Origin of the sequence: Pandoraea iniqua (genome assembly GCF_902459685.1) — a bacterium.
Taxonomy (GTDB): Bacteria; Pseudomonadota; Gammaproteobacteria; order Burkholderiales; family Burkholderiaceae; genus Pandoraea; species Pandoraea iniqua.
In genome coordinates this window covers 1-108,060 of the sequence record NZ_CABPSF010000012.1, presented here as the reverse complement: position 1 = coordinate 108,060, position 108,060 = coordinate 1, and the positions used below count along the sequence as shown (strand labels likewise).

At 64.0% G+C, this 108,060-nt stretch carries 94 protein-coding genes and 3 tRNA genes; 40 read left to right on the top strand and 57 right to left on the bottom strand.

Annotated elements, in window-relative coordinates:
* Positions 1 to 2: 2 nt before the first annotated feature.
* Together PIN31009_RS27085 and pgsA are read right to left on the bottom strand one after the other, a co-directional pair.
* Positions 3 to 75: transfer RNA gene (locus PIN31009_RS27085), tRNA-Gly, on the bottom strand.
* A 175-nt stretch (positions 76 to 250) separates the two neighbouring features.
* Complete coding sequence (pgsA, locus tag PIN31009_RS27080) at positions 251 to 844, bottom strand: CDP-diacylglycerol--glycerol-3-phosphate 3-phosphatidyltransferase (protein WP_150686373.1); 594 nt, start codon at positions 842 to 844, stop codon at positions 251 to 253.
* A gap of 176 nt (positions 845 to 1,020) precedes the next feature.
* Between pgsA and kch the strand changes: the two genes are divergently transcribed.
* The gene (kch, locus tag PIN31009_RS27075; RefSeq protein WP_246185883.1) at positions 1,021 to 2,256 is read left to right on the top strand and encodes a voltage-gated potassium channel protein; all 1,236 of its coding nucleotides are present in this window, start codon (positions 1,021 to 1,023) and stop codon (positions 2,254 to 2,256) included.
* Positions 2,257 to 2,319: 63 nt separating this feature from the next.
* Here the strand turns inward: kch and uvrC are convergent, their stop codons facing one another.
* Positions 2,320 to 4,650: an excinuclease ABC subunit UvrC gene (gene uvrC, locus PIN31009_RS27070; RefSeq protein ID WP_150792103.1), complete on the bottom strand. Its 2,331-nt coding sequence runs from the start codon at positions 4,648 to 4,650 to the stop codon at positions 2,320 to 2,322.
* Positions 4,651 to 4,787: 137 nt separating this feature from the next.
* On the opposite strand from uvrC, the gene earP reads away from it, so the two are divergent.
* Entirely contained in the window at positions 4,788 to 6,032 is a 1,245-nt protein-coding gene (earP, locus tag PIN31009_RS27065) for an elongation factor P maturation arginine rhamnosyltransferase EarP (RefSeq protein WP_150686371.1), read from the top strand.
* Between the two features lie 138 nt (positions 6,033 to 6,170).
* Entirely contained in the window at positions 6,171 to 6,728 is a 558-nt protein-coding gene (efp, locus tag PIN31009_RS27060) for an elongation factor P (RefSeq protein ID WP_150686370.1), read from the top strand.
* A gap of 146 nt (positions 6,729 to 6,874) precedes the next feature.
* Here the strand turns inward: efp and nagZ are convergent, their stop codons facing one another.
* The 21 genes from nagZ to PIN31009_RS26955 all read right to left on the bottom strand — a co-directional run bounded on the left by nagZ (position 6,875) and on the right by PIN31009_RS26955 (position 26,763).
* Complete coding sequence (gene nagZ / locus PIN31009_RS27055) at positions 6,875 to 7,909, bottom strand: beta-N-acetylhexosaminidase (protein ID WP_150792102.1); 1,035 nt, start codon at positions 7,907 to 7,909, stop codon at positions 6,875 to 6,877.
* Entirely contained in the window at positions 7,906 to 8,436 is a 531-nt protein-coding gene (gene acpS, locus PIN31009_RS27050) for a holo-ACP synthase (protein ID WP_425495518.1), read from the bottom strand. Before acpS ends, nagZ begins: the two co-directional genes overlap by 4 nt.
* A 67-nt stretch (positions 8,437 to 8,503) precedes the next feature.
* On the bottom strand, positions 8,504 to 9,265 hold the full coding sequence (gene pdxJ / locus PIN31009_RS27045) for a pyridoxine 5'-phosphate synthase (protein ID WP_150792101.1): 762 nt from the start codon (positions 9,263 to 9,265) through the stop codon (positions 8,504 to 8,506).
* Positions 9,262 to 10,236, bottom strand: a complete 975-nt coding sequence (recO, locus tag PIN31009_RS27040; RefSeq protein WP_246185882.1) for a DNA repair protein RecO — start codon at positions 10,234 to 10,236, stop codon at positions 9,262 to 9,264. The genes pdxJ and recO overlap by 4 nt, the downstream gene beginning before the upstream one ends.
* Before the next feature lie 112 nt (positions 10,237 to 10,348).
* A complete protein-coding gene (gene era, locus PIN31009_RS27035; protein ID WP_058375940.1) occupies positions 10,349 to 11,242 on the bottom strand; it encodes a GTPase Era in 894 nt (297 codons plus the stop codon).
* Positions 11,243 to 11,298: 56 nt separating this feature from the next.
* Complete coding sequence (gene rnc / locus PIN31009_RS27030; RefSeq protein WP_150792100.1) at positions 11,299 to 12,330, bottom strand: ribonuclease III; 1,032 nt, start codon at positions 12,328 to 12,330, stop codon at positions 11,299 to 11,301.
* 284 nt (positions 12,331 to 12,614) lie between these two features.
* Entirely contained in the window at positions 12,615 to 13,529 is a 915-nt protein-coding gene (lepB, locus tag PIN31009_RS27025) for a signal peptidase I (protein ID WP_150792099.1), read from the bottom strand.
* Between the two features lie 18 nt (positions 13,530 to 13,547).
* Complete coding sequence (gene lepA, locus PIN31009_RS27020; protein ID WP_150792098.1) at positions 13,548 to 15,353, bottom strand: translation elongation factor 4; 1,806 nt, start codon at positions 15,351 to 15,353, stop codon at positions 13,548 to 13,550.
* A 194-nt stretch (positions 15,354 to 15,547) separates the two neighbouring features.
* Positions 15,548 to 15,793, bottom strand: coding sequence for a glutaredoxin family protein (locus PIN31009_RS27015; protein ID WP_150792097.1), 246 nt, complete (start codon positions 15,791 to 15,793; stop codon positions 15,548 to 15,550).
* A gap of 29 nt (positions 15,794 to 15,822) precedes the next feature.
* On the bottom strand, positions 15,823 to 17,295 hold the full coding sequence (locus PIN31009_RS27010; RefSeq protein ID WP_246185888.1) for a DegQ family serine endoprotease: 1,473 nt from the start codon (positions 17,293 to 17,295) through the stop codon (positions 15,823 to 15,825).
* Between the two features lie 172 nt (positions 17,296 to 17,467).
* Positions 17,468 to 18,526 carry a MucB/RseB C-terminal domain-containing protein gene (locus PIN31009_RS27005; protein WP_150686363.1) on the bottom strand — a complete coding sequence of 353 codons (1,059 nt, stop codon included), beginning with the start codon at positions 18,524 to 18,526 and terminating at the stop codon, positions 17,468 to 17,470.
* Positions 18,527 to 19,225: a sigma-E factor negative regulatory protein gene (locus tag PIN31009_RS27000; RefSeq protein ID WP_150792095.1), complete on the bottom strand. Its 699-nt coding sequence runs from the start codon at positions 19,223 to 19,225 to the stop codon at positions 18,527 to 18,529.
* 38 nt (positions 19,226 to 19,263) lie between these two features.
* Positions 19,264 to 19,863, bottom strand: coding sequence for an RNA polymerase sigma factor RpoE (rpoE, locus tag PIN31009_RS26995; protein ID WP_150686361.1), 600 nt, complete (start codon positions 19,861 to 19,863; stop codon positions 19,264 to 19,266).
* Between the two features lie 165 nt (positions 19,864 to 20,028).
* Complete coding sequence (fabF, locus tag PIN31009_RS26990; protein WP_150792094.1) at positions 20,029 to 21,267, bottom strand: beta-ketoacyl-ACP synthase II; 1,239 nt, start codon at positions 21,265 to 21,267, stop codon at positions 20,029 to 20,031.
* A gap of 146 nt (positions 21,268 to 21,413) precedes the next feature.
* Entirely contained in the window at positions 21,414 to 21,653 is a 240-nt protein-coding gene (gene acpP, locus PIN31009_RS26985; RefSeq protein WP_150686360.1) for an acyl carrier protein, read from the bottom strand.
* Between the two features lie 135 nt (positions 21,654 to 21,788).
* Positions 21,789 to 22,538 carry a 3-oxoacyl-ACP reductase FabG gene (gene fabG, locus PIN31009_RS26980; protein ID WP_150686359.1) on the bottom strand — a complete coding sequence of 250 codons (750 nt, stop codon included), beginning with the start codon at positions 22,536 to 22,538 and terminating at the stop codon, positions 21,789 to 21,791.
* A 35-nt stretch (positions 22,539 to 22,573) separates the two neighbouring features.
* Positions 22,574 to 23,503 (bottom strand): ACP S-malonyltransferase, encoded by a 930-nt coding sequence (gene fabD / locus PIN31009_RS26975; protein WP_150792093.1) that lies wholly within the window; start codon positions 23,501 to 23,503, stop codon positions 22,574 to 22,576.
* Positions 23,504 to 23,648: 145 nt separating this feature from the next.
* The gene (locus tag PIN31009_RS26970; protein ID WP_150792092.1) at positions 23,649 to 24,638 is read right to left on the bottom strand and encodes a beta-ketoacyl-ACP synthase III; all 990 of its coding nucleotides are present in this window, start codon (positions 24,636 to 24,638) and stop codon (positions 23,649 to 23,651) included.
* Positions 24,639 to 24,681: 43 nt separating this feature from the next.
* Complete coding sequence (gene plsX / locus PIN31009_RS26965) at positions 24,682 to 25,734, bottom strand: phosphate acyltransferase PlsX (protein ID WP_150686356.1); 1,053 nt, start codon at positions 25,732 to 25,734, stop codon at positions 24,682 to 24,684.
* 118 nt (positions 25,735 to 25,852) lie between these two features.
* Positions 25,853 to 26,032, bottom strand: coding sequence for a 50S ribosomal protein L32 (gene rpmF, locus PIN31009_RS26960; protein ID WP_023594409.1), 180 nt, complete (start codon positions 26,030 to 26,032; stop codon positions 25,853 to 25,855).
* A 128-nt stretch (positions 26,033 to 26,160) separates the two neighbouring features.
* A complete protein-coding gene (locus PIN31009_RS26955; protein WP_150686355.1) occupies positions 26,161 to 26,763 on the bottom strand; it encodes a YceD family protein in 603 nt (200 codons plus the stop codon).
* Positions 26,764 to 26,939: 176 nt separating this feature from the next.
* Here PIN31009_RS26955 and PIN31009_RS26950 point away from each other — a divergent pair, with 176 nt between their 5' ends.
* Complete coding sequence (locus PIN31009_RS26950; RefSeq protein WP_150792091.1) at positions 26,940 to 27,575, top strand: Maf family nucleotide pyrophosphatase; 636 nt, start codon at positions 26,940 to 26,942, stop codon at positions 27,573 to 27,575.
* Positions 27,572 to 28,288 carry an SAM-dependent methyltransferase gene (locus PIN31009_RS26945; RefSeq protein ID WP_150686353.1) on the top strand — a complete coding sequence of 239 codons (717 nt, stop codon included), beginning with the start codon at positions 27,572 to 27,574 and terminating at the stop codon, positions 28,286 to 28,288. Before PIN31009_RS26950 ends, PIN31009_RS26945 begins: the two co-directional genes overlap by 4 nt.
* A gap of 98 nt (positions 28,289 to 28,386) precedes the next feature.
* Here the strand turns inward: PIN31009_RS26945 and PIN31009_RS26940 are convergent, their stop codons facing one another.
* From PIN31009_RS26940 to PIN31009_RS26925, 4 genes are all read right to left on the bottom strand, one after another.
* Complete coding sequence (locus PIN31009_RS26940) at positions 28,387 to 29,442, bottom strand: S49 family peptidase (RefSeq protein ID WP_150792090.1); 1,056 nt, start codon at positions 29,440 to 29,442, stop codon at positions 28,387 to 28,389.
* Between the two features lie 76 nt (positions 29,443 to 29,518).
* Positions 29,519 to 29,953, bottom strand: coding sequence for a Rieske (2Fe-2S) protein (locus PIN31009_RS26935; RefSeq protein ID WP_150792113.1), 435 nt, complete (start codon positions 29,951 to 29,953; stop codon positions 29,519 to 29,521).
* 32 nt (positions 29,954 to 29,985) lie between these two features.
* Entirely contained in the window at positions 29,986 to 30,648 is a 663-nt protein-coding gene (locus PIN31009_RS26930; RefSeq protein ID WP_058375956.1) for an HAD-IA family hydrolase, read from the bottom strand.
* Entirely contained in the window at positions 30,635 to 31,639 is a 1,005-nt protein-coding gene (locus PIN31009_RS26925) for an RluA family pseudouridine synthase (RefSeq protein WP_150686351.1), read from the bottom strand. Before PIN31009_RS26925 ends, PIN31009_RS26930 begins: the two co-directional genes overlap by 14 nt.
* Positions 31,640 to 32,251: 612 nt before the next feature.
* Here PIN31009_RS26925 and PIN31009_RS26920 point away from each other — a divergent pair.
* From PIN31009_RS26920 to PIN31009_RS26890, 7 genes are all read left to right on the top strand, one after another.
* The gene (locus tag PIN31009_RS26920) at positions 32,252 to 35,665 is read left to right on the top strand and encodes an Rne/Rng family ribonuclease (RefSeq protein ID WP_150792089.1); all 3,414 of its coding nucleotides are present in this window, start codon (positions 32,252 to 32,254) and stop codon (positions 35,663 to 35,665) included.
* Positions 35,666 to 36,083: 418 nt separating this feature from the next.
* Positions 36,084 to 37,211: a GTP 3',8-cyclase MoaA gene (gene moaA / locus PIN31009_RS26915; RefSeq protein WP_150792088.1), complete on the top strand. Its 1,128-nt coding sequence runs from the start codon at positions 36,084 to 36,086 to the stop codon at positions 37,209 to 37,211.
* A 205-nt stretch (positions 37,212 to 37,416) separates the two neighbouring features.
* Positions 37,417 to 38,286: a hypothetical protein gene (locus tag PIN31009_RS26910; protein ID WP_150792087.1), complete on the top strand. Its 870-nt coding sequence runs from the start codon at positions 37,417 to 37,419 to the stop codon at positions 38,284 to 38,286.
* Positions 38,287 to 38,296: 10 nt separating this feature from the next.
* Complete coding sequence (gene mobA, locus PIN31009_RS26905; protein WP_150792086.1) at positions 38,297 to 38,935, top strand: molybdenum cofactor guanylyltransferase MobA; 639 nt, start codon at positions 38,297 to 38,299, stop codon at positions 38,933 to 38,935.
* A gap of 66 nt (positions 38,936 to 39,001) precedes the next feature.
* Positions 39,002 to 40,285, top strand: coding sequence for a molybdopterin molybdotransferase MoeA (gene moeA, locus PIN31009_RS26900; RefSeq protein WP_150792085.1), 1,284 nt, complete (start codon positions 39,002 to 39,004; stop codon positions 40,283 to 40,285).
* Between the two features lie 109 nt (positions 40,286 to 40,394).
* Complete coding sequence (locus PIN31009_RS26895) at positions 40,395 to 40,676, top strand: hypothetical protein (RefSeq protein ID WP_174996262.1); 282 nt, start codon at positions 40,395 to 40,397, stop codon at positions 40,674 to 40,676.
* Positions 40,677 to 40,723: 47 nt separating this feature from the next.
* Positions 40,724 to 41,209 carry a GNAT family N-acetyltransferase gene (locus PIN31009_RS26890; RefSeq protein WP_150792084.1) on the top strand — a complete coding sequence of 162 codons (486 nt, stop codon included), beginning with the start codon at positions 40,724 to 40,726 and terminating at the stop codon, positions 41,207 to 41,209.
* Between the two features lie 53 nt (positions 41,210 to 41,262).
* On the opposite strand, the gene PIN31009_RS26885 is transcribed toward PIN31009_RS26890, so the two are convergent.
* The 5 genes from PIN31009_RS26885 to pncB all read right to left on the bottom strand — a co-directional run bounded on the left by PIN31009_RS26885 (position 41,263) and on the right by pncB (position 47,557).
* On the bottom strand, positions 41,263 to 42,720 hold the full coding sequence (locus PIN31009_RS26885; protein ID WP_150792083.1) for a DNA recombination protein RmuC: 1,458 nt from the start codon (positions 42,718 to 42,720) through the stop codon (positions 41,263 to 41,265).
* Between the two features lie 10 nt (positions 42,721 to 42,730).
* The gene (locus PIN31009_RS26880) at positions 42,731 to 43,720 is read right to left on the bottom strand and encodes a 2-hydroxyacid dehydrogenase (protein ID WP_150686342.1); all 990 of its coding nucleotides are present in this window, start codon (positions 43,718 to 43,720) and stop codon (positions 42,731 to 42,733) included.
* An 88-nt stretch (positions 43,721 to 43,808) separates the two neighbouring features.
* Positions 43,809 to 45,233, bottom strand: coding sequence for a sodium:proton antiporter (locus PIN31009_RS26875; RefSeq protein ID WP_150686341.1), 1,425 nt, complete (start codon positions 45,231 to 45,233; stop codon positions 43,809 to 43,811).
* Positions 45,234 to 45,469: 236 nt separating this feature from the next.
* Positions 45,470 to 46,132 carry a LutC/YkgG family protein gene (locus tag PIN31009_RS26870; RefSeq protein ID WP_150686340.1) on the bottom strand — a complete coding sequence of 221 codons (663 nt, stop codon included), beginning with the start codon at positions 46,130 to 46,132 and terminating at the stop codon, positions 45,470 to 45,472.
* A gap of 228 nt (positions 46,133 to 46,360) precedes the next feature.
* Positions 46,361 to 47,557: a nicotinate phosphoribosyltransferase gene (gene pncB, locus PIN31009_RS26865; RefSeq protein ID WP_150792112.1), complete on the bottom strand. Its 1,197-nt coding sequence runs from the start codon at positions 47,555 to 47,557 to the stop codon at positions 46,361 to 46,363.
* 310 nt (positions 47,558 to 47,867) lie between these two features.
* Between pncB and fdxA the strand changes: the two genes are divergently transcribed.
* The 3 genes from fdxA to PIN31009_RS26850 all read left to right on the top strand — a co-directional run bounded on the left by fdxA (position 47,868) and on the right by PIN31009_RS26850 (position 48,523).
* Positions 47,868 to 48,191, top strand: coding sequence for a ferredoxin FdxA (gene fdxA, locus PIN31009_RS26860; RefSeq protein ID WP_058375967.1), 324 nt, complete (start codon positions 47,868 to 47,870; stop codon positions 48,189 to 48,191).
* A gap of 93 nt (positions 48,192 to 48,284) precedes the next feature.
* A tRNA-Asn gene (locus PIN31009_RS26855) sits at positions 48,285 to 48,360 on the top strand.
* An 87-nt stretch (positions 48,361 to 48,447) separates the two neighbouring features.
* Positions 48,448 to 48,523, top strand: a tRNA-Asn gene (locus PIN31009_RS26850).
* Between the two features lie 148 nt (positions 48,524 to 48,671).
* Here PIN31009_RS26850 and oxlT read toward each other — a convergent pair.
* Positions 48,672 to 49,991, bottom strand: coding sequence for an oxalate/formate MFS antiporter (gene oxlT / locus PIN31009_RS26845; protein WP_058375968.1), 1,320 nt, complete (start codon positions 49,989 to 49,991; stop codon positions 48,672 to 48,674).
* 1,097 nt (positions 49,992 to 51,088) lie between these two features.
* The gene (locus tag PIN31009_RS26840; protein ID WP_174997414.1) at positions 51,089 to 51,928 is read right to left on the bottom strand and encodes a FadR/GntR family transcriptional regulator; all 840 of its coding nucleotides are present in this window, start codon (positions 51,926 to 51,928) and stop codon (positions 51,089 to 51,091) included.
* A gap of 308 nt (positions 51,929 to 52,236) precedes the next feature.
* On the opposite strand from PIN31009_RS26840, the gene PIN31009_RS26835 reads away from it, so the two are divergent.
* The 8 genes from PIN31009_RS26835 (at position 52,237) to PIN31009_RS26800 (ending at position 61,749) form a co-directional block, all read left to right on the top strand.
* Positions 52,237 to 53,892, top strand: a complete 1,656-nt coding sequence (locus tag PIN31009_RS26835; protein WP_246185881.1) for an FAD-linked oxidase C-terminal domain-containing protein — start codon at positions 52,237 to 52,239, stop codon at positions 53,890 to 53,892.
* 83 nt (positions 53,893 to 53,975) lie between these two features.
* The gene (gene glcE / locus PIN31009_RS26830; protein ID WP_246185887.1) at positions 53,976 to 55,052 is read left to right on the top strand and encodes a glycolate oxidase subunit GlcE; all 1,077 of its coding nucleotides are present in this window, start codon (positions 53,976 to 53,978) and stop codon (positions 55,050 to 55,052) included.
* 6 nt (positions 55,053 to 55,058) lie between these two features.
* Positions 55,059 to 56,312 (top strand): glycolate oxidase subunit GlcF, encoded by a 1,254-nt coding sequence (gene glcF / locus PIN31009_RS26825; RefSeq protein WP_150686337.1) that lies wholly within the window; start codon positions 55,059 to 55,061, stop codon positions 56,310 to 56,312.
* 238 nt (positions 56,313 to 56,550) lie between these two features.
* Positions 56,551 to 56,964, top strand: coding sequence for a DoxX family protein (locus tag PIN31009_RS26820; protein ID WP_087722618.1), 414 nt, complete (start codon positions 56,551 to 56,553; stop codon positions 56,962 to 56,964).
* A 21-nt stretch (positions 56,965 to 56,985) separates the two neighbouring features.
* On the top strand, positions 56,986 to 57,813 hold the full coding sequence (locus PIN31009_RS26815) for a dioxygenase family protein (RefSeq protein ID WP_150792080.1): 828 nt from the start codon (positions 56,986 to 56,988) through the stop codon (positions 57,811 to 57,813).
* 62 nt (positions 57,814 to 57,875) lie between these two features.
* Complete coding sequence (locus PIN31009_RS26810) at positions 57,876 to 58,799, top strand: LysR family transcriptional regulator (RefSeq protein WP_150792079.1); 924 nt, start codon at positions 57,876 to 57,878, stop codon at positions 58,797 to 58,799.
* Between the two features lie 199 nt (positions 58,800 to 58,998).
* Complete coding sequence (locus PIN31009_RS26805) at positions 58,999 to 60,348, top strand: hemolysin family protein (protein ID WP_150792078.1); 1,350 nt, start codon at positions 58,999 to 59,001, stop codon at positions 60,346 to 60,348.
* A gap of 258 nt (positions 60,349 to 60,606) precedes the next feature.
* Positions 60,607 to 61,749 carry a hypothetical protein gene (locus PIN31009_RS26800; RefSeq protein ID WP_150792077.1) on the top strand — a complete coding sequence of 381 codons (1,143 nt, stop codon included), beginning with the start codon at positions 60,607 to 60,609 and terminating at the stop codon, positions 61,747 to 61,749.
* A 101-nt stretch (positions 61,750 to 61,850) separates the two neighbouring features.
* On the opposite strand, the gene PIN31009_RS26795 is transcribed toward PIN31009_RS26800, so the two are convergent.
* The 3 genes from PIN31009_RS26795 to PIN31009_RS26785 form a co-directional block, all read right to left on the bottom strand.
* A complete protein-coding gene (locus PIN31009_RS26795; protein ID WP_058375975.1) occupies positions 61,851 to 62,618 on the bottom strand; it encodes a flagellar brake protein in 768 nt (255 codons plus the stop codon).
* 274 nt (positions 62,619 to 62,892) lie between these two features.
* Positions 62,893 to 63,528 (bottom strand): LysE family translocator, encoded by a 636-nt coding sequence (locus PIN31009_RS26790; RefSeq protein ID WP_150792076.1) that lies wholly within the window; start codon positions 63,526 to 63,528, stop codon positions 62,893 to 62,895.
* 212 nt (positions 63,529 to 63,740) lie between these two features.
* Positions 63,741 to 63,944 carry a cold-shock protein gene (locus tag PIN31009_RS26785; RefSeq protein ID WP_150686330.1) on the bottom strand — a complete coding sequence of 68 codons (204 nt, stop codon included), beginning with the start codon at positions 63,942 to 63,944 and terminating at the stop codon, positions 63,741 to 63,743.
* 540 nt (positions 63,945 to 64,484) lie between these two features.
* On the opposite strand from PIN31009_RS26785, the gene PIN31009_RS26780 reads away from it, so the two are divergent.
* A complete protein-coding gene (locus PIN31009_RS26780; protein ID WP_246185880.1) occupies positions 64,485 to 65,246 on the top strand; it encodes a peptidoglycan DD-metalloendopeptidase family protein in 762 nt (253 codons plus the stop codon).
* 127 nt (positions 65,247 to 65,373) lie between these two features.
* Here the strand turns inward: PIN31009_RS26780 and mdoH are convergent, their stop codons facing one another.
* From mdoH to PIN31009_RS26765, 3 genes are all read right to left on the bottom strand, one after another.
* Positions 65,374 to 67,899 (bottom strand): glucans biosynthesis glucosyltransferase MdoH, encoded by a 2,526-nt coding sequence (mdoH, locus tag PIN31009_RS26775; RefSeq protein WP_150792110.1) that lies wholly within the window; start codon positions 67,897 to 67,899, stop codon positions 65,374 to 65,376.
* A gap of 176 nt (positions 67,900 to 68,075) precedes the next feature.
* On the bottom strand, positions 68,076 to 69,599 hold the full coding sequence (locus tag PIN31009_RS26770; RefSeq protein WP_150792074.1) for a glucan biosynthesis protein G: 1,524 nt from the start codon (positions 69,597 to 69,599) through the stop codon (positions 68,076 to 68,078).
* Between the two features lie 381 nt (positions 69,600 to 69,980).
* On the bottom strand, positions 69,981 to 70,649 hold the full coding sequence (locus PIN31009_RS26765; protein ID WP_150792073.1) for a LysE family translocator: 669 nt from the start codon (positions 70,647 to 70,649) through the stop codon (positions 69,981 to 69,983).
* Between the two features lie 137 nt (positions 70,650 to 70,786).
* Here PIN31009_RS26765 and PIN31009_RS26760 point away from each other — a divergent pair, with 137 nt between their 5' ends.
* On the top strand, positions 70,787 to 71,692 hold the full coding sequence (locus tag PIN31009_RS26760; RefSeq protein WP_150792072.1) for a LysR substrate-binding domain-containing protein: 906 nt from the start codon (positions 70,787 to 70,789) through the stop codon (positions 71,690 to 71,692).
* Between the two features lie 77 nt (positions 71,693 to 71,769).
* On the opposite strand, the gene PIN31009_RS26755 is transcribed toward PIN31009_RS26760, so the two are convergent.
* The 6 genes from PIN31009_RS26755 to PIN31009_RS26730 form a co-directional block, all read right to left on the bottom strand.
* Complete coding sequence (locus PIN31009_RS26755; RefSeq protein WP_150792071.1) at positions 71,770 to 73,287, bottom strand: MATE family efflux transporter; 1,518 nt, start codon at positions 73,285 to 73,287, stop codon at positions 71,770 to 71,772.
* Between the two features lie 7 nt (positions 73,288 to 73,294).
* Positions 73,295 to 74,320 carry an alpha/beta hydrolase family protein gene (locus PIN31009_RS26750; protein ID WP_150792070.1) on the bottom strand — a complete coding sequence of 342 codons (1,026 nt, stop codon included), beginning with the start codon at positions 74,318 to 74,320 and terminating at the stop codon, positions 73,295 to 73,297.
* Between the two features lie 242 nt (positions 74,321 to 74,562).
* On the bottom strand, positions 74,563 to 75,762 hold the full coding sequence (locus PIN31009_RS26745) for a cyanate transporter (RefSeq protein WP_150792069.1): 1,200 nt from the start codon (positions 75,760 to 75,762) through the stop codon (positions 74,563 to 74,565).
* A complete protein-coding gene (locus PIN31009_RS26740) occupies positions 75,759 to 76,979 on the bottom strand; it encodes an amidohydrolase family protein (RefSeq protein WP_246185886.1) in 1,221 nt (406 codons plus the stop codon). The genes PIN31009_RS26745 and PIN31009_RS26740 overlap by 4 nt, the downstream gene beginning before the upstream one ends.
* A gap of 12 nt (positions 76,980 to 76,991) precedes the next feature.
* Positions 76,992 to 78,467: a sodium:solute symporter family protein gene (locus tag PIN31009_RS26735; protein ID WP_150792067.1), complete on the bottom strand. Its 1,476-nt coding sequence runs from the start codon at positions 78,465 to 78,467 to the stop codon at positions 76,992 to 76,994.
* Positions 78,464 to 78,718: a DUF3311 domain-containing protein gene (locus PIN31009_RS26730; RefSeq protein ID WP_150792066.1), complete on the bottom strand. Its 255-nt coding sequence runs from the start codon at positions 78,716 to 78,718 to the stop codon at positions 78,464 to 78,466. The genes PIN31009_RS26735 and PIN31009_RS26730 overlap by 4 nt, the downstream gene beginning before the upstream one ends.
* 342 nt (positions 78,719 to 79,060) lie before the next feature.
* Here PIN31009_RS26730 and PIN31009_RS26725 point away from each other — a divergent pair, with 342 nt between their 5' ends.
* The 4 genes from PIN31009_RS26725 to PIN31009_RS26710 all read left to right on the top strand — a co-directional run bounded on the left by PIN31009_RS26725 (position 79,061) and on the right by PIN31009_RS26710 (position 85,408).
* A complete protein-coding gene (locus PIN31009_RS26725) occupies positions 79,061 to 79,816 on the top strand; it encodes a GntR family transcriptional regulator (protein ID WP_246185878.1) in 756 nt (251 codons plus the stop codon).
* A 252-nt stretch (positions 79,817 to 80,068) separates the two neighbouring features.
* Positions 80,069 to 81,370: a UDP-N-acetylglucosamine 1-carboxyvinyltransferase gene (locus tag PIN31009_RS26720; RefSeq protein WP_087691224.1), complete on the top strand. Its 1,302-nt coding sequence runs from the start codon at positions 80,069 to 80,071 to the stop codon at positions 81,368 to 81,370.
* A gap of 454 nt (positions 81,371 to 81,824) precedes the next feature.
* On the top strand, positions 81,825 to 82,685 hold the full coding sequence (locus PIN31009_RS26715) for a response regulator transcription factor (RefSeq protein ID WP_246185885.1): 861 nt from the start codon (positions 81,825 to 81,827) through the stop codon (positions 82,683 to 82,685).
* Entirely contained in the window at positions 82,682 to 85,408 is a 2,727-nt protein-coding gene (locus PIN31009_RS26710; protein WP_150792063.1) for an ATP-binding protein, read from the top strand. Before PIN31009_RS26715 ends, PIN31009_RS26710 begins: the two co-directional genes overlap by 4 nt.
* A gap of 120 nt (positions 85,409 to 85,528) precedes the next feature.
* Here the strand turns inward: PIN31009_RS26710 and PIN31009_RS26705 are convergent, their stop codons facing one another.
* From PIN31009_RS26705 to PIN31009_RS26695, 3 genes are all read right to left on the bottom strand, one after another.
* Positions 85,529 to 86,872, bottom strand: a complete 1,344-nt coding sequence (locus PIN31009_RS26705) for an MFS transporter (RefSeq protein ID WP_246185877.1) — start codon at positions 86,870 to 86,872, stop codon at positions 85,529 to 85,531.
* A 79-nt stretch (positions 86,873 to 86,951) separates the two neighbouring features.
* Positions 86,952 to 87,605, bottom strand: a complete 654-nt coding sequence (locus PIN31009_RS26700) for a DUF4286 family protein (RefSeq protein ID WP_087691221.1) — start codon at positions 87,603 to 87,605, stop codon at positions 86,952 to 86,954.
* Between the two features lie 228 nt (positions 87,606 to 87,833).
* Positions 87,834 to 88,787 carry a LysR family transcriptional regulator gene (locus PIN31009_RS26695; protein WP_150686317.1) on the bottom strand — a complete coding sequence of 318 codons (954 nt, stop codon included), beginning with the start codon at positions 88,785 to 88,787 and terminating at the stop codon, positions 87,834 to 87,836.
* Positions 88,788 to 89,160: 373 nt separating this feature from the next.
* Between PIN31009_RS26695 and PIN31009_RS26690 the strand changes: the two genes are divergently transcribed.
* From PIN31009_RS26690 to PIN31009_RS26675, 4 genes are all read left to right on the top strand, one after another.
* Positions 89,161 to 89,373: a hypothetical protein gene (locus tag PIN31009_RS26690; RefSeq protein ID WP_087691219.1), complete on the top strand. Its 213-nt coding sequence runs from the start codon at positions 89,161 to 89,163 to the stop codon at positions 89,371 to 89,373.
* Positions 89,374 to 89,486: 113 nt separating this feature from the next.
* Positions 89,487 to 89,846, top strand: coding sequence for a hypothetical protein (locus PIN31009_RS26685; RefSeq protein WP_150792062.1), 360 nt, complete (start codon positions 89,487 to 89,489; stop codon positions 89,844 to 89,846).
* Between the two features lie 133 nt (positions 89,847 to 89,979).
* Positions 89,980 to 91,281 (top strand): O-antigen ligase family protein, encoded by a 1,302-nt coding sequence (locus PIN31009_RS26680; RefSeq protein WP_150792061.1) that lies wholly within the window; start codon positions 89,980 to 89,982, stop codon positions 91,279 to 91,281.
* 20 nt (positions 91,282 to 91,301) lie between these two features.
* Positions 91,302 to 92,201 carry a glycosyltransferase family 2 protein gene (locus PIN31009_RS26675; RefSeq protein WP_150792060.1) on the top strand — a complete coding sequence of 300 codons (900 nt, stop codon included), beginning with the start codon at positions 91,302 to 91,304 and terminating at the stop codon, positions 92,199 to 92,201.
* A 159-nt stretch (positions 92,202 to 92,360) separates the two neighbouring features.
* On the opposite strand, the gene PIN31009_RS28045 is transcribed toward PIN31009_RS26675, so the two are convergent.
* Entirely contained in the window at positions 92,361 to 92,531 is a 171-nt protein-coding gene (locus tag PIN31009_RS28045; RefSeq protein WP_170936092.1) for a hypothetical protein, read from the bottom strand.
* A 134-nt stretch (positions 92,532 to 92,665) separates the two neighbouring features.
* Positions 92,666 to 93,718 carry a YeiH family protein gene (locus tag PIN31009_RS26670; RefSeq protein WP_217426852.1) on the bottom strand — a complete coding sequence of 351 codons (1,053 nt, stop codon included), beginning with the start codon at positions 93,716 to 93,718 and terminating at the stop codon, positions 92,666 to 92,668.
* Between the two features lie 251 nt (positions 93,719 to 93,969).
* Here PIN31009_RS26670 and PIN31009_RS26665 point away from each other — a divergent pair, with 251 nt between their 5' ends.
* Positions 93,970 to 94,662, top strand: a complete 693-nt coding sequence (locus PIN31009_RS26665) for a 2-hydroxychromene-2-carboxylate isomerase (RefSeq protein ID WP_150792059.1) — start codon at positions 93,970 to 93,972, stop codon at positions 94,660 to 94,662.
* 71 nt (positions 94,663 to 94,733) lie between these two features.
* Here the strand turns inward: PIN31009_RS26665 and PIN31009_RS26660 are convergent, their stop codons facing one another.
* The 4 genes from PIN31009_RS26660 to yfiR all read right to left on the bottom strand — a co-directional run bounded on the left by PIN31009_RS26660 (position 94,734) and on the right by yfiR (position 99,152).
* On the bottom strand, positions 94,734 to 96,008 hold the full coding sequence (locus PIN31009_RS26660) for an SGNH/GDSL hydrolase family protein (protein ID WP_150792108.1): 1,275 nt from the start codon (positions 96,006 to 96,008) through the stop codon (positions 94,734 to 94,736).
* Between the two features lie 373 nt (positions 96,009 to 96,381).
* Positions 96,382 to 96,990 (bottom strand): outer membrane lipoprotein YfiB, encoded by a 609-nt coding sequence (gene yfiB / locus PIN31009_RS26655; protein WP_343039049.1) that lies wholly within the window; start codon positions 96,988 to 96,990, stop codon positions 96,382 to 96,384.
* 150 nt (positions 96,991 to 97,140) lie between these two features.
* The gene (gene dgcN / locus PIN31009_RS26650; protein ID WP_246185876.1) at positions 97,141 to 98,523 is read right to left on the bottom strand and encodes a diguanylate cyclase DgcN/YfiN; all 1,383 of its coding nucleotides are present in this window, start codon (positions 98,521 to 98,523) and stop codon (positions 97,141 to 97,143) included.
* A gap of 53 nt (positions 98,524 to 98,576) precedes the next feature.
* The gene (yfiR, locus tag PIN31009_RS26645; RefSeq protein WP_150792058.1) at positions 98,577 to 99,152 is read right to left on the bottom strand and encodes a regulatory sequestration protein YfiR; all 576 of its coding nucleotides are present in this window, start codon (positions 99,150 to 99,152) and stop codon (positions 98,577 to 98,579) included.
* Positions 99,153 to 99,693: 541 nt separating this feature from the next.
* Here yfiR and PIN31009_RS26640 point away from each other — a divergent pair.
* Together PIN31009_RS26640 and PIN31009_RS26635 are read left to right on the top strand one after the other, a co-directional pair.
* Complete coding sequence (locus PIN31009_RS26640) at positions 99,694 to 101,415, top strand: putative bifunctional diguanylate cyclase/phosphodiesterase (RefSeq protein ID WP_150792057.1); 1,722 nt, start codon at positions 99,694 to 99,696, stop codon at positions 101,413 to 101,415.
* A gap of 107 nt (positions 101,416 to 101,522) precedes the next feature.
* Positions 101,523 to 102,170 carry a cupin domain-containing protein gene (locus tag PIN31009_RS26635; RefSeq protein ID WP_246185875.1) on the top strand — a complete coding sequence of 216 codons (648 nt, stop codon included), beginning with the start codon at positions 101,523 to 101,525 and terminating at the stop codon, positions 102,168 to 102,170.
* Positions 102,171 to 102,183: 13 nt separating this feature from the next.
* On the opposite strand, the gene PIN31009_RS26630 is transcribed toward PIN31009_RS26635, so the two are convergent.
* Positions 102,184 to 103,344, bottom strand: coding sequence for a multidrug effflux MFS transporter (locus PIN31009_RS26630; RefSeq protein WP_174997411.1), 1,161 nt, complete (start codon positions 103,342 to 103,344; stop codon positions 102,184 to 102,186).
* A gap of 112 nt (positions 103,345 to 103,456) precedes the next feature.
* Here PIN31009_RS26630 and PIN31009_RS26625 point away from each other — a divergent pair, with 112 nt between their 5' ends.
* The 4 genes from PIN31009_RS26625 to PIN31009_RS26610 all read left to right on the top strand — a co-directional run.
* Positions 103,457 to 104,254, top strand: coding sequence for an AraC family transcriptional regulator (locus PIN31009_RS26625; RefSeq protein ID WP_150792056.1), 798 nt, complete (start codon positions 103,457 to 103,459; stop codon positions 104,252 to 104,254).
* A gap of 162 nt (positions 104,255 to 104,416) precedes the next feature.
* On the top strand, positions 104,417 to 105,523 hold the full coding sequence (locus PIN31009_RS26620) for an S-(hydroxymethyl)glutathione dehydrogenase/class III alcohol dehydrogenase (protein ID WP_058375998.1): 1,107 nt from the start codon (positions 104,417 to 104,419) through the stop codon (positions 105,521 to 105,523).
* A gap of 40 nt (positions 105,524 to 105,563) precedes the next feature.
* Entirely contained in the window at positions 105,564 to 107,279 is a 1,716-nt protein-coding gene (locus tag PIN31009_RS26615) for an inorganic phosphate transporter (protein WP_425495517.1), read from the top strand.
* Between the two features lie 220 nt (positions 107,280 to 107,499).
* On the top strand, positions 107,500 to 108,060 hold a 561-nt coding region (locus PIN31009_RS26610; RefSeq protein WP_150792055.1), incomplete at its 3' end, for an SH3 domain-containing protein.

Here is a 108,060-nt window from a genome sequence, read left to right as displayed (position 1 = left end):
GGAGCGGGAGACGAGTCTCGAACTCGCGACCTCAACCTTGGCAAGGTTGCGCTCTACCAACTGAGCTACTCCCGCATTTTCATGCGTACTACCAATCCACACTACTCAAAATTTCGCTGCCGGGCTAACGCCGTAGCAGCGAGAAGGAGATTATGTCCAAACGTCGATTCAGTGTCAAGCACCTGCACTGAAAATTTGTGAAGAATTTTCTCCCCCACCGCGCAAATCCCGCACTTTCAGCGACTTACGCTCACATATCACCCCCGCCACGCTCCCGGATCTGCGGCCACGCGCGGCGCAAGTAATACAGCATCGACCACAACGTCAGCACCGCCGCCACGTAAATCAGCCACGTGCCCCAGAACCGCGAGTCGAAACGCAACCCGTTCCACACCACCGTCCCGTTAAACAGCAACAACGGAATCGCCACCATCTGCGCCGCCGTCTTGATCTTGCCCAACTGATGCACCGCCACGCTGCGCGACGCGCCAATCTGCGCCATCCACTCGCGCAACGCCGAAATCGTGATCTCGCGGCCAATGATGATCAATGCCACCAACGCATTGATCCGCCCCATCTGCAACAACATCAACAGGGCCGCCGCCACCATCAGCTTGTCAGCCACCGGGTCCAGAAACGCCCCGAAGGCCGACGTCTGGTTCCAGCGGCGCGCCAGAAACCCGTCAAACCAGTCGGTCAGCGCCGCCAGCACAAAGATCGCGCACGCCACCCAATTCATTTGGACCGGCGTCAGACAAGTGGTCGGCAAGTAGTAAACGCCAACCACAAGCGGGATCAGCACGATCCGAAGCCAGGTCAGGAATATGGGGACATTAAAAGGCATGGCAGCATGAGTTCGGCAAACGGCAGTCGACACACGGCGCACTCGGCAGCCGTACCAGACCCGCATTGTGCCGTGTATGCCCCGCAGCGACAAGGCCGAGGCACCGCTGCCCGGTTGACATATGCGTGACTGTGCCCCTATCTTGCTCGCAACCACCCGCCATTAGCTCCGATCTCGTGAAACTGCTCTGGTCGTCTCTGCCCGCCCTGCGGCGCCGCTTGCTGCCGCCGCACGTGATCGTCAGCCTGCTGGTCGGCCTCAACGGGCTGCTGCTCGTCGCCTCCGTCCTGCTGCGCGTGCCCGGCAGCTTACTCGTCGACCTCTTCGTGCGCGGCGACCTCTCGGCGCTGGAGCGCATCGAAGCCCGTCATCTGCCCCGCCTGCTCTTCGGCCTGAACGCCATCGAGCGCATCGACTTTTCTCACCTGCCCCGTGCGCTTGTCGGCCTCTCGCTCGTCGCCCTCGCCTGTGGGCTGGTCATCCGCGCGCGCACCGCGTGGGCATTTTCGCTCGTGATGCTCACCCTCGCAGCGATCATCAACGTTCATCTCAATATCCGCTTCGACCTGACCTTCGCCCTGTCGATCGTCTGTGTGCTGTTGCTGCTCTGGTACTGGCGCGAATTCGATCGCGCAAGTTTCGCCGCCGCCACGCTCTACACGCTCGTCGCCGTGTTCGCGCTGATCGTCTACGCCACGTTCGGCACGATGTATCTCGGCAGCGAATTCGCCCCGCACGTCACCGATCTGGCGACCGCTTTCTACTTCGCCATCGTCACGATGACGACCGTCGGCTACGGCGACATCGTGCCGCACTCGACAGACGCCCGGCTCTTCACGGCGTCCGTCATCATCTTTGGGATCAGCGTGTTCGCGACGTCGCTCACGGTGGTCATCGGTCCGCTCGTCGGCGGCAATCTCAAGAAAATTCTCGCGGGGAGATTTACTCACGTGATCCGCAAACAACACTTCATCGTGGCCGGTGCGTCGCCGCTCGCCATCAACGTACACCACGAACTCACCAAACGCGGCTGGCCCGTCACGGTCATCATCGCGAGCGGTGTGGATAATCCGTATCCGGAAGACGCCGACGTGATGCACGGCGACGCCAGCGACAACGCCGTGCTCACGCACGCCGGCATCGAACACGCGAAAGCCGTGCTCGCCCTGCGTGCCGACGATTCGGAGAACGCGTTCATCGTGCTTGCCGCCAAGGAAATCGCGCCCACGGTGCGGACCATCGCGTCGGTCAACGACAGCAAGCACCTGAGCAAGCTCAAGCGCGTGCAGCCCGACATGATCTTCGCGCCCCCCGTCGTCGGCGGCGAGTTACTCGCGCGCACGCTCTCCGGCGAGACGGTCGATAACGATACGGTGATGCGCCTGCTGTTTCATGGCGACACCGATAAGTGAGGGGTGGCGATTGATACCGCGTCGGCGGCGATGGTTAGCCGCCGCCCGTGGACGCCACCCGTCTCAGTGCAGTTGACGGAAGATCTGCTCGGCCAACGTCGTGGAAATGCCTTCCACGCTGGCGAGTTCGTCAACGCTTGCCGAGGCCACGCCTTGCAGGCCGCCAAAACGCATCAGCAGGCGCTGACGGCGTTTCGCGCCTATCCCTTCGATCTCTTCAAGCCGTGACGTCTGACGTGCCTTTGCTCGCTTGGCACGCATCCCCGTGATGGCGAAGCGGTGCGCCTCGTCGCGAATCTGTGCAATCAGCATCAGCACCGCACTCTCGCGCCCAAGCTCCAGCGGCGCACGGCCATCGGCGAAGACCAAGGTCTCGAGCCCGACTTTGCGGCCTTCGCCCTTGGCAACACCGACCAGCCGGCCAATGTCGATACCCAACTCGACGAACACCTGACGCGCCACTTCCACCTGCCCCTTGCCACCGTCGATCAATACCAGTTGCGGCAGATTGGCTTCAACATCGGATACGTCCGAAGGTGCTGCCGCGTCTTTCACAAGGGTGTCTGCCGTTGCGCCGGTGTCGTGCGAGTCCTGCGAATCCCCCCCTGACGAGGTGTCGGGCATGACCGCCGTCTCGGCTTCGGCACGCGCCACGTCAGCCGCAACGGACGACGGGTCTGCCGCATCGCTCACCTTCTCGGCTGCCGCCTCCATCAGACGGCCATAGCGCCGCGTGAGCACCTGACGCATCGCCGCGTAATCGTCACCGGGCGTGATCCCCGTGATGTTGTAGCGACGGTATTCGCTGGTTTGCATCTTGTGATGGTGGAACACCACGCACGACGCCTGCGTCGCCTCACCCTGCGTATGGCTGATGTCGAAGCACTCCACGCGCAGCAATGCTGCGTCGTCGATGTCGAGCCCGATCGTCTGCACCAGCTCACGCGTGCGCGCCTGCTGACTGCCCTGCTCGGTCAGCAAGCGTGTGAGCGCCAGTTGTGCGCCTTGCTCCGCCATGTCGAGCCATGCGCGGCGTTGGCCCTGCGGTTGACGCACCATGACGATACGACGCCCGGCCTGCTCGGAAAGCACCGTCAGCAATTCGTCGCTGGGCAGCGCGTGACTCATCACCAGCACCGGCGGCACCGATTGGCCCAGATAGTGCTGCGCCACAAAGGCTTCCAGCAGACGCGATTCGAGCGACGCCGCCGGCGTATCGGACGGCATATCCGACGCGATCTCGGGGGCGAGGGTCGATTCTGCGTCGATGGCGGTGTCGGTGATGTCGGTGGCGGCGGTGGAGTCGGTGTTGTCAGTGTTGTCGGCCGCATCAACGGGTTGCGTCACCGCTGCCGGTACGACTTCGTCTTCGTCGAATTCGTCGGCGATGCCGCCCTCGACGCCACGCTCCACGTGCGCAGGGAAATACGCCTTGTCACCCAAATGACGGCCGCCGCGCACCATCGCGAGGTTCACGCAAGCGCGGCCACCGGCGTAGGCGACGGCAAGAATATCGGCATCGACATCGCCCGCCGTTTCCACCGACTGCTGTTGCAGCACGCCCGAGAGCGCCTGCATCTGATTGCGAACGACGGCCGCCTGCTCGAACTTGAGTGCCTCGGCGTAAGTCATCATCTTCGCTTCGAGAGCGCCGAGCACTTCCTTCTGACGGCCGGAGAGGAACGCCGCGGCGTTGTTCACATCGCGCGTGTAGTCCTCATCGTTGATCGCGCCAACGCACGGGGCGCTGCAACGCTCGATCTGATGCAACAGGCAGGGGCGCGTGCGATTGGTGAACACCGAGTCTTCGCACGTGCGCAGTTGAAACACCTTTTGCAGAATCTGGATGCTCTCGCGCACCGCCCACGCACTCGGGAATGGACCGAAGTATTGCCCCCGGCGATCGACCGAACCGCGGTAGTACGCCATGCGCGGATACTTATGCTGCGTGAGCTTGAGGAACGGATACGACTTGTCGTCGCGGAACAGGATGTTGTAACGCGGGTGCAGCGCCTTGATCAGGTTGTTTTCAAGCAGCAGTGCTTCGGTCTCGGAGCGAGTGACCGTCGTTTCAAGCTTCGCAATGCGCGCCACCATCAACGCAATACGCGGCGAAAGCTGCGTCTTGTTGAAGTAGCTCGACACCCGCTTCTTCAGATTGCGTGCTTTGCCAACGTAGAGAACGTTGCCTGCCGCGTCGTAGTAACGATAAACGCCCGGCAAGTTTGGCAACTGGGCGAGCACCTTGCGCGCGTCGAAAGCGGGGGCGTCATCGGCTTTAGCCTTCGTGACATCTTGCTCGGGCGCGGGCGCCTGCGCAGCCTTCGCCTCGGGGGCGGCTTGCGCTTTACGAGACTTGCGGGGTGGCGTGACGTCGTTGGCGTCTTCGGTCATGAACTCTGGAAATCTGGAGCGTCCTGCAAGCGAGTCAAGCCGCGTTCGATTCGCCGTTGGCGTGGGCGCTGCGGCGTCGTCACGCGTCACAAGGACTAGAATCGCAAGTTTAGACCAATCCGCGTCACCGCCTCGTAATGTCCCTGCCCACGCCTCACCTCGATTCGCCGCCCGCCGCTTTGCCCCTCGTGCCGCGCTGCGATCTCTTCTGTACTGTCGTCGACAATTTCGGCGACATCGGCGTGTGCTGGCGACTCGCCCGGCAACTGGTGCGCGAGCACGGCTGGTCGGTGCGGCTGTGGGTCGACGACCTGACGAGCTTCCGCTATCTGCGCCCCGACATCGATCCGACTTTGGCGCAGCAACGCTGTGACGGCGTCGACGTGCGGCATTGGCCCGCGGACTTCGGCACCATCACCGAAAATAACGCCCCGGGCGATATCGTCATCGAAGCGTTCGCGTGCAATGTGCCCGACAGCTACGTTCGGGCCATGCACGCGCGCAAACAAGCCGGACGCGCGCCCGTGTGGATCAATCTGGAATACCTGAGCGCCGAGGATTGGGTGGAAGACTGTCACTTGCAGCGCTCGATCCACCCGCAACTCGGCTTGATCAAGACGTTTTTCTTCCCCGGCTTCACGAAGCGCACCGGCGGGCTGGCGCGTGAGCGTGAGTTGTTCTCCCGGCGCGACGCTTTTTACGCGTCCCCCGAATTGCGCGACGGCTGGTGGCAACGCACGCTGGGATTGAACGCCGCGCCGAAGGAAGCCCTCGTCGTATCGCTGTTTGCGTATGAGAATGCGCAGCTTCCGGACTTGTTGGCGCAATGGGCCGACAGCGCTACCCCGGTGGTGTGTCTGGTGCCGCAAGGACGCGTTGCCCCTGCCGTCGGTGCTTGGTTCGGGCGCGATGCGCTGGGCGCGCGCGAGTCGGCTACCCGGGGTTCGCTGACGGTGTACGGCTTGCCGTTCGTCCCTCAGGCCGATTTCGACGCGCTGCTGTGGGCATGCGATCTGAATTTCGTGCGGGGCGAAGATTCGTTCGTCCGGGCGCAATGGGCGGCGAAGCCGTTCGTCTGGCACATCTACCCGCAAGACGACAACGTTCACCACACGAAGCTCGATGCGTTTCTTGGCCGATATCTGGCGGAGAACGCCGATCCAGCCACGGCCGACATTGCCCTGACGCAGACCTCGCGCGAAGCCCTGCGGACTTTCGTGCATCTCTGGAACGGCTATGCCCAGACGCCGCCCGACTGGCCTGCACTGGCCGCCGCCCTGCCAGCGCTCACCGGCCATGCACGTGGCTGGGCGAGCCGGCAGGCGGCCCTGCCCGACCTTGCGCGACAGTTGGCAAGCTTCGTGGAAAATCAGGTAAAATAGCTGGTTTTTCAACGCTTTGCTGCTGAACCTGCTGCCCCGGACCATTCCGGGCGGGCGCGGGAATCAAGCGGCGAATGAGCGTATGGAAGCGCTCAACAAGCGGCAAATCGCTTATTTCGTCACAGGATCTCGTTTTTTATGAAAACCGCTCAAGAACTCCGCGTCGGCAACGTCGTCATGATCGACGGTCAGCCGAACGTCGTGCTGAAGACCGAATACGTCAAGTCGGGCCGGAACTCCAGCGTCGTGAAGTTGAAGTACAAGAAGCTGCTGGCCGAAGGCCGTGGCGAACTCTCGTACAAGGCTGACGACAAGTTCGACGTCGTCATGCTCGACAAGAAGGAAGTCACCTACTCGTACTTCGCCGACCCGATGTACGTGTTCATGGACGCCGACTACAACCAGTACGAAGTCGAAGCCGAAAACATGGGCGACGCCATCAAGTATCTGGAAGACGGTCTGGCTTGCGAAATCGTGCTGTACGACGAAAAGGCCATCTCGGTTGAACTCCCGACCACGCTCGTGCGCAAGGTTGAGTACACCGAACCGGCCGTCAAGGGCGACACCTCCTCGGGCCGCGTGCTGAAGACCGCCAAGATCAACGATCTGCTCGAAATTCAAGTGCCGCTGTTCGTCAACACGGACGATCTGATCGAGATCGACACCCGTACCGACGAATACAAGAGCCGCGCTTAAACGTTTGCCACGCGCCCGTGCCGTCCCCGGATGGCACAGCGCGAGGTGCAACGCGGTAGCCACAAAAAAGCGCTCGCCCCTTTGGGGTCGAGCGCTTTTTGTTTGGGTGCGAACGCCGGCACGAATACCGGCGTGTGCGGCGGAAATTACCCGCCGAACGTCTCGGCGATCAGTCGCTTCGCCGCCTGATACTCCGGCTGCGCGAGCATCTTCTCCCAGCCATGCACCTTGCCGCGGCCCTTGAGATGCTTGATACGGCGCTGTGACACCGTGTCGATATCCGTCTTCATTTCACGCAGCAGACGGTCAGCCTTCTCCGGGCTGTTGCAGATAAGCACCATGTCGCAGCCAGCGTCCAGCGCGGCGTGCGCGGCGGTGACTACGTCGCCTGCGGCGCTCGCGCCTTGCATCGACAAGTCGTCGCTGAAGATCACGCCGTCGAAAGCGTACTTGCCACGCAGAATCTCCTTGAGCCACTTGGCGGAGAAGCCCGCCGGGTTCGGATCGACCTGCGGGTAGATCACGTGCGCGGGCATGACGGCGGCGAGCGACATGCCGAGCCAGTCGTACGGCTGCGCATCGACCGAGAGGATTTCGTCGAGCGAGCGTTCGTCGACCGGAATCTCGTGATGCGAGTCGGCCGCCACAAAACCATGCCCCGGGAAATGCTTGCCGCAATTCGCCATACCGGCGAGCAGCAGGCCGTGATTCAGACTCTTGGCGAGCATCGCCACAACGCGCGGATCGCTGTCGAAAGCGCGGTCGCCGATCACCTGCGACGTGCCGTAGTCGAGATCGAGCACCGGCGTGAAGCTCATATCGATATCGCACGCACGCAGCTCAGCGGCGAGCACATACCCGACCGCCGTCGTGACGCGCGTCGCCTTGAAGACGTCGTCGTGCCACAGCTTGCCAAGCTTGCCCATCGCGGGCAGATGCGTGAAGCCGTCAGTGCGAAAGCGCTGCACGCGCCCGCCTTCGTGATCGACCGCAATCAGGATGTCGTCGCGCACTTCACGAATCTGTTTCGTGAGCGAGCACAGTTGCGCGCGGTCGTCGAAATTGCGCGCGAACAGGATGACACCCCCGGTCAACGGATGGTCGATGCGGCGAATGTCGTCTTCGCTAAGGGTCAATCCGACGACATCCAGCATCACCGGACCCGGCCTGCGCTTCGTCATTGCGTATTCTCCGATGCAATCTTGCGTGAAGCGATCGCGAACGCGACCGCATATTCTTTTTCATCCGTGATCGAAATCTCGATCGACAGTTGCCGTGCGGCCAGCCATTCGGCCAACTCGCCCGATGCCACCACCACGGGCTTGCCCGACGGCGCGTTGAGCGTTTGCACAGCGCGCCACGTCATCGGCCAGCGCATGCCGAGGCCAATGGCCTTCGACACAGCCTCTTTCGCAGCGAAGCGCGTGCACAAGTACGCGAGGCCACGAACGGCAGAGCGGTTCTGACGCGCGTGATAAACCTTGAGTTCCTCCGGCCCCAGCACCCGCTCGGCAAAGCGCCCGCCGGTACGCTCCATCACACCCACCACGCGGCTGATCTGAAGGATGTCGGTACCCACGCCGTAGAGGGTGGTCGGCTCGGCCGGCGCAATCGATGGCGCCGGCGTAGCGCCTTGGCTAGCGCCGGGCGCATCGGGGGCATCGGAGGCAGCGGGCCTGTCGGGCGGGGGCGTGTCCTGAATACTCATGGGAACGGGTTAGGGTTCGCGTTTGCGTGAGTGCAGTAACTGCCTGCGAGCGCAGCCGTCAGGCCGCTCAGCCGCGAGCCGCAATGCGGCTGGCAACCATGATCGCTTTCATCTCGCGCACGGCATTTTCCCAGCCGGCGAAGATCGCGTGCGCCACGATGGCATGCCCGATGTTCAACTCACTGATGCCTTCGATGGCAGCGATGGGCTGCACATTTTCGTAGTGCAGGCCGTGGCCGGCATTCACTCGAAGACCCAGCGACACACCGAGCGCGACCGCACGTTCGATGCGGGTGAACTCGGCTTCCCGGTCGGCTTCGTCGTGCGCTTCGGCGTAACGCCCAGTGTGCAATTCGACCACCGGTGCGCCCATGCGAGCCGCCGCACGAATCGGTGCCTCTTCCGGATCGATGAACAACGACACGCGGCTGCCCGCCTCGCTGAGTCGCTGCGTGGCTGCGGTCACCTGATCGTAGAGCCCCACGACATCCAGCCCGCCTTCGGTGGTGAGCTCCTGACGGCTTTCCGGCACGAGACACACGTCGTGTGCCTTCACCTTGCACGCGATGGCGAGCATCTCTTCCGTCACCGCGCATTCGAGGTTCATGCGCGTCTTGAGCAGACCGCGCAAATTCGTCACATCGTCATCGCGAATATGGCGGCGGTCTTCACGCAGGTGCAACGTGATGACGTCCGCGCCCGCCTCTTCGGCCAGCAACGCCGCCTTGATCGGGTCGGGATATGTCGTGCCACGCGCGTTACGCACCGTGGCGACGTGATCGATGTTCACCCCAAGGTCGATGGGGTTGCCGTGAAAGAAGAGGCTCATAGTTTTTGCAGGTCGAGCAGGATCTGCCGGGTATTGAGCGGCACGCCGCCCAAGTGATGGTTGAGAAGAAAGCGCATGAGCAGCTTGCTTTGCTGCACGGTCTGCGCGCGCGTGTAGTCGTCTTGTTCCATGTCGAGCAACGTCTGGCCACTCACCACCGGCCAGTCGGACAACTCGTCGCCACGCGCCGGCCGCACCCCCCAATCGGGGTGAAACACGTACTGACGCTCGGGCACCACTTTGCCGCGCGTCTGCGTGCACCGGTCGAACGCCACGGCGTAACCGGTCTCGCGCAGCAACACGCGCTCGAAGGCGCGCAGGATGATGCCGGCCGGCTCGCCATGGGCGAGGTGGTGCAACGTCGTCAGGTAATGCTGGAAGAGCTTGTCGTGCGGATCGTCGCGCGCGCAAAACTTCACCAGAAGTTCGTTCAGGTAGAAACCTGAGAGCAGCGCGTCGCCTTCGAGCGGGCGCAGGCCACCCACCCATTCGGCCTTGGTCAGCGTGCGCAGTTCGCCCTTGCCGAGCCATGCCAGCGAGAGCGGCTGAAACGTTTGCAGCGCGCCGCGCAGCGCCGAATGCGGACGCTTGGCCCCTTTCGCGACCAATGCGATACGGCCGTGATCACGCGTGAGCACGTCGATGATCAGGCTGGTTTCGCGGTACGGATAGCTATGGAGCACGAAGCCCGGCTGCTCGGACACGCGACTTTGCTCGCGCTCCGCAGCCCGCGCCGGTGAAGGTGCACGGCGCACGCGTTTAGTGGTCTTGGTGGCCTTGGTGGCCTTGGCCGTCTCGTCAGCGTTGGCAGGCGGCTCGGTATCACGCCTGCCGTGGCCCTTGCCCGCAATCTCGGCCTCGCGAAAGGCTTCCGACGCTTCGTCGTCGACCACCCGCGTCGCAGCGCTGGACGCGCGCGAGGGGCGAGTGGGACGTGACGGGCGGGCCGGTTGAGATGATGTCTGAGACATCGGAGACGTCGGAGACATCTGAGATGGGGATGCGGTCCGGGCAGCCGACGCGTTGCCGCCCGTCGGCGTCAGGTCGGCCGACGTGGCAATCTCGTCACGAGTCGTGTCGAGTTCACTCGTAGCCATACGCCCGCAGGCCGGCCTCATTGTCGGCCCAACCGCCCTTGACCTTGATCCAGACTTCCAGATACACGCGGCCGTCGAAGAGCTTCTCCATATCGATGCGCGCGTCGGTGGAAATCTGCTTGAGCTTCGCACCCTTGTTCCCGATGATCATCGCCTTGTGGTTGTCGCGGTCGACCAGAATCGTCGCGAAAACGCGGCGCAGATTGCCTTCCGTTTCAAACTTGTCGATGATCACCGTGCTCGTGTACGGCAGTTCGTCGCCGGTCCAGCGGAAAACTTTTTCGCGCAGGATTTCGGCCGCCATGAAGCGCTCGCTGCGATCGGTCAGATCGTCTTCGCCGTAAATCGGCTCGCCTTCGAGCAGGTACGGACGCAGTACGCCAAGCAGACGCTTGATGTCGTCGGCACGCTTCGCCGAGAGCGGAATGATTTCACGGAAATCGCGCACGGCACCCACTTTTTGCAGGAACGGCAGCATCTCGGCGCGATCAGTAATACGGTCGAGCTTGTTGATGATCAACAGCACCGGCACGTTATCGGGCAGGAGCTTCATCACCTTCTCGTCGTCCGGACCGAAATTGCCCGCTTCAATGACGAACAGCACGATGTCCACGCTCGACAGCGTCGACGTGACCGCGCGGTTGAGCGAGCGGTTCAGCGCCGTGGCGTGACGTGTCTGGAAACCCGGGGTATCGACGAAGATGTACTGGGCGTCGTCCGTGGTGCAGATGCCGGTGATGCGGTGGCGCGTGGTCTGCGCCTTGCGTGAGGTAATGCTGATCTTTTGACCGACGAGGGCGTTGAGCAGCGTCGATTTGCCGACGTTCGGACGCCCGACGATCGCCACGGTCCCGCAGCGAAAATCCGTCTTATCGTTCATGTTTGGAAACTCTCGTGATAGGGGCCGGCGTCATGCACCGTCCCCTTGAATGGTACTCAGGCGGCTGCCGGTGGTTGCTTTGCAGCTTCGACCTTGTCTGCCGCTTTGTCTGCCGACTTGTCTGTCGCCTTTTCAGTCGCTTTGTCGGCTACCTTGTCGGCTACCTTATCCGCGGCCGGCATCGCGACACGCGCTGTGCCATGACCATGCGCGGCGGTCATCGCCGGCACCGGAATGCTGGCTTTGGTATCCCTGGCGTCCTTGGCATCCTTCGACGCGTCCTTCGCCTGCGACTCCGGCGACGGTGCACCCGCGGCCTGATCGGCCTTCTTCGCCTCCGACGCCGCAGCCTTCGCTGCCCGCTTCTTGGCGGCCTTCGCGCTCTTCTCGGCCTTGGGCTTCGCGAGCGCCGGCATCTTCTGCACTTCTTCAAGCGCCTTCTTGGCCGCCGCTTGTTCGGCCGCCCGGCGGCTTGCGCCTGCGCCGCCCACCTTGATGTCGAGCTTCGGCACCGCACACTCGACTTCGAATTGCTGGTTGTGCGCCGCGCCGTGCGTGGCCGTCACCGTGTATTGAGGCAGCGCGATCTTGTGACCTTGCAGATACTCCTGCAACAGCGTCTTTGCGTCCTTGCCGAGCGTTCTCGGATCGACGTGTTCGAGCACCGGCGTGTACAGACGCTCGATCACGGCGTACGCCGCTTCGAATCCGCCATCGAGGTACATCGCACCAAACAGGGCTTCGAGCGTGTCGGCCAGAATGGACGGACGGCGGAAACCGCCGCTCTTCAGTTCACCCTCACCGAGTCGCAGAAACTCGGAGACGCCCAACACCTGCGCAATTTCGTACAGCGACTGCTGCTTGACGAGATTGGCCCGCACACGCGACAGATCGCCTTCGTCGAGCTTGGGATAACGACGGAACAGAATGGCCGCAACGGAACAATTCAGAATGGAATCGCCGAGAAACTCCAGCCGCTCATTATTGGCGGCACTGTGGCTACGATGCGTCAGTGCTTGGCAAAGCAATTCCGCATCGTGGAAGCGATACTGGAGGCGTTCTTCCAGTTGATTCAGTGATTGAGGCATGGCGCAAGTATAGCGCGACGCTCCCGCCCCGGCGCGCGTCGTCGCCAAGAAACGACGGGCGAAACCGCCGTCCGACGGGCTTTTCAGACTCGCGTGAGGACGGTGGCTCAGACAACGCCGGAGGGATAACGGAGAGATCCCCCCAACCGGCCAAGCCAGCCGCATGATTGAATACAAAATTAGAAACAATAATGCGGAAATCAGCGATTTATCGCCAATCTCCGCATTAATAACTCACCGCTTCCGGATTGCCCACGTCAGTGGGCGTCCTTGGCACCTTCCAATTATCGGAAGCCGCCCAGACGCTTGAGGTTCGAGAAATTCATCCAGATGAAGAATGCCCGGCCCACGATATTCTGCTCGGGCACAAAGCCCCAGTAGCGGCTGTCCGCGCTGTTGTCGCGGTTATCGCCCATCATGAAGTAGTTGCCCGGCGGCACCTTGCAGATCACGCCCTGACTGTTGTACTGGCAGTTCTGCTTGTTCGGGAAATCGTCGGCACCCATGATGTACGGCGGCACGTTCGGATCGTTCAGGATGCGATGCTTCACGCCGCCCACTGTCTCTTCGAACTGCTTGTAGTAAGCGATGTGCTCGTCGTCGAAGAAGTCCGGCAGCGCCGTCTCCGGCACCGGCACGCCATTGACCGTGAGCTTCTTATTCTCGTAGGCCACCACGTCGCCCGGCACACCGATCACGCGCTTGATGTAGTCCATGGACTCATCTTTCGGGTAGCGGAACACGACCACGTCGCCGCGCTTCGGCTCGCCCAGATCAATGACCTTCTTATTGATCACCGGCAGGCGAATGCCGTAGTCGAACTTGTTCACGAGGATGAAGTCGCCCACCAGCAGCGTCGGAATCATCGAGCCCGACGGAATCTTGAACGGCTCGACCACGAACGAGCGCAGCACGAACACCGCAAGAATCACCGGGAAGAAGCTCGCCGAGTATTCAAGCCACCACGGCTGACGCAGCTTCTCGTCACGCACCTTGGCGCGCGCACTCGCGAGTGCACCGCTCTCCTGCACGCCCGAGCCCTGAATGCCGGACCCCTGCAATACAAGCTGCTGCTGATCGAATTGCGTCACCGCCTGCTGTGCTGCCCGGCGGCGCGCCGGTTGAAACACCAACTTGTCGGCCACCCAGGCCACCCCGGTAACCAGCACCAGGATCAAAAGAATCAGGGCGAAATTCATGCGGGACCTGTCGCTACGTTATTTGTCTTCGACTTGCAAAATGGCGAGGAACGCTTCCTGCGGAATTTCCACATTCCCCACCTGCTTCATACGCTTCTTACCAGCCTTCTGTTTCTCCAGCAGCTTCTTCTTACGCGAGATGTCGCCGCCATAACACTTGGCAAGCACGTTCTTGCGCAACGCCTTGATGTTCTCACGCGCGATGATGTTCGCGCCAATCGCAGCCTGAATTGCCACATCGTACATCTGACGCGGGATGATTTCGCGCATCTTCGCCGCGACCTGATTGCCACGGCGACGGCTTTCCGAACGGTGAACGATGATCGATAGTGCGTCGACCTTATCGCCGTTGATCAGCATGTCGACTTTGACCACGTCCGACGAACGATATTCCTTGAATTCGTAATCCATCGACGCATAACCGCGCGACACCGACTTCAGACGATCGAAGAAGTCGAGCACGATTTCCGCCATCGGGATTTCGTAGATCAGTTTGACCTGACGGCCGTGATATTGCATGTCGAGCTGCAAACCGCGTTTTTGCTGGCACAACGTGACCACGGAGCCCACGTACTCTTGCGGCATGTACAGGTTGACCGTGACGATCGGCTCGAGAATCTCTTCGATACGGCCCGGGTCCGGCATCTTCGACGGGTTCTCGACGGTGATCGTCGTGCCGTCACGCTGCACGACCTCATAAATCACGGTCGGCGCCGTGGTGATGAGGTCCATGTCGAATTCGCGCTCCAGACGCTCCTGCACGATTTCCATGTGCAGCAAGCCCAGAAAGCCGCAACGGAAGCCGAAGCCCAGCGCCTGCGACACTTCCGGCTCGTATTGCAGCGACGCGTCGTTGAGCTTGAGCTTCTCGAGCGATTCGCGCAGTGCGTCGTACTGGTTGGCTTCGACCGGATACAGGCCCGCGAACACCTGCGGCTTCACTTCCTTGAAGCCCGGCAGCGGTTCGGCGGCCGGCTTGGTCGTGGTGGTCACAGCGTGCGTGACGGTGTCACCGACCTTGGCAGCGTCCAGTTCCTTGATGCCCGAGACGATGAAGCCCACCTGACCGGCCGACAGCGACTCGCGCTGTTGCGAACGCGGCGTGAACACACCGACCTGCTCGACCGGATAGGTCGCGCCAGTGGCCATCAGTTGAATCTTTTCCTTCGGCTTGAGCGTGCCGTTGACCACGCGCACCAGCATCACGACGCCCACGTAGTTGTCGAACCACGAGTCGATGATCAGTGCTTGCAGCGCGGCCGTGGCGTCGCCCTTGGGCGGCGGCACCTTGGCGATGAGGGCTTCGAGCACCTCTTCCACGCCCAAACCCGTCTTGGCCGAGCAACGCACCGCGTCGGTCGCTTCGATGCCGATGACGTCTTCGATTTCCTGAATCGCGTTCTCGGGTTCGGCCGACGGCAAATCGATCTTGTTGAGCACCGGCACCACTTCCACGCCCAGTTCAATGGCGGTGTAGCAGTTGGCAACCGTTTGCGCTTCCACCCCCTGCGAGGCGTCGACCACGAGCAGCGCGCCTTCGCAGGCGGACAGCGAACGGCTCACTTCGTACGAAAAGTCGACGTGTCCCGGCGTGTCGATCAGGTTCAGGTTGTAGATCTTGCCGTCGCGTGCCTTGTATTGCAGCGCTGCGGTCTGTGCCTTGATGGTGATGCCACGCTCGCGCTCAAGGTCCATCGAGTCGAGAACTCGGGATTCCATTTCACGATCGGACAAACCGCCGCTCAGCTGGATGATGCGATCGGCCAGGGTCGATTTCCCATGGTCGATGTGGGCGATGATCGAAAAATTGCGGATATGGTCCATGAGGCGGGGCTAGAGAAAAGTCGGTGCCATGAAGATTCGGCTCGGCAGCGGCTTTCGAGAGAATCGGCTAACACGACATTTTAGCCGAAAGCGCGGTCATTCCGGCCGAAATCGCGTGCATCGCGGCGTTTCATCGGTGGGATTGGGGGAGCCGCCCCCGGGTACCGTCGGGGATGGCTCGGCAGATAGTTGACCTACGGCGCGCGCAATGCCGCTTGCACGGCGGCGGCGTCAAAACGATAGCGGCACAATTCGCGCTCGCCCAGTGCCAGGACCGGCACGATTTCGTCATATATCGCTTCGAGTACCGGATCGCTGTCGACGTCTACGACCGTTACTGAGAAGTCCCACGCCGGGCGCATGGCCTCCAGCGCCGCGAGCATGTCATCGCACAGATGACACCACTTGCGGCCATAGAGGGTCAGCGCCGGCGCGGTCATCGCTGTCAGATCCGTCAACCGCGACCGACTTACTTGCCGGCGGCCGGTGCGCGCGGACGCAACGGCACGAACTGCGTAGCATCGCCACGGCGCACGAGAATCGGCACCAGACGCTTCGGATCGAGCGCCTTGACCACTTCTTCAAACTGCTTCGCGCTCGTGATATCGGTATCGCCCACCCGCAGGATGATGTCACCCTGCTGCAGACCGGCGCGGCCGGCCGGGCCTTCCGACAACTCAACCTGCACGCCGCCGCGCAACTTCAAGTCCTTCTTCTGCGCATCACTCAGATCGGATACCACCAGACCCAATGCATTCGGGTGCGGGGTATCGGCGCTGCCGCTTTGCGCTTTCGACGCCTTCGGTGTGTCGACATCGGCCTCGGCAATCGTAATGCGCAGATCCTGATTCTTGCCCTTGCGCAGCACTTGCAACGTCGCACTCGCGCCCGGCTTGGTGTCGCCCACCATCCGCGGCAGGTCCGTCGCGTGATCGACGGGGCGGCCGTCGAACTTCATGATGATGTCGCCCGGCTGCACGCCCGCCTTTTCGGCCGGGCTGCCCGGCTCGATGCTGCGCACCAGCGCACCCTGCGCACGCGGCAGACCCAGCGAATCGGCCACGTCCTTGCTGACCTCGCTGATCGCCACGCCGATACGGCCGCGCACGACCTTACCTGTCTTCTTGAGCTGGTCGGCCACGCGCATCACTTCGTCGATCGGAATCGCGAACGAAATGCCCATGAAGCCGCCCGTCTGGCTGTAGATCATCGAATTGATACCGACGACCTCACCGCGCATGTTGATCAGCGGACCACCCGAGTTGCCCGGGTTCACCGCCACATCGGTCTGGATGAACGGCAGGTAATCGCCGGTGTCGCGGCCCTTGGCCGACACGATCCCAGCGGTCACGGTGTTTTCCAGCCCGAACGGCGAACCGATCGCAACGACCCATTCGCCGACCCGCAACTTGTTCGAATCGCCGATCGGCACCATCGGCAGATCCTTCGCTTCGACCTTGACCACCGCGACGTCGGTGCGCTTGTCGGCGCCGACCAGCTTGGCCTTGAATTCGCGCTTGTCGGTCAGCGTGACGTAGATGCTGTCGGCGCCATCGACCACGTGCGCGTTGGTCATGATGTAGCCGTCGGCGGACACGATAAAGCCCGAACCCACGCCGCTGTTCTGCTCTTCGTCCGGCTGCGGCTGACCACGCTTGGGCGCACCGCCCTTCGGGCCCGGCTGCGGCATCGGCACACCGAAGAAGCGACGGAACAACTCGGCCATATCGTCGTCCATGCCGGGTGGCATACCGCGCTGGCTGCGACTGACGCGCTCAGTCGTACGAATGTTCACGACGGCAGGACCGACGCGATCGACGAGCTGAGTGAAATCGGGGAGGTTGGCCAGCGGCGCGAGGGCTGCCGGGGCAGCCGATCCAATGGCTGGCGCCGAGGCCGGTGCGGCGAAGGCGGCGGGCGCTCCCGCCAAGGAGGCGGTCATAACGCCGCCGAGCATGACACGAAGCAGGAGAGTCTTCTTCATTGGAAGATCGTAGTGCGCGATAGTCTGGGAATCCCTGAGGGCAACGTTGTCACGCACACGGCTATCGCTGCCATGTGCACCTCGCTGCCCGGGCCGCTCCGTCGCCGGCGGCGGCCCGCCCGGCAGCCGATTACTTCGCCGGCTGCTTGAATTCGATACTTGCAGCGAACTGTTGCAGGGTGGCCTGCGGCACTTCGCCGAGCAAGGTCAGCCAATAGTCGCCGTGGCGCTTGATGAGGATGTTGGTCGCCCCAGCGCTGCCGTGGCCTTCCTTGCGGTCACGCGTGGCCGGCTCGATAAACACCGAAAGTCCTGCCATGCCGTCGGAATATACCACCTGCTGCACATCCAGCGGTTTGCCATCGGCCGTCGAGCGCATCGTGCGGCGCACTTCGCGCACGGCCTTGAAGCCCGGCACCTTCTTATCGACATCGATGCTCCAGCCCGCATCGGACAGATGCGTCGGTGCGATCTGCGGCTTGATGACATGCCAGCCGTGCGTTGCCTGAATGGCATGCACGATGCGCGCCTTCTCGCTCGGCACGCCAATCGAGATCTGCGAGAACGCCGCCTGCTCGAGCATGTGGCCGTCGGCGTCGATGGTCTGCGCACGCAGCAGCAGGCCAGTGTTGCGATCTGCCCACAGTCGGTAGCCGAAACGGTACTCGTCCTTCGGCGTCAGCTCGATCACCACGCAATCGAACCCGGCCATGCGCTCGTTCGGCAGCGCCTTCGGCGTGTAGAAATCGAGAACGTCGCGAGTGGGCGTTGCGAGCAATGCCGGGAACGAATCCTTGCTCTCGCGCTTTTCCTGGAAGACGGTCTTCTGTTCAGGAATCAGCGTGTAGACATCTTCGTTCTGCCGGAGAATGCGGCGCTGGCGACCATCGAGGGTTTCGAGTTCTTCATACTCGTTACCCTTGTCGGCAAAGTGACTGATCTTCGACGAACGCATGGTCGAGCCACGCTGATAGACGAAGGTGCCGACGTAATTCTGGGTCTGCGCGGCGCGATGGATCTTGTTGAGCCACGCGCTGACTTCGCGCCGCTCGACCAACGGGTCGGCCGACGGCGCCGAAGCCTGTGCCCACGCCTGCGATTGCAGCGTGGAGACCAGCAGGAAGGCAAACAGGAAGAAAGTGCGCCCCAAGGGCGCACGCGGCAAGGATTCGATACTCAGGCGCTGCATTTATTCATCCGCTTGCGCCGAGGCTCGCATATAAGGAGACACGCTCTGGCCGATCGGCGCCGGAGCGTATTGCTGATGCGCGGCCAGGTACTGGTCCAGGCGCGCATCGCGCAGCACGATCAGATCGTTCGGACCCGCACCGTTGGCGGCCGCGGCCACAGCCGCTTGCGGCTGCTGCGTGAGCGTCACACGGGTCAGGTTCGCACCACCGGTGGCAGCCGACGGCGCCGCCGTCTGTGCCAGCACCTGCGGTTGTGCACCGCCGGCCGGGTGATCCTGTAAGCGCGGCACTACGACCCACGACAGCGCAGCGACCGCCGCAGCGGCAGCGGCCGTCGGCAGAACGCGACGCACACGCAGGAACGGATTGATACGGGTAATGCGCGAGCCGGCATTGCGTGCCGCTTGCGCGGTGCTCGCCTGAACATCGGCCAGTGCGGCCGGTGCGAGCAGATGCGGCTCGGCTTCGAGGCGTGCGGCGAACGAGGCCATGAAGGCCGATTCCGAACGCGGTAGTGCCAATTCATCGGAACGCAGTGCGTCCCCGATCAGGTGGTAGTCGTCCCACAGAGGCCGGCCCGAAGTGTCAGCCTCATCCAGCAGGGCTGCCAACTCGTCCGCATCGAATTCCCCGTCAACCAACGCGGAAATCCGCTCGGCTTGCAGCCCCCGCTGCGTTTGCACCGTCGCTGATCCCATGATATCCCCCAACGAAAATAACTTCCCCGGCGGCGCGCTCACCAGCGCTTACCGTCAGGCGTGTCCAGCAGCGGCCTGAGCCGGCTGGCAATCGCTTCACGCGCCCGGAAAATTCGCGAACGGACCGTTCCGATCGGGCACCCCATGGCTTCGGCGATCTCTTCGTAGCTCAAACCCTCGATTTCTCGCAGGGTAATTGCCGTTCGAAGTTCATCGGGCAAAGCCTCCATCGCCGTGTTGACCGTTTGAGCAATCTGCTTGCTCATCAGCATCGACTCAGGCGTGTTGATATCCCTTAGTTGATCGGCCTCGGCAAAAGTTTCCGCTTCTTCAGCGTTTGCTTCAGTCGAAGTCGGTGCACGGCGCCCCTGCGTGGCCAGGTGGTTCTTCGCCGTGTTGACAGCAATACGATACAGCCAGGTATAGAACGCCGACTCGCCACGAAACTGCGGCAAGGCACGGTAGGCCTTGATAAAGGCCTCCTGCGTCACATCCTCGACTTCGGCGTGATCGCGCACGAGCCGCGATACGAGGCGGATGATCTTGCGGTGATATTTCGCGACCAGCAGCTCGAAGGCGGCTTTGTCGCCTTTTTGCACGCGCTCGACAAGCGCCTGGTCGATTTCTCGTTCACTCACCTGATATGGATCCGTTTTTTCTCTGGCTGCCAGATCCGGTCGGATCTGATTGCACCATGGCGGCACCTGCCGCCACAGCTGGATATGTCTTGTACGCCGCACGCCCGGGCACACTCACCGGCGCGTGGGTAGCGGAACGGGACGCCTGCGCGGCGTCCCGCGAACTTAGACTCGCTGGAAGACCAGCGTGCCGTTAGTCCCGCCAAAACCGAAAGAGTTCTTCAATGCGACATCAATTTTCATGTCTCGGGCCACGTTTGCGCAGTAATCCAGATCGCAAGCGGGGTCCTGATTGAAGATATTGATCGTCGGCGGCGACTTTTGATGATGCACAGCCAACACGGTAAACACCGACTCCAGACCACCGGCGCCACCCAAAAGGTGACCGGTCATCGATTTGGTCGAATTCACCACGACTTGCTTGGCGGCATCGCCCATCAGGCGCTTCACAGCGACCGTTTCGGCGATATCGCCCAGCGGCGTCGACGTGCCGTGTGCGTTGACGTAGTTCACCGCGTCGGCGTTGATACCGGCGTCGCGCAACGCATTCTTCATCGAACGCAGGGCGCCGTCGCCGTCTTCGCACGGTGCGGTCATGTGGTACGCGTCGGCGCTCATGCCGAAGCCAGTCAGCTCGGCGTAGATCTTCGCGCCGCGCGCCTTGGCGTGCTCGTACTCTTCGACCATCATCACGCCGGCGCCTTCACCCAGCACGAAGCCGTCGCGATCGCGATCCCACGGACGGCTCGCCGTCGCCGGATCATCGTTGCGCTCCGACAGGGCCTTCATGGCGGCAAAGCCACCGATGCCCAACGGCGAAACGGTCGACTCGGCACCCCCGGCGAGCACGGCGTCTGCATCGCCGTACTGGATCATGCGCGCGGCTTGACCAATACAGTGAAGACCCGTCGTGCAGGCCGTGACGATGGCAAGGTTCGGGCCCTTCAGGCCGAACTTGATCGACAGGTGACCCGAGATCATGTTGATGATCGAGCCCGGCACGAAGAACGGGGAGATCTTGCGCGGACCGCCCTCGATAAGCGACTTATCGGTGTCCTCGATCATCGGCAGACCGCCGATGCCCGAACCGACCAGCACACCAATACGCTCGGCATTGGCTTCGGTCACTGCGAGGCCGCTGTCTTCGAACGCTTGAATGCCGGCAGCAAGCCCGTAATGGATAAACGTATCCATACGGCGGGCTTCCTTCGCGGAAATGTACTTCTCGGTCTCGAAGTTCTTGACTTCGCCCGCGAAGTGCACCCGATGGTTGGTCGAATCGAACTTCGTGATGTTGGCGATGCCCGAGCGGCCGGCGACCAGATTATCCCAACCTTCGGCAACAGTATTGCCGACCGGCGAGATCAGGCCCAGACCAGTAATGACGACGCGACGACGACTCACGATACTCCCCTTCTTCTGCTGGGTCATACAAAACAAAAGCCACAGAGGCGACAGGGTCCGACCCCGTGCTCCCTGCGGCTGACAGGCATCCCTGGCGCCGGGAACCGGTCGGCGCTCCGGCCGGCCAGGCGATCCGTAGGCCCCGTTTAGGCCTTGACGTGCGCGCTCGCGTAATCGATCGCTTGCTGCACGGTGGTGATCTTTTCAGCTTCTTCGTCCGGGATTTCCATGCCGAACTCTTCTTCCAGGGCCATCACCAGCTCAACCGTATCGAGCGAGTCGGCACCCAGGTCATTCACAAAGCTCGATTCGTTCTTGATGTCTGCTTCGGCAACGCCAAGTTGTTCCGCGACGATCTTCTTGACGCGTTGTTCAATGTTTTCCATGCAACCCTCCGGGGTAGTTAGTTCAGACAAGTGCGCGCATTTTAACAGGTTTGCCAAGCAAAGTTAGCACGCGCCAAATAATGTTCAATGTCGCGCAAAATCACGTAATTCCACCGTTATTTACGCGACCTGTCGTTAATTCATAAACATGCCGCCGTTCACGTGCAGCGTGGTGCCGGTGATGTAACCGGCCTGCGGCGACGCGAGGAACGCTACGGCATTCGCGATATCTTCCGGCGCGCCCAGACGGCCCAACGGAATTCGCGCCTTCAGCGCTTCGTGCTGGGCTTCGCCCAACGCCTTGGTCATGTCGGTATCGATGAAACCCGGTGCCACACAATTGACCGTGATGTTTCGGCTGCCGATCTCGGCGGCCAACGAACGGGACATCCCTGCCACACCCGCCTTGGCGGCCGCGTAGTTGGCCTGCCCCGGGTTGCCGGCCGAGCCGACCACCGAGGTCACGTTGATGATGCGGCCGTTGCGGGCCTTCATCATCGGCTTGATCACGGCACGCGACAGACGGAAGATCGCCTTCAGGTTCGTGTCGATGACGTCGTCCCACTCGTCGTCCTTCATGCGCATCGCGAGGTTATCGCGCGTGATGCCGGCATTGTTGACGAGGATGTCGAGCTTTCCGTATTGCTTGAGAATGCCGTCGAGCGCTGCGGCCACGCCTTCAGCGTCGGTTACGTTCAGAACGATGCCTTTTCCCGAAATACCGGCTTCGGCGAAATATGCGTCAATGCCCTTCGCGCCCGCTTCGCTCGTGGCGGTGCCGACGACGGTGGCGCCCTGACGGGCCAGTTCGAGTGCGATGGCACGGCCGATGCCGCGCGAGGCACCCGTCACCAGCGCCACATGATTGTCGAGTTGCTTGCTCATGAGAGGAATACCTTTGCCTGTTCTTTGCCGATTGCTTACGAGAGCTGGCCGCGCACGTCGGCGAGCGATGCCGGGTCGGTGATCGCCAGCCCCGTGAGGTTGCCGTCGATACGCTTGGTCAGACCGGTGAGCACCTTGCCCGGACCGCACTCGACCACTTGCGTCACGCCTTGGCCCGCGAGCCACTTGACCGACTCGACCCAGCGCACCGGGGCAGCGGCCTGACGGACCAGCGCGTCTTTGATACGGGCGACGTCGGTTTCGACCGCGACATCCACGTTATTGACGAGCGGGATTTGCGGTGCGTTGAACGTCACGCCCGCCAGATACTCGCGCAGGCGATCCGACGCCGGCTTGAGCAACGACGAGTGGAACGGCGCCGACACCGGCAGCACCAGCGCACGCTTGGCGCCCGCGGCTTTGGCCAGTTCGCACGCCTTTTCGACGCCCGCCTTGGCACCCGCGATCACCACTTGCGCCGGGGCGTTGAAATTGACCGCCTCGACCACGCCGGCCGCCGACGCTTCGGCGCAGACGTTGCGCACGGTGTCGTCGTCCAGACCGAGAATCGCGGCCATGCCGCCCTGACCGACCGGCACGGCTTCCTGCATGGCTTGCGCGCGGAAACGCACGAGCGGCACGGCATCCTTGAAGGCGATCACGCCGGCAGCCACCAAGGCGGTGTACTCGCCAAGGCTGTGACCAGCCACGAACGCCGGCACGGCGCCGCCCTCGGCCAGCCACGCGCGGTACATCGCGTAGGCGGCGGTGAGCATCACCGGCTGGGTATTGGTGGTGAGGTTCAGATCTTCGGCGGGGCCAGCGGCAATCAGCTTGGCCATATCCTGCCCGAGGGCATCCGAAGCTTCGGCGAGCGTCTCGCGCACGACGGTGTTGTCACCGAAGGCGTCCAGCATGCCCACCGATTGGGATCCTTGTCCCGGGAAAACGAAAGCGAATGTCATAGCGCTTGGGTTTGCAGTCAGATTCAGGAAACGACGCGGCGCATTGTCGCGCGTCGTCGTGACGCGCGAGGCGGCATCGGTGCATGGCCGGCACTCCTCTGCGGAATGCCCGACACGCGCACGACACCGCTGCGCCGGAGGGCTTTTACATGCGGAACAGCACCGCGCCCCAGGTAAAGCCGCCGCCAACGCCTTCGATCATGACGTTCTGGCCGGGCTTGATGCGGCCGTCGCGAACCGCCACGTCAAGCGCGAGCGGAATCGAGGCAGCCGAGGTATTGCCATGCTGGTCGACGGTGACGACCATTTTGTCTTCGGGCAGACCCAGCTTGCGGGCCGTGCTCGTCATGATGCGCAGGTTGGCCTGATGCGGAATCAGCCAGTCGATCGCCGACTGCTCCAGTCCGGCCTTCTCCAGGGCCTCGTGGGCCACTTTCTCCAGCACCTTGACGGCCAGCTTGAACACCGCCTGGCCATCCATATAGAGGAACGCCTCACCCTGCACCGCGCCGGCATTCACATTGCCCGGCACGCACAGAATGTTCGAGTGGCTGCCGTCGGCGTGCAGTGCGCTCGACAGAATGCCCGGCTCGTCGGAGGCTTGCAGCACAACCGCGCCGGCACCGTCGCCGAACAGCACGCAGGTGGTGCGATCGTTGAAATCGAGAATCCGCGAGAACGTCTCGGCACCGATCACCAGCACATTGCGGTGGGCGCCGGCGCGGATGAAGTTATGCGCCGTGGCCATCGCGTAAGCGAAACCCGAGCACACAGCCTGCACGTCGAACGCCGCACACCCGTTGGTGATGCCGAGTTTGTTCTGCACGAGGCAGGCCGTGCTCGGGAACACGAAGTCGGGCGTGGAGGTGGCAACGATGATCAGGTCGAGCTGGTTGGCGTCGAGTCCGGCCATCTCGAGCGCACGCTTCGCGGCCTCGGTGGCCATGTCGCTGCTGCTCTGATCAGGCGCCGCGAAATGCCGGGCCTTGATACCGGTGCGCGCGACGATCCACTCGTCGCTCGTCTCGATGCCGCGCGTGGCAAGCTCGTCAGCCAACTGCTGGTTGGTCACGCGTCGTGCCGGCAGGTAGCTGCCGGTACCGATGACACGGGAATGAATCGCGGACTGGGTCATCTTGAGATCGGTTGATCGGTTGGAGCGCCAGGGCGGGCCGGCATCAAAGCGCCGGAATGGCGCTCGCCGGCTTGTTGTCCTGGAGCTTGGATTGATTCTCCTGCATGGCGTGCGACAAGCGGTCGAGCACACCATTGCGAACTGCATCATAGCCGCGTTTGATAGCCCATTCAAACGAGTAGGCGTCGGCCGAGCCGTGGCTCTTGATGACAAGTGCACGCAACCCGAGCAACGCCGCACCGTTATAACGACGGTGATCGACGCGGTTCTTGAAGCGGGTGAGAATCGGCAGCGCGACGACAGCGATCACTTTGGCCCACCACGTACGGGTGAATTCCTCTCTGATCATGTCGCCGAGCATTTGCGCCAGGCCTTCGGAGGTCTTGAGCGCGACGTTACCGACGAAACCGTCGCAGACCACGATGTCGGTGGTGCCGCGATAGATGTCGTTGCCTTCCACGTTGCCGTAGAAGTTCAGCGTGGAGGCGCGCAACAGCTCGCCTGCCTGCTTGATGACGTCGTTGCCCTTGATAACTTCTTCGCCGATGTTGAGCAGACCAATCGACGGATGGTCCTTGCCATCGACCGCCGCGACGAGCGCGTGGCCCATTTCGGCGAATTGCAGCAGGTGGGTCGGCTCGCAGTCCACGTTGGCGCCCAAATCGAGCATCGTGGTGTAGCCGCCCTTCTGATTGGGCAGCACCGTGGCAATGGCGGGACGCTCGATACCCGGCAACGTCTTGAGCACGTAGCGCGAAACGGCCATCAGCGCACCGGTATTCCCGGCGGACACGCAAGCCTGCGCGCGCGCTTCCTTGACCAGATTCAACGCCACGCGCATCGAAGAGTCTTTCTTCTTGCGAAGCGCGGTCTCGACCGAGTCGTCCATAGCGACGACTTCGGTCGCATTGACGACGGACAGGCGCGGGTGATCCGTCACGCGCAACTTTGCGAGCTGCGCGTTGATGGCGTCCTGCTGCCCGACCAGCACGAGCTCGACATCGTCGGTGGATTGTACGAAGTGAACCGCGGCCGGCACCGTCACCGATGGGCCATGGTCACCGCCCATACAATCGATCGTCAGGGTGACTGTCATGTCGACGTGATTGGCTTGCGGTACAGGTAACAAAAAAAGCGGCAGGATAAGTGCCGCTTTTGCCACATCGGACGATCAAACAGCGCCATGATGGGCGCGTGTCGTCTGTCGGGCCGAATTAGTCGTTCTTGGTCTTGATGACCTTACGACCACGGTAGAAACCGTTCGGCGAAATGTGGTGACGCAGGTGCGTCTCACCCGACGTCGGTTCGACGGCGGTCGACGGTGCGGTCAGGAAATCGTGCGAACGGTGCATGCCGCGCTTCGACGGCGACTTCTTGTTCTGTTGAACGGCCATGATAACTCCTCAAAATATCGCGAAATTTTAACACAGTTCGAGCGCCGCCCTACGGTGTCGGCCTGTCGGCCCGACCTGTGCGACTAACGCAAACTTGTACTTTGGTGAGCCGGAAACCCGGCCGCACTTTACTTTCCGTCCTTGTCCGGCGAGCGCTTGAGCGCTGCCAGCGCCGCGAACGGAGACGGCTTATCCTCTTCTTCGGGCTCGGGTTCCGGTTCGGCTAACCCGTCGCTGCCCGTGGCCAGCGCGTCGTGCACACTCGGACAAACCTCGTGTTTGGGCACAATCGGCAAAGCCAACAACAATTCTTCCTCGACCAGCTCGCGCAGATCGAAATGCTTCGAGCCAACCAGCGCCTCGAGTTCGTCTTCATCGAGCGGACGGGCTTCGGCAGCCGCATCGTCGCGCACGATTTCGAACGTCGTCTCCGAGTCCAGCGGCTCCTGATACGGCGTCAGGCAGCGTTGGCACTCCAGCCACATCGGGCCTTCGACCGACAGCGTCAGAAACTGCGCAACAGTGGGCTTACCATCCGCACGCAACACCTGTTTTTCGCTGCCTTCGGCGCGCCAGTGGAACACGCCTTTCGCACGGGCGGCCTCCGAGACTTCAGGAGGCACTTCGGTTACCATGCGCGGCAATGCCGCAAGTTGCACGTCACCTTCCGCCACCCGGCCGGTACGCGCGAATTCGAACAGATCGACGATATATTCGTTCATCACGCTCATCCTTGCCTTGGCGCATCTGACTGCTTTTCAACGTCCCTTGCCCTCGCAGCGCCTTGATCCGACGCCGTTTTCCGGCGTTCGAACCCTGATCGCGCAGACTGGCGGGACCGAGCGCCAGATTGCAAAAGCCGTGAATTCTAAATAGTTTTTCGTTTCTCGTCAAACACTTAAACCCGATGACCGCACAGCCCCTGCCACCGCTGATCCTGGCCTCCGGATCGCGCTATCGCCGTGAACTGCTTGAGCGCCTGCGCCTGCCGTTCACGGTCGTCGTTCCGAACATCGACGAAACCCCGGCATCCGGCGAAACCCCGCACGACACCTCGCTGCGCCTGTCGCGCGAGAAAGCCCAAGCTGTCGCCGCCCTGCACCCGGACGCCCTCATCATCGGCTCCGATCAGGTGGCCACGTTCGAAGGCCGCCAGATCGGCAAGCCCGGTAACTTCGAGAACGCCATGGCGCAATTGCGCGACATGCGCGGCAAGGTGGTGGAATTTCACTCCGCGCTCTGCCTGCACGATGCCCGCAACGACAGCAGCCAAGCCACAGACGTGGTAACGCGGGTGAAGTTCCGCGACTTGCCCGACGACGTGCTCGCCGCCTATCTCCACGCCGAGACCCCTTATGACTGCGCGGGAAGCGCCAAGTCCGAGGGGCTGGGCATCATGCTGCTCGAAACCATCGAGAACGACGACCCGACCGCCCTCATCGGCCTGCCGATGATCGCGCTCACGACCATGCTGATGCAGGCGGGGGTGTCCATCGTCCCGCAGAGCGCACCGCAGCAAGGCGGCTCGGGAGCCACGGCATGAGCGGCACGCTGTATCTGATTCCGAACACGCTCGGCACCGCGACACGCGGCGGCTTGCCCGCCGTATTGCCTGAAGAGGTCCGCACGGTGACGGCCGGCCTGACGTACTTCGTGGGCGAACAGGCCAAGAGCACGCGCGCCTTCCTAAAACTGGTCGGCGTGAATACGCCGATTCAGGACATCGAGATCCGCGAGTTGAACGTCAACACGCCGGCAGCCGCCATTGACGCCCTGCTGGCGCCGATTCTGGCGGGTGCCGACGGTGGCCTCGTATCGGAAGCGGGCTGCCCGGCGGTGGCCGATCCGGGCGCGCTGCTGGTACGACGCGCCCACGAGAAAGGCGTACGGGTGGTGCCCTTCGTTGGCCCAAGCTCGATTCTGCTGGCCCTGATGGCCAGCGGCCTGAACGGCCAGAGTTTCGCGTTTCACGGCTACCTGCCGACCGATGCGGGCGAGCGCGCCAAGCGGCTGCGCGAGCTCGAACAGCGCTCGCGCAAGGAAAAGCAGACGCAGATTTTTATCGAGACGCCCTACCGCAATAAGGCCATGCTCGATGCGCTGCTGCAAAACTGCGACGCGTCGACGCTGCTGTGCGTGGCCGTCGACGTGACGCAGGACGCCGAGCAGATCGTCGCCCATCGCGTGAAAGGCTGGCCGCAGAACACCGTGGAGCTACACAAGCGCCCGGCGATTTTCCTGTTCCTCGCGCAGTAAAAACAAAAACCCCACGAAAACTTCCGTTCCCGTGGGGTTTTTCTTCGATTTTCACCGGAAACGCCGCCCGCGAGCGGGCCCCCGCCTCGAAAATCCGGTTACTTCAGCGACAGCGACGAACCCATCATCATCGTCTTCATTGCCGCCGTGCCGACCGCCGCACCGAACCGGCGCGCCATGCGCTCCGGCAGGTTTTCCTTGACGGTGTAGTCGACCAGATCGGGCGCTTTCAACACGTCGCGAGCGACCGAATCCACCGTGCCAGTGCCGTCGGCCAGCCCCAGTTCGATGGCGCGCTGGCCCGTCCAGAAGAGACCACTGAACAGGTCCGGATCGTCCTTCAGACGGTCACCACGTCCCTTCTTAACGGCCCCGATGAACTGCTGATGCACCTGCTCAAGCATGTCGAGCGCGTACGTCTTCTGTTGATCGGTCTGGGGCGAGAACGGGTCGAGGAAGCCCTTGTTGCGGCCGGCCGTCAACAAACGCCGCTCGACGCCGAGCTTGTCCATGAGCCCCGTGAAGCCGAAACCGTCCATCAACACGCCGATGGACCCGACGATGCTCGCCTTGTCGACATAGATCTTGTCGGCAGCGGCGGCCACGTAATAGCCGCCCGATGCACAAATTTCCTCGACGACGACGTACAGCGGCTTCTTCGGATATTTCGCACGCAGACGGGCGATATCGTCGTAGATCATGCCGGCCTGCACCGGGCTGCCGCCCGGGCTGTTGATACGCAGGATCACGCCGGCGGCCGAGGAATCGTCGAACGCCGACTCGAGTGCCGAGTTGATCTTTTCGGCACTGGCCTGACTATCCGGGGAAATTTCGCCGCTCAGTGTCACGAGCGCCGTGTGCTTGCCGGAACCGCCAGCGGACGATGTGCTGCTGCTCCCGTCGATATCGAAAATCGACCAGACGACGAGGGCAACGATCGCCAGCATCAGCAGGCGAAAGAAGATTTTCCAGCGACGGGCAGCCCGCTGCTCCTTGATGCCGGCCATCAGCACCTTTTCGAGCATCTCGCGCTCCCACGGCTTCACGTCGCGGGGGTCACGCGGGCTCCCACTGCCTCCCGAAGGGGGACGCCCACCGGGCGGCGGAAAACCGGGTTCGGTGCGGGGCGAGTCGGGCGGCAGGGAGTCGGCCATACGTTATCCAGAAAAGCTTGAGGGAAATGCGGTGGAAGTTCGGCAGTCGTCGAATTCAGGTCGAGTTCAGGTTGCTTCACGCGCTCGATGCAGGCGCATCGGGCACTTGTATATAGGCATCCGGCCACCAGACGACCGTCGTCCCGGCGAGGGCGGCATCCGGCGATACCCCGTCGGCTGCGGTCGGCCGTTCCTCGACCCGTACCGGCTGCAATGCCCCGCCACGGCACGGGCCACCGACACAATGCCCGGTATGGGGCTCGTACGTCGCGCCATGCGTAGCGCACATCAAGTATAAGCCGGACGTCTCGAAGAACTGCCCCTCCGACCAGTCCAGCTCCATGGGCACGTGGGCGCACTGATTGAGGTAGCCGTACACCTGCCCGTCGTAGCGAATCACGAAGGCTGGCGTGCGGTGGCCGCCGACCAGCACTTCGAAACGCACGCCGAGCCCGCCGTCTTCCAGCGCGCTACCGGCACAGATCGATTGGGGGGCGGCGGCTTCGCTCACGGGGTCGATCACGGGGTCGGTCACGGCTTCGCTCACACCCGTTCCAACAGCCACTCGCGCAGTTCCGCCACGCTGCCCGCGCAGAACGCCGGCGCGAGCGCCTCAAGCTGATCGCGCGGATGCGCGCCGCCATAAGCCACCGCCACGCTCGCCGCTCCGGCGCTATGCGCCATCTGCAAGTCGTGCGTGGTGTCGCCGATCATGACGGTGCGGCGCAAATCCTGCCCAAGCTCACGGGTCAGTTCCTGAAGCATGGCCGGATGCGGTTTCGAGAATGTCTCATCCGCGCAACGGGTCGCGTCGAACGTGCGCATCAGGCCTGCCGATTCCAGCGCGCGGTTCAGGCCAACGCGCGACTTACCGGTCGCCACGGCCAGAAATCGACCGCGCGAGCGCAGTTCTTCCAGCAATTCACGGACACCCGGGAACAGCACGGTGGCCTTGTCACCTATCAGATAGTGAAAGCGATAGCGCTCGGAAAGGCGCGGATAGTGTGCAGGATCGAGCGTTGGAACGGCCATTTGCAAGGCGTCACGCAGCCCCAGCCCGATGACATGGCTGGCCAGTTCGTCAGTCGGCACAGGCAACCCAAGGTCGCGGCAGGCCGCCTGAATACAGCGGGTAATGGTGGGCGTCGAATCCATCAACGTCCCGTCCCAGTCGAAAACGACCAGGTCGAACTCAGGGCTTGGCATCGGCGGGAGCGCCTCGAAGTTGATTCAGGAATTGCTCACATTCTGGCGGTAACGCAGCTTCCAGTGCAATCGGCGTATCGAGCACGGGATGCGTGAACTTCAGCCGCCAGGCGTGCAGGAACATGCGCTTGATACCGGGCTTGGCGCCGGGACGGGCGAGGTTTTTGTTCAGCGTGAAGTCGCCGTACTTGTCGTCGCCCACGATCGGGGTGCCGCAGTGTGCCAGATGAACGCGTATCTGATGGGTTCGTCCCGTTTTCAGTTCCGCTTCCAGCAAGGTATAAGGCGGAAACGACTCCATCATGCGAAATACGGTGTGCGATTGCTGGCCGTCTTCCTGCACCCTGACGCGGCGCTCCCCCTCGGACGTGACGTATTTATATAGCGGCGCTTTGACCGCCCGCAGCTTGTCGCGCCATTCGCCGGTGACACAAGCCAGATAACGCTTGTCCATCCGGTTGTGGCGAATCTGCTCGTGCATGCCGACCAGCGCGGCGCGCTTCTTGGCAAGCAGCAGAATGCCCGACGTATCGCGGTCGAGGCGGTGTACCAGTTCGAGAAACTTCAGTTGCGGCATGGCCCGGCGCAATTGCTCGATCACACCGAACGACACGCCGCTGCCACCGTGCACGGCCACGCCGGCCGGCTTATTGATGGCCAGCAGGTAATCGTCTTCGAACAATACGGGGAATGTGGCGGCGGGAACGTGAGTCTGGGGTTCGTTGGAACCGGCAGCCACGCGAACCGGGGGAATTCGGATGATATCGCCCAGGACAAGTCGATAGGCTGCGTCTACTCTCCCTTTGTTTACGCGGACTTCGCCGCTGCGAAGAATCCGATAAACGTGACTTTTCGGTACCCCTTTGCACTCACGCAGGAGGAAATTATCGATCCGCTGACCGGCCGAGCCGTCATCGACTTCGACCAACCGCACCTGTGGTGCGGGTGCCGGCGCAACCATTTTGTGCCGACTTTTGCCTAACTCATTCATTATGAATATAATTTGTCCGACAGAGGTGGCGGTAGCGGGAATCGTGCCAAATCCACACCTCTGCTGGTGCATACCCCAAAACGGTATTTTACTTGCACCCCGGGCAGGCTGCTCGTCCGGTGACCCTGGAGCAGCGAGCGCACGCACGTCACGCAGCGTCGGCAGGAAGTCTGGCCCATAGGCCGCTTCGGTCGCAGCGCGCATGACGCGGATAGAGTTGGTGGTTATAGAATTTTTTGGCGGTCAGACTGGAGTCCATTCTTTCAGGCTGATCGCTTTGTGAATATCGTTCGCGCAAAAGTCGAGATTGAGGCGCCGCCACAATAAGAATAAGTGTCGGCAGGCGCCCCGAGAAAATGCTGATGAAGTTTCTCGTGTTACGGACTGCAAACCCGAAGTAATCCGCGCTGTGCCGGCGTTATATGGCACTTCGGCGGTTCCGGGCGAGCGCGTTAGCGTATTCGCAGGCGCCTTTGCGTCCGTGGGCCTCATCGCCCGGACCTCCCCGGCAATTCTTCCACCTCCGGCTCGAACCTCGCGTGTTGGATAACTCGAGTGATACGTGCCCGACGCTCTGCGCATTCGCATTAGCGGCGGGTGGGAGTCGTTTTCATGAAACGCATGTTGTTCAACGCCACGCAGCAGGAAGAACTGCGCGTGGCCATTGTCGATGGGCAAAAACTCATCGACATCGATATCGAGACGGCCGGACGCGAACAGCGTAAAGGCAACATCTACAAGGGTGTCATCACCCGTATCGAACCCTCCCTCGAAGCCTGCTTCGTCAACTACGGCGAAGGCCGCCACGGCTTCCTGCCGTTCAAGGAAGTCGCCCGCGCGTACTTCCGCGACGGCGCCGATGTGCGCAATGCGCGCATTCAGGATGCCCTGTCCGAAGGTCAGGAACTCATCGTTCAGGTGGAAAAGGAAGAGCGCGGTAACAAGGGCGCAGCCCTGACCACGTTCATCTCGCTGGCCGGCCGTTACCTCGTGCTGATGCCGAACAACCCCCGTGGTGGTGGCGTGTCGCGCCGCATCGAGGGTGAAGATCGTCAGGAACTGCGCGAAACGATGGGGCAGCTCGAACTGCCCGAAGGCATGAGCATCATCGCCCGCACGGCCGGTATCGGCCGCTCGGCCGAAGAGCTCCAGTGGGACCTGAACTACCTGCTGCAACTGTGGCACGCCGTCGAAGGCGCCGCCAACAACATCGAACTGCCGCGCGACTCGGCGCTGATCTATCTCGAATCGAGCTTGGTCATCCGCGCCATCCGTGACTATTTCCAACCGGATATCGGTGAAATTCTCATCGATACGGAAGAAATTTCCGAACAGGCCCGCAACTTCATGCAGGTGGTCATGCCCGACCATCTCAATCGCGTGAAGCAGTACCGCGACGACGTGCCCCTGTTCTCGCGTTTCCAGATCGAACACCAGATCGAAACGGCTTACTCGCGTCAGGTGCCGCTGCCCTCGGGCGGCGCCATCGTGATCGACCACACCGAAGCACTGGTGTCGATCGACGTGAACTCGGCACGCGCCACCAAGGGTGCGGACATCGAAGAGACCGCCCTGCGCACCAATCTGGAAGCTGCCGACGAAGTCGCGCGCCAGTTGCGTCTGCGTGACCTCGGCGGCCTGATCGTGATCGACTTCATCGACATGGAGTCGGCCAAGAGCCAGCGTGAAGTCGAACAACGTGTGAAGGATGCGCTCAAGCACGACCGTGCGCGCGTCCAGATGGGCAAGATCTCGCGTTTCGGCCTGATGGAACTCTCGCGTCAGCGCCTGCGCCCGTCGCTCTCAGAAGGCACGCACGTGACCTGCCCGCGTTGCAATGGCACCGGCCACATCCGCGATGCCGAATCGTCGGCACTGCAAGTCCTGCGCATCATTCAGGAAGAAGCGATGAAGGAGCACACGGCAGCGATTCACTGCCAGGTGCCTGTCGAAGTCGCCGCTTTCCTGCTCAATGAAAAGCGTCAGGAAATCAACAAGATCGAAGCGCGCTTCAAGGTTGGCGTGCTGCTGATCCCGAACAAGCACCTCGAGACGCCGCATTACAAGCTGGAGCGCCTGCGCTTCGACGACCCGCGTCTGGACGCGCCCAAGGCCAGCTACGCGCTCGCCGAGGAAGCCGCCCGCGCATCGGAAGACGATCCGGCCGGTTACAGCAAGAAGAAGGAAGACGTGCGTCCGCGTCAGGAAGCCGCCGTCAAGGGCATCACGCCCGAGCAGCCGGCCCCGGCAGCGCAACCGCGTCCGGAACCGGTCGCCGCAGCCCCTGCCCCGGCAGCCCCGGTGCGTAGCGGTGGTTTCATCGGTTTCGTGAAGCGTCTGCTGGGCCTCGAGCCTGCCGCGCCGGCACCGGTCAAGGACGAAGCCCCGGCCAAGCCGGCAGCACGTCCGCCGCGCGAGCGTCATGATCGTCCGCATCAGCAAAACCGTAATCGCCGTGGCAACGCCCGCGACGAGAACAAGACGGGTAAGGACAACGCGGGCCAGCCGGCACGCGAAGGCCGCGCTGCGCGTCCGGAACGTGCCGAGCGCACGGATCGTAACGAGCAACGTGCCGATCGTAATGACCGTAACGAGCGCAATGATCGCAACGAACGCGGCGACCGTACGGAGCGCAATGAGCGCACCGAACGTAATGACCGCAATGAGCGTGGCGATCGTAACGAACGCACCGACCGTCAGGAAGGCCGCGACAAGCGCGAGCGCGACGACGCACAACGTCAACCGGCGCAGGAAGTGCGCGCCGAAGACGGTCGCGAACCGCGCGAAGGCCGCGAGCGTGGCAATCGCCGCGATCGCAACCGCCGTCAGACCGAAGGCGCCGAGGGTCAACAAGCTGCTGCTCCGCAACGCGCGGCGCAAGTGGCTGCCCCGTTGAGCGCTGGTGAAGACGCCGAGTACGATCAGCACGACCGTCTGGCCGCCCAAGGCGCGCAAGCCGAAGGCGCCCAAGGCGTGGCTGGTGACGAAAGTGAACAGGCGAACGAAGAGCGTCGCCGCAGCCGCCGTCGTGGCCGTCGTGGTGGCCGTCGCGAGCGCGAAGCCGGTGAGCAGCAACTGCATGCCGAAGGCGAGCAAGGCGAAGGCGTGGAAAGCACGGAAAGTGCAGCATCGGAATACGCTGCGGCACCGGCCGTGACGGAAGCGCGCGCTGAGCACGTAGCGCCGCAAGCTGTCGCACCGGCCGTCGTGGCCGCTGCTGCCACCGCGGCTACCGTTGCGACTGCTCAGGTTCACGCTGAACCTGCTCATGCAACGGCTCAAGCACCGACCCAAACGTTCCAACCGGTTGAAACCACGCCCGCCGTCGCAACGCCGACGCTGGAGCAGGTGCAAACCCAAGCGGCCCCGGTTGCAGCTCAAGTCGCTCCCGCAGCGCCGGCAGTTGCCGTCGCAACGGTGACTGAAGCCGCCCCGGTGGCAACGCCGGAAGTGCCGGTGCAGGTCGTCACGGAACCGGTCGCACCGGTGAACGTTGCGCCGCTGCCCGCCGTGGAAGTTGCCGCGCCGATCGTTCCGCCGGTGAGCACGCCGCTGCCGGCAGCAACGCCGGCCCCGGCACAGCCGACGGTACCGGCTGAAGCCCTGACCGAAATCGCCGCAACGGCTGCCAGCGCCAGCGCTCCGGTGGAACCGGCGCCGGTGCAAGCGGCACCGGTCGAAACCGCCAAGCCGGTGGAAGTCGCCACGCAAGCGCCTGCCTACGTGGCACCGGCCGTCCCGGCACAACCGGAAGCGGCCGCTGCGGTCACGGAAGTCGTGACGCAGAAGCCCGTGTCGGTCAGCGTGACGCCGGTCGTCGAGCAAGGCGCGTTGGAAAGCACGCTCCAGAGCGTGGGTCTGGTCTGGGTCCACACCGATGCCGACAAGCATCGCGCAGCCAAGGAAGCGGCAGCGCAAGCCGCTCCGGCACCGCGCGTGCAGCGTCAGCGCCGTGCACCTGCACCGGTCAACACCGGCCCGATGGAGCAAGTGGAAACGCAGACGTCATCGGATCACATTGCCTGAGAGGGCGACATGTTGCCCTGACAAAGTCGATGCAGCCTCAGGCAACTGAGGCAGCACCGGTCAACGTCAGGCAACTGCCGTGACGCCAAAAAGGGGGCTTCGGCCCCCTTTTTCATTGGATGCGCCCATAAGAGACGCACAAGCGTGCACACAAGCGCCCAAGAGCACCCAAGAGCGCCCACAAGCGCAAAGACATAACGTGGCAGCGACTCATGCGAATATCGGGACGCCCTCGTGTTGTCCCGACTTGTGCGTGCGACGCACTGCCCGTATCGTGATGCCTGACACTGGCTTGATGTCCCGCATCGAACTGGTTGCTGCCCGACTCCCGGCGCGACGGTAATTCCGTCCAAAAATCCCGGTTTCGGCGGCGAACATGCCAATTCGCTAGAATGGAGACGCAAGCCAAGGCCCCACCATGACCGAAACGATTATCCGACTCACCGATCTGCGCACCGACGCGCGATATGCGACGCATACGCCGCAGATCCCCGCGCAAGTGCGCGCAGCCACCGGCCATCTTCAGGATGCGCTGGCCAGGCCGCTGCACGATCTGCGGATTTCGGTGACCGATCGGTGCAACTTCCGCTGTGTGTATTGCATGCCGAAGGACGTGTTCGACAAGGACTACACCTTCCTGCCGCAATCCTCCCTGCTTTCCTTCGAAGAAATCGAGCGCGCTGCACGCCTGTTCGTCGAACATGGTGTCGAGAAGCTGCGCCTGACGGGCGGTGAGCCGCTGCTGCGCAAGCATCTGGAGCGTCTCATCGAGATGCTCGCCCGCCTGCGCACGCCCTCGGGCAAACCGCTCGACATCACGCTCACGACCAACGGCTCGTTGCTCAAGCGCCGGGCCCAGTCGCTCAAGGACGCTGGTCTCACGCGCGTGACGGTCAGTCTGGACAGTCTGGACGACACGATCTTCCGCCAGATGAACGACGTCGACTTCCCGGTCGCGAACGTGCTCGAAGGCATTGCCGAAGCCCAGCACGTCGGGTTGGGACCGGTGAAGGTCAACATGGTCGTCAAACGCGGCACCAACGACGGCGATATCGTCCCCATGGCGCGCCATTTCCACGGCAGCGGCGTCGTATTGCGCTTTATCGAATACATGGACGTGGGCACGTCGAACGGCTGGCGCATGGATGAAGTGCTGCCGTCGGCCGAGGTCATTGCCCGCCTGAACGACGCCTTACCGGTCGAACCCCTCGAAGCGAACTATCCCGGCGAAACGGCCCAACGTTGGCAATACCGCGACGGTGGCGGTGAAGTCGGCGTCATTTCGTCGGTCACGCGCGCGTTTTGCGGCACTTGTTCGCGTGCGCGGCTGTCTACGGAAGGCAAGTTGTACCTGTGCCTGTTCGCAAGTTCGGGTTACGACCTGCGCACGCTGTTGCGCAACGGCGCGAGCGACGCGCAGATTTCGACCGCTATCGGCGATATCTGGCACGGTCGCACCGACCGCTACTCGGCCTTGCGCACGGCCGCGACGGGCTTGCCCGAAGATGCGCCGCCGAAAGTGGAAATGTCCTATATCGGCGGATGATCACCGGCAGCGGGTGGGGTGCCCCTAACGCTCAGATGGCATCGAAGGCTCCCGACATCACGGGACACGTCGATACGCCACGATAGCCACGAGATACCCCTGGACACCCCTAGACACCACGCCACGCTGCCCGAATCCGAATTCCTGAACTCAACTCATGATTGCTGCTGCCCCGGACGCTAGTTGCGCCCGAGACTCTTTCGCTTTGCCTGAACGTGTGGGCGCAACGTCGCGCCGTACGACGGCACACCCAACGACGCGCCCACGCCGCCTTCGTCTGCGCGCGGTGGCCATCGGGCTCGCCACGCTGGCGATGCTTTGCGCGGCATGGATGCCGTCGCTGGCCCATGCCGACTGCGACCCGTCGGAGCGTGAGATCGCGAACCACCTCATCACCTATAGCGGTCAACTCGGCGAGCGCAACCCGCTGCGGCTCGTGCTGCGTACGTCGTCGGGCGGCAAGCTCGAAGGCCGTTATGCGAACGCCTCGTCGCAGAGCGACACCGTACTCACCGGCAAGCTCGAGAACAAGTCGCGCCTGCACCTGACGGAATTCGACGCGGGCGGCATGCCGCGCGCCACGTTCGAGGGCGAATTCGCCTCGCACGACGACATCAACCGCCAGCGCGGCGGCGCCTCGGGCAGCTGCGAAGTGATCTCCGGCCAATGGAAAGATCTGCGCAACGGCCGTACGGTGCCGTTCGAGCTGGCGATGTCGAATATCCAGACCGGCAAGATCGATCACCTGTACGGCGCCGCCGGTGCCAACGACGACGAAACGATCAATCGCGCGGCGGGCATGTTCCGCAAGGGCGTGCTCGACGATCGCCGCGATGTCGTGGCGCAGTCGATTCGCTATCCCGTGCGTGTGTCGCTGCGCGGCAAGACGCTGATTCTGCGCAATCCGAAGTCACTGCTGGCGCGTTACAACGAAATCTTCACCGACAGCTATGTGCGCGCCATCGGCGCCGCCGTACCGCGTCTGATGTTTGCGCGCGACCAAGGCGTGATGCTCGGCGACGGCGCCGTCTGGTTCGACGCCACCGGACGCGTCATCGCGCTCAACCGCTCATAACGGAAATCTCATGCCCAACCCGCCCATTGCCCGCGACGCCATTACCGGCCTGATCCTCGCGGGCGGGCGTGGGCAGCGCATGGGAGGACGGGACAAAGGGCTGCAACTTTTCGAAGGACGGCCGCTGGCCGCGCATGTGCTCGCGCGGTTACAACCGCAAGTGAGCACGCTGCTGATCAGCGCCAATCGGAATCACGCGGCGTATGCGGCGCTGGGGGCCGACGTCATCTCCGACGAGACGCAGGATTTCGCAGGGCCGCTGGCCGGCATGCTCGCCGGGCTGCGCGCCGCCAACACCGAGTACGTTCTGACGGCACCTTGCGATTCGCCGTTGTTGCCCGAGGATCTGGCGGCACGCCTTGCCACAGCGCTCGTTGCTCCCGACGCCCTAGCCTCTTCACCGATCCCCCTTGCGGCCTACGCCGTCACCTCGGAAGGCCCACATCCGGTTTTCGCGTTATTGCATCGCTCGCTGACCGACGATCTGGCCGCGACCCTGGCCGCCGGCGAGCACCGCGTGAGAGCGTGGCTGGCACGCCACAAGGCCGTACAAGTTCACTTCGGCGACGAGCGTCCGTTTTACAATGTGAACACGCTTGACGAGCTCCATACCGATACGCCGCGCGCCCCCCGGGATTCCGGGCACTGACTCACGGGCACAGATGCGGCCCCGACCCGCCGCCATCGCCCGATGTCCGATGACGACGCCACACCGATGACAACACTAGACGAAGCCCTGGCCGGCTTGCCGGCGTACGACCCTGACGACATGACAGTCGAGTTGGCGCGCACGATCATTGCGCGCACCGCACAGCCCGTCGCCGCTATCGAACAAATTGCCGTACGCAGCGCACTGGGTCGCGTGCTCGGCCGCGATGTCATCTCGCCGCTCGACGTTCCCGCTTTCGAAAATGCCGCCATGGATGGCTACGCCTTCGCCGGCACCGCGCTGGCCGCGGGCGGTAAGGTGCGCTTGCGCGTCGCGGGACGCTCGTTTGCCGGACGCCCGTTCGACGGTGTCGCCGGCTCGGGCGAATGCGTGCGCATCATGACGGGTGCGCTGCTGCCCGCCGGTTGCGACACCGTCATCCCTCAGGAACAGGTGCAACGCGAAGGCGACACCGAAATCGTGACCTTCGCGGCCGATGCCGTGACGCCGGGCCGCCATGTGCGCCATATCGGCGAAGATCTCGCCACCGGCCAGCCGGCATTGCTCGCAGGCAAGCGCCTGCGCCCAGCCGCGCTCGGCTTGCTCGCCTCGCTCGGCATCGCCGAAGTGCCGGTGCGCCGACGCATTCGCGTCGCGTTCTTCTCGACGGGCGACGAACTGCGCTCGGTCGGCGAACCGCTCGTACCGGGCAATCTCTACGACAGCAATCGCTACACGCTGTACGGCATGCTCCAGCGTCTTGGCGTCGAAATTCTCGATCTCGGCGTGGTGCGAGACGATCCGCAAGCCATCGAAGACACCCTGCGCACGGCGTGCCGCGAGGCCGATGCGGTGATTACCTCGGGTGGCGTGTCCGTCGGCGAGGCCGACTACACGCGTGAAATGATGACGCGTTTGGGCAATGTCGTTTTCTGGAAGATGGCCATGCGCCCGGGCCGCCCGTTTGCGTTTGGCGAACTGGAAAGCGACGGGCATCGTGCCCTGCTCTTCGGCCTGCCGGGCAACCCCGCCGCCGTGATGGCATCGTTCTACCATCTGGTGCGCGACGGCCTTTTCGTACTGATGGGCGCCGAGCCGCAGGCTACGCCGCGCCTGCCCGTGCCGACGACAACCGCGATCGCCAAGCGGCCCGGTCGTACCGAATTCCTGCGCGGCATTCTGGCCGCCGATGCGCAAGGCCGCTGGCAGGTCACGGTGGCCGACGCGCAAAGCGCCGGCATCCTGCGCACGATGAGCGAAGCCAACTGCTTCGTGACGTTGGACACCGCTCGCGGCAACGTCGCAGCGGGCGAACTGGTCGACGTCATCGTGTTCGACGGGCTGGTCTAGGGTCGACGCCGGCGCGATTTTCAAAAGACAACACACCGAAATACCCGCAGGCTGCACTTCGACAGCCTGCTTTACACAACAAACCTGCAAACACACACGCGCAATGACTATCCGCAAACAGATCACTTACATCAGTCCCGGTCAGACGGCCAAAGCGCTGGTACTGGTCTACCTCACCTTCAGTATTCCGCTGGTGCTGCTCGCCTTTTTGGCGGCGTTCCTCCGCTACGGCGATCTGCCGGGCCTCGCGTTCATCTCCGCGCTGATTCTGAACGCCATCCTCGGCTTCGTGCTGCTCTGGATCGCCTGCCACGCCTACAACTGGGTGGCCGAGCGTTTCGGTGGCATCGAGATCGCGCTCGGCGACGTGCCCGACGACGAGGACGAGTGACGTCCTTCGCACACCTCCTGAACATTCCGACTGACGAGATTCCCACTATGTCCTTGAACTTGCGTGCGGCCGCCCCGAACGACGTCGATGCCATTCACGGCTTGATGCGGGAACTGGCTGTCTTCGAGAAGCTGCTCGATATTTTCGAGGCGACGCCGGCGAGCGTGCATGACGCCCTGTTCGGCGCAACGCCGGCGGCGGAATGTCTGATGGCGGAGTGGGATGGCAAGCCGGTCGGCTATGCGCTGTTCTTCCACAACTTCTCGACGTTTCTCGGACGCCGTGGTCTGTATCTGGAAGATGTCTACGTGCAGCCGACGATGCGCGGCAAAGGTGTCGGACAAGCCTTGCTTCGACGTCTGGCCAGCATCGCTGTGCAGCGCGGCTGTGGGCGCTTCGAGTGGACGGTGCTCGACTGGAATCAGCCGGCGATTGATTTCTATACCGCGCAGGGCGCAACGGTACTGCCGGAGTGGCGTGTCGTTCGTATGGCTGGCGACTCGCTTGCGCAGTTTGCCGAAGGCGACGCCTGACGCGCCTCCGGTCCGGGGCTTACACGCTTATTCGCGGGTAAGCCCCGACAAACTCACTCCTCGTCGGCGCCGATCTCTACGCCCAGCAACTGCGTCGCCTCCTCACCCGGCAGTGCTTCGACAGTTTTGAGCTTGCGCGCCATCTGACGCGTCCGCACTTCCGCCTGATCGATCGAGCGCGTGACCGTTTCCAGTTGCGACTTGGTCCGGGCCAGCACATCGCCAAACTTGGTGAACTCGGTCTTCACCGCGCCCAACACCTGCCAGACTTCGCTTGAGCGACGCTCGATGGCCAGCGTGCGGAAGCCCATCTGCAAGCTATTGAGCAACGCCGTCAGCGTGGTCGGCCCGGCGACCGTCACGCGATACTCGCGCTGGAGCAGATCCGACAATCCCGGGCGGCGCAGCACTTCTGCGTAGAGCCCTTCGGTCGGTAAGAACAGCAACGCGAAGTCCGTCGTGTGAGGCGGTGCCAGATACTTCTCGGCAATGGTCTTGGCTTCCAGACGAATACGCGTCTCCAGCGCCTTGGACGCCTCTTCCACCGCCACCGGATCTGCCCGTTCCTGCGCATCGAGCAGACGCTCGTAATCCTCGCGCGGAAACTTGGCGTCGATCGGCAGATACACCGGCGTGCCGCTGTCGCCGTTCTGGCCCGGCAGTGCGATGGCGAATTCCACCCGCTCGCTGCTGCCCGGTTTCGTCGCCACGTTCTTGGCAAACTGATCGGCCGTCAGCAACTGTTCGAGCAACGCCTGCAACTGTACTTCGCCCCAGATACCGCGCGTCTTCACGTTCGTCAGCACACGCTTGAGATCGCCCACACCGGCCGCGAGCGTCTGCATCTCGCCGAGTCCGCGATGCACTTGCTCCAGCCGGTCCGACACCAGCTTGAACGACTCGCCAAGCCGTTGCTCCAGCGTCGCATGCAGCTTCTCGTCCACCGTACGGCGCATCTCTTCGAGCTTCGTCGAATTGTTGACCTCGATGTCCTTGAGCTTTTGTTCGAGCGTCGCCCGCACTTCGCCAAGACGCCGCTCGTTACCCTCGGCCAGTTGGGTCAGTTGCTGATGCTGTGCCTCGCCAAAGCGACGCAGCGCCGATGTCTGTTCTTCGCGCATCTGCTGACCGTTGAGCACAAGGCTCTGGCGCACCGCATCGAGTTGGGCCGCGTTGGATTCGGTCAGCTTCGCCAACTGCTGCGCAAAGCCGTCGATCTGATTGTTCTGCACCGTCGCCACGCTCGTCATCTGCGCGGCAAGCGTCTGCTGAAACTGCGCCATCTGGGCACTCTGCTCGCCTCGCCCGGCACGCGCAGTCTCCGCAAATTCCTGACGCAGGCCGCGCTCACTACGCTCGGCCGCCCGCAGAATATCGTCGCGCACGTTCGTGAGCGAATCGACGAGCGTCGCGCGCAGATCGGCGTCGCCATTGCGTTGCCACACCTTCACGGCAATCGCGATCATCACCAGCAAATTCAGCGCCGCCAGCGCTACCAGCACCATCTCCACACTTGCCTCCTTAGGCCTTACGCACGGCGGGGTTCAGCAGGCAGGGCGGTTTGCCCGGCGCCGATCCAAACCCCAACGCGGCAATCAGGTTATCTGCTGCCAGGCTCGCCATGCCCCGGCGGGTTGCGGCCGAGGCGCTCGCGATGTGCGGCGTCAGCACGACATTCGGTACGTTGAGCAGGTCGGGATGCACGCTCGGCTCGCCCTCGAACACGTCGAGCCCCGCCGCCGCAATTTGCTTGTTGGCCAGTGCCTGCGCCAGTGCCGCATCGTCAACGATGCCGCCCCGCGCCAGATTCACCAGCGTGGCAGTAGGTTTCATGGCGGCGAGTTCGGCCGCGCCAATCGTGTGATGCGTCGCCGCCGAATAGGGCAGCACGAGAATGACGTGATCCGCCGTCGCCAGCAACGTGTCCTTGTCGACGTAGGACGCCTTACACGCGGCCTCGGTGGCGGCATCGAGCCGCGAGCGGTTGTGATACACCACGCGCATGTTGAAGCCCATGGCGCGGCGCGCGATCGCTTGTCCGATGCGTCCCATGCCGATGATGCCGAGCGTGCTGCCGTGCACGTCCGCGCCTAGAAACATGTCGTAGGCCCACTTGTTCCAGTGCCCCTCGCGCAGCCAGCGCTCCGACTCCGTGACACGGCGTGCGGTGGCCATCAACAGTGCCCAACCGAAGTCCGCCGTCGTCTCGTTGAGCACGTCGGGCGTATTGGTCGCCATCACACCGGCGGCAGTCATCGCCTCGATGTCGAAGTTGTTGTAACCCACCGCCATATTGGCGACAACACGCAGATGCGGCGCTCCCGCGAGCACCGACGCATCGATGCGCTCGCTCGCAGTCGTGATCGCGCCCGCCTTGTCGGCCAGCCGCGCGCGCAATTCGTCACTCGAATACACGGTGTCGGCGTCGTTGCGCTCGACTTCAAAGTACTGCGCCAACCGTTCGATCACGTCCGGGAAAATGGCGCGGGCCACAAGAATCTTCGGTTTCACCTATCGTCTCGCAGGAGTTGGCCGCACATCGCACAACAACACTACGACGCAATGTCGTCATCGCGTCATAGCGTTAAAGCGTGGCGGCTCAGAAGAAAATCAAGGTCATCAGCACAAACAGCGGCAGCAAAATCGCGCCCGACCACAGCATATAGCCAAAGAAGCTCGGCATGCGAATGCCGCGTTGCTCCGCAATGGCCTTGACCATGAAGTTGGGTGCATTGCCGATGTACGTATTCGCGCCCATAAACACGGCACCCGCCGAAATGGCCGCCAGCGTGGCCGCCCCCGACGTCATGAGCGTTGCGGCGTCGCCACCGGCCGTATTGAAGAACACGAGGTACGTCGGTGCATTGTCGAGGAACGACGACAGAATGCCCGTTGCCCAGAAGTACATGACGTTGTCCGGTGCGCCGTCCGGGCCGGTCACCAGCCGGATCACCCAGCCGAGCGCCCCGGCTTCACCGGCACGCAGAATCGCCACTACCGGAATGATCGTGAGGAAGATGCCCGCAAAGAGCTTGCCGACCTCTTTCATCGGTTCCCAGTTGAAGTCGTTGCCGACGCGCGCCGTGCGCGGCGTGATCGCCAGCGAAATCAACGTCACGACGACGAGGCCCACATCGCGCGCCAGATTCTCGAGCGTCAGCGGCGTACCGAACACGTCGAATACGACGCCCGGCTTCCAGATGCCGCTCATCAGTACCAGCCCCACGGCGGCCGCGAGCAACACGAAGTTGCGTTTGCCTTCAAGACGGAGCGGTGCGACGTGCGGCGTCGGATCGAGTGCTTCGATTTTTTCTTCCACCTTCTGGCGGAAGTAGTACGAATCGATCAGGAAGAACAGCACCAGCAAGATGCTGCAAGCCATCAGCGTTTCAGGCCAGAGGTGGCGCGTCGTCCAGAAAAACTCGACACCTTGCAGGAAGCCGAGGAACAACGGCGGATCGCCGAGCGGCGTCAGTGAGCCGCCCGCGTTCGCCACCAGAAAGATGAAGAACACGACCACGTGAACGTTGTGCTTGCGGTTGTCGTTCGCGCGAATCAGCGGGCGAATGAGCAGCATGGCTGCACCCGTCGTGCCCATGATGCTGGCGAACACCGTGCCCAGCCCCAGCAGGCCCGTGTTGAGCCACGGCCCGCCGCGCAGATTGCCATGCAGGCAGATGCCACCGGCGGTCGTGAAGAGTGCCGTCAGCAGGACGACAAAAGGAATGTATTCGGCGATCAGCGCGTGTACCGCACCGTGCCACGCCGCGCCTGCGCCGTACACGAGCGCAAACGGCAGCAGAAATGCGGCGCCCCAGAAGGCCGCGATCTTACCGAAGTGGTGATGCCAGAACGCCGGCGCGACCAACGGGCCGAGGGCGATCGACAGCAGCAAACCTGCGAACGGCAAGCCCCACCACGCGACGAGTTGTGCGCCGTCCGGGCCGCCTCCTGCGGCAAGCGCGGCAGGACTGATCAACGTCAGTCCCACGGCGGCCACTGCTCCCCAAATGCCCTTCTGCATTGTTCTGGTTCCTGTTGGTTGATGGACGATCTATTGCGAGTCGCCCCTCTCGAAGGAGTGCCCGAAGCGGCAAAAGCTTGGGATATTTCCTATTTGGATCCGAAACGAGTGCCCGAACGGCGCAATGCGACAAGCCTGAAGCGGCCTTCGTGCGCAATTCGACACCTGTCTCACACCCCTTGTACGAAAAAACGAGATCGGAAAACGCAGCCTCGGCGCCTCAATCAGCCCCCCACTCAGGCGCCGTCGACGATGATGACGTGAACGCGGTAAGGGCCATGGGCCCCCAGCACCAGCGTCTGTTCGATGTCGGCCGTGCGCGACGGCCCGGCGATGAAATTGGTCGCGCGCGAGAGTTGTCCGCGTTCGGTGCGCATCAGCGCGAAGGCGTCTTCGTGCCCCGAGACGATGCGCGAGGCCGGCACCACAGCGATGTGTGTCTCGGGCAGCAACGTCGCCGAAGCGAACGTCTCCGGGCCGGACATCATCATCAGCGCGCCCGTCTCGGCCACCGCGCAGAAGCAGCCGGTAATGCCGACGAGATCTTCACCGAGCGGTTTGCGATATTCGACGTGGCAACCTGCCCCCGTCCAATCGAGTTCGCGCAGCGTCGGCCACGCGACCGCTTGCGACACCAGCCCGTTCGCTTGCAGATACTGGGCAGCCGCCGCGGGCACATCCTGCATGGCCGGTACGCGCGCAATCGTGGTCGAGAGCGCTTCGGCCTTGCCGATGAAGGTGGCCACGAGATCGTCCGGCATCACCGGGCGCGGCCCCTGCGGATGACGTGCCAGATAGTCCTCGGCCGCCGCCTGCTCGTTCTCGCGCGCCGCATCGGGGCGATGCTGAGCGTTGCGAATGCGGGCGAAGATGCGATTGCGGGCGTCGGTGGTATCCATGGCTGCGTCCTGAGAGGCCGGCACACCGGTACTTGGCCGGCGTCGTGTCGTTTGTTTCGTGGGTGTCGTGTGGCCGCTGGCGCGAGTCCAGCGGGCGATGCGCAATTATAGCGGCTCGAGAAGCCCACGCACCGGGCATTCGCGCACTATCGGAATGGTCTGTGCGCGCGCTCGGACGAGGCCCACGTCAACGCCAAATCAATGCGGATCCGCTCCGCGCGGCCCGATTCAGCCCCGGCCGGTCACCGGCTCCGGCGCAATCTCGAACACCTGCCGCAGATAGGCCAGATACGCGTCGTCGTCGCACATGTTCTTGCCCGGCGAATCCGACAGCTTGGCCACCGGCTGACCATTGCAGCGCACCATCTTGATGACGATCTGCAACGGCTGGTAGCCGAGGTCGTTGGTGAGGTTGGTGCCGACGCCGAACGCCAGCTTGCAGCGATCGCGAAAGCGCTCGAACAGTTGCAGCACCTTGGGAATGTCGAGCCCGTCCGAGAAGATCATCGTCTTGGTATGCGCATCGACGCGGTTCTCGCTGTAGTGCTGCAACAGGCGCTCGCCCCAGGCGAACGGATCGCCCGAATCGTGACGTGCGCCGTCGAAAAGCTTGCAGAAGTACATATCGAAATCGCGCAGAAACGCCGACATGCCGTACACGTCGGAGAGCGCAATGCCGAGGTCGCCGCGATATTCCTTGGCCCACGTCTCGAAGCCGAAGATCTGCGAGTCGCGCAAGCGCGGCCCCAACGCCTGACACGCCTGAAGATACTCGTGAGCCATCGTGCCCAGCGGCGTCAGCCCAAGTTTCGACGCGTAGTAGACGTTGCTCGTGCCCGCGAACTGTTCGCCCAATTCCTCGCGCAACGTGAGAATGACTTCCTCGTGCCACTCCTTCGAGAAGCGGCGGCGCGTGCCGTAATCGGCGATCTTGCAATCGCGATAGTCCACCGGCTCGGCGAGCATGCGAATCTTGTCGCGCAGGCGCTGACGCCCTTCTTCATAGGCCGGCACGCGCTGGGTATTGCGGAAATACACCTCGTTGACGATCGCGAGCACCGGAATTTCAAACAGGATCGTGTGCAGCCACGGCCCCTGAATGGTGATATCGATCTCGCCGTTGCCCTTGGACGAGGGCTGCACGGTGACGTACTTCTCGTTGAGATGGAAGAGATCGAGGAAGTCGACGAAGTCGCTCTTGATGAATCGCATGGCGCCGAGATAACTCAGCTCCGACTCCGTGAACCGCAGGCCGCACAGCAGCCGGATTTCGTCGCGAATCTCATCGACGTAGGGCGTGAGATCGACGCCTTCCGTGCGGCACTTGAAGCGGTATTCCACCTGCGCCGCAGGAAAGTGATGCAGCACAACCTGCATCATCGTGAATTTGTAGAGATCGGTATCGAGCAGCGACGTGATGATCATGACGACAGGCCCCGGCGGGAGCACGCACAGAAGCAGCGAACGCTGCATATCGGCGATGGGTGCACGACGCATGGGAGTCATCTCCCACATCGCGCACCGCACGCGAGCGAATTTCCGTCCTTGCTAGGCCGATGAGTCGTCACCGGCCTAGCAAGGGCACGCTCGATGGTACCGCAAAGCCGCGGCCCATATGACGCCTGCAACACCTGTCACAAGTCGCCGGGCAGCCTCACCCACGACCCCGGGCTGCGCTACAATACGCGTTTTAACGGCCGATCGAAGCCGTTGCGCCCTACGTTCTGGAGTTGGCATGACCCACGTTGTCACCGAAAACTGCATCAAGTGTCGATACACGGATTGTGTCGACGTTTGTCCCGTCGATTGCTTCCGCGAAGGCCCGAACTTTCTGGCCATCGATCCGGACGAGTGCATCGATTGCGCGGTCTGTGTGGCCGAGTGCCCGGCAAATGCCATCTATGCCGAAGAGGATGTGCCGGGTGATCAACAGGAATTCATCGCGCTGAACGCCGAACTCTCGCCGCTGTGGCCGAGCATCACGAAGACCAAGGCACCGCTGGCCGACGCCGACCAGTGGAAAGACGTGGCCGACAAGCTCAAGCTGCTGGAGCGCTGATTCAGCGGCGGCAGCCACATTCGATGCAGAAAAAGTGCATTCCGAGTGTTGACAGTGTCTGAAAATCGCCACTATAATCGCTTTCTCTTTTGATCCCCGATAGCTCAGTTGGTAGAGCGCCGGACTGTTAATCCGTAGGTCCCTGGTTCGAGCCCAGGTCGGGGAGCCAAGAATTACCGAAGCGATGGCCTCGCGCACGCGAGGCTTTTGTTTTAGTCGATGCACCGTAACAGCGATGCATGACACCCCAGTTTGATCCTCGATAGCTCAGTTGGTAGAGCGCCGGACTGTTAATCCGTAGGTCCCTGGTTCGAGCCCAGGTCGAGGAGCCAAAAACGCAGAAAGCCTCGCCAATCGGCGAGGCTTTTTTGTTTCCGGCGACGGCATCTGCCCCTCCCTTCTCCTGCACATTGCAGCGCCCAATAAAAAACGGGGCACCGTTTCCGGTACCCCGTCCTTGTCAGTCACACCAGCACAGACTTACTCGCTGGCGGGTGCCCCGATCGGCGGCACGTGTGAACTGAGCGTTTCCGGACTGTTCACGCTCTCGATCCAGCGACGGCGCATCGGCTGGAGCAGGAACTTCGCCGCAATGGCAGCCGCGATGCTGATCACGGCTGCGGCGATGAACACACGGTCCCAGTGACCACCCACGGCGAGCACCGAAGCGAGCGGCACCAGCAGCGCGGCCGTTCCCTTTGCGGTGTACAGCGTACCGGCGTTCGACGCGGCATTCTTGCCACCGAACGTGTCCGCACACAGCGCCGGGAAGATCGAGAAGATCTCGCCCCAGCACAGGAACGTCATCGCAGCGAAGAACACGAACATGTACGGGTTCTGACCGAAGTGCATCAGGCCCAGCATCGCCACCCCTTCCCCGAGGAAGATGATGAACATCGCGTTTTCACGGCCGATCTTGTCCGACACGAAACCACACAGCGGACGCGTAAAGCCGTTGCAAAGGTTGTCGATCGACAGCGTCATCGTGAGCAGCGGCAAGGTCGCGCCGAAGAGCGTCATCGGCATCGAAGCAATGCCGTAGTCCTTCGCGATCGGGCCGATCTGCGCGGTGGCCATCAGGCCGCCTGCGGCCACTGCCACGAAGCACACGTAGATCACCCAGAACACCGGCGTGCGAATCATCTGGCCCGAGGTGTAGTCGACCTTGGTCGCCAGATTGCGGCGCGACACGGTGACACCCTTCGGCGCACGCGGCTTGACCATCAGCAGCGCGAGGATGAAGATCGCCACGCCTTGCACAATGCCGAAGTTGAAGAACGCGGCTTCGTAGCCCGACTCGCGAATCATGTTCGCAATCGGAATCACCGTCAGCGCCGCACCCGCACCGAAACCGGCGGCCGTGAGGCCCGCCGCGAGACCGCGCTTGTCCGGGAACCACTTGAGGGCGTTACCCACGCAGGTGCCGTACACGCAACCGGCGCCGATACCAGCGATCACTGCCGCCGTGTAAAGCACGGTCAGCGTCGTGGCGTACGAATACATGATCCACGAGAGCGCCACGCAGATAGCGCCGCCCGCAACGACCGGACGGGGCCCGAAGCGATCGACGAGCCAGCCTTCGATCGGCACGAGCCAGGTTTCCACCACGATGAAGATCGAGAATGCGACCTGAATCGCCGCGATGCCCCAATGATTCTTGGCCTCCATCGGCTCGACGAACAGCGTCCACGAATATTGCAGATTGGCCACCAGGCCCATACAGATGATGCCGATCACCAGTTGTGACCAGCGCCCTCCCAGAAAAGAGGTTTTCTCCTCCGGTTGCGCAGCTGCTTGCATGACTTGCCTCCTGTTCCTGTCAGACGATTGCCGGCGGCCCGCCCGATCGCACGCACCTGCGCGCAGTGAAGGGGGTACCACCGTCATCGCGTGTCGTCGCGCGTCACGACTTGGGTGACAGCGCGTACGGCACGCCTCCTGGCGTTGCATGCGGCTCATGGTTGGCCGCTTGATCCTGGAGCGTCGCCTGGCGGCGCGCTCGCGGGGCTCGGGCCCCGGCTGACTGACTTACGGAAGCGCCAAAGGACACTTCCGGCCCCCGCTTCGGCGCGGCGGCACAGGCGTTTGGCCCGTGCCGGCAAGTTGCCGACTGCCGAAGGGTGGCTACGGTGAAGAGTTCGAGTGCGGGTCGCGGGTCTGCGGTGCTGTCGGTTTGCCGACGTCACCTGACAGGCCGTCCCCCGTCACTCAGGCGGGCGCGCCTCGCGGACGCGTGATCGCCGAATCGCCTGCCCGCAACAGGCGGCAGGGAGATGAGGACCGCCGGGTGCCCCACAGCCATCGTGAGGACATGGGCGACGGATACGACTGGACAGCCAGCGCGGTGCAAACGCCGCACTCAGGCTGCCCGAAAGGAAAGGTGTGCTTACCCAACTTGTGTCTCCGACTTGTGCCGCGGCCTGTCCAACGCCTTCCGGTTCACTCCGGAAGGTCTCGCGGCAATCCGGATTCCCTCGGATTCTTCGCGAAACTCAGGTGGCCGCTCCGACAAATTGAATCTGATATACAAGATTCAATATATCGAATTAAGTATTTTTATGGTTCCAAAAGTAGTCGATGCCTGAACCACTGTCAACCCGAGAGCGCCCGCATCCGGGTGCCGGTCGACGCACAAAGGCGGGTTATCCACGCATGCGAGGTGAGCGCTCGATAACCGTGAAATGCACGGCAGCCTTACGGGTGTGGGGTGACAGGGGGACTGAGACGCGTGACCCTGCGTTGCCGCAGCGTAGTGCCGGGCAGCGCAAGGTCAGGGAAAACGATGACGTTTTGACAGGGGACGCGAGCGTGCGGATGACGCTCGTTTGGTTTGGCCGGCGACGGTTTGCAGCGACGGTTGGCAGCGACGGTCATCAGCCGCGCCACCCGCCGGTCGGTCAGACAGCGCCGGTGTCGCCCGAGTTGTCGCGGATGAAAGCGAGGTGTTCGCGCAGCGAGCGCTGCGCGCTGGCGGCGTCGTGCGACGCCACGGCGTTGAAGATGCGGCGATGCTGATCGATCAGTTCGGCCAGATCGGCGCCGTGACCGACGATGGCGCGGTAGTTGTCCACGACCGAGCCGCGCAGCAATTCGAAGATCGCGTGCATCAGATGAACCAGCACGAGGTTATGGGTGGCTTCCGCAAGGGCCAGATGGAAATGGGCGTCGAGCTCGGGCACCCGGGTCAGCAACGACGCGCCACGGGTGTCGCCGTCCTGACCGTCAAGGCCATCACGTCCATCACGTTCATCACGCCCGGCCGCATACGCCGCCTCCAGTGCCTCAAGCGCCTGCGCCAGCCGTGCGATGTCCTCGGGCGTGGCGCGCTCGGCCGCCAGCTCGACGGCCTTGGCCTCGAGCACTTCCCGCATTTCCAGCACGTCGTCGACCGTCTTGCTGTGGCGCGACATCAGTTGCGAGAGCGGTTCGGCGAGCAGTGGCTGGCTGGCATTGGCGACCAGATAACCGCCACCGGCGCGTCCGACGATCAGGCCGCGCGACTCCAGCCGCAGCAGCGCTTCGCGCAACGAGGGCCGCGATACGCCCATCTGTTGGGCCAGATCGCGCTCGGATGGCAATGCCGAACCGGGGGCCAAGCGCCCTTCGACGACCATCGTCTCCAGTTGCTCGTAGACCATGTCGGACAGCCGCAGACGCGGCGGCGGCGTGACCGGCACAAAGCTGGCGACGGCACCCGGAATATCGCTGGCAGGGGCAGCGGACGTAGGCGAGGACATAGGCAGAGACGGCTCGGTAGACGACATGTCGGCTGGGGTTCTCGACGAAAAATACTCAGAGACGCAACGATACAGGATGGCGCTCCCGCCCGGGCAGGCCAGCGCCGCCCCGGACCTCCTCCCTTAGCGATCCTTTAGCGCCTCCTAAGCGATCGGCTAGGAATTGCCCTCAAATCAAGGGTTAACCCGGTAGTCGGAATAAGACCATTCCCTTTAGGATGACGTCATCGGACAACTGGTCGACCAGTCTACCAGTAGACCAGATAAAACATAATAACCGTCAACGACCCTTCGAGCACGAGACGCCCATGGCTTCGAATCCGCAACCGACACGCAGTCCGCCCGCCGCGGCCGGACTTGTGGCGCCGGACGCCCTGCGCCGCGACACGCCCCCGACCGACATCGGCGATATCGACGACTTCGCCGACACTGCCGACGCCGCCAACGCCGCCGGGCTGGCAACCTTGCCAACCGTGCCGGCCGAACCTGCCTTCCCGCCGGTCGACGAGCACCAGCGTGCTGCCAGACTCGCGGCCTTGCGCGCCGCCGTCCCGGACGCCCTGTGGCTCACCGACCGCGAACAGATCACGCCCTATGAGTGCGACGGTCTGGCGGCCTACCGCCGCCTGCCGCTGGCGGTCGTCCTGCCGACGGACGAAGCTCAGGTCTGCCGCATTCTGCGTGCCTGTCGCGAGCATCAGGTGCCTGTCGTCCCGCGTGGTGCGGGCACCGGATTGTCGGGCGGCGCCATGCCGATTACCGACGGCATCGTGCTCTCGCTGGCGAAGTTCAAACGCATTCTCGACGTCGACGCGTACGCGCGTACCGCCACCGTGCAACCCGGCGTACGCAACCTTGCAGTGTCGGAAGCGGCCGCACCTTACGGCCTGTACTACGCCCCCGATCCCTCCTCGCAGATCGCCTGCACGATCGGCGGCAATGTCTCGGAGAACTCCGGCGGTGTGCACTGCCTGAAATACGGCCTGACCGTGCACAACGTATTGCGCGTGCGTGCCGTGACGATGGATGGCGACGTGGTCGAATTCGGCTCGCACGCGCTCGATTCGCCCGGCCTCGATCTGCTTTCTGTATTCATCGGCAGCGAAGGCATGTTCTGCGTCGTGACCGAGATCACCGTCAAGCTCGTGCCGAAACCGCAAGTGGCGCAAGTCGTCATGGCCAGCTTCGACGACGTGGAAGCCGGCGGCAACGCCGTGGCCGCGATCATTGCCGCGGGCATCATCCCGGCGGGTCTCGAAATGATGGACAAACCCGCGACGCAGGCCGTCGAAGAGTTCGTCCATGCGGGCTACGACCTGAACGCTGCGGCCATCCTGCTGAGCGAATCCGACGGCACGGCCGAAGAAGTCGCCGAAGAAATCGCACGCGTCTCTGCCGTGCTTCGCGCTTCGGGTGCGACGCGCATTCAAGTGTCGACCTCCGAAGCCGAACGCCTGCGATTTTGGTCGGGGCGCAAGAACGCCTTCCCTGCGGCGGGCCGCATCTCGCCCGACTATTACTGCATGGACGGCACGATTCCGCGCCGCACGATCGGCACGCTGCTCAAGCGCATCGAAGCGATGGAAGTGCAATACGGCCTGCGCTGCATCAACGTATTCCATGCGGGCGACGGCAACATGCATCCGCTGATTCTGTTCAACGGCAACGACCTCGATGAGTGGCATCGCGCCGAAGCGTTCGGCAGCGACATTCTCGAAGCCTGCGTCGAGCTCGGTGGCACCGTCACCGGCGAGCACGGCGTGGGTATCGAAAAGATCAACTCCATGTGCGTGCAGTTCTCGCCGGAAGAGCGCGATGCGTTCTTCGCGATCAAGCGGGCCTTTGACCCCGCCGGGCTGCTCAACGCCGACAAGGCGATCCCCACACGCGCGCGCTGTGCCGAGTACGGCAAGATGCACGTGCGTAACGGCCTGCTGCCGCACCCTGATTTGCCGAGGTTCTGATGTCACAGGCCCCTACGACTTCCCCGCTCGCGTCTGCAACATCGAGCGCATCGCACACACCAGACGCACAAGCCGCTCACCCCGTGGCCCAGACACTCGACGCCATCCGCGCGCGCGTGGTCGCGGCCACTGCCGCCGGCACGCCGCTCGACATCCACGGCGGCAACACCAAGCGCTGGTACGGTCAGCCGCCGTCGGGCGAATCGCTCGACATGCGCGCGTACGCGGGCATCGTCTCGTACGACCCGGCCGAACTCGTCATCACCGCGCGCGCCGGTACGCCGCTCGCCGACATCGAAGCCGCGCTCGCAGAGAAGGGGCAGATCCTGCCCTTCGAGCCGCCGCACTTCGGCCCGGGCGCGACACTGGGCGGTTGCATCGCCGCCGGTCTGGCAGGCCCTCGCCGCCCGCACGTGGGCGCACCGCGCGACTTCGTGCTGGGCGCGGTGGTCATGAACGGACAAGGACAGGTGTTGCACTTCGGCGGACAGGTCATGAAGAACGTGGCCGGCTACGACGTCTCGCGCGTGCTCGCCGGTGCACTCGGCACGCTTGGCGTGCTGCTCGAACTCTCGATCAAGGTGCTGCCGCAACCGGTGGCCGAAGCCACGTTGCGCTATGCCATGCCGCAAGCGCAGGCCATCGACCAGCTCAATCGCTGGGGCGGCCAGCCGCTGCCGCTGATGGGTTCGGCGTGGCATGACGGCGTGCTCAGCGTGCGTCTGGGCGGCGCAGCGGCCGCCATCGATGCCGCGCGCACGGCCATGGGCGGCGAACTGATCGACGTGATCGACGCGCAGCACTTCTGGCAATCGCTGCGCGAACAGACGCACCCGTTCTTCGCGCGCTCGCCGATCGGTGCCGAGGGCGAAGCGCTCTGGCGTTTGTCGGTGCCGCCGACCACGCCGGAGCTCGCGCATGGCGAAGAACATCTGATCGAATGGGGCGGCGCGCAGCGGTGGTGGATTACGCCGCGCAGCGCCACCGAAGTGCGCGCCATTGCCGCAGCGGCGGGCGGGCATGCTACGCTGTTCCGCCACGGCGACAAGTCGGCCGGTGTGTTCACCGCACAACCGGCCGCAATACAAGCCATCGGCGAGCGCTTGCAGCAAGCTTTCGATCCGAGCCGCATCTTCAACCGCCACCGGCTGTACTGCTAAAAGACGATGCAAACGAACCTCGCAGAATTCCTCCGCCACACACCGGATGGCGACGAAGCCGAAGCCATTCTTCGCAAATGCGTGCATTGCGGCTTTTGCACGGCCACGTGCCCGACTTACCAGTTGCTGGGCGACGAACTCGATGGCCCGCGCGGGCGTATCTACCTCATCAAACAGATGGTCGAAGGCCAGCCCGTGACGCGCGAAACGCAGCGCCATCTGGACCGCTGCCTCACCTGCCGCAGTTGCGAATCGACCTGCCCGTCGGGCGTGCAATACGGGCGTCTGGCCGAGATCGGCCGCCGCCACGTCGACGCCAAAGTCGGCCGCCCCGCGGGTGAGCGCGCCCTGCGCTGGACGCTCGCCCACGTGCTGCCCAATCGCGCGCTGTTTTCGCCGGCGCTGCGGCTGGGTCAGCAATTCCGCACGCTGCTCCCCCGGTCGCTGCGCGAGAAGGTGCCGCACCGTCAGCGCTCGGGCAGTTGGCCGCAGGGCAAACACGCGCGCCGCATGCTGATGCTCGAAGGCTGCGTGCAACCCGCCATGCTGCCGAACGTCAACAAAGCGACCGCGCGAGTCCTCGACGCGCTCGGCATCGAGATGGTCCGTCCGTCGTCGGCCGGTTGTTGCGGCGCGATTCGTCTGCATCTGAACTATCACGACGATGGGCTCGACGACGCCCGTCGCAACATCGACGCGTGGTGGCCAGAGATCGAAGCGGGTGCCGAGGCCATCGTGATCAACGCGTCGGGCTGCGGCGCGACGATCAAGGAGTACGGCCACCTGCTGCGCCACGACGCGCAATACGCGGGCAAGGCGCAGCGTGTCTCCGAGTTGGCGCGCGATCTGTCGGAAGTCATGCTCGATAACGTGGAAGCGTTACAACGTCGCATGCCGAACCGGAAGACGGGCAAGATCGCCTATCACCCGCCGTGCACGTTGCAGCACGGCCAGCAACTCAAGGGCGTGGTGGAGAAGCTGCTCGCGCAAGTCGGCGTGAACGTGATGCTGCCGCAGGACAGCCACATTTGCTGTGGCTCGGCGGGGACCTATTCGGTGACGCAGCCGGTGCTCTCGCATCAACTGCGCGACGCCAAGTGGAAGTCGCTCGACGCCCTCGACCCGGAGCTGGTGGTGTCGGCCAACGTGGGCTGCATCTGCCATTTGCAGGCGACCGCCAAGGGCGAACATTCGCGCGACCACGCGCCGGTGCAGCACTGGATCGAGTTAATCGACCGGATGATGACGCCGGCCCAGTGATGGCTGTCTGACCCCATCCCTCTGATATCGCCCTGAGGCTGCCGATTTGACCGGCAGCCTCACCACAACTTCCACGGCCGGCCGGCCATTATCCCTACAGCAGGGACAATCAATCCCGGCCGCGCCCGTTTATCTGGACGATCGCGCTCCCTAGAATCGGGGCTAAGTCAGCACAGTTTCGTGCTGACAAGCCAAACGTTGCACTGAACAACAACCGATTCCCTCGCTGGAGCCTGTCATGATCGATACCAAAACCGCCCCGTATGCCGCGCTGTTGCTGCGCGTTTCGCTGGGCATTCTGTTCCTCGCCCACCTGTCGCTGAAAGTGTTCGTGTTCACGATCCCCGGGTTTGTCGGGTTCTTCGGCTCGCTGGGTCTGCCGCCTTTTCTGGCGTATGTCACGATGGCACTCGAACTCGTCGGCGGCCTGATGCTGATCACCGGTTTTTATGCCCGCTGGGCTGCCCTGCCCCTCGCCGCGCTGATGCTCGGCACCATCGTGAGCGTGCACGGTCACAACGGCTGGGCGTTCACCAACAAGGGCGGTGGCTGGGAATTCCCCGCGTTCTGGCTGGTCGCGCTGCTCGTGGTGGCACTGCTGGGTGACGGCGCCTGGTCGGTTCGTTCGGCCGCTCGCACCCGCACCGCGTAATTCATTGCTGGAGAAATCGTCATGTCTGCCCTGCCCACGCTGTTCGTCTCCCACGGTTCGCCACTGCTTGCGCTCGAACCCGGTCGCACCGGCCCGTTGTTGACGGCGCTGGGCCGTGCAGTCCCGCGTCCGCGTGAGATTCTCGTGATCTCGCCGCACTGGTCGACGCCGACCCCGCGCGTCGGGAATCTCGCGCAACAACGCACCATCCACGATTTCGGGGGCTTCCCGCGCGAACTGTACGGCCTGCAATACCCGGCCGCCGGCGCCCCGGCCCTCGCCGAGCGCACCGTGCAGATGCTGCGCGCCGCCGAACTGCCCGCCACGACCGACGATCAATGGGGTCTCGATCATGGCGCGTGGGTGCCGTTGCGCTATCTGTTTCCCGATGCCGACGTGCCCGTCACGCAGTTGTCGCTGCAACGGCAAATGCGCCCCGAGTACCACTACCGCGTCGGCCAGCTGTTGGCCCCGCTCGCGCAGGATGGCGTGCTGATCGTCGCTTCCGGGAGCTTCACGCATAACCTGCACGAAGTGTTTCGCGCGCCCTCCGAGGACCGTGCAGAAGCCCCGTACTTGGCCGAATTCGTCGCGTGGTTCACCGAGCATCTCGCCGCCATGGATCTCGACGCCTTGTTCGACTATCGGGCCCGCGCCCCGCATGCCGAGCGCGCCCATCCGACCGACGAGCATCTGTTGCCGCTCTACATGGCACTGGGTGCTGCCGACAATGCGGCAAAGCAAACGCATTTCGATACCGGAGCGACCTATGGCGCGCTGCGCATGGACGCCTTCGCGTTCGGCAATGCCGCCCCGTCACTCGCAAAGGTCACGGCACTGGCACAATAGCGGTCAACGTTCGCCGACCGACCCACCGATCGGTCCGTCACCTTCAGGAGCCCCGCCCCGGCATGAATAAACTGCGCGAGATCGAGTGTTTCATCGCCGTGGTCGAGTCAGGCAGCTTCGTGAAGGCGGCCGCCGCGCTCGGCATCTCGAAGACGGCCATCTCGCGTTACGTCGCCGATCTCGAAGCGCGGCTGGGCACGCGGCTGCTGCAACGCACGACGCGCCGCCTGTCGCTCACCGAGCCCGGGCAGCGCTACGTGGAGCGTTGCCGCCAGATTCTCTCCGAACTCGACGAAGCCGACGCCATGGCCGGCGAACAGGACGGCCAGCCCGCCGGGCCGCTGCGCATCAACGCGCCACACACCTTCGGCGTGCTCCATCTGGCGCCGCTATGGCCGACGTTTCTGGCCCAACACCCGCAGGTTTCGCTCGATATCACGCTCAGCGACCGTCTGATCGACATCGTCGAAGAGGGCTACGATCTGGCCATCCGCATCACGCGGCTGCCTGACTCGTCGCTCGTGCATCGCCGGTTGGCCGGCACCCGCATGGTGCTCTGCGCGTCACCGGACTATCTCTCGCAGCACGGCACGCCGCAGCACCCGAGCGAGCTCGCCCATCACGAAACCGTCGGCTACAGCTACTTTTCACATCGTCGCGAGTGGCGCTTCGACGGCCCCGACGGACCGGTTTCCGTGCGAACGCATGCCCGGCTGATCGCCGACAACGGCGACACCTGCCTCGCGGCGGCTGAAGCGGGCGCGGGGGTGATTCTGCAACCGGCTTTCCTCGTGCAGGACGCGCTGCGCGACGGCCGGCTCATCGAGTTTCTGCCCGAGTACACACAGGGCGAGACCGGCATTTACGCCGTCTACCCGACGCGCAAATACTTGAGCGCCAAAGTGCGCGCGCTCATCGACTTCCTCGTCGAAGCCTTCGCCATGCCGGGCTGGCGCGCGATCGACCGCACCCGCACCGAAACGTAGCCCGCCGCCGCCCCGCCGTCACCCCGCTGACGCCCGACACGCGGCCCCGCCCGGGATCACGGCAACTTGCTGGCATCCCCTGCGAAAGCCCCGCGAATCACCTAGAATCACCCGGCAAAACACGGGAACTCCGCGGATATTTATTGTCCATTGCAAATGTCACTTATACTGTCGAGCCTGTCGTCTTAACTCGGATATTTTGGAAAACTTCTTACTGATCGTCGCTGCGATCCTGCTGGTGTTTCTTAACGGCTTTTTCGTGGCGGCGGAATTCGGCCTCGTCAAACTGCGCCAGACGCGCGTTCACATCATTGCCCGCCAACGCGGTTGGCGCGGGCGTGTGCTGGCCAAGGTTCACGGCCAACTCGACACCTACCTCTCTGCGTGCCAACTCGGCATCACCCTCGCCTCGCTCGGCTTGGGCTGGATCGGCGAGCCGGCTTTCGCGCGCGTCCTCACGCCGTTGTTCGCCGCCATTGGCGTCACCTCGCCCGAGCTGATTCACGGGCTGGCGTTCTTCATCGCGTTCTTCACGATCTCGTATCTGCACATCGTCGTGGGCGAACTCGCGCCGAAGTCGATGGCGCTGCGCATGCCGGAAGCCGTCTCGGTCTGGACCGCTGCGCCGCTCTACGGCTTCTACTGGATGATGTACCCGGCGATCTGGGTGCTGAATCACAGTGCCAACCGCCTGCTGCGCTGGATGGGTCTCGATCCGTCGCACGGTGCCGAAGCGCACTACTCTGCCGACGAAATCAAACTGATCGTGCGTGGCGGCGCGGCAAGTGAAAAGCTCTCGCGCGACGACTGGAACGTGGTGGCCTACGCCATCGACTTTAGCGATCTGACCGTGTCCGACCTGATGCGTCCGATGAGCGAAGTGGCAGCGTTCCGACGCGACGCGACGTTCACCGAGAACATGGACACGGCGTACCGTCACCGCTACAGCCGCTATCCGTTCTTCGACAACGACGGCGAGACCGTGCTCGGCGTGATTCACCTGAAAGACTTGTTCCTCGCCGAACATCATGGTCAGTCGATTGCCGACTTGGGCAGCATGGCGCGCCCGGTCGAGCGCGTGAAGCCGGACATGCCCGCGCGCGAGCTGTTCCAGCGTTTTCGCCGGGGTGCGCCGCACTTTGCCATCGTCGGATGGCCCGACCAGAAACCGATCGGCTTCCTTACGCTCGACAACCTGCTCTCGGCACTCGTCGGCAAGATTCGCGACGAATTCCGTCAAACGGAAGACGACTGGACGCGCATGGAAGACGGCACGCTTATCGGGCGCGGCAGCCTGCCGATCCTGACACTCGAGCGCGCGCTGGGGCTGGATATCCCCAGCGAACACGCCGAATCGGTGGGTGGCCTGATCATGGACACCCTCGCCTACCTGCCGCGCGAAGGTCAGAAAATCGACTTCGATGGCTTCTCGGTCGTCGTCAAGAAGATGCAAGGCCCGCGTATCGTGCTCGTGCGTGTGTACCCCGATGGGGTGCGCGAAGCCGGTAGCGCGGGCGATGCCCGCGACAAGGCCTCGGACGCCGCCTGACGGCCCCTGACAGCCCTGACAGCCGTGACACGCGGCCCGGGCCTGCCGATTTCCCCGAATGTGGCGGTGCAACAACGGGCGGGTGATGCCTGATTGATGCCCGCCACGCCCCCCGACAGACTACGCTCTATAAGTGCCAAATCCCGATCGAGGAAGGCATGCGTTGCGGGGGTATTGCGTACGTCAGGCTCGTTAAGCTTGTTATACGCGTGACGAGCGTAGCCGTACGGCTGGGGCTGCGGCCAGGGGAGTCCCGAAGTGGACGACACGGGGAACACGGGGAAGTTGACGCTCGACGCGTTGATCGGCACCTGCTACGACGGGGTGCTCGACGAAGCGCGCTGGGACGAGGCACTGCGCGGCATCAATCGGTGGGTGGGAGGCATGGGTTTCCACTCGGTCACTTGGGATCGCTCACGCCACTGCGCCACACGCGACTCGCACACACTGGAAACCTCGCCGGAAGTCATCCGCGAATTTCTGGAAAAGCTCGCGCCGTCCGATCCACGCGTGAGTCTGATGCTGCGCCAGCCCATCGGCCACGCGATGCGTTGCCACCATCACCTGAGCGACCGCTACGTCGCACGCAGCGAACTATTCAACGAATTCCTGATTCCCAACGGCGTGCGTTACACGTACGGCCTGCATCTCGAAGGCGCCGACGGCACCAGCGAGTTGCTGGCGATCTTGCGCTCGCCTGATCATGTCCCGTTTGAAGACGCCGACCCCGAACTCGAAATTCTGACGCAGCATCTCGCGCGTGCCGCCCGCCTGCGCGCGGGCACGCGGCATCTGCAAGCGCAGGCCGCGATGGGCATGGCCGTGCTCGATCAGTTGGAACTCGCCGTCATCATCACCGACGACACCGCGCACGCCCACTATCTGAACGCGGCAGCGCACCAGTTGCTGGGTGAGACGCGCAACATCGCGATCCGCAGCGGCAAGTTCGGCGCCTTGTTGCCGAACGACGAGCGGGCGCTGCGGCGCCTGATCGCGCAGGCCACGGCACCGATGCCGGTGGCGGGCAGCCATCGTCTGCACGGCGAGAATCAGCGGCACTGGGTCGTGACCGCGCTGCCGTTGCGCGAGTCTCACGCGTGCGCTGCGCCGTGGCAGCGCCCGATGACCATGCTCACCATCGGCGAGCTGGACCGGCGCGTGTCGTTGAGCCCTTACACGCTGAAGGTGTTGTTTGGGCTGTCGCCTGCCGAGGCACGTCTGGCGCTGGCGTTGGCAGAGGGGACGGAATTGACGCAGTACGCGCAGGACGCCAAGGTGGCGATCAACACGGCGAGAACGCAGTTGCGCCACGTCTTCGACAAGACGGGGTGCCGCCGGCAAGCCGACCTGTTGCGGCTGCTGCATGCTATTCCGGCGTTGCGGATTCACGCGCCGGTGTAGCGAACATCGCCGACCAGCGTCACGTGCAAAGCGAAAGGGAATTTGAACGACGAGGCCGCTGACCGGGCCTCGTCGGAATCACTGATCCGAACAACGCGCCGTCAGGCGCGTGCGAACGCCTTGCGGTTCAGTTCGAGTTGGGTGATGAGTTTTTGCAGACGCGATTCAGCCGTGCGCGAGAGCGCGATATAGCGGCAGCCGATGTGATATTCCACGTCCTTCGGCAGCGGTACGGTGCGCAGGTTGCACACCTCGAGATCGACCTGCACCGTACCGTAGTCGCGCAGTTCGACCTCGGCGTGCATGAGCATCGAGCCCTTCGGAATCTCTGCGGCCACTTCAGCGCGCGTGCGCAGCCCCAAACCACCGAGCGACAGATCGAACACGTTCAGACGCAGCGGCGCGTCTTCCGGGAACTTGACCGTGCATTGGTACGGATCGAGGATCGGCGTCTTCACGCGGAAATAATCGCGGCGCTGCAAGCGCACGAGCGATTCCGGATACGACGCATAGAACGCCGGGTAGCCTTCGTACTCGCGCTCTTCGATGTCGCCGATCGGAAAATGCACCTGAATGCCTTCGGGCACCCCGACGAACAGCGCGCGCTTGTTGGCGAGCAGTGCGCGGTTTTCCGTCTCCACGCCACCCCAGTCGAAGTAGAAGCCGCGGGCTTGCGGTTCCACCTTGAGCAGCCGGGTGACGAGCTGGCGTTGCCCGTTGGCGAAATACACCGTCATGAAGTCGCCACGCGTGGCCAGGTGACGCAAGACGCCCCCGATTTCAAGCGGATTGCTGATGCGATACGAGTCGTGCAGTTGCGACTCGTCGTCGGTGGGCGGCGGCGTCAGCTGCGGTTCTGTCGTTTCCATACCTGATCTTCTATTTTTCCCCGATACGACCGCACAAGCCGTACGAATTAAGCCTTGGGCGACTGGGCCGGGCGACTCGGCCTTACGGCGGCGAGACGGACTCCACGGCACTCGACGGAACGTCACGTGGCATCACGTGATTAACGGCCATCGCCCGGAAATATTGAGTGCATTGGCGTGTGGGCATACTGCTCCCCGTACCCATCCGCCGCACTTGGGTGCCCGAAAGCACCCTCACCACACCTGCATTCTGCGGTTCCGCAGCCGAACCGGCTTAGCGATGCACCGCAGCCATCAGCGCGCCAAACCCCATGAACACGCCACCGCTGATCCGGTTGAAGGCCTTGAGCACGCGCGCTTCGCGCAGATACGGTGCAATGCGCAGACCGCCCGTGGCGTACACCAGATACCAGCTCATCTCGATGACGGCGAACGTGCCGAGCAAGATCGAGAACTGCGGCAGCTTGGCCGCGACCGGGTCGATGAACTGCGGCAGGAATGCGGCAGCGAACAGAATCGCCTTCGGGTTGCTTGCTGCGACCAGAAAGCCGGATTTGAAAAGCTTGCTGAAGCTGGAATCTTCCGCGACGGCGGAGGCACCCAGACTGGCAGCGTCACGGGTATCGACCGGTGAGCGCCAGCTTTTGTAGCCGAGATAGATGAGATAGGCGGCGCCGGCATAGCGCAGCGTGTCGAACACCATCGGCCACGCCTTGAGCACGGCGCCGAGACCGGCGGCCGAAATCGACATCATGGCGATGAGTGCAGTCATGCAGCCGGCCATCGTTCCGGCGGCGGGGCGCAATCCGTGGCGCGCGCCATGCGTCATGACGAGCAGCATGTTCGGGCCCGGCGTTGCCGACACGAAGAAGACGGTGACCACGTACAGCCACCACGTTTGCAGGCTCATGATTGCCTCGGAAAAATGCGTCACACATTACGATCAGGCATTGTAGCGTCGAACCGCTGCGGTGGCATCGTTCGCGTGCACGTCCTGCGCGTTTCAGTGACGATCGACGGTCCAGAAAAACAAACAGGCTCGATGACTTTCGTCATCGAGCCTGTTCTTTCCGTTGAGCGCCCCCGTTACCGGGGATACTCACGAATACGTATCAAGTGCTATTACAGCGGCTTGATGTTCGCAGCTTGCTTGCCCTTCGGGCCAGTCTTCACTTCGAACTGAACGCGTTGGTTTTCTTGCAGCGTCTTGAAACCTTCTGCACGCACTTCCGAGAAGTGAGCGAAGAGATCTTCACCGCCTGCGTCCGGGGTGATGAAGCCGAAGCCCTTAGCGTCGTTGAACCACTTAACAATACCGGTTTCCATGTTTTTTCCTAATAAACATAATGCCTGGGGTCGACATGACCCCTCCAGCGCTGACAATCAAGGGAAAATGAAGGACTAGAAACCAGCGAGAAGCAGGAAAACTACGTCTGACAACAACTTCGCGGCTTGACAATCTGCAATTGGTTTTATACGTGGCAAAGGCACGCTTGTCAACTGGGAATATGCTGCATATTAAGTAACAGTTTCTCGTATATAGCAGGGAATTTGCGCGTTGATCGACGATCAGAGAGGGTCTCGCAGCCCGTACAATGGGCGTTTTGCACCGTGCTCATGCCGTCGCCGCGCACCCGGACCCGTCTTTCGTGCTGCCAGAAGTGATCTTCAGGCAACTTTCGGCCTCCCCGCTCAGCCTTGCCTGCTGTGCCTCGCGACCGCCTCTGGGCCCTAACCTGCCAACGGATGGAGCCTACTCACCTCGTGCGACCGCCCCGGTTGCAACCCGAAGTGCCGACGCCGCTTGCCGCGTCGCCTCACCCCATCGATTTGTGTAACAACCGCGATATTTATGCGGTTCGCAAATTGTCGAATTGGCGTATTAGCTGGTCCCGCTGGCGTGCGCATGCCGTCAGTCTGGCCGTGTGCGCCACGCTGGCCGCTTGTGCGGGCTCGCCGACGTATGGCCCGGTCCCCGCAGGCAGCTACCGCGTTGCCTCCGGCGACACCCTCTACGGCATTGCCCGCGCCAACAACGCCAGCACGGCCGATCTGGTGCGCTGGAACGGCCTGACCGATCCCGACAAGATCGAAGTGGGTCAGGTGCTGCGCGTCGTGCCGCCGCCCGGCGCGTCCACTGCCCCGGCAGCGGCGGCATCGGGCGGCGCATCGTCCGGGAGCGCCGCCAAACCGCGTCCGAAGGCCCAGCCTGCCCCCAAGGCGGCACCGGCGCCGGTCGCACCGCGCACCGCCACCAACAAGATTCCGATGATCTGGCCCGCCGACGGCCCGGTGCTGTCGAACTTCAACGGCAGCAGCAACAAGGGTGTCGATATCGGCGGCAAGTCGGGCGACCCGGTCTACGCGGCAGCCGCGGGCAAGGTGGTGTACGCCGGCAGCGGCTTGCGGGGGTACGGCAACTTGGTGATGGTGCAGCACGACAACGGCTATCTGACGGCCTATGCCCACAACCGCGCCGTGCTGGTTAAGGAAGGTGCGGCGGTGACCAAGGGCCAGAAGATTGCCGAAATGGGCGACACCGACTCGCACGGCACCGTCAAGCTGCACTTCGAAGTGCGCCAGAAGGGCACGCCATTCAATCCGCGCGACTTCCTGCCGTCACGCTGATCGCGAGTCACCAGCGCTCCAGCACTCACTGCGCTCGCACCAAAACAAAAGGGCTGAGACCTGTGTAAGACAGGACTCAGCCCTTTGTTCTTAACCTCGTCACTTCAGAGCGACCCGCTCAGCCCACTCAGGCCGACGCCAGAAACCCCTGCGACAGCCCATTGGCACGCGCGTCACGCCAGTCGCGATGCGCGCGCGGATCGCTCCACACCAGCAAATGCAACGCCGCCAGTCCGCGCGGATCGTTGAGCAACTCCCACTTCTGCGTGTTCGTCAGCTTCGCCGGCCCCTTGAGCAACGCCGTCTCGACGCGCCCGGCGCGAATCGTGTCGTGCTTCGGATCGTCGTGCGTCGGCGCCACACTCGCGGCCACCAGTGCATTGGCCATCGGATCGACCACCGCATCCACGAAGTTCACGTACGAGCGCGCCTCGTCGGTGTACTTCTCCGTCATGCGCAGCTCTTTCGGCGGCCACGACTCTTCCGGAATCAGGAACAGCCTCACCCGCTTCAGCCCGCGTCCCAGCGACACCCGGCTAGAAAACACCGACACCGGAATCGAAATCATCATCGAGCCGACGATCGGCATGAGCCACCAGATGAAATCGGGATTGAGCCAGTACACCAACCCGCCCCACCCCATGCCGATGATCGTTTGCAGACCGTGGCGGCGAATCGCTTCGCCCCAATGTGTCTCGGCGTCTTCACGCGGCGGCGATTTCCATTGAATGGCGATCCCCGTGAGCGCGGCCAGCACGAACTGTGTGTGGAACAACATGCGCACCGGCGCCAGCACGGCGGAAAACACGAGTTCGATGAACATGCTCACCATCACCGCGAACCAGCCGCCGAACCGCTTCGCGCCCTTCACCCAGATCAGCAGCACCGCCAGAATCTTCGGCAGAAAGAGCAGCGTGGCCGTCGCGGAGAACAGCGCCACCGCCCGCTCGGGATGCCACTCCGGCCAGACCGGGAAGAGCTGGCGCGGCGCCGTGAAGTACTCCGGCACGACGAGCGTGTGCTTGGCCAACAGGCATGTCGAGAGAATCAGGAACACAAACCACAGCGGCGCGGAGACATAAGCCATCGCCCCCGTCACGAACACGGCGCGGTGCACCGGGTGCATGCCTTCGGCGAGGAACAGCCGGAAGTTCATCAGGTTGCCCTGACACCAGCGGCGGTCGCGCTTGAGTTCATCGAGCAGGTTGGGCGGCATTTCTTCGTAGCTGCCCGGCAGGTCGTAGGCAATCCATACGCCCCAGCCGGCACGGCGCATGAGCGCCGCCTCGACGAAGTCGTGCGAGAGAATCGCGCCCGACAACGCGCCCTTGCCCGGCAACGGGGCGAGCGCGCAATGCTCCATGAACGGCTTGAGACGGATGATGGCGTTGTGGCCCCAGTAGTGCGACTCGCCCAACTGCCAGTAATGCAGCCCGGCGGTAAACAGCGGACCGTACACGCGCCCCGCAAACTGCTGCAAGCGCGCATAGAACGTCTCACGCCCGGCGGCCAGCGGCGCCGTCTGGATCAACCCGGCACTCGGGTGCGCTTCCATCATGCGCGCGAGCTTGGTCAGGCATTCACCGCTCATCACACTGTCGGCATCGAGCACGATCATGTAGCGGTAATCGCTGCCCCAGCGACGGCAGAAGTCATCGAGATTGCCGCTCTTGCGCTTCACCCGGCGCTGACGCCGGCGATAGAAGATGCGGCCGAAGCCACCGACTTCGCGGCACAGCGCCTGCCACGCATCGACCTCGGCCGTACAGTTATCGGCCTCGTTCGAATCCGACAAGATGAAGAAGTCGAAGCGGTCCAGCGAATCGGTCTTCGCGAGCGATTCGTACGTCGCGCGCAGGCCCGCGAACACGCGGCCAACGTCCTCGTTGCAGATCGGCATCACGATCGCCGTGCGCGCATCGGGGGCAATCGGCGCATCGCCGGCCGCCATCTTCGAGATCATGTGGCGCTCGCCACCGACCAGCAGAACGAAGAAGCCGAAGATGGCCGTCCAGAAGCCCGCCGACACCCAGCCGAACAACAGCACGAACAGCGCAAGTACCGAGAATTCGAGCGGATCGGCCCCGTGATACGGCAGCACCGACGCCATAAAGTGCGTGGCGAGCGCCGTCTGCGCGATCATCAGCGCAAGCAGCGTCCAGCGGCGGCGACGTCCCGCCTGCGACCAACGGCCCTTCGGATCGGGCGCATCGCGCACCAGCGGATCGGGATCTTTACGGCCCGCGATGGCACGCCAGAGACGTCCCAGCGGATTGAGCGACCAAGGACGCGGCACGAGCGACGTGCGGCGCACCGGCGGCGCAATGCGCAGCGTCTCGACACCACGCACTTCGTTCAGGCCTGCGGCAGCCGCCAGCGAACCGCCTTCCGTGAGCGAAAGACGCGCGGGTTGCGAAGCCAGCACGGCATCGCTGTCGGATTCGATTTCGGCGATATCGGGCACATGCCACGCCGCCGGATCGATGATCTGCGCGGCCGACAGCACGCCTGCCGGTGAGGCAACCGCCTGCGTGCCGGCAGCGTCTTGCGCTGGCGTGCTCACGGCGTCGCTCTCATCGGCATCGGTGGCTTGCGTGCCCTCAATGCCCGCAACGTCCTCAATGTCCGCCGCAACATCACTCGGCGGCACCACCGCAACCTCATCACCGTTCGCAATACGCGCGGCGAGCAGGCGCTGGATACGGGTCAGCACATCGAGCGAATCGCCGCCGTCACGCTGGGCCTGAGCCAGCAATGCACGGCGCTTTTCGGCGGGCAGGGGCAGCCGGTCGACGTATAGCTCGTCGACCGGGATATCGGAGCGATCGCTCACTCGGGGGGTAACAGGTAGCTCCACGTTTCGGATAGGGTATTGCTGCCGTTGCGCAGATAAGCGCGCATTTCGACGGGTTTCTCGGAATCGAGGCGGCGCATGCGGAGCATGACGCGATAGCCTCCCGTGACGTCATTGCGCTGCGTCTGTACTTCGAGGATCTTGCCGTTGGCGTCGGTCGTGACATTGCCTTCGACTTTCGCGTCGTCCGCCAGTTTCTTGAACGCCGGTCCCTCGAAATCGATCGCGAACAGCTGACTATCGTCTGGTTTTCCCCGGTAGCCATGCCCACGCCGGCTTTGTGTCACCCACGCCATCGGCGGGCGCTTGTCGTTATCTTTCTGCCACGACAGCTTGTACTCGAACGCATAAGGCTGCTTGGGCTTGGGCGGCGCATCCGGCACCCAATACGCGACGATATTATCGTTCGTTTCGTCGGGCGTCGGAATCTGCACCAGCTCCACGCGGCCCTGCCCCCACTTGCCCTTGGGCTCGACCCACGCGCTCGGGCGCGACTCGTAGTGATCTTCCAGATCCTGATAGCTGCTGAAATCGCGATCACGCTGCAACAGACCGAAGCCGGCCGGGTTCGACAGCGAGAACGACGACACCAGCAAACGCTTCGGATTGACCAGCGGACGCCAGATCCATTCGCCCGTGCCCGACTGAATCGACAGGCCATCGGAGTCGTGCACTTCCGGGCGATAGTCCGGCACCGGCGCCGGCTGATTCTCGCCGAAGAAATACATGCTGGTGAGCGGTGCCAGTCCCAGCTTGGTCACGTTCTCGCGCAGGAACAACTCGGCCTTCACGTCCACGGTCGTATCGACACCCGGGCGCAGCGTGAAGCGATACGCGCCCGTCGCGCGCGGCGAATCGAGCAGCGCGAAGATCGTCAGGTCCTTGGCACCCGGCGCCGGACGCTGAATCCAGAACTCGGTGAAGCGCGGGAATTCTTCGCCGGAATTGAGTGCGGTGTCGAGCGCCAGCCCGCGCGCCGAGAGGCCATAGGTCTGGTTCTTACCCAAAGCGCGGAAGTAGCTCGCGCCGAGGAACACCATGACCTCGTCCTTGTACTTGGGCGTGTTCACCGCATAGTGAATGCGAAAGCCCGCGTAGCCCAACCCGCGCAATTGCTTCGGATCGACTTTCACCGTGCCGAAATCGAACTGATCGGGGGTGTAGCGCACTTCGCGCACGCTATTGCCGATCAGTTCATTGATCTTGACCGGCCGGTCGTAATACGAGCCTTCGTGGAAGAACATCAGCTCGAACGGCAGCTTCTGCGCGCGCCACAAGGCCTTCTCGGGCTTGAAGCGGATGCCGCGATAGCGGTCGTACGTCAGATTCTGAAGGTCTTTGGGCAGGTTCTGATCGGTCGGCTTGTAGCGGCCGTTCGCGAGCGTGCGGGCCTGCTTGGCCACATCGTCGAACGAGAAAGCGTGCGCCGCGCCCGAGACCAGCGCGCAGACACTGAGCATGCCGGCAAGCGCCAGACGCAGGGCACGGTGGGAAATCATGCGGGAAACCGTATTTGGCAGGAATTCCATCGGCAGTGGGGTAGCGTGTAACGCGCGTACCGGCCGTAGCCAGCGTGCGCTGAACGCGCAATTTTACCCGTTCATTTGCCGATTGACCAAAGCCGCACCGGCAAAACCTTCGAAGCGGGCACTCACATCACCCCAATCGTCCGCGCCGTCGCCGATTCAGCGGGGTCACTAATTTGTGACCATTTGTGACTTATATGAAAATCGAGCCGATTTTTACGGTTTATGTACGGTTTTCATCCCTTCTTCAGCGCTTCTTCGCCGCTTTCTTCGCTCGTTTACTCGCCCTGTCGCGGCGTTCCCGATGCGATATCCCCGCGCCACGCCACCGATGTTGCGACTTCCCTGCGTTCGTCACCGATTGGCGAACGCGAGCAATCCGCCCAGCGCCATCAACGCGCCGCCGATGGTCCGGCGCACGGCGTGCTGGCGGCGGACCATGGCCGCGCGCATCCACCCGGCCGAGAAGCCCAGCGCCACGAGGCTGAACCACGCCCAGTGCGCGAGCGACATGAACGCCCCATAGGCCACCCCCACCTTCCAACTCGTGCCGGCATGGACGACCTGCGTGAACGTGCTCACGACGAACAAGGTGGTCTTCGGATTCAACGTATTGGTGAAAAAACCGGTCCGGAAAGCGCGCCATTGCCCGTGTGTGGCCGCCGGCGACGGCAAACCCCCAGACGCCCCATCGGCCGGTGCCGCGCCGCCTTGCGGGCTTTCTTGTGTGGCATCCGCCACGGGCGAGCGATCTCGCAGGGTGCGCCAGCCGATATAGATCAGATAGGCCGCCCCGATCCATTTGACGGTGGAGAACAGCCACGGCAGCCGCGTCATCAGCAGGCCGACGCCTATCAGCGTGTAGAAGACATGCACCTGCACGCCCGCCGCGATACCGAGTGCCGCCCATAACCCGGCGCGGCGGCCATGCTGCCAGCTCGCGCGCGTGACCATGGCGAAATCGGCGCCCGGGCTGATGACGGCCAGCACGGTGATTGTCATGACGGCCAACAACTCTTGCATGATGAGAACTCACGGATCTGAGCCGGAGACCGCCCCCACGGCAGTGTCATCGAAGCCCAGTGAGTTAAATTTTGCCGGACCTTCGCAGCCGTGAAAAACGATCCTTTCTCACGTCGATACGTGATAATTTCTCACGTATGGACCGTCCCCTGCCCCTGCACGCGCTGCAAGTCTTCGACGTCGCCGCCACCGAGTTGAGCTTCGCCCGGGCGGCGCAACGGTTGTTCGTGACGCACGGCGCGGTCAGCCGCCAGATACGCACGCTCGAAGATGCGCTCGGCCTGCCGCTGTTCGAGCGCCGCAACCGGGCCGTCTTTCTCACGCCTGCGGGCGAGCGTCTGCACGCCACGACGCGCCAGATGTTCGAGCAACTGGCGCAGACGGTGGCGAACCTGCGACCGGTCGCGGCCTCGCGCACGCTGGTAGTCTCGTGCGAACCGACGCTGGCCATGCGGTGGCTGATTCCGCGTCTGGGCGCATTTGCGCAAGCGCATCCCGACATCGCGCTGCATCTGCATTCGGCCGGCGGGCCGATCGATCTGGCGAGCGCGGGCGTGGACGTCGCCATCCGGCGCAATGATTTCTTCTGGGGACATTCACTCGCGGCCGAACCGCTCGCCGACGAGTGGATCGGCCCGGTGGGCCTGCCAGCCACCTTCGAGACACCACACCCGACACCGTTGCACACGCGCACGCGGCCACAGGCATGGCACGACTGGCAGCGGGCGATGAAAGCCGAAGGCCATGCGCCGGCATCCGGGCGTTACGGCGCGCGGGCCGCCGGTAGCCCGATACCGCCCTTCGAACACTTTTATCTGAGTTTGCAGGCGGCAGGCGCGGGCTTGGGCGCGGCCATCGGTTCGGTGTACATGGTGAGCGACGAACTGCGCGCCGGACGCCTCGTTGCACCGCACGGCTTCGTGCGCGATGGCTCGGCCTATGTGGCCCTCGCCCGCGAATCGTTCGACGCGAATCCCGCTACGCACGCCTTGTTGACGTGGTTGCGAAGCGCCATGGCCGAGTCTGCCGCATTGTGGATATAGGCAGCGTGGATAGCAGCAGTGTGGATAGCAGCAGTGTGGATCTAAACAGTTTGGTTCGAAGCCGTGTGAATCGAAACTCACTCGCGAGGGTCGCGCTCGCCTTCACCATGACTGGCGGGCTTCGGCAGCCCGCCGCCACCGCCTCCACTACCGACCGGCGGCACCGGCACGGGTGACGGCCCGGCGGCGGCACTCGCGGCGTCGGCCGATTGCGCTACCGCTGGCGGGGCGGAACGCGGCAACATCCTCACGCCGCGCCAGTTGCCCCACTTGTAATAGATGAGCGCCATCACCAGCGACACCCCAAACCCCAGCGGGAAACTCCACCAGATCGCCTCGGCACCCCACGACTTCTGCAACTGCCACGCAAACGGCAGCCGGATCACCCATTGCGACACGAACAGGATCACCAGCGGTGCCGTGACCGCCCCGGTCGCACGCACCACCCCGAACAACACGATCGTCACGCCGAACAGCACGAACGACCACGCCACCACGGCGTTGATGTGCTGCGCCACCGAAATCGCGTAGCCATCGTCAGGCAGAAACGCATTCATGAACTGGCGGTTGAACAGCAGGATGGCCACCACCAGCGTGCCCGTCATCACGAAATTCAACCCGACGCCGACGCGCCCGATGCGCGAAACCCGGTCCCATAACCCTGCGCCCACGTTCTGCGCCGTCATCGACGAGACGCCGGCACCGATGGCCAGCGCCGGCATCTGCACGTACGTCCACAACTGCGACGCCACGCCGTACGCCGCCGTCGTCTGCGAGCCGTAACCGTTGACGAAACCCATCATCACCATCGCCGACGACGAGATCACTACCATTTGCAAACCCATCGGCAGCCCTTTGATGACGATCAACCGCAGCAGCCCCGGGTCGATGCGCAGATACCGCCAGTCCTTGCGCGGCAGCCACAGCGGATCGCGCCGGCGGTAAAGCGTATAGAGCAGCGCCGCGAGACTCACCGTCTGGGCGATAAGCGTGGCTCCGGCCGACCCCGCGATGCCTAACGGCGGCACCGGCCCCCAGCCGAAAATCAGCAATGGGTTAAGCACCACATCCAGCCCGGCCGAGAGCAGCATGAAGCGGAACGGCGTGCGCGCGTCGCCCGCGCCGCGCAACGCCATCATCACGAAGTTGTAGAAGTACATCACCGGCAGCGCCACGAAGATGATGCGCAGATAGGCGACCGCAAACGCACGGGCGTCGCTCGGTGTGCCCAGCGCGTTCAGCAGCTCCGGCGTGAAGATATAGCCGAACACCGCCACCGCCGAGGACATCAGTACGAAGAACGTCGCACTCGTGCCGACGATGCGCTGCGTGAGCACGTGATTCTTCGCGCCGATCGACTGGCCGATGAGAATGGTGTTGGCCATGCTGATGCCAAACACGACGCCGAGCAGGAAGAACAGCAGGATGTTGGCGTTCGACGCCGCAGTGAGCGCCGACTCGCCCAGATAGTGGCCGATCCACATCGCGTTGATCGACGCGTTGAGCGACTGGAGCACGTTGCTGCCCAGCACCGGCAGTGAGAACCAGAAGAGGGTTTTGCCGATCGGTCCGCGGGTGAGGTCTTGTTCGGCCATGGGTGCCCTACTTTGTGTCGAGCTTCACGCCCGCCGCCGGTGTCGGCACCGCGCATCGGTGCGCGCGCAGGTTGTCGAGAAAGCGCTCGATTAGCGGCAGTACCTTCGCCTCGATGTCGGGATGTCCGTAGCCGAAGCCCGCAAAGTTGTAGTGCGTGGCACCGTCGACCACGGCAAGCCAGTGGCAGCCCGGCGGCAGATCGGCATAAGGCGTGGTGCGCTCCTGCCACTTGCCGTCAAGCGGCGCGTCGCGCGTGCCCGTGACCAGCAGCATGGGCTTGCGGATGTCATGCCATGCCCCGGCCGGAAAGATCGGCCCGGGCCCTTGCGGCGAGAGCACCACGTAGCCGTCGAAACGGTCGTCGCTGTCGAGCCCGAGTTTGTTCTTTGCGCCGGCCTCGAACATCACCGTCGCGGCCCCGGCCGCGTGCCCGAAGAAAACGCTGGGGCCGGTGCGGCATTGGGAGCGTCCCCAGCGCAGTGCGGCGCCCGTGTCTTCGAGACGGTCGTCATACACTTCGGGATCCGTAGGAAGCGCCAGCGAACCGTCGCGCATGCCGCCGCTTCGCACGCGATCACGCAACGCGTCGCGGCCGTTGTCTTCCTTATGCGCCATGGTGATGGCGAGCCAGCCGTATTGCGAGAGTGCGCGGCCAAGCCACGCCAGCGCGTCACGGTCGTCGCCCGCGCCGGGACTCAGCACGGCGAGTCCGTTGCACGCCACGCTGGGACGGAAGACATGCAACATGACATTCGCGCCATCGCTGCGCAATACGCGTTGATCGGTGCCGGTGGCGGCCGACGAAGGCGTAGCGGTAGCGGAACTTGCGGCGGAAGCTGAAGAAGCGGCGGAAGGAGACGAAGCCGCAGAAGGCGCGGAGGCTGCTTTCGGGAAAAGCTTGCCGACGATTGAGGTATCGGCGGCCGTGGCGGTCGAGGGAAACAGAACGGCGGTGCTCAGTGCGCAGACGCCGAACAAGGCGAGCGCGCCGAGCATCGTCCCGAGCGGTCGTCCCACTGTCCAGCGCGCCATTCCGAGCATCCGTTCTCCCCTGATTTCTGGAAGTGCAAAGTCAGGACACCGGTCTCGCGCCGAAGTCCTGCTGCGGCATCACACGATGGGCCATCTTAGCGTGAATTGCGGCGGGGCTCGCATGATTTTTGCGTGTCGGATGCATGTCTCGCGTGCGCAACGCGTGCGAGGCGTGCCGCTTGCGGGCTGCACGACTTCGTGTGCCACCCCGTGCGGCAACGGGGCGCACAGGATGACCGGAATCACGGTAGGGAGAATCGCCGGCCGAGCGCCGACGCATAGCCTTCCGGATCGAAGCGCCATGTCATCGCAACGAGAGCGATGTTCACACCGACAAGTGCGACCCACGCCGGCGTGAAGCCACCGGTCATGGCGCGCACCGCGCCAGCGGCGAACGGGGCCAGTGCCGCAATGCAGAAGCCCACCCCTTGCATGAACGCCGCGAGCGCGGCAGCGTGACGCGGATGCGCGTGATGATCGAGCGCGAGCACGAGACCGAGCGAGAACGTGCCGCCCAGTCCGAAACCGATAGCACCGATCCAGAGCCACGGCGCTGCTTCAGGCGCGAACACCAGACCGACCAGCCCGGCAAGCGTCGCCACCAGCGCCAGCGTGAGCCACCGCCGACGGTCGACATTGCGCCGCGCGAACCACGGCAACGCCAGCGCCGCGACCACCTGACAGGCCGTCAGCCCGGCGAGCAGCGCACCGCTTTGCGTCGCACTCATGCCCGCCTGCTGATAGAACGGCGGCAGCCACGCGACCATCGTCGTGTAAGTGCAGTTGATCAGTCCGAAGTAAATCGCCAGCGTCCAAGCCCGATGCTTGCGCAGCAGATCGAGCATGGAAGGCGCACGCGGCGCCGGCACTTCCGAAACGGCGGCCCCTGACACCGCCTGAACGCCGAGCGGTGCGCGCCACCATGCCAGCGCAGCGGCGCCGACGACAGCGAGCCACATGCCCAGCCCAACACGCCAGTCGTCGGCCAACGACGATGCCCACGGACTCGCCGCCGCGCCCAGCCCGCCGCCGCCCATGAGCGCCGCCGAATAAATCCCCATCATCGCGGTCATGCGCGCGGCGCTGTAGTTCGCTTTCACGACACCGGGCAGCAACGCCTGAATGATGGCGATGCCGATGCCCGACGCGAGCGCCGTCGCCAGCATGAGCACCGTATCGTCGGCAACGAATCGCACGCCACACGCCAGTGCGAGCGCCGCCAGTCCAAGCAGTACACCGCGCCGTTCGCCCAGCCGCCGCGTCAGGCTGCTGGCGGCGAAGGCGCCCGCGCCCATGGCGAGTACGGGCAGCGACGTGAGCAACGCCGCCACCGGAAAACCCATGCCCGTGGCTTCGCGAATCTGCGGCAGCAACGGGCTGATGGACGTGAGTGTCGGGCGCAGCGTCAGGCCGACCGCGACAATCGCAAGCCAAAGCGTCATACGGCCACGCCCTCGCGCACAACGACGCGTCCGTTCGCCACTACCCAGCGACGCGGCGCACGCGTGACGATGGCCTGCGCGGCGTTCAAGGCATCCACCAGCACCAGATCGGCGCGAGCGCCCACCTGCAAGCCGTAGTCCTCAAAGCCGCACACTCGCGCGCCCTGATGCGTCACGCAGTCGAGCGCGATGTCGAGCTCGTCGTCGCGACGCAGGTTGTAGCGCAGGCCGATCATCATGGCGCGCTCCAGCATGTCGGGCGAACCGTAGGGCGTCCACGTATCGCGAATGCCGTCGTTACCGCCCGCGAGCGGCACACCGGCACGCCGGCACGCCATGAGCGGCGGCACCACGCGTGATGGCGGTGCCGTCGTGATGAGCGACACGCCGGCGTCGGCCAAGCGTGCGAGCAGCGCGTCGGCACGTGCGGCGTCAAGTTCCCCCAGACAAAACGCGTGCGAGACGACGACCTTGCCTTGCATGCCCAGTGCCGCAATGCGCTCCAGCATCAGTTCGAACGAGAACACGCCCATCTCGCCCGGCTCATGCAAATGAATGTCGACGGGACAGCCATGCTTGTCGGCCAGTGCGAACATCGCGTCGAGCGACTTCGCCGGGTCGCGGTCGATGGCGCACGGGTCGAGCCAACCCAGCACGTCGGCACCGCGCGCGAGCGATTCGTCGAGCAGCGCGACGGTGCCTTCGCGGTCGAGCACGCCCGATTGCGGAAACGCCACGATCTGCATGTCGAGCGTGTCGGCCAGCGTCTCGCGCGTGGCGAGCACGCCGTCGAGATGGCGCAGACCGGCGTCGGTATCGATGTCGACGTGGGTGCGCAAACGCGTCGTGCCGGCCGCCAGAAACGCACGGCCGAGCGCGAGCGAGGCGGTACCGGCATCATGGCCGCTGCTCGCACGCCACGACCGCTCGTTGTCGATGCGATCGATCAGGCGTGAACCGCATTCGTTCACGTACCACGGCATGCCCCACGCCGTCTTGTCCAGATGCGTGTGCGCTTCCACCAGACCGGGCATCAGCAGCGCGCCCTGCGCATTGATCGACTCGATACCGCCGGCCGCAGCGGGTGCGGCGGGTGCATCAGGCAACGACGCCCCGATGGCGGCAATCGTCGCCCGGCCGTCGACCGTGCGTTCGATGCGCACGGCGACGGGCGACCCGTCGAGTGCGCGGGCATTGCGAATTTCCAGAGTTTCCAGTGCTGTCATGAATCAAGTTCCCTGCGCCAGTCCCGGCGCCACATTGCGAGCCCGCGTCAACACGCTGACGATCACGAACGTTACCGCGTTCACGGCCAGTGCGACGAGCCCCATGTTGATCGATGCCACCGTATCCGGTGCGCCCGGCAGCAACGTATGCAAATTGACGTCGAGCGTCACGGCCAGCGCCAGCACCACGGCACCCGCCCCGATACCGGCAAACGCGCCGTACTTGTTGCCGAACGGACGCGGCAACAGACTGGCCACGAACGACGGGAACAACTGCGTGAGCAGGCTCGAGGCGAACAGCGCCAGCGCGACGAACGTCGCACCGCCGCGCAATACGAAGAACACCGCAACCAGCCCGAAGACCGGCAACACGCGCTTGGCGAGCTTGGCGACAAAAACGTCGCTGGCGTGCGGCGCAAAGCCGTCGCGATAGACGTTCTTGGCGAGCAGCGTCGACGCATTGAGCAGAATCATCGAACCCGGCACCAGCGCGGTCAACACCCCGACGCCACCGATCACGCCGACGAACCACGGCGAGAACGTCTGCTTCACGATGCGCAGCAACGCCAGATCCGAATCGGCACCGGTGAGCCCCGGCACTTGCAGAATCGCCGCAAAGCCCACAAAGAACATGAACGCGATGACCATCTGATACAGCGGCATCAGGATCGTGTTCTTACGCACGGCCGTCTCGCTCTTCGCCGCATACACCGACGTGAAAACGTACGGATACAGGTAATAGCCCAGCGAGGTCAGCAGAATCGTCGAGTTGTACCAAGACAGCGTGAGACCGCTCGTCGGCATTTGCAGGAAGCCCGGACGCGCCGCTTCGATACGGTCGAACATTTCGCCGAACCCGCCGAAGTAGTGCAACGGCAGATAGATGCCGAGGAACACCGCGATCACGAGAATCAGGATGTCCTTGTAAATCGCAATGCTCGCCGACCCGTGAATGCCCGACACCGTGATGTAGAGCACCATCGCGATGGCACCGCACCAGATCGCGACCGTCGGCGTAATCGTGCCGTACGACGCTTCGGACACGATGATGCCAAGCCCGCGCAACTGAATGATCAGCAACGCGCTCATGCCCAGCACGGCGACCAGCGACACCACCACGCCCAGCGCCCGCGAGCGGTACGCCGTGGCGAAGAAGTCCGAGAACGACACGCAGTTGTGACGTGTGGCGTGACGCCATGCCGCCGGCAGCATCCAGTAGCCGAGCAGGTAAGCGAGCGCCCCGTACGCGAGGATGTAGAACGCGGGCGGCCCCTTGCTATAGGCCCAACCGCTCGCGCCCAGAAACGTGAACGTCGAGAAGGCCTCGCCGGCCATCAACAGGAACACCAGCAGCGTGCCGAAGCCACGTCCGCCCACGGCCCATTGCTCCAGACTCATCTTGCGGCCGCGGCGTGCGCGCAGGCCGATGAACAATGCAAAGGCGAGAAACGCCGCAATCACGGTCAGTGCGGCATTCATGACGCGGCTCCCGGGGCCTTCTGGCCCTTGGCGGCGGACGCCGCGCTGGCACGGTCGGCCGCAGCGGCCTCACGCGAACCGTCAAAGCGGAACATCACCACCATGACGACCGAGGTGAGCAACAGCCAGACGATGTTCCATGTCATCAGGAACGGCAGCCCGGCGAGCCGTGTGCCCACATGCTCGGCGAGCCAGCCGCCGCTGTAGAAGGCCGCGACAGGCAGCGCGGCCAGACAATGTACGAGTTTCATGACGTCTCCAGACCCAAACAAATCCAAGGGGGATGGCCGCTGTCGTGCGGCCCGGTGGTTTTAGCCATAAAATGGTTAACCATTTTTGTTGACCATTATCGGCAGTGCGATGCCAAAATGCAAGGTCGCGGGTGTGACAGGCGTCAAACCGAGGGTTTTCCGCAGACGAACAAGCGAATGGAGGCGACGGGTACAATGCGCCCCACAGACACGTCTGCCGGGGCTTTGCTGGCACAGGGCCGCGGCGAATTTGCAGGCGGTTCGCCGTTGAACCCGCTGCCGGGTCCACGGCCGGGTTCGCCGGTTCGCCGGTTCGCATTTCGATTCATGAGGAGGGTTGGTTTGAGCCGCACCGCAGAGGCCCACGAGGCACCGGCAGAAGATTCCCTCAGCGCCGGGAGCGCGGGGCAGCAAATCGAGGCACGGGTGTATGCCGCCATCTCGCAGGCCTTGCTCTCGGGCAAGCTGCGCCCGGGCATGCCGCTGCGTGAGCGCAACCTCGCGCAGGCGTTCGACTGCACGCGCGGGGCGGTGCGCAAGGTGCTCGCCCGGCTGGGTTTCGAAGGCAAACTGGTGCTCGAACCCAATCGCGGCGCCTTTGTGCCGCAACCCTCGCTTGACGACATCCGCCAGACCTACCGCGCCCGGCGCGTGCTGGAAACCGGCGTGATCACGAGTGTTTGCGGTCAATTGAGCACGGCGCAGCTCGCGCAGCTCGACGCGCACGTGGCCGAGGAGGCCGACGCGCATGCGCAGGGCACGCACGAGCGTTCGATCCGGCTCGCGGGCGAATTCCATCTGAAGTTGATCGACACGGCCAACAGCGCCGAGCTGGAAGCCTTCGCCCGTCAACTGGTCGCGAAAACCGAGCTCTACAAGGCGTTGTTCGATCCGGCGGAATTCATCCATTGCGCGCCGACCGAGCATGCGCAACTGGTGGCACGTCTGCGCGCGGGCGAAACGCAGGCGGCAGTGGCATTGGCGACCGCCCATCTGGACGAACTGGAAGCGCGCGTGCTCACCCGGGCCGCGGCCGCAGAGACCCCCGATTTCCACGCCATCTTTGCCGAGGCCTTCGCCAACGCCGCCGTGCGCTGAGCGACCATATCCGGCACCGGCGCGCTCTGCTGACTGCCCGGCGGCGGTCCGTTAGCGTGTCGATGCCTGTCTCACGGCCCGCTGACGCCCGTCAAGCAAGGCGCAACAATCCCACCACGGCACACGGGTCACGTCGCACACCCGGCGCAATCGGGGTATATTTCGCCTCAACCCGAGCCCCCGATTCACGGATCCACAGATTCACGGATTCACGGACCACCCCGCTTGACGCAAGAAGCCCGAAGGAAGCCCATGTCCCATCTGGTAGTCCACGGCGGCCAGCCCCTGCGCGGCCGCATCACGCCCTCCGCCAACAAGAATGCCGTCCTGCCGGTGCTGTGCGCCACGCTGCTCACCGACAAGCCGGTGCGCCTCATCGGCGTGCCCGAGATCACCGACGTTCGCAAGATCCTCGACATCTTTCGCCAGCTTGGCAGCGATGTCAGCGTCGACTTCGACGCCGGTACGCTCGACGTGCATCACCTGAACACGAAGTTCGACCCGCGCACCGACCATCTGCCGGAAGAGATGCGCTCGTCGATCATGCTGGTGCCGCCGCTGCTCGCGCGTTTTGGCGTCGCACGCATCGAAGACAACATCAAGGGCTGCACGCTGGGTGTGCGCGAAATCGATCCGCACATCGAAGTGCTGCGACACTTCGGCGGACGCGTCGAGCGCACCGAAGGCTCGCTGCTCATCCACGCCGACAGCGCCCGCCCTGCGATTCACCACTGGCTCGACTATGCGTCGGTGACCACCACGGAAAACTTCGTGCTGTGCGCCGCCTCGGCCAACGGGCGCTCGCAGTTGAACAACGCGGCGTCGGAGCCTCACGTGCAGGAATTCTGCCGCTTCATGCAGATGCTGGGTGTGCCGATCGAAGGCGTCGGCACCTCGCAACTAGCCATCGAAGGCGTGTCGAGTTTCGGCGGCGGTGAATTCCGCTTCTCGGAAGACTTCCACGAAATCACCACCTTCCTCGCGCTGGGTGCGATTACCGGCGGCGAGATCACCGTCAAGAACACCGCCCCGGAGCAGTTCCCGCTGATCGACCGCACGTTCGCTAAGTTCGGTGTGAAGGTGGAGCATCGCGACGGCTGGTCGACCGCGACGGCTCAGGGTCCGCTCAAGGTGCAGACGCCGTTCACGAAGAACATTCTGACGAAGGTGGAAGCTGCGCCGTGGCCGTATTTCCCGGTCGACCTGCTGCCGATCTTCATCGCGCTGGGCGTGAAGGCCGAAGGCAGTGCCATGTTCTGGAACAAGGTCTACGACGGCGCGATGGGCTGGTCGACGGAGTTGTCGAAGTTCGGCGCGCACGTGTTTCAGTCCGACCCGCACCGCCTGATCACGTTTGGCGGCATTCCGCTATCGCCGGCGGTGGTCGAGAGCCCGTACATCATTCGGGTGGCGATTGCGCTGCTGATGGTGGCGTCGAGTATCGACGGCCAGTCGACGATCAAGAATGCGCTGCCGATCAAACGCGCGCATCCGCGCTTTGTCGAGAACCTGTGCTCGGTTGGCGCCAACGTCGTGTGGACCGAGCCGGAATAAGGTTTCGGCAGGCTATCGTCAGTGTGTCGTCAGGGCAGCCGGCGTCCGGTCCCCCCCGGGGGGGCCGGGCTCGCACTGAGCAGCGCGCCAACGGCAAACGACCCCCCGATCGCCTGCACGCCGGTCATCGCTGCGGCGAACCCGACGGCTGACCATACCTGAGACGCTATTGCCAGACGGCACGAGACCTTTGCCCGACGGCACGTGATGTTTGCCTGACGGAAAAATATTTGGCGTGCATGGCAAAACGCGCCACATCCCCCCGGTACGCCGGATCGAATGTGAAAGAATGACGGCCATCATGAGCGATCGCCCCCTGCCCTTGCCGCCGTCCGGCACAGTTCATTCCACGGCTGCTGCACGCCGTGCCGGCACCCCTTGGTCCGCCTCCGCCCATGCCCGCCAGTTGTCCGGCGCGCGCGTGCTCGTGGTCGACGACAATCAGGAAGACCGCATGCTGCTGATGGATTTCCTCAGCCAGCAGGGCTGCCGGGTCTACATCGCGCAGGACGGCCGCGACGGCTACACCAAGGCGCGCACCGTGCAGCCCGATCTCATCCTGATGGATATCCGCATGCCGGTCTGCGATGGCCTCGGGGCCTGCCGCCTGCTCAAAGCCGACCCCGGTACACGCCACATTCCGCTGATTTTCCTCACCGCCGCCGCGCTGCCGGGCGAGCGCGTCGCCGGGCTCACGGCGGGTGCGGTCGACTATGTGACCAAGCCTTACGACTTCGAAGAAGTGCGCCTGCGCCTGTCGATTCACCTCAAGGCCAGTCTGCCCGCGCCGGCCACCACATCCACCACCTACGCTACCTCGGCCACCTCCGCCACGTCATCTTCGAACGCTACGTTCACGCCTGCTGCCCCTGTGGCTGCGATGGCCCCCGAAGCGCCGTTGCCCGTGCAGGCCCACACGCTCGACGCCGTGCTCTATCGCGCCACGCGAGCGCTGCTGCTGAGTCAGCTCGACGTCACACCGGAACTGGCGGGGCTGGCCAACGCCGTCGGCACCAACACCCGGCGGTTGAATCTGGCGTTTCGCCGCTGCGTGGGCGTGACCGTGTTCGACTTTCTGCGCGAAGAGCGCATGAAGGAGGCGCGCCGCCTGCTGGCGGAGACCTCGCTCGACGTGCAGGACATCGCCAGCGCCGTGGGCTTTGCCAGCGCGGCCAACTTCGCGACCGCGTTTCGCGAGCGCTTCGGCATGCCGCCGAGCGGTTTTCGCGAACGCGGGGCGCATCACGTGCCGGATGCGCCGGACACCCGCGCAGCGGATGCAACGCCCGGGTCTGCGCCGGGATCGTCGCAATGACCGCTGCGCCTGCGGGAAGTCCGGCGCAGGGATGGCGGCGGGCGGTGTGGGCCATCGTCATGCTGCTCGGTTTGCTGACGTTCGCCCACGGGGCACTCGCCACGGCATCGGCATCGGCATCTGTCTCGGCATCGCCCTCCGTCATCGATATCGCCAACGCGCCGTCACCGCTCAAGCTGGACAACCAGCTGCGCCTGCTGGTGGACCCTTCGGCCCAGCTCGACGTGACCCAAGCGCTCGCCGCCCCCGGCTGGCGCGACGTGACGCCCAAGATGCTCAACCCCGGCTACAGCCGGTCGGCGTTCTGGCTTCAGGGCGTCGTCGAAAACGCCAGCGACCAGCCGGTCACCCGCTGGCTCAGTATCGGCATTGTGCGGCTCGAAGACGTGCGCTTTTATGCGATGCCCGCCGGCACCACGCAACCGACGATCTCGTGGCTCGCCGGGCACACCGTCCCGCTGTCCCGGCATCCGATACGCTCCGAGACGTCAGTCTTCCCAATCTCGCTGGCCCCGGGCGAACGCCTGACGTTCGCCGTTCGCGTGCAAACCCGCTCGTCGGTCAGCATCGTGCCGCAACTGTGGGTGCCCGACGACTTCCGGCGCATCGAATCGCGCAACGCCATGGTGGCGATGCTGCTGGCCGGTTCGATGCTCACTATCGCGCTGTACACGCTCGTGCTCGGCATCGCGCGACGCGATATCGTGTTCACCCTGCTCGCCCTCACCACGCTCACGCAGGTGGCGCAGGACATGGCGTTCCAAGGCTTCATCTACCGCTATCTGCTGCCGCAGGGCGGCGAGTTCATCGTGCGCGCGCCGAGCCTGTTTTCGACGCTCACGGCGGGCGTCTTCAGCGCGATGGTGGTCATCTTCTCGGGCCTCAACCGGGTGCGGCTCTGGCGCTGGGTCTATCGCGCCATGATCGCGATCATGGCGTGCATGACCGTCTGGGTGGCGTTCGGCGATCATCGTGCAGCGGCCTTCACGCATCTGCAACTGCTCAGCGTCTTCAATGTGATCTGGGTCGTGTCGATGCTCGACGGCTGGCGGCGCGGCCTCAATAACGCGCGGCTGTGCCTGCTGTCGTTCTCGCCAGGCTGCGTGGTGTTGTTCTGGCGTCTGGCCATCATCAGAGGCCTGTTGCCGGAAGACTGGCTGGCCAACACCGCGATGGCGTGGAGCACGAACCTGTCGGTGCTGATCATGTTGTCGGTCATCGTGGCCGGCCGCTCGCGCGAGCTCGAGCGCAAGCAGCGCGCCGCGCGGCAGGAAGTGCTGGAGACCCGTCGCGAAGAACAGGCGCGGCTCGCCAACGCCGTCGATTCGCGCACGCGCGAACTACAGGCCGCGTTGATTGCCGCCGACGAAGCCAGCAGCGCCAAGAGCGACTTCCTTGCGCGCATCAGCCACGATCTGCGCACGCCGCTCACGTCGATCATCGGCTTTGCCGATCTCGTGCAGGCCGGCGGGCGTGAGGACGCCGACCGGGGCCGCATCATCCGTCGCAGCGCGCATCACATGCTCGCGATGATCAACGACCTGATCGAGTACGCAGGCGGTGGCGCAGCCGACGCGCTGCACGTCGCCCCGGTCTATACGCATGCCTTCATCGACGGCGTCGCGCAGGAGGGCATGAGCCTCGCGCGCAAGCACGGCAATGCGTTCCTGCTCGATATTCGTGCCACCTTGCCGCCGCTGCTCACCCTCGATGCCAAACGGGTGCGGCAGGTACTGGGCAACCTGCTCGACAACGCAGCGAAGTACACCGCCGACGGCACCATCACCCTCACGCTTTCCGCATCACCGGACGCGACGCGACGTGACTTGGTCCACGTGTGCTTCGGCGTCGAAGACTCCGGTTGCGGCATCGCGAAGGACGACCTGTCGCGTGTGTTCGAACCCTTCGCGCGACTCGATCGCGCGCGGCGGCTGCCCGGCGTTGGTCTGGGTCTGGCCATCGTGCGGCAATGGGTCGAGCGCATGAAGGGCACGATCGCTATCGACAGTACGCCCAACGTCGGCACGCGCGTGGCGTTCACGCTGCCGCTACAGATCGCACACGAAGGCGATCTCGTGGCGCAGTCGCTCGCCGGCGCCATGCACGCCCTGCCCTCGCTCGACGGCACGGGGCATCACATCTGGCTCGCGGAAGATTCGCCCGAAATCCGCCAGTTTCTGCACGACGAACTGGCCAGTCTTGGCTTCACCGTGAGCACGTTCGGCGACGGCGTCGCGCTGATTGCCGCGCTAGGCAACCCGCTCGAGACGGCCCCCGATCTGGTGCTGACGGATCACATGATGCCGAACGCCGACGGCTTGAGCGTCGCGCGCGCGGTGCGCCGTTACTGGCCCGGCATGCCGGTGTTGGCCATTTCGGCATCGCCGCAGGTGGTGGCATCCGATGGGGGCTATACCGCCTGCCTGCTCAAGCCGATCGAACTCGCCGACCTGCGCAACACGCTCGCACGTTTGCTCGACCTGCAACGCGATGACGTCCGGGCTCCGGCGCATGACGATGCCAATGCGGTCATCGTGCGTCCCCCGCCCGAACATCTGCAACAGGCCCGGCAGTTGATTGCGCTAGGCGCCATTACCGACCTGATGGACTGGGCCTGCGGGTTGAGCGAACAGGCACCGCAGTTCGATGGCTTCGCACGTCAGGTGCATCAACTCGCCCAACGCGGCGATCTGGCCAGTCTCGAAGCGTTGTGCGAAGCGTGATGCGCGAGCGCACCAGACGGTAGAAGGCAGACATCGCGACAAATGAAAAACGGCACGCCGGATAGCGTGCCGTTTTCGTTTTGCTTTCGTTTCTTGCCGATCGCGACGCGTCGCGAACCGTCAGTCCTTGAGCGGCTTGTGCGCGGTCTCGCGGGCAGCAAACAACGCGATGGCGGTAATCGCCAGCGCCGCCGTCACGTAGAGCGACACCGACACCGTCGTCCCGAACTCCTTATACAGACTCACGATGATCAGCGGCGCAAAGCCTCCGCCGAGAATGCCCGCGAGCGTGTAAGCCAGCGACGATCCGGCGTAACGCACACGCGTCGGGAACTGCTCGGTGACAAACGCCGCCTGCGGCCCGTACATGATCGCGTGAATCACCAGCCCGATCACCACCGACAACACGATCAGCGCAGGGCTCGCCGTATCGAGCAGCACGAAGAAGCCATACGCCCAGATCACCGCGCACAACACACCGAAGCCATACACCGGACGACGGCCGAGTTTGTCGGAAAGCGCCCCGAACAGCGGCACCGTCAGCGCGTTGAAGGCTGTACCGATCAGCACCGCAGTGAGTGCGAGCGGACGCGACAGATGCAGCGTGCCGGTCACATACGTCAGCGTGAAGACGACCATCAGCGCGTAGAGCACATCCGAACCGATACGCGAACCGCCGGCCACCAGCAGGTTGCGCCAGTGCGAGCGGAACACGTCGGCAATCGGCATTTCTGCCTGACGATCCGAGTGCGCCATGGCTTCGAACATCGGCGTTTCTTCCACACCGCGGCGCACCCACAGGCCGAAGGCCACCAGCACCAGACTCAGCAGGAACGGCACGCGCCAGCCCCACGAAAGGAAGTCTTCCGGCGAAATCGCCAGCGTGATGAGTGCAATCAGCCCCGTGGCCAGCAACGTGCCGAACGACGGTCCGACCTGCGTCCACGACGCGTTCAGACCGCGCTTGCGTTGATCGCCATGTTCCACCGACAGCAGCACGGCACCGGCCCACTCGCCGCCGAGCGCCACGCCCTGCACGAAGCGCAGCGCCACCAGCAGCACCGGACTCCAGATGCCGATCGACGCGTACGTCGGCAGCAACCCCATCAGGCCGGTTGTCAGCCCCATCACCACGAGGGTGAGCACAAGCACGGCGCGACGGCCGATCTTGTCGCCGAGGTTGCCGAAGACCATCCCGCCCAGCGGGCGCGACACATAACCGACCGCATACGTCGACAACGCCAGAATCGTGCCCGCGAGCGGGTCGACCGATGGGAAGAACAGGTGGTTGAAGACCAGCGCGGCGAGCGTGTTGTAGACCGTGAAGTCATACCATTCGAGCGTGGTGCCGACCATGCTGGCCGTCGCCAGACGGCCTTTTTTCGACCGTTGCTTACGCGCGTCGGCAGCGGCGGCGTCAGCGTCGATGTCGCGGGTGTCGCGAGCGTCCGTGTAGGTTGTCATGTGTGTCTCCGGGAGGGGCGGATCGGGGCGCGAGATCGCGTGGTGTCGCGTGGTGTCGCGTGGTGTCGCGCGGGCGTAATCAGTCGTCACCGGCACCGAGGCGCCAGAGCATCGCGAAACGCGTGACGTCGGCAGCCGGCACGCCATACGTGGCGGCAAGTGCCTCGGCGGCGGCTCGCACGGCTTCAGCGTCGCTGCCTTCGATGAGCACGACCGCATCGGCCGGCGGCAGCGGCGCGTCTTTGGCCGTAAGCGAGACAGACAGACGCGGCACCGTGACTTGCAGCGTGGCGCGCACGATGCCGTCGGCTTGTGCCAGTTCGGTCAGTTGCGAAGCGAGGCGGGCATGCGACTTCGCGACCGTGGCCTCGTCGAGCACGAAGGCGGCCAACTGCCCGCCCTGCCCTTCACCGGCTTCCACATCGAGCGTGCCGACGCGGCGCTGCGTGCCCTGCATCCGGGCGAAGTTGCGCAGCGACCATTCCGTCTGATGATTAAAGGCTTGTGCGTATGGCTCGCTGGTGAACACGCCGGCGTCCTGCGTGCAGTACAGCGCCAGATACGGACGCGGCGTGTCGTGCAGCGCCTTGAAGCGACGCGCAAACCGGAAGCCCGGAATCGCCACACGCTCCTGCATGTGCTCCCGGTCGTACCAGCGGTTGAAGTCCGCTTCGAAAGCCGGGTCGATATTCGTCCAGATGCAGAGTTGGGCGCGCGGGGCAGTGGCAGTCATGAGGCAATTTCCATCGGTTTCGACAATCGGGGGCCGGCCGGCGCATGACATCGCAGCATGCGCATGGCCCGACCGTTGTACCGAGTGTGCAAAACGGGGGAAAAAGCGTCCAACAAGAAATCAAATTTGCCGTAACAGCAAATTCTTATGACCTGCCCAGTACTTACCCGTTACCTGCCCGTTACTTACCCATTACCTGCCTATGGCCGCAGATGGCCGCCGGTGCGCTCAGGACTCCGCGTCGCCCCATGCCGGGGCGGTCATGGCGGCGGCGGGCGGGATGGCGATATCCGGCCCCATGTTGAGCGCGAACTCGCTCGCGGTGCGTTGCGCAAGGCGGGCGACGTTCTCGGCGAGCAGCGCGCCAGTGCGGAACGAGCCGACCAGCGGCAGATTGGGGAAATTGGCGTTCACGCGCAGCAGGTGCAGGCTGTGCTCGCCGAGTTCACGCTGAATGATGGCGGGTGGCAGCATGGCGACGCCGAAGCCGTCGACCACCAGCCGGATGATCGCCGCCACCGAGGTCATGCAGTGCACCCGCACGGGCCGCTCGGCCGCGACGGAGAACATCCGCTCCAGCGTCTTGTGCGGCCCCGAGTTGCGCGAAAAGCTCACCAGCGAATAGGCCGCGAGGTCGGCGACATCGAGCGTCTCGCCCTTCAGGTTGAGCTTGGGGCTGGCAACCCAGCGCATCGGAAATTCGGCCAGCGGCAGGTTTTCGATGCCGGTGCCGTGCTGCATGTCGGTCTGCAACACCAGATCGAGCGAACCGGCTTCGAGTTGCTTGCACAGATTGATCGTCGTCTCGCTGGTGACCTCGATCTCGAGCTGCGGGTACTCCCGGTGAATCCGGGCCGCCAGATCGGGAAACCAGCTGTGCACGATCGACTCCACTACCCCGATCTTGAGCACGCCCGGCGGCATGTCGGGATCGGAGAGCTCGCGCTTCATCTCCTGACCCAGCATGACGATGCGCTCGGCATAGGCCAGCGCCTTCTGACCGGCGGCGGTCAGCGTGACCTCGCGTGCGCTCCGGTCGAACAAGCGCACGCCGAAACTTTGTTCGAGCGACGCAATCCGGCTCGAGACGCCCGCCTGCGTGGTGTGCAGCCGTTCGGCGGTCAGGCGGAAATTGCGCAGCTTGGCGAGCCAGACGAAGGTTTCGAGAAAGCGAAGGTTCATGCGGCGTGACGAAGAAGAGGGTCCGGGAGCGAAGTCATTGAGGGCGCCGCAGAAAGGCACCGCAGCTTGCGGCACCGACCTGAGCATTAGCCCATTTTAGTGGAACACAAATACCACACGCCGCAGCGTTGCTTGGTGAGCCGGGTAGCTGGGCAGGCGGGTAGGCGGAAAGCCTCGCTTGTTACGTCCGGCGTTCCTGCCATGTTTCGTTTCCGTAACGTTTTGGCAAGGTGCCGAGGGGGTCAATCCCCCTCCCCATCACGCCACGCCTTACAAATCAAATAGTTAAGAATATCGAGAGACATGGCATGAGATTTGCTGAATTCAGGTAACGGCCCGTCGAGGCCGGAGGGCCGATTCCCTGGAGACTGTCATGTCATCAGCCCATTTTCGCCGTCCGCATCCGACAGTGGAACTCGCGCGTTGCGTGTTCCGCCAGCACTACATTCGCATCATGCAGGCCGATCGGCCCGGCAATTACGCCGTGCTGGTGGATGTGTGGCCGATGGACGGCCGCACGTTCGCCAGTATCGATCAGGCCAAGCTCGCGGCCATGTTGTTCATCCGCGATATGGAAAACGATTGACCGAATGGGGCGACCGGGCGACCGGGTCCACATGCGTCAACTTGAGTCCACTTGAGTCCACGTAAGGAAGCCCGCGCCGGAACGCCTGGCGCGGCCAACGAGACGAGACCGACATGAAACATCACCACACCCGCCACGCCGCCGCCCACAGCCACGGCCACGCCCACGCCCTCTCCGCCGTGCCGAAAATGGCGGCGCGTCAGGAAGTCGTGCTCGACCCCGCGGCCGACCCCTTCGCCCGTATCGCCGTCGAAGCCTACGCCGACGCCTGCGCACAGGAACAACCCTGGCTCGCGGAGGCGCTGCAACGCCAATATCAACTGGCGGGCGGGACGCCGTCGAGCGCCGCCGCCATGTGGCGCGTGTTTCATGCAGCGCAACGGCAGGCCCGCGAAGGCGATGCCTACGACGAAGCGGCATGGACACACGTCGCGCTGCACCTGTGCGGCGTGCTGGGGGCAATGAACCTCTGAGTCAAGGTACCGCGAGCCTTGGCGTGACGGCTTGTTGCGCCGTCACAAACCCCGGGCACGTAAAGGCCGGTTCCCAGCGCCATTTCTGGCATACTTCGTGCAGTTTTATTTGACGAAGTCTGCCAGGTATCCAATGAGCAAGACCCATGCGCCGACCCGCAATCCCGGCCGGCATCTGTTTGCCACGATTGTAGGCATTCTCATTCTGCTGTTCCCGGCTGCCGCGTTAGTCGTTCCACGTGGCGGCAATACCGTGGTGTTCCTCATCGTCGCCTGTGGCGCGGCCGCACTTTTCGCGGCGCGCAAATGCCCCCGGCCGCACCCGCAGATGAAGCATGGCCCGTACTTCAGGGTCTTCATTGCGTCCCTGTGCCTGCCGATTGTGGCGGTCGTCTTCGTCGAATTACTGCATCGCAACATCGTCGCCAATACCCTCGACTCGCCGGCCCGCTTTCTATTGGCCGTGCTGGTCTTTCTCGGCCTGCGCCACATTGCGTCGAATATTCCCAGGTGGATCGATCTGACCTTCGGGCTCGGCGCCATCTCGGCGGCGTTCATGGCGCTGTATTCGACGGCCGAAACGCTCGCCCCTCGCGCGGAAAGCACCTTTCTCAACCCCATTCACTTTGGCGATATCGCCTTGCTGCTCGGGGTGCTCTCGGTCGTCTCCATCCACTGGCTTGCCCGCGACCGGCCTTGGCTCGTTGCCTTCAAGCTGCTCGGCGGGGCCGCCGGTTGCTATGCGTCGTGGGCCAGTCAATCGCGCGGCGGCTGGATCGCATTGCCCGTTCTGCTGGTCATCTGGCTGCTTTGCCAATCGCACTCGGCCAATATCAAACGCCGGGTGATCGTCGCCGCAGTGGCCGTCGTGCTCGTGGCCAGCAGCTTCCTGTCTGCCACCGTCAGAGAGCGCTTCGACGCCATCCACTCGGATCTGGCGCTGCTGCACGCCGGTCAGGCGGACACGTCGGTCGGCATCCGCCTCGAATTGTGGAAGGCTGCCGCCAAGCTCATCCGCGAGCATCCGCTGACGGGGCTCGGCGCGCACGGTTACCGTAACGCGATGCCGGCGATGGCAGCGGCGGGCGATCTCACGCCGATGGCCGCCGATTACGGCAAGGGCGAGGTGCACAACCAGATCCTCGCCTACGTCGCCGACTACGGGCTCCTCGGTCTGCTGGCCATCCTTGGCGTTTATCTCGGCCCGGCCCACTTTTTCATTCGTGTCGGCGCGTTGCAACCGCGCAGACGAGAACAACGGGCAGCGCTCATGGGGCTGATGACCGCCGTGGCGTTTGCCGTCTTCGGCCTCACGGTCGAGACCTTCAACCTGAAGGTCACCGTGGCTTTCTATGCAACGATGCTGGCGCTTTTGGCCGCGCTTGCCTATCCTGACAGCCCACCCGACACCGCCGTTGCGGCCGAACGTTCCTAACCCGAGGCCGTAGTCCCTCCATGCTAAGCATCCTGATCCCGACCTGGAATAACCTGCCGTTCCTCAAGCTGTGTATCGACAGCGTGCGGCGGCACTCGGGCGAAGCCCACGAGATTCTGGTCCACGTCAACGACGGCAGCGATGGCACGCTTGCGTGGGTGCGCGAGCAAGGCTTGCGCCACACCCACAGCACCGGCAACGTCGGCGTTTGCCTCGCGCTCAACCAACTCGCGCCGCTGGCGTCGCACGATCAGTTGTTGTTCCTGAACGACGACATGTTCGTGACGCCCGGCTGGGACACCGCGCTCATCGAGGCCGCCCGTGCGCTCGACACGCCGATCTACTACCTGTCGTCGGTGATGATCGAGCCCAACGCGGGCGTGAGCAAACAAGTCGTCTCGCAAGACTTCGGCACCACGACCGAAACCTTCGACGAAGCCGCGCTGCTGGCTTTCGCGAAGTCACTCGGCCGCAGCGACGTCAATGGCGTGCCCACGCAACCCACGCTGGTGAGCCGCAGTCTCTGGCATCTGGTCGGGGGCTACAGCATCGAGTTCGGACCGGGGATGAGCAGCGACGACGACTTCCTGATGAAGCTTTGGCTGGTCGGCTGCCGGACCTTTCGGATCGTCGGCAAGAGCGTGGTTTATCACTTCGGCTGCCGCTCGACGGGCCGGGTGATCAAGAATCGCGGCAGCCGCGAGTTTCTGATGAAGTGGGGCATGACGCAGGCGGAGTTCAAGCGCGACTACCTCGATCACGCCGGTACGCCGGCGGGCGATGCGCTGCCCAATGTACCGCTGCCCAGCGGCAAGAGCCGCATCAAGCGCGCGCTGCATGGTGGCAAGCCCTATCCGCTGGAAGATCTGGCGCGTTGGGACAAGAACGTCCCAAGCCATCTGAAGTTCGACAAATCCTGAACGTCATCCCCTGCCTGCCACACATGGCCGCCTGACGGGCGGGTATGGCGGTCAGCAGGCAGCACACACTTTCCCACGCGGCCGGCTTCAACGCCGGCCGTGGTCGTTTCGGGCAGCGCGGGGCCGTTCAGTGCGTCCGTCTGGCGCTGCCGCGCTCACTCATTGCCGTGGATGCCGGATGCGGGCCCACGCGTGTTCCAGCCGCTGCACGGCGCTGTTGTCGGGGTGGCGTGTCCACCAGACCCCCAACTCCCACACCATGCCCGCGAGCAGCGCAATGACGGCCAGCGCGCCGATCGTGTACCAGATCTCTCCGAACGAGGTTCCCATGTTCGTCTCCCAGAAATGCTTCACGCACCGTCAACGACGGTGCGTGATTGCATTCTAGGCGACACATGGCGGCTTGCCCGCCGGGTCTGCCCTAGGGCCGGAGCATCCTGAGGCCGCTGTGCATCGGCCTTGGCTCAGAGCTGTCCCATCGCGAGCTGCACGCCGAGGCTGCTCACCGACACCGCCGCCCACACCCCGAGACCCAGCAGAATCGGGCGGATCCCGGTCGACGCCATGCGGCGCAGGTTCGACGACAAGCCAATGGCGGTCAGTGCCACGATGATCAGGAATTCAGCCGCGTCGTGAATCCACGGTTGCAGTACCGGCGGCACCAGACCGGCCGTACGGATGCCCGAGGCCACCAGAAAACCCAGAATGAACCACGGGAAGATGCGGGCAAGGCTGAAGTTGCCGGCACCCGAGCGCTTGGCGCGGTAGGCGACGATGGCGGCCAGCGTCAGGCAGATCGGGATGATCAGTGTGGCGCGGGTCAGCTTGACGATCGTCGCGTAGTCACCGGCTTCCTTGCTGTAGCTGTACCCGGCGGCGACCACCGACGACGTGTCGTTGATGGCGGTACCGGCCCACATGCCGAAGCCCAGATCCGAGAGGTGGAGCATGTGCCCGAGCATCGGGAACAGCACCACGGCGGCGATGTTGAACAGGAAGATGGTCGAAATGGCGAAGGCGGTTTCGTGATCGTCCGGCTTGACGATCGGCGTGACGGCCGCGATGGCCGACCCGCCGCAAATTGCCGTACCGACCCCAATGAGCAGCTTGAGCTTGCCGCCCACACCCAGCATGCGGCCAAGGCCCCATGCCGACAGGCCGGCCGCGGTAATCGTCACAGCCGTGACAGCCAGCGATTCGAGACCCGTGTGCGCCACCTGCGACAGGCTCAGGCCGAAGCCCAGCGCGATGATCGACCACTGCAAGACGTACTTCGAAGCGAATTTGATACCGGCTTCGTAGCGCGCGCCGGGGGCGAAGATGTTGCGCACGAGAATGCCCAGCAGAATGCCGAACACCGGGCCGCCGACGAGGGGCATCTGACGCCCCAGCAGCAGCGCGACAAATGCGATGACCGTCGAGAGAACGAGGCCAGCCCACGGGTTGTGTTGATCCGGCACCAGCGTATCCGGGCGGGTTGCCGAAGCAGGGCGGGCGTCGTGGGTTCTCGTTGTCATGGCTGCACTCCTCTTGAATGTTTGCCAGTCTAAGAAAACCGCTTCAATAATAAAAATCGTTATATCGGATACGATATATAAATATTCCCGATATTTATGGGATGGCGTACTAACTCACTGAATTCGTTAGGCTTTCCCGCATCGAGTCGCGGCAGATACCGTCGATGGGTGACGCATAGGGGTCTGCGCTACACTCTCCGGAGCCTGCTTTGCGTGACATCCAGAACCCCAAAAACCCGGAGACCCGCCTCATGCCGCAAGCTGCCGATGCCAATGTCGATGCCAATACCGATACCGATAACCAGACGCACCACGCCGACTGGTATTTCGACTTCTCATCCCCCTTCGCCTATCTCCAGTTCGAGCGCTTCGGCACGCTGCCCCGCTCGCTCAGCATCGAACTCAAACCCATCGTGCTCGGGGCGATCCTCGTCCACGTGCAGACGCAGGGGCCGGCCGAGATTCCGGCCAAGCGCATCTTCACGTACCGGATGGCGCAATTCCGCGCGGAACAGGATGGCATTGCGTTTCGCATGCCGCCCGTTCACCCGTTCCACCCGATTCGCGTCCTGCGGCTGGCCGTCGCGCTGGGGGCCACGCACGACGTGGTGCGCACGATCTTTCGCTTTATCTGGGCGGAAGGGCGCGATGTCACCGACGAAGCCGGTTGGCGCGATTTGAGTGAACGGCTGGGGCTGTCGCCGGAAGACGCGGCGGCACGTACCGATGCCCCCGAAGTGAAGGCCGGGCTGCGCGCGAATACCGAGGCAGCGATTGCTGCCGGGGTCTTCGGCGTGCCGACATTTGCCTGCGACGGTGAGTTGTACTGGGGAGACGACGCCACGGTGCTGCTCAAGCACTGTCTGGCGCATCCGGCGTGGCTGCATTCGCCGGAAGTCGAGCGGTTGCAGCAAATCACGGTCGGCGTAAGGCGCGAGCGCTAATCGAAGCGCTATCGCTTGGCGCTTGGCGCTCGGTGCCGGCCGGAAGGTCGCGCGAAGGTGACGACGCTGCCTTACTTGCCGGTGCCCAGCACCAGCGGCAGCGAGACCGCATCGGCCATCGCCGCGTAACCGGCATCGCTCGGATGGGTGCCGTCGCCGCTGTCGAGCCGCGGCAGCATCCGCGTCGGTTGCCCCGGATCGCGCAACGCCGCATCGAAATCGATCACACCGTCGAACGCCCCGCCCGTGCGCACCCAGTGATTGACCGCTTCACGCACCGCTTCGCGCTCGGGCGGCAGTTTGCCCGGGGGAATCGTGGTGCCCAGAATCCGCACGCCCCGGGCACGCGCCGCAGCGATAAGCGTCTGATAGCCCGCGATCATCTCGGGGGCGGTCACGATCACGTGTGGCACGTCGCAGTCCAGACCGCTATGCGGCGGCACATAGCCGAAATTGATGTCGTTGATCCCGATCTGCACGACCACCGTGCGCACGCCCGGCTGTTCCAGCGCATCGCGCCGGAAACGTGCCACGAGCCGTTCGCCGTAACACGCCGAGTCGTGCAGCAGACGGTTACCGCTGATGCCCAGATTGAGCACGGCGATATCGCGCCGGCCGGCGGCTTCGAGGCGGCGCGCCAGCACGTCCGGCCAGCGGTGATTGGCATTGATCGAGCTGCGCATGCCGTCGGTAATCGAGTCGCCGATGGTGACGATGGCGTGCGCGGGCGCCGCCGGCACCACACTCACGCCGGCCAGCCACAAGGTATTGGTGAATTTGGTACGAAACGCGGTCGGCGCTTCGCTATCGACGAAATCGCCCGCGCCGCTCAAAAACGCCGTCTGCTGAGCGATCTTGTGCCAAGTGGTCGGTGTTTGCGCCTCGCGGGTGAACAGGCTGATGGCCAGCGGCGTTCCTGCCCGGACCGTGATGCCGACCGGGTCGCTCTCGAGCGACGCGCCCGGCGCAATCTTCGCGACCGGCTGACCGCCGAAGGTCAGCGCGCGCAAGGTCGACGCATCGATCGCCGCGCCCCGCACGGAGGCCGCCACGCTTGCCCGCTCGATGGCGAGCGGCTGCGTGCCGTAGGCATTGGTGAAACGCACCCGCACTTCCCCACCTGACAGGCTCGGATAGATGACCTGCCGCACCGTGCGGCCACCAACGGCCGGCGCGCGGTTAAACGACGGCGCGGCCGGATGCTGCGCCACCGCCTGAGGTGCCGTGGCCCATGTGCCGACGCGCGTGTTCTGCGCAACTGCGGGCGACGCGCATAGCATCAGGGCGGCCGTTGCCGCGAGAACGGTGAGAACGTTGAGCGGGGAGACCATGGGGCGGGCGCGCATCGAGGGGGCGCGCGAGACAGCGCACCAGACAGCGTGAAAGACAGCGCGAACGCGGTGCAGACCGTCTTTGAGAGAAAACCGGGGCATCGGCGGTATCGGGAACATCGAGACATCAAGGGACATCGGGGGCATCGACGACAGCGGCGCAGCGGTGATCGGATCTCGGCCACGCCATGTCGACGACAGCCGCCATTGTGCCTGATTGTGGCCGTCGGCAAGGACTTAGCAAGGACTTACATTGCATTACCGCCGCGCCGCCAAACGCACTTCGTCCGATCGACGCGACTGCCATCGCGAGCCGCCAAGCCTTTGCTGGCGGCCCCGGCGCGTGTGCCGCGCCTCGATAACGCGAGTTAAAGCGAATTAACGCGAATTAACGCGTCGAAATAACGATGGCCACGCGCCGGTTCTGCGCGCGTCCGCTGGCCGTGCTGTTATCCGCGACCGGATTGCGCTTGCCCGCGCCAACGGCCTGAATCCCCCCGCGCTGCATCCCGGCATCGACCAGCACGGCGGCGACGGCATCGGCACGGCGCGCCGAGAGCTGTTCGTTGTAGGTGTCGCTGCCCACCGAGTCGGTATAGCCGTACACGCGAACCTCAGCGAGGCCGACCTTCACGAGCGTCTGACCGATACGCGTGACCGTCTGGCGAGCGGCGTCGCGCAGCACGAATTTATCGGTATCGAACAGCACGGTGTCGGACAGTCCGAACTCCCAGCCTTCATCCGTCTGCACAAAGCCTTCCGACTTAAGCGCAGCGATCTGTTCCGCCGTGAGGCCGTGTACCGGCGTGGTCTGGCAACCGGCGAGCGCACCGACGCCGAGCAGACAAGTCAGCACGAGCAGGCGGCGGCTAAGCGTGCGCAAGTGTGCAAGGTGTCGCGCGACGTGTCGCGAAATAAAACGCGCGGCGCCTACAAGGCTGGCATGAACCGGCGACGTGCCCGGGCGCGATTGTGTGGTGTCAACTGCGAAGTTCAAGGTGATTCCCCATTGCGGTGTGTAATCCGGTCGTCGTTATCTTTATGGTGCTGCTTATTTTTTTAGGTGCTGCGGTGCTGCGGTGCTGCGGGTGATGCGGGTGATGCGGGTAGTGCGTTGTTCAGATCATCTTAGGTGCTGCGCGCCGCCTTATCCCTTGGGGCTTTCCGCAACATGCCAAGTGCCGACACCGGCACGCTTGGCCTGATACATCGCGGCGTCGGCGGCGCGCAGCAGCGCAGGTGCGTCGGGCGCGTGCGTTGGGTACAGCGCCACGCCGATACTCATCGACGTGACGATCTCGCCCCCACCGGGCAGCGCAATCGGCTTTTCCATCGCGACCAGCAGGCTCTGCGCGAGTCGCACGGCGTTCGAGGTCTGACGCACGCCCGGCAACATCACGGCAAATTCGTCGCCGCCCAGCCGCGCCACCAGATCCCCCTCACGCAGCGGCTGACGCAGGCGCTCGGCAATCGCCACGAGTACCGCGTCACCGGCATCGTGGCCTTGGTGATCGTTGATCTCTTTGAAGCGGTCGCTATCCAGATACAGCAGCGCGACATGCGTGCCCAGTTCTCGGGCATCGACCAGCGCCTGCGCAAGACGCGATTCGAAGTAAGCCCGGTTCGGCAAGCCGGTCAGTTGATCGTGATTGGCCTGATGGGCGAGTGTTGCATTCTGGGCACGCAGGTGGTTCTGCCAGCCTTCGAATTCATCGAGCAGCGCGTTGAAGTCGTCGCCCAACTCCTTGAGTTCGGCAATCGGCGTGGCCGCCACGCGTTGATGAAACGCACGCTCGCGACGCACCGCGTGCGCCACTTCCGCCAGTGCCCGCAGTGGCTTGACGATATCGCGGTGCATGCGCTTGGCCAGCACGGTCGCCACCGCGAACGTTACCAGCAAACATGCCAGCACGCCGCCCACGCCACTCAATAGGAATACGAAGAATTGATGCCCTTGACCCTGCACTTCGATGTGTCCAACGACATCGCCGTCGTGTCGAATCGGCAGTGTCACCGGCCCCGGCAACGCCACGTCGGCCACGGCGCGCTCCAGCGTTGCCAGCGCACCGCCATCGGGCCGGCGCCACAGCGCAAACTGAGCGCCGTGTGCATCGAGCACACGCACCTGCACGACATCCTCTTCATGCGCGATGAGGGCAATCGCTTCCTGTGCCGCCACGCGGTCGCCGAACACCACGGCCGCCTCGACGGTGTAGGCGAGCGAACGGCCAAGCAGCAGCAAATTGTTTTCGGCATACACACGCAGCGCGATCCACGCCACCAGCGTGAGCGAGACGGCGGCGAGCACTACGGCGGAGACGGCGAGGCGCAGGTGCGTGCGTCGCAGCACCCCTTGCAGCGAGGGCCGGCGGCGAAGCTTTGCCGGTGCACCCGCCGCCCCGGCAGCCGCGGCAGGAGCGGCAGGGGCGGACAACGAGCGGTCGTGCAACGCGCCGTTGGCATGATTGTCGGCAGACGCATGACCCGGCATCTCGGCCGCCGAGAGTCCGGCGGCGGAAGCGTGTGGCATGAAGGGGGCGTCGGGCGCGCCGCTCGGTGGGGGAATGGGGGGGCGTTGGATCGTCATGGTGTCCCCGGCTTGCGCGCCAGCTTCAGCACATTGGGGTGGACACGAACGCCGCTGCGCGCGACGGTGTCGAGGTTGATGTCGAAGGTCACACGGTCGGCGTCGATGTTCAGGCAGAACATCGTGCCGAGCGTGCACGAGTCGTTACGCTCGCTGATCGTGAGCATCGGGTGGCCGGCGATACTGCTCAGCACTTGCCTGCGTTCGGCGTCGCTCACGGCACCGAGATAGAGGGCATCGCACGAGGTGGCCACCGCGGGGTCTCCCACCGGCAGACGTTGTGCCTCGACCGGAAGGCCCGCGCTCGGCAGCGGACCGGCCAGCAAGTCGCGGGCGTAATCCGTATTGCCGCTCACGCACAGCCGCACCTTGGCCGGCGTGGTGGGCCAGCGGGTGAAACTGATGATGCCCAGTACGACCTGCCGCACGTTGGCTTCGCGCGTGCCCGCCGCCGTGGACGATCCCGGCGATCCCGGCGCGGCCGGTACTGCCGGAGCGGCGGTGGCACCCGGTGCAGCGGACACAGCGGGCACAGCGCCGCCGCCCGGCGCTTGCGCGGCAGCGGAGCCCATGGCGAGCCACCACAGGCACAGAAAAAAAAGCGCGACACGCACACGCGCAAACCGGGGGACAAGGTGTGGGTGCCTGCCCCTCGATGCCGTGCTGCCTGTCAACGCACAGACGCAATACAACACTGTAGTCCTTAACAATTGCGAATCACCGAATGTCGATCCCGCAGTGTGCCGCCGGCCCCATTCGAGTCAGGCCGCATCATACCGAAGCCCCGTGTGCGAGGCCATATGAACGCGCCGTCCGGTAAAGTTTTCATCACCGGCCGCACTGGCACACCCCTCCCATTTTCAATGGGCCTCCTGCGCCCACCGACATCGCACAGCATGCACGCGCGAAGCGGTTTCCGAAAGCCCCGCCGCCTCCGCATTTTCCCTTGCACACGCGCGCTTTTACCGTGGCAGAATGATGCACATAACCTTTTGAAAAACAAGGTAAATCGGGTGACGAAGATCGCTCGAAAATCAAGAGATTCGCGACGCCAGGGAGGTGTTGCATGCTGCTGTGGAAGTGGGTCATTCCCGGTGCTCGACGCGCGCGATCATGAACGATCCGGTGCCGCGCCCCGTGCCCGATGTACAGGCCGAGTTGAGCCGTGCTGCGCTCGACAGTGCCCCCTATGCCATGTTCGTTTGCAACGACGACGGCATGATCGAGCGCATGAACACGGCGTTCACCCGCCTGACGGGCTACCTGCCCGAACACCTGCTCGGCCAGCGCAGCTTCCTCTCCCTGCTCGATCCCTCGGAACTCGCGCGCCGGCGTCTCCCGGCGCTGGCGAGCCTGTCCCCCGACGAAGAGGTGCCCTACGACGACGAATGGCACCTGCTCACCCACATACGCAGTTGGCTGCCGGTCCGGCTGGCGCTGTCATGCGTGGAACACGCGCCGGGAGAGCGGCGCTGGGTCGGCATCGTGCTCGACCTGTCGCAGCAGGTGCAGGTCGCCTCCCGGCTCTGGTACGTCACCCATCACGACCCCGTCACCCGCCTGCCGAACCAGACGCTGCTCAACGAGCGGCTCGAACTCGCGATTCATCGCTGCGCCCGCCAGCAGGTCGGGCTGACGGTGATGCTCGTCGAACTCGATCACCTGCGCAAACTGCGCAGCACGTTCGGCCCGCCCACCGCTGAACTCGCGCTACGCATCGCCGCCGAACGGCTGCGCGAAGCGAGCGGCCCGGAAGACGCGCTCGCCTGCCTCGGCAGCAGCCAGTTCGTCATCGTGACGAACGAAACCGGCGACGCAGCGCGCTTGTTGGCATCGCGAATTCAGACGCGTCTGGCGCAATGGGCCGACGTCGACCAGAACCCGGTCGCTCTCGACGCCAGCATCGGCGCCGTGAGTTATCCCGAACACGGCAACACCCCGGAGACGCTGTTACGCCGCGCCCACCTTGCCCTCGCCGAGGCCAGTGCCAGCGGTGGCGGCCTGCGCTTTTTCAGCAGCGAAATGGATGCGCAGGCGCGCAGGCGCAATGAGTTGGAGAGCTTGCTGCGCGTGGCTGTGAACGAGCAGGCGCATTCGCAGTTGCATCTGGTGTATCAGCCGCAGGTCAGTCTGGCGGATGGCGAGATTCGCAGTGCAGAGACGCTGCTGCGCTGGCGCAGCCCGGTGCGCGGTGCCGTCGGGCCGGCCGAATTCATCCCCATTGCAGAGACCTCCGGGCTGATTCTGCCGTTGGGTGAATGGGTGATACAGACCGCGTGCCGGGAAGCGAGCCGATTGCTGCGGCGCTGCGGCCATTTGCCGCGGATTTCGGTGAACGTGTCTGCCCAGCAGTTTGCACGGCAGGACGTCGTGGGCATGGTCGAGCGCGCGCTGCTCGCGCATGCGCTGGAGCCCCGGCATCTCGAAATCGAAATCACGGAAACGGTGCTGCTGGGGGATTCGAGCGCCGCCGTCGGCACCCTGCGGGCACTGCACGATATGGGCGTGGAGATTGCCGTCGACGATTTCGGCACGGGTTACGCGAGTCTCGCCTACCTCACGCGTTTTCCCGTCGACCGGTTGAAGATCGATCAGACCTTCGTGCGCGACATGCTCGTGCATCCGCCAAGCCTTGCCATCGTGAACGCGGTCATTGCGATGGCGCACTCGCTCGGCCTGCGCGTGACGGCCGAAGGCGTCGAGACGCAGGCACAAGCGCAGCGGTTAAAAGAGCTGGGCTGCGACGAAGGACAGGGCTACTGGTTTGCACGGCCCATCGACATGCACGGGCTGTATCACATCGTGGCACCGCTAGGCAGCGGGGCGCGCCGCTGAAGCGTCTTCCTTTCCCGCCTCACATGGCATAGTCGATTCGCCGCTTTTTGGCACTTCCTGACAGGACATCAGCCCCCTAAGCTGAAGTCCTTTCCGGAGGATTCGCCATGTTCAACGTTCCGAAACCCGTGCGCTCGTCGCGTGCACCGGGGTCGCCTCACGCCGCACCCAATGCGCCTTGGATAACGCACCGCGCGGCGGGTGTTCTTGCGGCGCTGGGTATCGCAGCGGCCGGTCTGGCGATGACGCCCCCGGCACAACGCGCCCTCCCCGGCTGGCTCGACACGTTCTGCACGCTGGCGACGCGCGCCAACGACGCGCTCACCGCGAAGGTGACGTCGGCCACGGGGCGCGCAACGCCAACCGCCATGGCAAACGCATCGACCGGCAACGGTGGCGCGGCGCGCCCCGCCACCAAGGTCACGCCGCTGTCGTGCGAGCCGCTCGCCAACGCCCCCGGCAAATCGGTCACGACCGCCATGGTGGAATTTCCGCCGCTCGCCTTCTCGCCCGCGCACCGGCATCCGGGCGCCGTCACCGCCGTCGTGATCGAAGGCACGATCCGGTCGCAACTCAATGCCGAAGCCCCGGTCACCTACCGGGCGAATCAAACGTGGTTCGAGCCGCCCGGCACCCTGCACACGATGACCGAAAACCCCGACCCGGTGCACCCTGCCCGTCTGCTCGCTTTCTTCGTAACCGAAGAGAACTGCGGCCCGCTGACGATCTACGAGCCTGTGACCCAGCCTTCGTGAGCGGTGCGCGGCATCAGCGGCTGGCGCCGCTTTCGCGAGGTGCCGTCAGCGCTCGTGTTGCGCACAGCAGCACGGCCGCGAGACCGCACAGGAAATACGTGCCGCCCAGCGTCTGCGACATGCCCGAAAGCGTGAGCCCCGCGCCGATCAGCAGGTAGTAATACAGCCCGAGTACCGCGCCGCCGGTGCCCAGACGGTCACGATAACGCGCCAGTGCGCTGCTCAGGATGTTGGGAATCGCCAGTCCGAACGCCACGACCAGCAGCATGACCGGCACGAGGAACCACAAGGTGTCCGAGAGCAGCAGAATGGCCGCGCCGCTGATCGTCGCCAGCACGCTGGCGGTCATGACAATGCGTTGCGGCGCAACGTCGCGCGCCAGCAACCGCTTGTTGAGACTCGCGCCGATGCCGGAGCCGAGCGCGAGCGCCAGCCCGGAATAGCCGAACAGCGTCGTGCTCACGCCAAGCCGCTCGAACATAAACGGCGCGAGGCTGTAGTACGAAAAGAGGCAGGTGTTGAACAGCGCGACAAGCGCCGCGGAACGCCAGATGTCGAAGTCGCGCAACATCACCCACAACGTGGCGAACAGCGGCACCTTGGTGACCTGCGGCGGGCGCGTTTCGGGCAATCGCATGACGCTCCAGCCGAGCAGTGCGACCGCTAGCACCGCGAGCCCGCCGAACACGCCGACGTAGCCATGCCAGCCCGCGAGCACCGCCCCCGAGAACATGCCGATCGCCGGGCTCACGGCGAGCGCCATGCCCACCATCGAAAACACCTGCCCCAGCGCAGGCCCCTGATAGCGGTCGCGCAAGATCGTTTGTGTCGCCACCGATCCGACGGCTGCCCCGAAAGCCGACACGACGCGAGCGGCCAGCAAGGCGCCGAACGTATCGACGAACAGCGCCGCGACGCACGCCACCGCATAAATCGCGAGACCGAACAACATCGTCGGACGGCGCCCGATCACATCGCACATGCGCCCCCAGACGACCACGCCGATGGCGAACGCGAAAAAGTAGACCGAGAGCGTGCTGGCCGCGGCGGCCGGCCCCACGCCGAATGTCTCGCCGATATCGACAAGGGCTGGGCTGTAGATCGTCTCGGCGATCTGCGGAAACATAAGCAGCGCGATGGGCAACGCCATCTCACGCCGGGTAGGCAAAGTCATGGAAAGCTCCGGGAAAGTGAAGGCAGCATCTTGCGGGGACATGGGCTGACGTATTATTGGTACTCAGTCGATTTATCCATCAAATCGGACAATTCATTGCATCGGCCCCGTCATGGCATGGCTTGACCCTCAGGCAACGTTCGATCCCGACGCGATGCAGCGCAGCGCGATCGGCATTGCATCCACGCTCGGCAATCACGACTCTGGCGCCCATCGGCACCGCATGGGCCAGTGGCTGTTCACGCAGCACGGCTGTGTTCGCATCACGCTCGCGCATCAGTTGTGCCTGCTGCCGCCCACGCGCGCCGCATGGATTCCCGCCGGGGTGTCGCATCGCGCGGTGACGGGCACGCCGGTGGAGTACCGGTCGATCTTTCTCGGCGAACCATGGATCGACACGCTGCCCGCGCAAATCGAAGTCATCGAGGTGGGCCCGCTGCTGCGCGAAGTGTTCGAGCGCATCGCCTTCGCCGCGTGGGACACCGACTGGTCGACGGGCACGGCCAGCCACTTGCTGGCCTTGTGTCTGGCCGAGACCGCCACCGCAGAGCGCCAACCGTTGCTGTTACCGCTGCCGACCGACCGGCGGCTCGCGCCATTGTTTGCGCATCCGGAACAATTGCCGCCCGCTCTCGCCGATCTGGAACGCACCGTCGGCGCCAGCGTCAGGACCATCGGCCGCATCTTCCAGCGCGAGACCGGCATGAGCTATCAGCAGTGGCGCCAGCAATGGCGGCTGATTCGTGCGGTAGAGGGACTCTCGAGCGGCAAAACGCTCGCGTGGGTGGCGCACTCGCTCGGTTTCGCCGGCGAAAGCGCGTTCATTGCGTTTTTCAAGGGAATGACGGGCAAGACGCCCGGGCAGTTTCGGCAGCAAGTCGCGCGACGAGACGTCACACACGGGCGCTAATGTCACCGGCGAGCCCACGCCCTTTCCGCCTTGCAAATTGCGCACCCGGCGCTGCTTTTTTCATGCAACCCGCGTGTCAAGACTCGCGTGCAAGTTTAGAACGCGGTAAGGTACGTCGCGAAGGGAATCACCCCAAACGTCGTTGCAACGAGGAATTTCTCAATGAAAACCAAAGCCGCCATTGCCTGGGAAGCCGGCAAGCCCCTGACCATCGAGGAAGTCGATCTGGAAGGGCCGCGCGCTGGCGAGGTGCTGATCGAGGTCAAGGCCACCGGCATCTGCCATACGGACTACTACACGCTTTCGGGAGCTGACCCGGAAGGTATCTTCCCTGCGATTCTCGGCCATGAAGGCGCGGGCGTCGTGGTCGACGTCGGCCCCGGCGTGACCACGCTCAAGAAAGACGATCACGTCATTCCGCTGTACACGCCCGAGTGCCGTCAGTGCAAGTTCTGCCTGTCGCGCAAGACCAACCTGTGTCAGGCGATCCGCAGCACGCAAGGGCGCGGCCTGATGCCGGACGCCACGTCGCGCTTCTCGCTCGACGGCAAGCCCATCTTCCACTACATGGGCACCTCCACGTTCTCGAACTACATCGTCGTGCCCGAAATCGCCGTGGCGAAAGTGCGCTCCGACGCGCCGTTCGACAAGGTCTGCTACATCGGCTGCGGTGTGACCACCGGCGTGGGCGCCGTGGTGTACTCGGCGAAAGTTGAAGCGGGCGCGAACGTCGTGGTGTTCGGTCTGGGCGGTATCGGCCTGAACGTGATTCAGGGCGCCAAGATGGTCGGTGCCGACAAGATCATCGGCGTCGACATCAACCCGGGCCGCGTGGAACTCGCGAAGAAGTTCGGCATGACGCACTTCATCAACCCGAACGACGTCGAGAACGTGGTCGACACCATCGTGCAACTGACCGACGGCGGCGCCGACTACTCGTTCGAGTGCATCGGCAACGTCACGACCATGCGTCAGGCGCTCGAATGCTGCCACAAGGGCTGGGGCCAGTCGTTCATCATCGGCGTGGCCGCTGCCGGTCAGGAAATCAGCACGCGTCCGTTCCAGCTGGTGACGGGCCGCGAGTGGAAGGGCTCGGCTTTCGGCGGCGCGCGCGGGCGTACCGACGTGCCGAAGATCGTCGACTGGTACATGGAAGGCAAGATCAACATCGACGATCTCATCACGCACACGCTGCGCCTCGACCAGATCAACGAAGGCTTCGATCTGATGAAGCGCGGCGAGTCGATCCGTTCGGTCGTGCTGTACTGATCGACGCAATCGACGCCATCGACAGGGCCCCCGCCCCATCGTGACCCGCCCCGGCGAGGCCAGCGCCGCATCACCCGATCCGGCGCTCGCACCGGGCCACCCGCTCGCGTCTCCTGCGGCGGGTGAGCTCACCGGACCGCTCGCCCGGGCACGGCGGCGGCGGCATCGCATCCGCCTTGCTGTCTTTCTGACGATGCTCGTCGCGGGTCTCGTCTTCACCACCTACAGTCTCGTTCGCGATGTCGGCCGCACCGGCGAGCACTCGATGGCGCTGCTGCCGTTCGCGCTGCTGGTCATCGCGCTCGTGATTGCCCTCGGCTTCGAGTTCGTCAACGGCTTTCACGATACGGCCAACGCGGTCGCCACCGTCATCTACACCAACTCGCTGCCGCCCAGCATCGCGGTGATGTGGTCGGGCCTGTTCAACTTTCTCGGGGTGTTGCTCTCCAGCGGCGCGGTCGCGTTCAGCATCGTCTCGTTGCTGCCGGTCGAACTAATTCTGCAAGTGGGGTCGTCGGCGGGCTTCGCCATGGTCTTTGCGCTGCTTATCGCCGCTATCGTCTGGAATCTGGCGACGTGGTGGCTGGGCCTGCCTGCATCGTCATCGCACACGCTCATCGGGTCGATCGTCGGTGTCGGCATTGCCAATGCGCTCATGCGCGGGCGCGACGTCACGAGCAGCACGGGCGGCATCGACTGGAGTCAGGTCGCGACCGTCGGGTACTCCCTGCTGCTCTCGCCGGTCATCGGTTTCGGTTGCGCTGCGGTGCTCTTTGTCGCCCTGAAGTTTTGCGTGCGCAACCCGGCGCTCTATGAATCGCCGAAGCCGCGCACGCCGCCGCCATGGTGGATTCGCGGCTTGCTGATCCTCACCTGCACCGGTGTGTCGTTCGCGCACGGGTCCAACGACGGGCAAAAAGGCATGGGGCTCATCATGCTGATTCTGGTCGGCACCGTGCCCATGGCCTATGCGCTCAACCACGCCATGCCGGACGAACAGGTCGCGCAGTTCGTCACCACCGCGCAGACCGCGCAGCGCGCGTTGGCCGCGCATCCCCCGCTGCCCGCGTCCGTCCCCGCCGCCCCTGCCGCCCCCGCCGTGATCGCGGCCTCGCCGCCGCCCCGCGATGTGCTCACCGCGTTCGTGCGCACCGAGACCCTCACGGCCGACGTGCTGCCCGCGTTGTCGGTACTCACCGGCGACATCGCACAGGAAGTCGCCAGTCACGGCTCGTTTTCGCGCATGCCCGCCACCTCGGTAGCCAACGTGCGCAACGACATGTACCTCGCCGCCGAATCGATTCGTCTGCTGGAGCGACGCCGCGATATGACGGTCTCCCCCGACACGGCGCGCGCACTGCGGGCGTTCCGGGGGCAACTCGACGAGGCGACGAAATACATCCCGTTCTGGGTGAAAGTGGCCGTGGCGATTGCGTTGGGGCTGGGCACGATGGTCGGCTGGCGGCGCATTGTCGTGACCGTGGGCGAGCGCATCGGCAAGAAGCACCTGACTTACGCCCAAGGGGCATCGGCCGAGCTGGTGGCGATGGCGACCATCGGCGCTGCCGATCTCTACGGGCTGCCCGTGTCGACCACGCACGTGCTGTCGTCGGGCGTGGCCGGCACGATGACCATCAACGGCTCGGGCTTGCAGTGGGACACCATCCGGAATTTGTTACTGGCATGGGCACTGACGTTGCCCGCCGCCATCGTGCTCGCGGGCGGGCTTTACTGGGCGTTCCGGCAGGTATTCTGAGGCGTTGCGGGCCGATGGGCATGGCTCGGCGGGCGCCACAACGACCTTCCCATTTTGTAAGCCCCGTAATGCGCGCAAATATTGCAGCCCGGTTTCGATACGCGTGACAGCAAACCAAGTGGGCATCCTGTCAGTCGAACTCAATACAAAGCTATGAAACGTGTTGGCCGGTGTGCCTTTCGCCTGGCACCGGACACACGGTTACGACAGGGAGAATGCAATGAACAAGAGCTTCTTGCCGCTCGTCATCACGGGCGCCGCGACGGTCGTCACGCTCGCGGCGCTGCCCGGTGTGGCGTCGGCGCAAGCGAGTCAGGCTGTCATCAATTCACCGGCCAACGTACGGGCCGGCCCGGCGAGCGACTTTCCGATCGTCTCGCAAGCCGGTCCGGGCATGCCGGTGACGGTGTACGGCTGTTTGTCCGATTACACGTGGTGCGATATCGGACTGCCCGGCTCGCGCGGCTGGATCTACGCGGCGCTGCTCAGCTATCCGTATCAGGGCAATCCGGTGCCCGTGCTGAACTACGGCACGATGATCGGCCTGCCGATCGTGACTTTCTCCATCGGCTCGTATTGGGGCAACTATTACCGTGGCCGCCCTTGGTACAACGACCAGCGTTATTGGCACCGCCCGCCGCCTCGCCCGCGTCCGCCGCAATGGGGCGGCGGGCCGGGACCGCGTCCGCCGGGCGGCCATTACCCGGGTCCGGGCCCACGCCCGCCGGGCCATGGTCATGGTGCAGGCCCCGGGCCGCGGCCGCCGGGACACGGTGCGGGT

Excerpts from the sequence above, each read along its gene's own strand:
- pgsA (WP_150686373.1), bottom strand. The coding sequence starts at position 844 with ATGCCTTTTAATGTCCCCATATTCCTGACCTGGCTTCGGATCGTGCTG.
- uvrC (WP_150792103.1), bottom strand. The coding sequence starts at position 4,650 with ATGACCGAAGACGCCAACGACGTCACGCCACCCCGCAAGTCTCGTAAA.
- earP (WP_150686371.1), top strand. The coding sequence starts at position 4,788 with ATGTCCCTGCCCACGCCTCACCTCGATTCGCCGCCCGCCGCTTTGCCC.
- efp (WP_150686370.1), top strand. The coding sequence starts at position 6,171 with ATGAAAACCGCTCAAGAACTCCGCGTCGGCAACGTCGTCATGATCGAC.
- nagZ (WP_150792102.1), bottom strand. The coding sequence starts at position 7,909 with ATGACGAAGCGCAGGCCGGGTCCGGTGATGCTGGATGTCGTCGGATTG.
- acpS (WP_425495518.1), bottom strand. The coding sequence starts at position 8,436 with ATGAGTATTCAGGACACGCCCCCGCCCGACAGGCCCGCTGCCTCCGAT.
- pdxJ (WP_150792101.1), bottom strand. The coding sequence starts at position 9,265 with ATGAGCCTCTTCTTTCACGGCAACCCCATCGACCTTGGGGTGAACATC.
- recO (WP_246185882.1), bottom strand. The coding sequence starts at position 10,236 with ATGTCTCAGACATCATCTCAACCGGCCCGCCCGTCACGTCCCACTCGC.
- era (WP_058375940.1), bottom strand. The coding sequence starts at position 11,242 with ATGAACGATAAGACGGATTTTCGCTGCGGGACCGTGGCGATCGTCGGG.
- rnc (WP_150792100.1), bottom strand. The coding sequence starts at position 12,330 with ATGCCTCAATCACTGAATCAACTGGAAGAACGCCTCCAGTATCGCTTC.
- lepB (WP_150792099.1), bottom strand. The coding sequence starts at position 13,529 with ATGAATTTCGCCCTGATTCTTTTGATCCTGGTGCTGGTTACCGGGGTG.
- lepA (WP_150792098.1), bottom strand. The coding sequence starts at position 15,353 with ATGGACCATATCCGCAATTTTTCGATCATCGCCCACATCGACCATGGG.
- PIN31009_RS27015 (WP_150792097.1), bottom strand. The coding sequence starts at position 15,793 with ATGACCGCGCCGGCGCTGACCCTCTATGGCCGCAAGTGGTGTCATCTG.
- PIN31009_RS27010 (WP_246185888.1), bottom strand. The coding sequence starts at position 17,295 with ATGACCGCCTCCTTGGCGGGAGCGCCCGCCGCCTTCGCCGCACCGGCC.
- PIN31009_RS27005 (WP_150686363.1), bottom strand. The coding sequence starts at position 18,526 with ATGCAGCGCCTGAGTATCGAATCCTTGCCGCGTGCGCCCTTGGGGCGC.
- PIN31009_RS27000 (WP_150792095.1), bottom strand. The coding sequence starts at position 19,225 with ATGGGATCAGCGACGGTGCAAACGCAGCGGGGGCTGCAAGCCGAGCGG.
- acpP (WP_150686360.1), bottom strand. The coding sequence starts at position 21,653 with ATGGAAAACATTGAACAACGCGTCAAGAAGATCGTCGCGGAACAACTT.
- fabG (WP_150686359.1), bottom strand. The coding sequence starts at position 22,538 with ATGAGCAAGCAACTCGACAATCATGTGGCGCTGGTGACGGGTGCCTCG.
- fabD (WP_150792093.1), bottom strand. The coding sequence starts at position 23,503 with ATGACATTCGCTTTCGTTTTCCCGGGACAAGGATCCCAATCGGTGGGC.
- PIN31009_RS26970 (WP_150792092.1), bottom strand. The coding sequence starts at position 24,638 with ATGACCCAGTCCGCGATTCATTCCCGTGTCATCGGTACCGGCAGCTAC.
- plsX (WP_150686356.1), bottom strand. The coding sequence starts at position 25,734 with ATGACAGTCACCCTGACGATCGATTGTATGGGCGGTGACCATGGCCCA.
- rpmF (WP_023594409.1), bottom strand. The coding sequence starts at position 26,032 with ATGGCCGTTCAACAGAACAAGAAGTCGCCGTCGAAGCGCGGCATGCAC.
- PIN31009_RS26955 (WP_150686355.1), bottom strand. The coding sequence starts at position 26,763 with ATGAGCGTGATGAACGAATATATCGTCGATCTGTTCGAATTCGCGCGT.
- PIN31009_RS26950 (WP_150792091.1), top strand. The coding sequence starts at position 26,940 with ATGACCGCACAGCCCCTGCCACCGCTGATCCTGGCCTCCGGATCGCGC.
- PIN31009_RS26945 (WP_150686353.1), top strand. The coding sequence starts at position 27,572 with ATGAGCGGCACGCTGTATCTGATTCCGAACACGCTCGGCACCGCGACA.
- PIN31009_RS26940 (WP_150792090.1), bottom strand. The coding sequence starts at position 29,442 with ATGGCCGACTCCCTGCCGCCCGACTCGCCCCGCACCGAACCCGGTTTT.
- PIN31009_RS26930 (WP_058375956.1), bottom strand. The coding sequence starts at position 30,648 with ATGCCAAGCCCTGAGTTCGACCTGGTCGTTTTCGACTGGGACGGGACG.
- PIN31009_RS26925 (WP_150686351.1), bottom strand. The coding sequence starts at position 31,639 with ATGAATGAGTTAGGCAAAAGTCGGCACAAAATGGTTGCGCCGGCACCC.
- PIN31009_RS26920 (WP_150792089.1), top strand. The coding sequence starts at position 32,252 with ATGAAACGCATGTTGTTCAACGCCACGCAGCAGGAAGAACTGCGCGTG.
- moaA (WP_150792088.1), top strand. The coding sequence starts at position 36,084 with ATGACCGAAACGATTATCCGACTCACCGATCTGCGCACCGACGCGCGA.
- mobA (WP_150792086.1), top strand. The coding sequence starts at position 38,297 with ATGCCCAACCCGCCCATTGCCCGCGACGCCATTACCGGCCTGATCCTC.
- moeA (WP_150792085.1), top strand. The coding sequence starts at position 39,002 with ATGACAACACTAGACGAAGCCCTGGCCGGCTTGCCGGCGTACGACCCT.
- PIN31009_RS26890 (WP_150792084.1), top strand. The coding sequence starts at position 40,724 with ATGTCCTTGAACTTGCGTGCGGCCGCCCCGAACGACGTCGATGCCATT.
- PIN31009_RS26875 (WP_150686341.1), bottom strand. The coding sequence starts at position 45,233 with ATGCAGAAGGGCATTTGGGGAGCAGTGGCCGCCGTGGGACTGACGTTG.
- PIN31009_RS26870 (WP_150686340.1), bottom strand. The coding sequence starts at position 46,132 with ATGGATACCACCGACGCCCGCAATCGCATCTTCGCCCGCATTCGCAAC.
- pncB (WP_150792112.1), bottom strand. The coding sequence starts at position 47,557 with ATGATCATCACGTCGCTGCTCGATACCGATCTCTACAAATTCACGATG.
- fdxA (WP_058375967.1), top strand. The coding sequence starts at position 47,868 with ATGACCCACGTTGTCACCGAAAACTGCATCAAGTGTCGATACACGGAT.
- oxlT (WP_058375968.1), bottom strand. The coding sequence starts at position 49,991 with ATGCAAGCAGCTGCGCAACCGGAGGAGAAAACCTCTTTTCTGGGAGGG.
- PIN31009_RS26840 (WP_174997414.1), bottom strand. The coding sequence starts at position 51,928 with ATGTCCTCGCCTACGTCCGCTGCCCCTGCCAGCGATATTCCGGGTGCC.
- PIN31009_RS26835 (WP_246185881.1), top strand. The coding sequence starts at position 52,237 with ATGGCTTCGAATCCGCAACCGACACGCAGTCCGCCCGCCGCGGCCGGA.
- glcF (WP_150686337.1), top strand. The coding sequence starts at position 55,059 with ATGCAAACGAACCTCGCAGAATTCCTCCGCCACACACCGGATGGCGAC.
- PIN31009_RS26820 (WP_087722618.1), top strand. The coding sequence starts at position 56,551 with ATGATCGATACCAAAACCGCCCCGTATGCCGCGCTGTTGCTGCGCGTT.
- PIN31009_RS26815 (WP_150792080.1), top strand. The coding sequence starts at position 56,986 with ATGTCTGCCCTGCCCACGCTGTTCGTCTCCCACGGTTCGCCACTGCTT.
- PIN31009_RS26810 (WP_150792079.1), top strand. The coding sequence starts at position 57,876 with ATGAATAAACTGCGCGAGATCGAGTGTTTCATCGCCGTGGTCGAGTCA.
- PIN31009_RS26795 (WP_058375975.1), bottom strand. The coding sequence starts at position 62,618 with ATGGAAACGACAGAACCGCAGCTGACGCCGCCGCCCACCGACGACGAG.
- PIN31009_RS26790 (WP_150792076.1), bottom strand. The coding sequence starts at position 63,528 with ATGAGCCTGCAAACGTGGTGGCTGTACGTGGTCACCGTCTTCTTCGTG.
- PIN31009_RS26785 (WP_150686330.1), bottom strand. The coding sequence starts at position 63,944 with ATGGAAACCGGTATTGTTAAGTGGTTCAACGACGCTAAGGGCTTCGGC.
- PIN31009_RS26770 (WP_150792074.1), bottom strand. The coding sequence starts at position 69,599 with ATGATTTCCCACCGTGCCCTGCGTCTGGCGCTTGCCGGCATGCTCAGT.
- PIN31009_RS26765 (WP_150792073.1), bottom strand. The coding sequence starts at position 70,649 with ATGCAAGAGTTGTTGGCCGTCATGACAATCACCGTGCTGGCCGTCATC.
- PIN31009_RS26760 (WP_150792072.1), top strand. The coding sequence starts at position 70,787 with ATGGACCGTCCCCTGCCCCTGCACGCGCTGCAAGTCTTCGACGTCGCC.
- PIN31009_RS26755 (WP_150792071.1), bottom strand. The coding sequence starts at position 73,287 with ATGGCCGAACAAGACCTCACCCGCGGACCGATCGGCAAAACCCTCTTC.
- PIN31009_RS26750 (WP_150792070.1), bottom strand. The coding sequence starts at position 74,320 with ATGGCGCGCTGGACAGTGGGACGACCGCTCGGGACGATGCTCGGCGCG.
- PIN31009_RS26745 (WP_150792069.1), bottom strand. The coding sequence starts at position 75,762 with ATGACGCTTTGGCTTGCGATTGTCGCGGTCGGCCTGACGCTGCGCCCG.
- PIN31009_RS26735 (WP_150792067.1), bottom strand. The coding sequence starts at position 78,467 with ATGAATGCCGCACTGACCGTGATTGCGGCGTTTCTCGCCTTTGCATTG.
- PIN31009_RS26730 (WP_150792066.1), bottom strand. The coding sequence starts at position 78,718 with ATGAAACTCGTACATTGTCTGGCCGCGCTGCCTGTCGCGGCCTTCTAC.
- PIN31009_RS26720 (WP_087691224.1), top strand. The coding sequence starts at position 80,069 with ATGTCCCATCTGGTAGTCCACGGCGGCCAGCCCCTGCGCGGCCGCATC.
- PIN31009_RS26715 (WP_246185885.1), top strand. The coding sequence starts at position 81,825 with ATGCTGCTGATGGATTTCCTCAGCCAGCAGGGCTGCCGGGTCTACATC.
- PIN31009_RS26710 (WP_150792063.1), top strand. The coding sequence starts at position 82,682 with ATGACCGCTGCGCCTGCGGGAAGTCCGGCGCAGGGATGGCGGCGGGCG.
- PIN31009_RS26705 (WP_246185877.1), bottom strand. The coding sequence starts at position 86,872 with ATGACAACCTACACGGACGCTCGCGACACCCGCGACATCGACGCTGAC.
- PIN31009_RS26700 (WP_087691221.1), bottom strand. The coding sequence starts at position 87,605 with ATGACTGCCACTGCCCCGCGCGCCCAACTCTGCATCTGGACGAATATC.
- PIN31009_RS26695 (WP_150686317.1), bottom strand. The coding sequence starts at position 88,787 with ATGAACCTTCGCTTTCTCGAAACCTTCGTCTGGCTCGCCAAGCTGCGC.
- PIN31009_RS26690 (WP_087691219.1), top strand. The coding sequence starts at position 89,161 with ATGTCATCAGCCCATTTTCGCCGTCCGCATCCGACAGTGGAACTCGCG.
- PIN31009_RS26685 (WP_150792062.1), top strand. The coding sequence starts at position 89,487 with ATGAAACATCACCACACCCGCCACGCCGCCGCCCACAGCCACGGCCAC.
- PIN31009_RS26680 (WP_150792061.1), top strand. The coding sequence starts at position 89,980 with ATGAGCAAGACCCATGCGCCGACCCGCAATCCCGGCCGGCATCTGTTT.
- PIN31009_RS26675 (WP_150792060.1), top strand. The coding sequence starts at position 91,302 with ATGCTAAGCATCCTGATCCCGACCTGGAATAACCTGCCGTTCCTCAAG.
- PIN31009_RS28045 (WP_170936092.1), bottom strand. The coding sequence starts at position 92,531 with ATGGGAACCTCGTTCGGAGAGATCTGGTACACGATCGGCGCGCTGGCC.
- PIN31009_RS26670 (WP_217426852.1), bottom strand. The coding sequence starts at position 93,718 with ATGACAACGAGAACCCACGACGCCCGCCCTGCTTCGGCAACCCGCCCG.
- PIN31009_RS26665 (WP_150792059.1), top strand. The coding sequence starts at position 93,970 with ATGCCGCAAGCTGCCGATGCCAATGTCGATGCCAATACCGATACCGAT.
- PIN31009_RS26660 (WP_150792108.1), bottom strand. The coding sequence starts at position 96,008 with ATGCGCGCCCGCCCCATGGTCTCCCCGCTCAACGTTCTCACCGTTCTC.
- dgcN (WP_246185876.1), bottom strand. The coding sequence starts at position 98,523 with ATGCCACACGCTTCCGCCGCCGGACTCTCGGCGGCCGAGATGCCGGGT.
- yfiR (WP_150792058.1), bottom strand. The coding sequence starts at position 99,152 with ATGGGCTCCGCTGCCGCGCAAGCGCCGGGCGGCGGCGCTGTGCCCGCT.
- PIN31009_RS26640 (WP_150792057.1), top strand. The coding sequence starts at position 99,694 with ATGAACGATCCGGTGCCGCGCCCCGTGCCCGATGTACAGGCCGAGTTG.
- PIN31009_RS26635 (WP_246185875.1), top strand. The coding sequence starts at position 101,523 with ATGTTCAACGTTCCGAAACCCGTGCGCTCGTCGCGTGCACCGGGGTCG.
- PIN31009_RS26630 (WP_174997411.1), bottom strand. The coding sequence starts at position 103,344 with ATGACTTTGCCTACCCGGCGTGAGATGGCGTTGCCCATCGCGCTGCTT.
- PIN31009_RS26625 (WP_150792056.1), top strand. The coding sequence starts at position 103,457 with ATGGCATGGCTTGACCCTCAGGCAACGTTCGATCCCGACGCGATGCAG.
- PIN31009_RS26620 (WP_058375998.1), top strand. The coding sequence starts at position 104,417 with ATGAAAACCAAAGCCGCCATTGCCTGGGAAGCCGGCAAGCCCCTGACC.